The sequence below is a fragment of the Muricoccus nepalensis genome (genome assembly GCF_006438825.1).
GTDB classification, from domain to species: domain Bacteria; phylum Pseudomonadota; class Alphaproteobacteria; order Acetobacterales; family Acetobacteraceae; genus Roseomonas; species Roseomonas nepalensis.
The window spans coordinates 55,957-167,069 of record NZ_RCZP01000005.1 but is presented as its reverse complement, the minus strand read 5'-3'; the positions used below and the strand labels follow the sequence as shown (position 1 = coordinate 167,069).

General features: G+C 74.3%; 107 protein-coding genes, 1 tRNA gene and 2 pseudogenes (2 of these 110 only partly in view). 61 read left to right on the top strand and 49 right to left on the bottom strand.

Annotation, left to right across the window (positions count from 1 at the left end):
• The 4 genes in view from EAH89_RS08340 to EAH89_RS08325 are tightly spaced (at most 26 nt apart) and all read right to left on the bottom strand, a layout consistent with a single transcriptional unit that may run on beyond the window.
• On the bottom strand, positions 1-159 hold the 5' end (the start) of the coding sequence (locus EAH89_RS08340; RefSeq protein ID WP_140882340.1) for a Bug family tripartite tricarboxylate transporter substrate binding protein. Its footprint begins 819 nt before the window's first position; only the first 159 of its 978 coding nucleotides appear in the window; its start codon is at positions 157-159; its stop codon lies off the left edge, out of view.
• 26 nt (positions 160-185) lie between these two features.
• A complete protein-coding gene (locus tag EAH89_RS08335) occupies positions 186-1,121 on the bottom strand; it encodes an SMP-30/gluconolactonase/LRE family protein (RefSeq protein WP_140882339.1) in 936 nt (311 codons plus the stop codon).
• The gene (locus EAH89_RS08330; protein WP_140882338.1) at positions 1,118-1,690 is read right to left on the bottom strand and encodes a carboxymuconolactone decarboxylase family protein; all 573 of its coding nucleotides are present in this window, start codon (positions 1,688-1,690) and stop codon (positions 1,118-1,120) included. The genes EAH89_RS08335 and EAH89_RS08330 overlap by 4 nt, the downstream gene beginning before the upstream one ends.
• A 23-nt stretch (positions 1,691-1,713) precedes the next feature.
• Complete coding sequence (locus tag EAH89_RS08325) at positions 1,714-2,469, bottom strand: IclR family transcriptional regulator (RefSeq protein WP_161993509.1); 756 nt, start codon at positions 2,467-2,469, stop codon at positions 1,714-1,716.
• Between the two features lie 132 nt (positions 2,470-2,601).
• On the opposite strand from EAH89_RS08325, the gene EAH89_RS08320 reads away from it, so the two are divergent.
• Positions 2,602-3,621, top strand: a complete 1,020-nt coding sequence (locus EAH89_RS08320; RefSeq protein WP_140882336.1) for a tripartite tricarboxylate transporter substrate binding protein — start codon at positions 2,602-2,604, stop codon at positions 3,619-3,621.
• 11 nt (positions 3,622-3,632) lie between these two features.
• Positions 3,633-4,430: an SDR family NAD(P)-dependent oxidoreductase gene (locus tag EAH89_RS08315; RefSeq protein WP_140882335.1), complete on the top strand. Its 798-nt coding sequence runs from the start codon at positions 3,633-3,635 to the stop codon at positions 4,428-4,430.
• 98 nt (positions 4,431-4,528) lie between these two features.
• On the opposite strand, the gene EAH89_RS08310 is transcribed toward EAH89_RS08315, so the two are convergent.
• From EAH89_RS08310 to EAH89_RS08300, 3 genes are all read right to left on the bottom strand, one after another.
• The gene (locus EAH89_RS08310) at positions 4,529-5,101 is read right to left on the bottom strand and encodes a hypothetical protein (RefSeq protein WP_140882334.1); all 573 of its coding nucleotides are present in this window, start codon (positions 5,099-5,101) and stop codon (positions 4,529-4,531) included.
• Positions 5,098-6,558: an LVIVD repeat-containing protein gene (locus tag EAH89_RS08305; protein ID WP_162861309.1), complete on the bottom strand. Its 1,461-nt coding sequence runs from the start codon at positions 6,556-6,558 to the stop codon at positions 5,098-5,100. Before EAH89_RS08305 ends, EAH89_RS08310 begins: the two co-directional genes overlap by 4 nt.
• A 112-nt stretch (positions 6,559-6,670) precedes the next feature.
• Complete coding sequence (locus EAH89_RS08300; RefSeq protein WP_241666914.1) at positions 6,671-7,516, bottom strand: amidohydrolase family protein; 846 nt, start codon at positions 7,514-7,516, stop codon at positions 6,671-6,673.
• Positions 7,517-7,723: 207 nt separating this feature from the next.
• On the opposite strand from EAH89_RS08300, the gene EAH89_RS08295 reads away from it, so the two are divergent.
• The 5 genes from EAH89_RS08295 (at position 7,724) to EAH89_RS08275 (ending at position 13,035) form a co-directional block, all read left to right on the top strand.
• Positions 7,724-8,614, top strand: coding sequence for a helix-turn-helix domain-containing protein (locus tag EAH89_RS08295; RefSeq protein ID WP_140882333.1), 891 nt, complete (start codon positions 7,724-7,726; stop codon positions 8,612-8,614).
• A gap of 127 nt (positions 8,615-8,741) precedes the next feature.
• Positions 8,742-9,728 carry a ring-cleaving dioxygenase gene (locus EAH89_RS08290; RefSeq protein ID WP_140882332.1) on the top strand — a complete coding sequence of 329 codons (987 nt, stop codon included), beginning with the start codon at positions 8,742-8,744 and terminating at the stop codon, positions 9,726-9,728.
• Positions 9,729-9,769: 41 nt separating this feature from the next.
• Entirely contained in the window at positions 9,770-10,726 is a 957-nt protein-coding gene (locus EAH89_RS08285; RefSeq protein WP_140882331.1) for an alpha/beta fold hydrolase, read from the top strand.
• A 45-nt stretch (positions 10,727-10,771) separates the two neighbouring features.
• Complete coding sequence (locus tag EAH89_RS08280) at positions 10,772-11,968, top strand: FAD-dependent oxidoreductase (protein ID WP_161993508.1); 1,197 nt, start codon at positions 10,772-10,774, stop codon at positions 11,966-11,968.
• A gap of 59 nt (positions 11,969-12,027) precedes the next feature.
• Complete coding sequence (locus EAH89_RS08275; protein ID WP_140882329.1) at positions 12,028-13,035, top strand: tripartite tricarboxylate transporter substrate-binding protein; 1,008 nt, start codon at positions 12,028-12,030, stop codon at positions 13,033-13,035.
• Positions 13,036-13,044: 9 nt separating this feature from the next.
• On the opposite strand, the gene EAH89_RS08270 is transcribed toward EAH89_RS08275, so the two are convergent.
• Entirely contained in the window at positions 13,045-13,899 is an 855-nt protein-coding gene (locus tag EAH89_RS08270) for a LysR substrate-binding domain-containing protein (protein WP_140882328.1), read from the bottom strand.
• A 136-nt stretch (positions 13,900-14,035) separates the two neighbouring features.
• Here EAH89_RS08270 and EAH89_RS08265 point away from each other — a divergent pair, with 136 nt between their 5' ends.
• The 7 genes and pseudogenes from EAH89_RS08265 (at position 14,036) to EAH89_RS08235 (ending at position 22,346) form a co-directional block, all read left to right on the top strand.
• The gene (locus EAH89_RS08265; protein ID WP_140882327.1) at positions 14,036-15,025 is read left to right on the top strand and encodes a Bug family tripartite tricarboxylate transporter substrate binding protein; all 990 of its coding nucleotides are present in this window, start codon (positions 14,036-14,038) and stop codon (positions 15,023-15,025) included.
• Between the two features lie 8 nt (positions 15,026-15,033).
• A complete protein-coding gene (locus EAH89_RS08260; protein WP_241666913.1) occupies positions 15,034-16,035 on the top strand; it encodes a D-2-hydroxyacid dehydrogenase family protein in 1,002 nt (333 codons plus the stop codon).
• Positions 16,032-16,865 (top strand): enoyl-CoA hydratase/isomerase family protein, encoded by an 834-nt coding sequence (locus EAH89_RS08255; RefSeq protein ID WP_140882326.1) that lies wholly within the window; start codon positions 16,032-16,034, stop codon positions 16,863-16,865. Before EAH89_RS08260 ends, EAH89_RS08255 begins: the two co-directional genes overlap by 4 nt.
• A complete protein-coding gene (locus tag EAH89_RS08250) occupies positions 16,862-18,931 on the top strand; it encodes an acetate--CoA ligase family protein (RefSeq protein WP_140882325.1) in 2,070 nt (689 codons plus the stop codon). Before EAH89_RS08255 ends, EAH89_RS08250 begins: the two co-directional genes overlap by 4 nt.
• Complete coding sequence (locus EAH89_RS08245) at positions 18,928-20,289, top strand: MmgE/PrpD family protein (RefSeq protein ID WP_140882324.1); 1,362 nt, start codon at positions 18,928-18,930, stop codon at positions 20,287-20,289. The genes EAH89_RS08250 and EAH89_RS08245 overlap by 4 nt, the downstream gene beginning before the upstream one ends.
• 230 nt (positions 20,290-20,519) lie before the next feature.
• Positions 20,520-21,149: pseudogene (locus EAH89_RS08240) on the top strand (LysR substrate-binding domain-containing protein); the annotation flags it as partial.
• 168 nt (positions 21,150-21,317) lie between these two features.
• Complete coding sequence (locus EAH89_RS08235) at positions 21,318-22,346, top strand: tripartite tricarboxylate transporter substrate-binding protein (RefSeq protein ID WP_161993507.1); 1,029 nt, start codon at positions 21,318-21,320, stop codon at positions 22,344-22,346.
• Here the strand turns inward: EAH89_RS08235 and EAH89_RS08230 are convergent.
• The 6 genes from EAH89_RS08230 to EAH89_RS08205 form a co-directional block, all read right to left on the bottom strand.
• Entirely contained in the window at positions 22,334-23,401 is a 1,068-nt protein-coding gene (locus tag EAH89_RS08230; RefSeq protein ID WP_140882321.1) for an Ldh family oxidoreductase, read from the bottom strand. The genes EAH89_RS08235 and EAH89_RS08230 overlap by 13 nt on opposite strands.
• Complete coding sequence (locus EAH89_RS08225; RefSeq protein WP_140882320.1) at positions 23,398-24,273, bottom strand: alpha/beta hydrolase; 876 nt, start codon at positions 24,271-24,273, stop codon at positions 23,398-23,400. The genes EAH89_RS08230 and EAH89_RS08225 overlap by 4 nt, the downstream gene beginning before the upstream one ends.
• Positions 24,274-24,363: 90 nt before the next feature.
• A complete protein-coding gene (locus EAH89_RS08220) occupies positions 24,364-25,071 on the bottom strand; it encodes an FCD domain-containing protein (protein ID WP_140882319.1) in 708 nt (235 codons plus the stop codon).
• Positions 25,072-25,139: 68 nt separating this feature from the next.
• Positions 25,140-25,520 carry a nuclear transport factor 2 family protein gene (locus EAH89_RS08215; protein WP_140882318.1) on the bottom strand — a complete coding sequence of 127 codons (381 nt, stop codon included), beginning with the start codon at positions 25,518-25,520 and terminating at the stop codon, positions 25,140-25,142.
• Between the two features lie 5 nt (positions 25,521-25,525).
• Positions 25,526-26,437 (bottom strand): VOC family protein, encoded by a 912-nt coding sequence (locus EAH89_RS08210; RefSeq protein ID WP_140882317.1) that lies wholly within the window; start codon positions 26,435-26,437, stop codon positions 25,526-25,528.
• Positions 26,438-26,667: 230 nt separating this feature from the next.
• Complete coding sequence (locus EAH89_RS08205) at positions 26,668-26,877, bottom strand: hypothetical protein (protein WP_140882316.1); 210 nt, start codon at positions 26,875-26,877, stop codon at positions 26,668-26,670.
• A gap of 173 nt (positions 26,878-27,050) precedes the next feature.
• Between EAH89_RS08205 and EAH89_RS08200 the strand changes: the two genes are divergently transcribed.
• Positions 27,051-27,278, top strand: a complete 228-nt coding sequence (locus EAH89_RS08200) for a hypothetical protein (RefSeq protein ID WP_140882315.1) — start codon at positions 27,051-27,053, stop codon at positions 27,276-27,278.
• 31 nt (positions 27,279-27,309) lie between these two features.
• Here EAH89_RS08200 and EAH89_RS08195 read toward each other — a convergent pair whose 3' ends face one another.
• Complete coding sequence (locus tag EAH89_RS08195) at positions 27,310-28,776, bottom strand: MATE family efflux transporter (protein WP_140882314.1); 1,467 nt, start codon at positions 28,774-28,776, stop codon at positions 27,310-27,312.
• Between the two features lie 142 nt (positions 28,777-28,918).
• Between EAH89_RS08195 and EAH89_RS08190 the strand changes: the two genes are divergently transcribed.
• From EAH89_RS08190 to EAH89_RS08180, 3 genes are read left to right on the top strand one after another with little or no spacing between them, the layout of a single operon-like run.
• Positions 28,919-29,383, top strand: coding sequence for a (2Fe-2S)-binding protein (locus EAH89_RS08190; protein ID WP_140882313.1), 465 nt, complete (start codon positions 28,919-28,921; stop codon positions 29,381-29,383).
• Positions 29,384-29,393: 10 nt separating this feature from the next.
• The gene (locus tag EAH89_RS08185) at positions 29,394-31,679 is read left to right on the top strand and encodes a xanthine dehydrogenase family protein molybdopterin-binding subunit (protein ID WP_140882312.1); all 2,286 of its coding nucleotides are present in this window, start codon (positions 29,394-29,396) and stop codon (positions 31,677-31,679) included.
• Between the two features lie 2 nt (positions 31,680-31,681).
• Positions 31,682-31,957: a hypothetical protein gene (locus tag EAH89_RS08180; RefSeq protein WP_140882311.1), complete on the top strand. Its 276-nt coding sequence runs from the start codon at positions 31,682-31,684 to the stop codon at positions 31,955-31,957.
• On the opposite strand, the gene EAH89_RS08175 is transcribed toward EAH89_RS08180, so the two are convergent.
• Positions 31,954-32,847: a dioxygenase family protein gene (locus tag EAH89_RS08175; RefSeq protein WP_140882310.1), complete on the bottom strand. Its 894-nt coding sequence runs from the start codon at positions 32,845-32,847 to the stop codon at positions 31,954-31,956. The genes EAH89_RS08180 and EAH89_RS08175 overlap by 4 nt on opposite strands.
• Before the next feature lie 170 nt (positions 32,848-33,017).
• Between EAH89_RS08175 and EAH89_RS08170 the strand changes: the two genes are divergently transcribed.
• Together EAH89_RS08170 and EAH89_RS08165 are read left to right on the top strand one after the other, a co-directional pair.
• Complete coding sequence (locus EAH89_RS08170) at positions 33,018-33,575, top strand: heme NO-binding domain-containing protein (RefSeq protein ID WP_161993506.1); 558 nt, start codon at positions 33,018-33,020, stop codon at positions 33,573-33,575.
• Complete coding sequence (locus tag EAH89_RS08165) at positions 33,572-35,479, top strand: putative bifunctional diguanylate cyclase/phosphodiesterase (RefSeq protein WP_161993505.1); 1,908 nt, start codon at positions 33,572-33,574, stop codon at positions 35,477-35,479. The genes EAH89_RS08170 and EAH89_RS08165 overlap by 4 nt, the downstream gene beginning before the upstream one ends.
• A gap of 274 nt (positions 35,480-35,753) precedes the next feature.
• Here EAH89_RS08165 and EAH89_RS08160 read toward each other — a convergent pair whose 3' ends face one another.
• From EAH89_RS08160 to EAH89_RS08105, 12 genes are all read right to left on the bottom strand, one after another.
• Positions 35,754-36,095, bottom strand: a complete 342-nt coding sequence (locus tag EAH89_RS08160) for a hypothetical protein (protein WP_140882307.1) — start codon at positions 36,093-36,095, stop codon at positions 35,754-35,756.
• Positions 36,096-36,281: 186 nt separating this feature from the next.
• Positions 36,282-37,346 carry a photosynthetic reaction center cytochrome PufC gene (pufC, locus tag EAH89_RS08155; protein WP_140882306.1) on the bottom strand — a complete coding sequence of 355 codons (1,065 nt, stop codon included), beginning with the start codon at positions 37,344-37,346 and terminating at the stop codon, positions 36,282-36,284.
• Positions 37,343-38,320 (bottom strand): photosynthetic reaction center subunit M, encoded by a 978-nt coding sequence (gene pufM, locus EAH89_RS08150; protein WP_140882305.1) that lies wholly within the window; start codon positions 38,318-38,320, stop codon positions 37,343-37,345. Before pufM ends, pufC begins: the two co-directional genes overlap by 4 nt.
• Positions 38,321-38,334: 14 nt before the next feature.
• On the bottom strand, positions 38,335-39,165 hold the full coding sequence (gene pufL / locus EAH89_RS08145) for a photosynthetic reaction center subunit L (protein ID WP_140882304.1): 831 nt from the start codon (positions 39,163-39,165) through the stop codon (positions 38,335-38,337).
• Positions 39,166-39,274: 109 nt separating this feature from the next.
• A complete protein-coding gene (pufA, locus tag EAH89_RS08140; protein ID WP_140882303.1) occupies positions 39,275-39,481 on the bottom strand; it encodes a light-harvesting antenna LH1, alpha subunit in 207 nt (68 codons plus the stop codon).
• 12 nt (positions 39,482-39,493) lie between these two features.
• Complete coding sequence (pufB, locus tag EAH89_RS08135) at positions 39,494-39,691, bottom strand: light-harvesting antenna LH1, beta subunit (RefSeq protein ID WP_408906288.1); 198 nt, start codon at positions 39,689-39,691, stop codon at positions 39,494-39,496.
• Positions 39,692-39,897: 206 nt separating this feature from the next.
• The gene (bchZ, locus tag EAH89_RS08130; RefSeq protein ID WP_140882302.1) at positions 39,898-41,352 is read right to left on the bottom strand and encodes a chlorophyllide a reductase subunit Z; all 1,455 of its coding nucleotides are present in this window, start codon (positions 41,350-41,352) and stop codon (positions 39,898-39,900) included.
• Positions 41,352-42,857 carry a chlorophyllide a reductase subunit Y gene (gene bchY, locus EAH89_RS08125; RefSeq protein ID WP_241666912.1) on the bottom strand — a complete coding sequence of 502 codons (1,506 nt, stop codon included), beginning with the start codon at positions 42,855-42,857 and terminating at the stop codon, positions 41,352-41,354. The genes bchZ and bchY overlap by 1 nt, the downstream gene beginning before the upstream one ends.
• A gap of 2 nt (positions 42,858-42,859) precedes the next feature.
• The gene (locus EAH89_RS08120) at positions 42,860-43,873 is read right to left on the bottom strand and encodes a chlorophyllide a reductase iron protein subunit X (RefSeq protein ID WP_140882301.1); all 1,014 of its coding nucleotides are present in this window, start codon (positions 43,871-43,873) and stop codon (positions 42,860-42,862) included.
• Positions 43,870-44,799 carry a chlorophyll synthesis pathway protein BchC gene (gene bchC / locus EAH89_RS08115; protein ID WP_140882300.1) on the bottom strand — a complete coding sequence of 310 codons (930 nt, stop codon included), beginning with the start codon at positions 44,797-44,799 and terminating at the stop codon, positions 43,870-43,872. The genes EAH89_RS08120 and bchC overlap by 4 nt, the downstream gene beginning before the upstream one ends.
• 68 nt (positions 44,800-44,867) lie before the next feature.
• Positions 44,868-46,013 (bottom strand): methyltransferase, encoded by a 1,146-nt coding sequence (locus EAH89_RS08110; RefSeq protein ID WP_140882299.1) that lies wholly within the window; start codon positions 46,011-46,013, stop codon positions 44,868-44,870.
• Between the two features lie 13 nt (positions 46,014-46,026).
• Entirely contained in the window at positions 46,027-46,896 is an 870-nt protein-coding gene (locus tag EAH89_RS08105) for a polyprenyl synthetase family protein (protein ID WP_140882298.1), read from the bottom strand.
• Positions 46,897-46,988: 92 nt separating this feature from the next.
• On the opposite strand from EAH89_RS08105, the gene crtD reads away from it, so the two are divergent.
• Both crtD and EAH89_RS08095 read left to right on the top strand, forming a co-directional pair.
• Positions 46,989-48,464 carry a 1-hydroxycarotenoid 3,4-desaturase CrtD gene (gene crtD, locus EAH89_RS08100; RefSeq protein WP_140882297.1) on the top strand — a complete coding sequence of 492 codons (1,476 nt, stop codon included), beginning with the start codon at positions 46,989-46,991 and terminating at the stop codon, positions 48,462-48,464.
• The gene (locus EAH89_RS08095) at positions 48,461-49,396 is read left to right on the top strand and encodes a carotenoid 1,2-hydratase (protein ID WP_140882296.1); all 936 of its coding nucleotides are present in this window, start codon (positions 48,461-48,463) and stop codon (positions 49,394-49,396) included. The genes crtD and EAH89_RS08095 overlap by 4 nt, the downstream gene beginning before the upstream one ends.
• A gap of 53 nt (positions 49,397-49,449) precedes the next feature.
• Here the strand turns inward: EAH89_RS08095 and EAH89_RS08090 are convergent, their stop codons facing one another.
• Positions 49,450-49,893: a c-type cytochrome gene (locus EAH89_RS08090; protein WP_140882295.1), complete on the bottom strand. Its 444-nt coding sequence runs from the start codon at positions 49,891-49,893 to the stop codon at positions 49,450-49,452.
• A gap of 281 nt (positions 49,894-50,174) precedes the next feature.
• Between EAH89_RS08090 and EAH89_RS08085 the strand changes: the two genes are divergently transcribed.
• Together EAH89_RS08085 and EAH89_RS08080 are read left to right on the top strand one after the other, a co-directional pair.
• Positions 50,175-50,633: a TspO/MBR family protein gene (locus tag EAH89_RS08085; protein WP_140882294.1), complete on the top strand. Its 459-nt coding sequence runs from the start codon at positions 50,175-50,177 to the stop codon at positions 50,631-50,633.
• Positions 50,634-50,689: 56 nt separating this feature from the next.
• A complete protein-coding gene (locus EAH89_RS08080; RefSeq protein WP_140882398.1) occupies positions 50,690-50,902 on the top strand; it encodes a hypothetical protein in 213 nt (70 codons plus the stop codon).
• On the opposite strand, the gene hemC is transcribed toward EAH89_RS08080, so the two are convergent.
• The 6 genes from hemC to EAH89_RS08050 all read right to left on the bottom strand — a co-directional run bounded on the left by hemC (position 50,899) and on the right by EAH89_RS08050 (position 57,812).
• Positions 50,899-51,939 carry a hydroxymethylbilane synthase gene (gene hemC / locus EAH89_RS08075; protein ID WP_140882293.1) on the bottom strand — a complete coding sequence of 347 codons (1,041 nt, stop codon included), beginning with the start codon at positions 51,937-51,939 and terminating at the stop codon, positions 50,899-50,901. The two genes, EAH89_RS08080 and hemC, sit on opposite strands and share 4 nt — an antisense overlap.
• The gene (locus EAH89_RS08070; RefSeq protein ID WP_140882292.1) at positions 51,939-53,120 is read right to left on the bottom strand and encodes a geranylgeranyl diphosphate reductase; all 1,182 of its coding nucleotides are present in this window, start codon (positions 53,118-53,120) and stop codon (positions 51,939-51,941) included. The genes hemC and EAH89_RS08070 overlap by 1 nt, the downstream gene beginning before the upstream one ends.
• A gap of 10 nt (positions 53,121-53,130) precedes the next feature.
• Entirely contained in the window at positions 53,131-54,435 is a 1,305-nt protein-coding gene (locus EAH89_RS08065) for a BCD family MFS transporter (RefSeq protein WP_140882291.1), read from the bottom strand.
• Positions 54,432-55,343 carry a chlorophyll synthase ChlG gene (gene chlG / locus EAH89_RS08060; RefSeq protein ID WP_140882290.1) on the bottom strand — a complete coding sequence of 304 codons (912 nt, stop codon included), beginning with the start codon at positions 55,341-55,343 and terminating at the stop codon, positions 54,432-54,434. The genes EAH89_RS08065 and chlG overlap by 4 nt, the downstream gene beginning before the upstream one ends.
• Positions 55,344-55,346: 3 nt before the next feature.
• Positions 55,347-56,762: a transcriptional regulator PpsR gene (ppsR, locus tag EAH89_RS08055; protein WP_140882289.1), complete on the bottom strand. Its 1,416-nt coding sequence runs from the start codon at positions 56,760-56,762 to the stop codon at positions 55,347-55,349.
• A gap of 72 nt (positions 56,763-56,834) precedes the next feature.
• Positions 56,835-57,812 carry a cobalamin B12-binding domain-containing protein gene (locus EAH89_RS08050; RefSeq protein WP_140882288.1) on the bottom strand — a complete coding sequence of 326 codons (978 nt, stop codon included), beginning with the start codon at positions 57,810-57,812 and terminating at the stop codon, positions 56,835-56,837.
• 260 nt (positions 57,813-58,072) lie between these two features.
• Between EAH89_RS08050 and bchF the strand changes: the two genes are divergently transcribed.
• The 22 genes from bchF (at position 58,073) to EAH89_RS31125 (ending at position 82,366) form a co-directional block, all read left to right on the top strand.
• A complete protein-coding gene (gene bchF / locus EAH89_RS08045) occupies positions 58,073-58,666 on the top strand; it encodes a 2-vinyl bacteriochlorophyllide hydratase (RefSeq protein WP_140882287.1) in 594 nt (197 codons plus the stop codon).
• Positions 58,663-59,967, top strand: coding sequence for a ferredoxin:protochlorophyllide reductase (ATP-dependent) subunit N (locus EAH89_RS08040; protein ID WP_140882286.1), 1,305 nt, complete (start codon positions 58,663-58,665; stop codon positions 59,965-59,967). Before bchF ends, EAH89_RS08040 begins: the two co-directional genes overlap by 4 nt.
• A 2-nt stretch (positions 59,968-59,969) precedes the next feature.
• Positions 59,970-61,535 carry a ferredoxin:protochlorophyllide reductase (ATP-dependent) subunit B gene (bchB, locus tag EAH89_RS08035; protein WP_140882285.1) on the top strand — a complete coding sequence of 522 codons (1,566 nt, stop codon included), beginning with the start codon at positions 59,970-59,972 and terminating at the stop codon, positions 61,533-61,535.
• Positions 61,507-65,118 carry a magnesium chelatase subunit H gene (locus EAH89_RS08030; protein WP_140882284.1) on the top strand — a complete coding sequence of 1,204 codons (3,612 nt, stop codon included), beginning with the start codon at positions 61,507-61,509 and terminating at the stop codon, positions 65,116-65,118. Before bchB ends, EAH89_RS08030 begins: the two co-directional genes overlap by 29 nt.
• Complete coding sequence (gene bchL, locus EAH89_RS08025) at positions 65,115-66,041, top strand: ferredoxin:protochlorophyllide reductase (ATP-dependent) iron-sulfur ATP-binding protein (RefSeq protein WP_140882283.1); 927 nt, start codon at positions 65,115-65,117, stop codon at positions 66,039-66,041. The genes EAH89_RS08030 and bchL overlap by 4 nt, the downstream gene beginning before the upstream one ends.
• A complete protein-coding gene (bchM, locus tag EAH89_RS08020) occupies positions 66,041-66,739 on the top strand; it encodes a magnesium protoporphyrin IX methyltransferase (protein WP_140882282.1) in 699 nt (232 codons plus the stop codon). The genes bchL and bchM overlap by 1 nt, the downstream gene beginning before the upstream one ends.
• Positions 66,736-68,196, top strand: coding sequence for a BCD family MFS transporter (locus EAH89_RS08015; protein WP_140882281.1), 1,461 nt, complete (start codon positions 66,736-66,738; stop codon positions 68,194-68,196). Before bchM ends, EAH89_RS08015 begins: the two co-directional genes overlap by 4 nt.
• An 11-nt stretch (positions 68,197-68,207) precedes the next feature.
• Positions 68,208-69,110 carry a photosynthetic reaction center subunit H gene (gene puhA / locus EAH89_RS08010; protein ID WP_140882280.1) on the top strand — a complete coding sequence of 301 codons (903 nt, stop codon included), beginning with the start codon at positions 68,208-68,210 and terminating at the stop codon, positions 69,108-69,110.
• Complete coding sequence (gene puhB, locus EAH89_RS08005; RefSeq protein ID WP_140882279.1) at positions 69,107-69,787, top strand: photosynthetic complex putative assembly protein PuhB; 681 nt, start codon at positions 69,107-69,109, stop codon at positions 69,785-69,787. The genes puhA and puhB overlap by 4 nt, the downstream gene beginning before the upstream one ends.
• Before the next feature lie 11 nt (positions 69,788-69,798).
• Positions 69,799-70,239, top strand: a complete 441-nt coding sequence (gene puhC / locus EAH89_RS08000; protein WP_161993504.1) for a photosynthetic complex assembly protein PuhC — start codon at positions 69,799-69,801, stop codon at positions 70,237-70,239.
• Complete coding sequence (locus EAH89_RS07995; protein ID WP_140882277.1) at positions 70,236-70,559, top strand: hypothetical protein; 324 nt, start codon at positions 70,236-70,238, stop codon at positions 70,557-70,559. The genes puhC and EAH89_RS07995 overlap by 4 nt, the downstream gene beginning before the upstream one ends.
• A complete protein-coding gene (gene acsF / locus EAH89_RS07990) occupies positions 70,556-71,641 on the top strand; it encodes a magnesium-protoporphyrin IX monomethyl ester (oxidative) cyclase (RefSeq protein WP_170182838.1) in 1,086 nt (361 codons plus the stop codon). The genes EAH89_RS07995 and acsF overlap by 4 nt, the downstream gene beginning before the upstream one ends.
• A gap of 2 nt (positions 71,642-71,643) precedes the next feature.
• On the top strand, positions 71,644-72,669 hold the full coding sequence (gene puhE / locus EAH89_RS07985; RefSeq protein WP_140882275.1) for a putative photosynthetic complex assembly protein PuhE: 1,026 nt from the start codon (positions 71,644-71,646) through the stop codon (positions 72,667-72,669).
• Between the two features lie 50 nt (positions 72,670-72,719).
• Positions 72,720-73,931 (top strand): 5-aminolevulinate synthase, encoded by a 1,212-nt coding sequence (hemA, locus tag EAH89_RS07980; protein WP_140882274.1) that lies wholly within the window; start codon positions 72,720-72,722, stop codon positions 73,929-73,931.
• Positions 73,931-75,034 (top strand): magnesium chelatase ATPase subunit I, encoded by a 1,104-nt coding sequence (gene bchI / locus EAH89_RS07975; protein WP_140882273.1) that lies wholly within the window; start codon positions 73,931-73,933, stop codon positions 75,032-75,034. The genes hemA and bchI overlap by 1 nt, the downstream gene beginning before the upstream one ends.
• Entirely contained in the window at positions 75,031-76,794 is a 1,764-nt protein-coding gene (locus EAH89_RS07970; RefSeq protein ID WP_140882272.1) for a magnesium chelatase subunit D, read from the top strand. Before bchI ends, EAH89_RS07970 begins: the two co-directional genes overlap by 4 nt.
• Before the next feature lie 24 nt (positions 76,795-76,818).
• The gene (gene bchO, locus EAH89_RS07965; protein ID WP_140882271.1) at positions 76,819-77,703 is read left to right on the top strand and encodes an alpha/beta fold hydrolase BchO; all 885 of its coding nucleotides are present in this window, start codon (positions 76,819-76,821) and stop codon (positions 77,701-77,703) included.
• On the top strand, positions 77,690-79,018 hold the full coding sequence (locus tag EAH89_RS07960; protein WP_140882270.1) for a DUF3422 family protein: 1,329 nt from the start codon (positions 77,690-77,692) through the stop codon (positions 79,016-79,018). Before bchO ends, EAH89_RS07960 begins: the two co-directional genes overlap by 14 nt.
• A gap of 12 nt (positions 79,019-79,030) precedes the next feature.
• Positions 79,031-80,557, top strand: a complete 1,527-nt coding sequence (crtI, locus tag EAH89_RS07955; protein ID WP_140882269.1) for a phytoene desaturase family protein — start codon at positions 79,031-79,033, stop codon at positions 80,555-80,557.
• Positions 80,538-81,632 (top strand): phytoene/squalene synthase family protein, encoded by a 1,095-nt coding sequence (locus EAH89_RS07950; RefSeq protein WP_140882268.1) that lies wholly within the window; start codon positions 80,538-80,540, stop codon positions 81,630-81,632. The genes crtI and EAH89_RS07950 overlap by 20 nt, the downstream gene beginning before the upstream one ends.
• A gap of 89 nt (positions 81,633-81,721) precedes the next feature.
• A complete protein-coding gene (locus tag EAH89_RS07945; protein ID WP_140882267.1) occupies positions 81,722-82,054 on the top strand; it encodes a hypothetical protein in 333 nt (110 codons plus the stop codon).
• Between the two features lie 138 nt (positions 82,055-82,192).
• Positions 82,193-82,366: a hypothetical protein gene (locus tag EAH89_RS31125; protein WP_161993503.1), complete on the top strand. Its 174-nt coding sequence runs from the start codon at positions 82,193-82,195 to the stop codon at positions 82,364-82,366.
• A 74-nt stretch (positions 82,367-82,440) separates the two neighbouring features.
• Here EAH89_RS31125 and EAH89_RS07940 read toward each other — a convergent pair whose 3' ends face one another.
• Positions 82,441-83,235, bottom strand: coding sequence for a DUF2189 domain-containing protein (locus EAH89_RS07940; RefSeq protein WP_140882266.1), 795 nt, complete (start codon positions 83,233-83,235; stop codon positions 82,441-82,443).
• A 391-nt stretch (positions 83,236-83,626) separates the two neighbouring features.
• On the opposite strand from EAH89_RS07940, the gene EAH89_RS07935 reads away from it, so the two are divergent.
• Positions 83,627-83,827: a hypothetical protein gene (locus tag EAH89_RS07935; protein WP_140882265.1), complete on the top strand. Its 201-nt coding sequence runs from the start codon at positions 83,627-83,629 to the stop codon at positions 83,825-83,827.
• A 6-nt stretch (positions 83,828-83,833) separates the two neighbouring features.
• Here EAH89_RS07935 and EAH89_RS07930 read toward each other — a convergent pair whose 3' ends face one another.
• Together EAH89_RS07930 and EAH89_RS07925 are read right to left on the bottom strand one after the other, a co-directional pair.
• Positions 83,834-85,042: a CaiB/BaiF CoA transferase family protein gene (locus EAH89_RS07930; RefSeq protein WP_140882264.1), complete on the bottom strand. Its 1,209-nt coding sequence runs from the start codon at positions 85,040-85,042 to the stop codon at positions 83,834-83,836.
• Positions 85,039-86,001, bottom strand: a complete 963-nt coding sequence (locus EAH89_RS07925) for a hydroxymethylglutaryl-CoA lyase (protein ID WP_140882263.1) — start codon at positions 85,999-86,001, stop codon at positions 85,039-85,041. Before EAH89_RS07925 ends, EAH89_RS07930 begins: the two co-directional genes overlap by 4 nt.
• Before the next feature lie 290 nt (positions 86,002-86,291).
• Here EAH89_RS07925 and ffh point away from each other — a divergent pair, with 290 nt between their 5' ends.
• The 9 genes and pseudogenes from ffh (at position 86,292) to EAH89_RS07880 (ending at position 93,305) form a co-directional block, all read left to right on the top strand.
• A complete protein-coding gene (ffh, locus tag EAH89_RS07920) occupies positions 86,292-87,674 on the top strand; it encodes a signal recognition particle protein (RefSeq protein ID WP_140882262.1) in 1,383 nt (460 codons plus the stop codon).
• 26 nt (positions 87,675-87,700) lie between these two features.
• Entirely contained in the window at positions 87,701-88,045 is a 345-nt protein-coding gene (gene rpsP / locus EAH89_RS07915) for a 30S ribosomal protein S16 (protein WP_140882261.1), read from the top strand.
• Positions 88,046-88,063: 18 nt separating this feature from the next.
• A pseudogene (rimM, locus tag EAH89_RS07910) lies at positions 88,064-88,546 on the top strand (ribosome maturation factor RimM); the annotation flags it as partial.
• 110 nt (positions 88,547-88,656) lie between these two features.
• A complete protein-coding gene (gene trmD / locus EAH89_RS07905) occupies positions 88,657-89,433 on the top strand; it encodes a tRNA (guanosine(37)-N1)-methyltransferase TrmD (RefSeq protein WP_140882259.1) in 777 nt (258 codons plus the stop codon).
• 25 nt (positions 89,434-89,458) lie between these two features.
• Positions 89,459-89,851, top strand: coding sequence for a 50S ribosomal protein L19 (gene rplS, locus EAH89_RS07900; RefSeq protein ID WP_140882258.1), 393 nt, complete (start codon positions 89,459-89,461; stop codon positions 89,849-89,851).
• Positions 89,852-89,917: 66 nt separating this feature from the next.
• Positions 89,918-91,363, top strand: a complete 1,446-nt coding sequence (gene leuC / locus EAH89_RS07895) for a 3-isopropylmalate dehydratase large subunit (protein ID WP_140882257.1) — start codon at positions 89,918-89,920, stop codon at positions 91,361-91,363.
• Entirely contained in the window at positions 91,360-91,971 is a 612-nt protein-coding gene (leuD, locus tag EAH89_RS07890; RefSeq protein ID WP_140882256.1) for a 3-isopropylmalate dehydratase small subunit, read from the top strand. Before leuC ends, leuD begins: the two co-directional genes overlap by 4 nt.
• Before the next feature lie 29 nt (positions 91,972-92,000).
• The gene (leuB, locus tag EAH89_RS07885; protein ID WP_140882255.1) at positions 92,001-93,110 is read left to right on the top strand and encodes a 3-isopropylmalate dehydrogenase; all 1,110 of its coding nucleotides are present in this window, start codon (positions 92,001-92,003) and stop codon (positions 93,108-93,110) included.
• 118 nt (positions 93,111-93,228) lie between these two features.
• A tRNA-Arg gene (locus EAH89_RS07880) sits at positions 93,229-93,305 on the top strand.
• A gap of 152 nt (positions 93,306-93,457) precedes the next feature.
• Here EAH89_RS07880 and EAH89_RS07875 read toward each other — a convergent pair.
• The 4 genes from EAH89_RS07875 to EAH89_RS07860 form a co-directional block, all read right to left on the bottom strand.
• Positions 93,458-94,117 (bottom strand): hypothetical protein, encoded by a 660-nt coding sequence (locus EAH89_RS07875; RefSeq protein ID WP_241666911.1) that lies wholly within the window; start codon positions 94,115-94,117, stop codon positions 93,458-93,460.
• 293 nt (positions 94,118-94,410) lie between these two features.
• The gene (gene gltA / locus EAH89_RS07870) at positions 94,411-95,721 is read right to left on the bottom strand and encodes a citrate synthase (RefSeq protein WP_140882254.1); all 1,311 of its coding nucleotides are present in this window, start codon (positions 95,719-95,721) and stop codon (positions 94,411-94,413) included.
• A 212-nt stretch (positions 95,722-95,933) separates the two neighbouring features.
• A complete protein-coding gene (locus EAH89_RS07865) occupies positions 95,934-96,461 on the bottom strand; it encodes a SixA phosphatase family protein (RefSeq protein ID WP_140882253.1) in 528 nt (175 codons plus the stop codon).
• A gap of 56 nt (positions 96,462-96,517) precedes the next feature.
• A complete protein-coding gene (locus EAH89_RS07860) occupies positions 96,518-97,213 on the bottom strand; it encodes a DUF3833 family protein (protein ID WP_140882252.1) in 696 nt (231 codons plus the stop codon).
• Positions 97,214-97,402: 189 nt separating this feature from the next.
• Between EAH89_RS07860 and EAH89_RS07855 the strand changes: the two genes are divergently transcribed.
• Positions 97,403-98,389, top strand: a complete 987-nt coding sequence (locus EAH89_RS07855; protein ID WP_140882251.1) for a Bug family tripartite tricarboxylate transporter substrate binding protein — start codon at positions 97,403-97,405, stop codon at positions 98,387-98,389.
• 236 nt (positions 98,390-98,625) lie between these two features.
• On the opposite strand, the gene EAH89_RS07850 is transcribed toward EAH89_RS07855, so the two are convergent.
• The 3 genes from EAH89_RS07850 to EAH89_RS33030 form a co-directional block, all read right to left on the bottom strand.
• A complete protein-coding gene (locus EAH89_RS07850; protein WP_140882250.1) occupies positions 98,626-99,435 on the bottom strand; it encodes a transglutaminase-like domain-containing protein in 810 nt (269 codons plus the stop codon).
• Positions 99,436-99,820: 385 nt separating this feature from the next.
• A complete protein-coding gene (locus tag EAH89_RS07845; RefSeq protein WP_140882249.1) occupies positions 99,821-101,257 on the bottom strand; it encodes a M20 family metallopeptidase in 1,437 nt (478 codons plus the stop codon).
• A 26-nt stretch (positions 101,258-101,283) separates the two neighbouring features.
• Positions 101,284-102,285: an NADP-dependent oxidoreductase gene (locus EAH89_RS33030; protein WP_140882248.1), complete on the bottom strand. Its 1,002-nt coding sequence runs from the start codon at positions 102,283-102,285 to the stop codon at positions 101,284-101,286.
• Between the two features lie 134 nt (positions 102,286-102,419).
• Here EAH89_RS33030 and mobB point away from each other — a divergent pair, with 134 nt between their 5' ends.
• Together mobB and EAH89_RS07830 are read left to right on the top strand one after the other, a co-directional pair.
• Entirely contained in the window at positions 102,420-102,920 is a 501-nt protein-coding gene (gene mobB, locus EAH89_RS07835; RefSeq protein ID WP_140882247.1) for a molybdopterin-guanine dinucleotide biosynthesis protein B, read from the top strand.
• Positions 102,908-104,146: a molybdopterin molybdotransferase MoeA gene (locus tag EAH89_RS07830; protein ID WP_140882246.1), complete on the top strand. Its 1,239-nt coding sequence runs from the start codon at positions 102,908-102,910 to the stop codon at positions 104,144-104,146. The genes mobB and EAH89_RS07830 overlap by 13 nt, the downstream gene beginning before the upstream one ends.
• On the opposite strand, the gene mobA is transcribed toward EAH89_RS07830, so the two are convergent.
• The 4 genes from mobA to EAH89_RS07810 are packed head-to-tail and all read right to left on the bottom strand — an operon-like array spanning position 104,128 to position 108,829.
• Complete coding sequence (gene mobA, locus EAH89_RS07825; RefSeq protein ID WP_241666910.1) at positions 104,128-104,745, bottom strand: molybdenum cofactor guanylyltransferase MobA; 618 nt, start codon at positions 104,743-104,745, stop codon at positions 104,128-104,130. The genes EAH89_RS07830 and mobA overlap by 19 nt on opposite strands.
• Positions 104,738-105,130 (bottom strand): hypothetical protein, encoded by a 393-nt coding sequence (locus EAH89_RS07820; protein ID WP_140882245.1) that lies wholly within the window; start codon positions 105,128-105,130, stop codon positions 104,738-104,740. Before EAH89_RS07820 ends, mobA begins: the two co-directional genes overlap by 8 nt.
• Positions 105,131-105,141: 11 nt before the next feature.
• Entirely contained in the window at positions 105,142-106,491 is a 1,350-nt protein-coding gene (gene gabT, locus EAH89_RS07815) for a 4-aminobutyrate--2-oxoglutarate transaminase (RefSeq protein WP_140882244.1), read from the bottom strand.
• Between the two features lie 13 nt (positions 106,492-106,504).
• Positions 106,505-108,829: a fused MFS/spermidine synthase gene (locus EAH89_RS07810; protein ID WP_140882243.1), complete on the bottom strand. Its 2,325-nt coding sequence runs from the start codon at positions 108,827-108,829 to the stop codon at positions 106,505-106,507.
• A 148-nt stretch (positions 108,830-108,977) separates the two neighbouring features.
• Here EAH89_RS07810 and EAH89_RS07805 point away from each other — a divergent pair, with 148 nt between their 5' ends.
• Both EAH89_RS07805 and EAH89_RS07800 read left to right on the top strand, forming a co-directional pair.
• Positions 108,978-110,516 carry an acetolactate synthase large subunit gene (locus tag EAH89_RS07805; RefSeq protein WP_140882242.1) on the top strand — a complete coding sequence of 513 codons (1,539 nt, stop codon included), beginning with the start codon at positions 108,978-108,980 and terminating at the stop codon, positions 110,514-110,516.
• A 15-nt stretch (positions 110,517-110,531) separates the two neighbouring features.
• Positions 110,532-111,113: the beginning of an NAD-dependent succinate-semialdehyde dehydrogenase gene (locus EAH89_RS07800; RefSeq protein ID WP_140882241.1), read on the top strand. The gene runs 858 nt beyond the window's last position; only the first 582 of its 1,440 coding nucleotides appear in the window; the start codon lies at positions 110,532-110,534; its stop codon lies off the right edge, out of view.

The window sequence follows — 111,113 nt, the reverse complement described above, 5'->3', positions numbered from 1 at the left end:
GAGGACGCGGGCGACGAGGTCGTTCGGCCCGCCCGGCGGGAAGGGCACGACGAGGCGGATGGGGCCGTCCGGGATGCGGGCGGATTGCGCGATCGCGGGACGGGCCAGCGGCAGCGCCGCGGCGGCGATCAGGCCGGCGAGCCGGCGGCGGGTGGTCATGTCTCTTCCTCCTGGGTGTGGCCGGGCTAGCCGCCCGGCGTGCCCTGCGTGTTGACGTAGAGCGCGTAGAGCGAGTGGCTGGCGGCCATGAACAGCCGGTTCCGGTGCCGCCCACCGAAGGCGAGGTTGGCGCAGCGCTCCGGCAGGTGGATGTGGCCGATCGGCTCGCCGTCGGGGCTGAACACGCGCACCCCGTCCTGCTCCGGGTCCATGCCCCAGCCGCACCAGAGGTTGCCGTCCACGTCCACGCGGAAGCCGTCCGGCGTGCCGGTGCCGGCATCGACCAGCACGCGGCCGTTGCGGAGCCGGTCGTCGGCCACGTCGAAGACGCGGATGGTGCGGGGGCGGGCGCGGGATTCGATGACGTAGAGCCTGGCTTCGTCCGGGGAGAAGGCGAGACCGTTGGGCCCGTTCACGTCGTCCGCCACCGCCGTGCCGCGGCCGGTGGCGCCGTCGATCCGGTAGATGCAGGACGGCCGCTCCTGTTCGGCCTTCTCACCCTGGTAATAGCCGACGATGCCGAAGGGCGGGTCGGTGAACCAGATGGAGCCGTCCGACTTCACCACCACGTCGTTTGGCGAGTTCAGCCGCTTGCCCTCGAAGGAATCGAGGAGGACCGTGACCGCGCCGTCATGCTCCGTGCGCGTCACGCGGCGCCCGCCGTGCTCGCAGGTGACCAGCCGCCCCTCGCGGTCCCGCGTGTTGCCGTTGGCGTTGTTCGAGGGGCCGCGGAAGGTCGAGACCGCCCCCGTCGCCTCGCTCCAGCAGAGGATGCGGTCGTTCGGCACGTCGCTGAACAGCAGGCTGCGCCAGGCGCCGAACCAGACCGGCCCCTCCGCCCAGCGAAGGCCGGTGTGGAGGCGCTCCACGCCCGCCAGCACCAGGTGATACCGCTCGAAGCGGTGGTCCAGGGCCCGGATGGCGGGATCGGGGTAGCGGAGGCTCGGTTCCCAGCCCGTCACGGCACGGGGTCCCCCGGCTCCGCTCCGAGTTCCGGCGCGAAGGCCTCCGGCAGGCCGATCTCGAAGACGTTCAGCGTCATGGCGACAAGGGTGTAGTAGCCGAGCAACGCCACGAGCTCGACCATGCCGCGCTCCCCCAGCACCTCGACCCCGCGGCGGTAGAGGTCGTCCCGCACGCGCCGCGTCGCCATCAGCGCGGTGGAGACGTCATAGACCGCCCTCTCCCGCGCATCCCGCAGCATCGGCACGCGGCGCTCCGCGATGGCGGCGACCACCTCCGGGTCCATCCCGGCCTTCAGCCCCTCGCGCTTGTGCACGGTCCACTCGTAATGGGCCGTCCAGTGGCGCCCGACGACGAGGATGGCCAGCTCCGACAGCCGTGGCTCCAGCGTGGTCTGGTAGCGCAGCAGCTCGCCCAGCCGCTGGCCGCGGCGGGCCAGCTCCGGGTTCTTCAGCCAGGCGATCATCGGCGCGGGGACGCGGCCGCGGATGCCGGAAACGGCCTCCTGGCGGACCTCCTGTTCCTCCGGCGTGCGCTCCGCCTCGGGCGTCAACTCGATCCGTGCCATGCTTGGGCCCTCTCCTGCCGCGATCAGCGCGCGGCGCGTTCCAGCGGCGCCGGGTCGCCGCCCAGGTCGCGCGTCATCGCGCTCGCCTCCCGCAGCACCAGCGGGGCGCAGAGCGCCTCCGTCTCCGCCGTGAAGCGGTAGAGCGGCACGGAGATGCCGATGGAGCCGGCGACGCGACCGGCCGCGTCCAGCACGGGGCAGGCGATGGCGGCGATCTGGGGCAGGCGCTCGCCCCGGGTAACCACGGGCAGGCTCTCGCCGCTCTCCAGGGCGATCAGGGAACGGCCATGGGCCCCGCGGCCCAGCGGCTGCGCCTCCCCGACATGGGCGACGTCGCGGACGAGCTGAGGGGAGTCCAGGCGGAAGACGCAGCGCCGCTGCTCGCCCTCCCGCACGAAGAAGGCGGCGCTCTCCCGGCTCTCGGCGCGCAGGCGCTCCAGCGCGGGCATCACGTGGTGCTCCAGGCGAAGGGAGCGGCGGAACACGTCGCCCAGCAGCAGCAGGGTGGGGCCGAGCAGGTAGCCGCCGCCGGGCAGGCGCTTGACGAAGCCATGCCCCTCCAGCGTGCCGAGCAGGCGCAGCGCCGTGGTCATGTTCAGCCCGGCGCGGCGGGAGAGCTCCGTCAGCCCCAGCGGCCCGTCCTCCTCCCGGAAGGCGCGCAGCAGCACCAGGGCGCGGTCCACGGCGCGCACGCTGTCGCTCGGAAGGGGGCCGACGGGCGCGGCGGGCGGGACGGCGCGCAGGACGGCGCCGGGCTGGTCATCCCGAGGTCGTTGCACAAGGGGCTTGGAAGCGCGTCCGGGCTGCTTTGCCATGCCACGAGGCTAGCCGTGACTTTCGCCCGATGGAAGTCACTTGCATGCCATGGAAGCCAATGCCTAGCTTGCGGCCGGAACGCGGGAGGATGCGCCATGGCAAGGGAACGACGCGGCGTTCAGGCCGCCGGCAAAGGGCTGCCGGCAGGGCGACGGGGCGTGCTGGGCCTCGGCGCGGGAGCCGGCCTCCTGGCCTCGCTGGGGCCGGCCCTCGGCGCCGAGACCTACCCCAGCCGCCCGATCCGGGTGGTCGTGCCCTTCACCGCGGGCGGCGGCACGGACGTGGTGGGGCGCGAGCTGGCCCAGTTGCTCTCGGTGGAGCTCGGGCAGCCCGTGGTCATCGACAACCGCGCGGGCGGGGGCACGGTTCTCGGCTCGGACCTCGTCTCCAAGGCGGCGCCGGACGGCTACACGCTGCTCCTCACGACCTCCGCCATCGCCATCAACGCCTCCCTCGTGAAGGGCCTGCCCTACGACACGGAGAGGGGCTTCGCGGAGGTCGGGCTCATCTGCCACGGCCCGAATGTGGTGGTGGTGCGGCCCGACAGCCCCTTCCGCGGCGTGGCGGACATCATCCGCGCGGCGAAGGCGGATCCGGGGAAGCTGACCTACGGGTCCTCGGGCAACGGCTCGGCCGTGCACCTGGCGGCGGAGCTGTTCAAGATCACGGCCGGGGTGGACATCACCCACGTGCCCTATCGCGGCGCGGGCCCCGCCTACACGGACCTGCTGGGCGGGCGGCTGGACATGGTGTTCGGCACCGCCGGCGGCGTGGCGGCCTTCGTGAAGGGCGACCGGATGCGCGCGGTGGCCGTGACCTCGCCGCAGCGCACGCCGGCCTACGAGGGCGTGCCCACGGTCGCGGAGACCCTGCCGGGCTACGAGGCGGAGGTCTGGTACGCGGTCTTCGCGCCGGGCGGCACGCCGGCGCCGATCCTGGCCCGGCTGAACGACGCGATGAAGAAGGTGACGCAGGCGCCCGCCTACCATTCCCGCCTGGCGGGCGAGGGGCTGACGGTGGCCGTGAACAGCCCGGAGGAGATGACCCGCTTCATGCGCGCCGAGGAGGCCCGCTGGCGGCGCGTGGTCACCGACGGCCGCATCACCTCAGACTGAAGGAACGTCGAATGGCCGGACGGCTTGAAGGCAAGGTCGCGATCGTCGTCGGCGCCGGGCAGCAGCCCGGCGAGACCGTGGGCAACGGCCGCGCGGTGGCGGAGCGCTACGCGGAGGAAGGCGCGACGCTGCTGCTGGTGGACATCAACGAGGAGTGGGCGGAGGCGACGCGCGCCGCGGTCGAGCGGCACGGCCACCCGGCCTCGACGCTCCGCGCCGACATCACGCGGGAGGAGGACTGCGCCGCCATCGCCCGGGCCTGCGTCGAGCGCTACGGCCGGATCGACGTGCTGCACAACAACGTCGGCCGCTCCAGGGGCGACCGGAAGACGGCGGAGATGGACGCCGACACCTGGGACGCCATCATGGGCATGAACCTGAAGGGCATGTTCATGACGTGCAAGCACGTCCTGCCCCACATGGTCGCGCGGAAGGCGGGCTGCATCATCAACATCTCCTCCACCTCCTCGCTCTCGGCGCGGCCGACCGTGACCTACAAGACCAGCAAGGCGGGGGTGAACGCGCTGACCCAGCACATCGCGATGGAGAACGCCCGCCACGGCATCCGCGCCAACGTCATCCTGCCCGGGCTGATCGACACCCCCATGGCGATCGAGCGCCGCGCGCAGGAGCGGGGCGTGCCGCGCGAGGTGGTCCGGGCGGAGCGCGAGGCGCTGGTGCCGATGGGCCGCATGGGCTCGGCCTGGGACGTCGCCAACGCGGCGGTGTTCCTGGCCTCCGACGAGGCCGGCTACGTCACCGGCGTGATCCTGCCCGTCGATGGCGGCTTGCTGGAGAAGCGGGGATAGTGGCTCGTCGCGGGCGATCCGTCGGCACGAGAGGGGGCGGGCGGATTTTCGCCCGCATGAAACGGTGGCGCGCGGGCCGGCCCGGCGCCCGCGGGCGCTCAGTTCTCCACCGCCTGCCGGGCCCACGCGATCATCTCCGGGCGCTGCAGGAACGCCAGGCCCTCCGCCCGCGCCGTGCCCGGGAGCGATCCGCCGCTGGACAGCGTGGCCACGACCACGTTGCAGTTCGCGGCGGCCGCGATCGCCAGCGCCTCGCCGTCCCGGCCGCCGCGCCGCACCCGGTAGGCCCGGATCCGGCCCGGCAGGCCGCCGATCGCCAGGGGCCGCCCCTCCGCCGAGCCGCCGAACTCGTCGGCGACAAGGTCGAGGTCGCCGACCCGGTCGAGCTCGTCGTCGTCGGCGACGCCGGTCGCGCAGTTGCAGAAGCCGATCTTGGGCCGGATCGACAGCCGCAGCTCCGGCCCGCAGCCGCCGCCCGAGCAACGGAACTCGCGCCCCCCCGGCCAGGGGTCGAAGGGCGCCGACCACCCGACCTCCCGCCAGGCCACGGGCGACGCGGCGGCCGCGGAGGGGGCGCGCGCGTCCGGGCGGAACGGGACGGCAAGGACCGTCGCCGCGACCAGCGCCGCCGCGCCCGCCCCCAGCAGGATGTCCGGGCGCCGCACGCTCACCGTCCCTCCGCGATCGCCCTCGCCGGTCCCGTCACCTCGAGGATGTCGAGGCCGGTGTTCGCGCGGTCGACGATGTAGACGTAGCCGCGCTCGTCGGTCTCCACGTTGTTCGTCTGCACCGCGGTCCGGCAGCGGGGCTGGCCGTCCACGGTCACGCAGCGCTTGTCGGTCTCCGGGCGGACCGGCGGGATGAAGTATCCCACCTCGCGCGGATGGTAGGGATCGCGGACGTCGAGCGCGCGCACGCCGGCGTTGAAGAAGGCGATGAAGGCGAGCTTCTTGTAGAAGATGGGCGCCATGCTCTCGTTGGAGGAGTGGGCGCCGAAGCGCCCGCCGCGGGAGCAGAAGTTCCCGCTCGCCTCCGGCACCGTCCAGCTGGAGATCACCATCGGGCGCGCCACGACAGAGACATCGGCGAACCACACCATCTGGCGCGCCTCGCGGCACTCGTTCTGGATGGCCTCGTCGACGATCATCACGATGTCCCGCGTCGCGCCGACCGCGTCGTTGCGGAACTCCGCGATCGGCATGCCCAGCATCGGGAAGGTCGTGTGCGCGCCGTTCAGCGACGACATCGTCAGGCGGCCGAGCTCGGGAAGAAGGAGGTTCTCCCGCGTCGGCTCGGCCGGGCCCTGCAGGAGCTTCCCCCGGTCGACGATCTGGAGGACGCCGCCCGTGTTGGTGCCGTAGCCGAAGTACACGCGGTTGCCCTCGGGCCCGGTCGAGATCGGCCCGTGCAACTCGGTGGGAACCGGGCCCTGGGTGCCCGGCTCCTGCCCGGGCAGGCCGAAGTCGCGGATCTTCGTGGGGCGGGCGGGATCGCTCAGGTCGTAGATCTCGGTCATGCGGCGGACGCGCCAGCCGGGCACGCCGGACACGAGGTAGGCAATCCCGGTCCCGCACTCCCAGAAGCTCTTGTGCGTGTCCCGCAGGTTCCCGCCGAGGCGCGTGACGAGCCGGGGCGTCTCCGGAGCCCGGACGTCCCAGATCTCGTGGCCCTGGCCGCCCACCGCGCGGAGGAGGTAGACGGCGTCCCGGTCGCCGCGCGGAAGCTGCGACCCGTCGCAGACGCGGGTCATCTGCGCGCCGCCCCCCTCGTAGGTGCCGGGCTGCCCGGGGATATGCGCGAGGTAGCGCGGGCGCGCCGGGTCGGTCACGTCCACGACCGACGTGCCGTTCGCCTCCGCCTGGCCGTTGAGGGCGTTCACCGGGCTCGGGACCTCGTCGGTGCCGCCCATGTGGCCGATATAGGCGATCCAGCGGCCGCCCTGGCGGTGGATCGTGGGCTGGTAGGCGGCCCGGCTCTGCAGGGGCTCATGGCCGACGAGGCGCATGTTCTCCGCCTCGGGGGGATCGCCGATCCTCGGGCCGTCGGCGAGGGCCGCCTGCCACGCGAGGGCCCCCGCCAGAAACAGCAGGGCGGCGCCGGCCCGCCCCGCAGCACGCTTCCCGGACATCGCTTCGCCCCCATCCCGTGTTTTCCCGAAGCCTATGGAGCGGGACAGGGCGGTGCAAGAACGGGGTTCCGCAGCGACGCCGGCCGGACTTCCTGGGGCGAGGCGCGCAAGGTCAGAGGCGGTAGACGGCGCGGGCGTTGTCCCAGAAGACCCGGCCCGCGAGGTCGTCCCCCAGGACCTGCCGGACCAGCTCCATGTCCCCGGGCTCGAAGGGGCGGCGCGCCCGGGTCGAGGGCATGTCGGTGCCGAAGATCAGCGCCGCCGGGTCCCGCCGGGCGATGCTTTCGAGGGCCCTCGGGACGTCCAGCTGGACGCGGCCGAAGCCGGTCGCCTTCACCTTGGCGCCCGCGCTGACGAGGTCGAGCACGACCGGCAGCCCGGCCTGCGTCATGCCGAGATGGTCGATGACCAGCGGCGCGGGCAGCTTCTGGAGCGCGCCGGCATGGGGCGCGAGCGCCGCGGCGTTGGCGTAGATCTCCGGATGCCAGCCGCCGGCCGCGTGGGCGCGGGTCGCGAGGCTGACCAGCTCGTCCACGCCGTCGATCCGCCCCCTGAACATGTTGAAGCGCAGCCCGCGCACCCCGGCCCGGGCGAGGCGCGCGATCTCTTCGTCCGCGATGCTGGCGGGCACCTGCGTGACGCCGACCCAGCCCGCGCCGAGCCCGGCCAGGGCCGCCAGCAGGTAGCTCTGGTCGAAGCCGTGGAAAGAGCCGGACACGACGGCGCCGCCCGCGACGCCGAGCAGCCGGGCGCGGGCCAGGTAGTCCGCCAGGGTGAAGGGCGGCGGGAGGTATCCCTGGTTCTCCACCAGCGGGAAGCGGGGATCGATGACGTGCAGGTGGCTGTCGAAGACGGGCCCCGCCCGCTGCGCCCGGAGGCCGGCGGGCATCGCCGCGGCCGCGCCAAGGCCGAGGAGGCCGCGGCCCAGGGCCCGGCGGGAAGCGGCGTGCTGGTTCATGGCGTCTCCTGTTCCGTTCACCGGCGGCCCGGGCGCTCGGCGAGGCACGCCCCTTGGCCCCGGGCGCGCCGCCGCCCGGTGGGCCCGCCATCGGCCGCGCGGCCCGGGCGATGGACGACCCCGCCGGCCGCCCTCGTCGCGCTGGCGTTGCCGCACCGATCCGGGCACCATCCCCGTAGCACGGCGGGCCTCCGATCCCTTATGGCGATGAACCAGCCCTACGCCTCGTGCCTCGCGCATGGAATGCTGCTCCGCGCCGGGGTGGACGAGTACCTCTCCAGCCGGGACCAGGGCTGGCGGTCGCTGCACGCCTCGGCCCAGCGCGAGCAGCCCTACGAGCACCACTGCCCGAGCGTCCCGGACCACCTCCTCGTCCTCCACCTGGACGGCCCGGTCCCCGTCGAGCGGGAGCTCCCCATGGGGCGCGGTGTCTCCCTCATCCCGGAGGGCGGCACCCACATCATCCCGGGCGGCACGGGCTTCGGCGTCCGGCTGCGCGGCCCGCTCAACAGCCTCCACCTCTACCTCGCGGACGAGGTCCTGCGCGGGGTCGCCGCGGAATGCGGGGCCCGGGACCCGTCGCGCCTGGAGGTCATCCCGCGCTTCGGCGACGTGGACCCCGCGCTGACCCACCTCCTGCTCGCGGTGCGGGACGTGCTCGCGGAAGGGGAAGGGGGGAACGCCCTCCTCGTCGACCATCTCGCGGCGGCCATCGCGGCGCGGCTGGTGCTGCGCCACTCCAGCGCCCCGGCCGCGCCGCCCCCGGCGCGCAAGGCCACAGCCCGCGACATCGCGCCGGCGGTCGACTTCATGCAGGCCAACCTCCAGCGCCCGATCACCCTCGCCGACATCGCCGCGGTCGCCGCCTGCGGCCCCGTCCAGCTCACGCGGCGCTTCCGCCAGGCGCTCGGCAAGCCGCCGCACCAGTACCTCATCCAGCTCCGGGTCGAGGCGGCGCGGCGCCTGCTCGCGGGCACGCGCCTCCCGATCGCCGAGGTCGCGCTCGAGTGCGGCTTCGCGAGCCAGGAGCACCTGACGCGCCTCTTTCGCCGGAGCACGGGCACGACGCCGGCCGCCTTCCGCCGCCATTCCCGCTGAGCGCGCCGGGGCTGCGGGCTCCGCCGTGCGCGTTTCGTGCCGAAGCGGCGCGCGGATCGTGCAGGAGGGCCTTCCCGGTGCCGGCCTAGCCTCGGGCCAAGGCCGAACGGCCAGGACGGAGGAAACGATGGCCAAGAACTACGTGACGGGGATGCACCACGTCACCTCCTGCGTCGGCAAGGCGCAGGAGGACATCGACTTCTTCACCCGCGTCATCGGGCAGCGCATGGTGAAGCAGACGGTGCTCTTCGACGGCAGCACGCCGATCTACCACCTCTACTACGGCAACCGCGACGCCCAGCTCGGCACCATCATGACCACCTTCCCCTACCGCCAAGCGGGCATCCGCGGCCGCAAGGGCACGGGCCAGGTGGCGGTGACCGGCTACTCCGTCGCCGAGGGCGCGCTGGAGTTCTGGGCGCGGCGGCTGGAGCGCCTGGGGGTGGCGAACGACGGCATCCGGCAGCGCCTGGGCCAGTCCGTCATCCGTTTCGAGCACCCCTCCGGCCTCGAGTTCGAGATGGTCGGCGACGACCGCGACGCGCGCGCCGGCTGGACGACCGACGAGATCGAGGAGAAGGATTCCGTCCGCGGCTTCAACGCCGTCACCATGTCGGTGCGCGACCGGGTGGAGCAGGAGCGCTTCCTCGTGGACGCCGTGGGCTTCCGCAAGACCGCCGAGGACGAGCGCTACCAGCGCTTCGAGATCGCGGAGGGCGGGCCGGGCTGCACGGTGATCGTCCGCCACGACCCCGACGTGCCGCAGGGAAGCTGGACCTTTGGCGAGGGCACGGTCCACCACGTCGCCTTCGCCGTGCGCAACGACGCCGAGCAGATGGAGTTCCGCGAGCAGGTCGTCGGCATGGGCTACACGGACTGCTCGGAATCGAAGGACCGGAACTACTTCCACTCCGTCTACTGCCGCTCGCCCGGCGGGATCCTGTGCGAGTTCGCCACCTCCGACATCGGCTTCACGATCGACGAGCCGGCGGAGGAGCTGGGCCGGAACCTGCTGCTGCCGCCCTGGTTCGAGAGCCGCCGCGCCGAGATCGTCGCGCCGCTGGAGCCGATCACGGTGCCGGCCTCCTCCCTCGGCGGCAAGGTGCCGGCCTGACCCGGGGCGGAGCCCCACGCGCGGCGACAGAGGAGGCGGGGATGACGCAGGACAGGGCGGGCCGGCGCGACGTGATGCGATGGGGGGCGGTGGCCATGGGAAGCGAGCTCATCCCGGCGGGGGCCGCGCGGGCGCAGGCGGTCCCGGCCGCGGCCGCGCGGACGGCCTACCAGCCCCGCCCGGTGCGCTCGCCGGACGGGGTGCGGCTCGCGGCCTACGAGTTCGGCAACCCGCAGGGGCCCGCCGTCCTGTTCCTGCACGGCTTCGCCCAGGCCGCGCTCTCCTGGGACCGCCAGCTCCAGGACGCCGCGCTCGCCCGGGAGTTCCGGATGGTCGCGATCGACCTTCGCGGCCACGGGATGAGCGCGAAGCCGGAGGGCGACCCCTTCTACAAGCCCGGCCAGGTCTGGGCCGACGACGTGCGGGCCGTGATCGCCGAGATGGGCCTGCGGCGCCCCGTGCTGGTCGGCTGGTCCTACGCGGGCCGGGTGATCGGCGACTACCTCACGGCCCACGGCGCGGCGGAGCTCGCCGGCATCCACTACGTCGACGCCAGCAGCTCGCTCGGCGACCCCGGCTTCCTCGGGCCGGACGCCGGCCTGCTCGGGCCGCAGGCGATGCTCGCGCCGGGGATCGACGCCTTCGTGGAGGGCACCGCCCGCTTCCTGCGCGCCTGCTTCGTGACGCAGCCCGACCCCGCAGACTTCCAGACGATGCTCGCCTTCAACATGCTGGCGCCGCTGCACGTCCGCACCGGGCTGGCGGGGCGCCCCGGAGACTACGCCGCGGCGCTGCGGGCGCTGCGCCTGCCCGTGCTCGTCACGCACGGGGAGGGGGACCGCATCCTCGACACGCGCATCGCCCGCTTCACCGCGGCCACCGTGCCGGGCGCGCAGCTCTCCCTCTACCCCGGCAGCGGTCACGCGCCCTTCTGGGAGGAGCCCGCGCGCTTCAACGCGGAGCTCGCGTCCTTCGTGCGGCAGGCGGCCGCGCGGTAGCGCCGACGCCGCGGGGCGCAAGGCCTGATGGAAGGAAGCCGGGCCATGCCCGAGAGGATCGACGGCGTGATCGTGGCCGGGGCGGGCCCGGTGGGCCTCGTGTCGGCGCTGAAGCTGGCGCGGGCCGGCATCCGCGTGGTGGTGCTGGACGCCGAGCCCGGCATCATCCAGGCGCCGCGCGCGGTGGTCTACCACTCCCCCGTGGTGGAGGCGCTCGACCGCATGGGCCTGCTCGAGGACCTGCGGGAGATCGGCGTCCTCAAGCAGGACTACTGGTGGTGGACGATCGACGGCACGCTGATCGCGCGCATCGACATGGCGGTGCTGGCCCGCGACACGCGCTACCCCTTCAACCTCCATCTCGGCCAGAACAACCTCGCCCGGATCGTGCTGCGCCACCTCCTGCGGGTGCCGGGCGTCGAGCTGCGCTGGGGGCACGGCATCACCGGCCTGCGGCAGGACGACGACGGCGTCACGGTGACGGTGGAGACGGAGGGCGGCGAGACGGAGCTTCGCGCCGACTGGCTCATCGGCGCGGATGGCGGGCGCAGCGGCGTGCGCCGCGCGCTCGGCCTGCCGCTCGACGGCGTGACCTGGCCGGAGTGGTTCGTCGCCACCGACATCCGCTACGACATGGAGGCGCACGGCTACGGCACGGCGAACCTCGTGATCGACCCCGACCACTGGGCGATCATGCCGAAGATCGACCAGACCGGCCTCTTCCGCTGCACCTACCGCGAGCACCCCGGCCTCCCCGAGGAGGAGGTGCGCCGCCTCGTGCCTGAGCGCCAGGCGATGATCCTGCCGGGTCGGGCGCCGGTGGAACCCGTCGCCGTCTCGCCCTACCGCGTCCACGACCGCTGCGTGCCGGGCTTCCGCGCCGGCCGCGTCCTGCTGGCCGGCGACGCCGCCCACCTCGTCAACCCCATCGGCGGGCTCGGCCTGACGGGCGGGCTCCTGGACGCCATCCCGCTCGGCGACGCCCTGGCCGCCGTCATCGCCGGGCGGGCGGAGGAGGCGGTGCTGGACGACTGGGCCGAGGAGCGCCGGCGCGTCTTCCTCGAGGTCGTCTCGCCCGCGGCGAAGGAGAACCGCCGCCGCATGAGCGAGCGCGATCCCGCCCGACGGGAGGAGGACTTCGCCCGCCTGCGCCGCATGGCCGAGGACCCCGAGGTCGCGCGCCAGGGCCTGGGGCAGGTGTTCAACGTGGTCGGACGGCACCCGCTCGCCCAGCCGGCCTGATCGTCGCGGCGGCAAGGCGGGCGCGAGACCCGCCGCCGCCCTCACCACGGAGGGAAGAGATGGCGTCCCCGATCAACCGGCGAGGGCTGCTGGCGACCGGCCTGGCCCTCGCGCCGGCCGCCGCGGCGCGCGCGCAGGCCCCTGTCCCAGCGCCGCTCCAGGCACCGGCCCTGAACCGGCCGGCGCGCATCCTCCTCGGCTGGCCCCCGGGCGGCGCCGCCGACATCGTCGCCCGCGTCTTCGCCGAGCGGCTGCGCGGCACCTACGCGACGCAGGTGGTCGTGGAGAACCGCCCGGGCGCCGCCTCGCGCCTGGCGATCGAGGCGGCGAAGGCCGCGGCGCCCGACGGCGCCACCCTCCTGGTCACGCCGGAGAGCATGCTGACCATCTACCCCCACATCTACCCGCGGACACTTCGCTACGACGGGCTGAAGGACTTCGTCCCCGTCAGCGGCCTCTGCTCCACCTCCTTCGCCCTGGCGCTCACGCCCGGCCACCCCGCGCGCGACCTGGCGGGCTTCGTGGCCTGGGCGAAGGGGCAGCCCGCGCCCGTTCCCTACGCGAGCCCGGCCGCCGGATCGACGCCGCACTTCCTGATGGAGGAACTCGCGCGCGCGGAGGGCCTGCGGCTCGAGCACGTCTCCTACCGCGGCACCGGCCCGGCCATGCCGGACCTCCAGGCCGGGCGCCTGGCGCTGGCGATCACCGTCACGGGCGACATGGCCGAGTACGAGCGCACCGGCTTCGGCCGCGTGATCGGCGTCACCTCCCGCGAGCGGTCCCGCCGGGTTCCGGCCGTGCCGACGCTGGCGGAGCTCGGCCATCCCGCCCTGACGGCCGAGGAGTGGTACGGCATCCTGCTCCCCGCCGGCACGCCCGCGCCGCTCGTGGACGCGTTGCAGCAGGCGGTGGCGCAGGCGGTGCGGGACCCGGACCTGCAGGCCTCCCTCGCCACCATGGAGCAGCGCCCGCGCCCCTCCACCTCCCGCGAGTTCGCGGACCGCCTCCGGGCGGAGCGCGAGCGCTGGGCGCCCATCGTGCTCGCGACCGGCTTCAGCGCCGAGTAAGGCCGCCGCTCAGGAGGACTTGGCGGAGGCCTCCACGAGCCAGTCGGCGAAGGCCTGGAGCGGCGCGTCGATCCGGCCGCCGGGTAGGCTCAGCCAGTAGCAGTCCCCCGTCGCCAGCGCCCGGCCCGGCAGGCCGGCGAGCCGGCCGGCCCGGACCTCGCCGCCCACGTAGCCCGGCGCGCAGATGACGACGCCCAGCCCCTCCAGCGCCGCCTGGATCGCGAGCGTCGTGCTCTCGAACAGCAGGGGCCGCCCCGCGCCCTCGAGGCCGTTCGCGCGCAGCCACATCGGCCAGTCGTTCGGCCGCACCTTGCTGCCGAGGAGCGTTCCCTCCGGCCGCCAGGCGCCAGCGAGGGAGGGGATGGCGAAGGGCGCCACCACCACGGGCTGCAGCCGCCGCGCCGCCGGGGAGGGCGGCCGGTCCTGCGGCGCCGTGCTCACCGCCGCGTCCACCGCCTCGCGCGCGAGGTCCACCGCGGCGGTCGAGGTGCTCACCTCCACCTCGATGCCGGGGTAGCGCCGGCGGAACGCCGACAGGCGCGGGATGAGCCAGCGCAGCGCCCAGGTCGTGTAGGCGCGGACGCGCAGCGGCGGGGAGGCGGAGCGCAGCCGGTCGGTCGCGGCCTGCAGCCGGGCGAAGCCGTCGCCGAGCTCCTCCGCGAAGCGCCGGCCCGGCTCGGTGAGGCTGATCGCGTTGACCCCGCGGCGGACCAGGGCGCAGCCGAGCGAGGTCTCGAGGTCGCGCAGCCGCTTGCTGACGGCCGGCTGGGTGACGCCCAGCGCCGCCGCGGCCGCCGTCAGGCTGCCGGTCTCCGCGACGAGGTGGAAGGCCCATAGGCTTTCCAGGGGCAGGGCCGGGCGCATCCCGCCAGCATAACCAGGGGTTGGGGCAGGGCAAGGAACTCTGGGACTTCACAGCGCCGGCCGCGGCGGGGATCCTGCCCGCCAAGGCCGTCCCTAAGCGCCAGGGGAACCGCAACGCCCCGGAGGAAACCCCGCGATGATCACCCGTCGTACCGCCCTGCGCCTGGCACCGGCGCTGGCCGCCCTGGCGCCGCCCGCCCGCCCGGCGCTGGCCCAGCCGGCCCGCTTCCCGGACCGCCCGCTCCGCATGATCATCCCCTTCGCGGCGGGCGGCAGCAACGACATCGTCGGCCGCGTCCTGACGGAGGGGATGGGCGCGCGGCTGGGCCAGACCATCGTCGTCGAGAACCGCGGCGGCGCCGGGGGCATCATCGGCAACGAGGTGGTCTTCCAGGCGCCGAAGGACGGCTACACCTTCCTTCTCGGCGGCAGCGGCAGCTTCCTCATCAGCAGCCTCGTGCAGCCGCGCGTGCCCTACGACATCATCCGGGACTTCGCGCCCATCGGCTTCGTCGGCAACGCGCCGAACGTCATCACCGTGAACCCGTCGGTCGAGGCGCGGACGATGGGCGAGCTGCGCGACCTCGCCCGCCGCGCCCGGCCGCCGCTCTCCTACGCGAGCCCGGGGGTCGGGACCACGGGCCACGTGCTCGGCGCCCTGCTCGCCCTCACCTTCGAGGCGGAGATGGAGCACATCCCCTACCGCGGCACGGGGCCCGCGATCACCGACGTGCTGGCCGGCCGCGTCAACATTCTGACCAACGCCGCCGCCCCGCTGCGCCCGCACATCGCCTCGGGCGGGCTGCGCGCGCTGGCGGTCGCGGCGCCGCGCCGGCTCGCCTTCCTGCCCGAGGTGCCCACGACGGTGGAGCAGGGCTTCGACGACGTGATCTCCTCCACCTGGTACGGGCTGCTGGCGCCCGCGGGCACGCCGGCCGACCGCGTCGCCGCGCTGCACGCCGCCCTGAACGCGACGCTCGCCGAGGAGGGCGTGCGCCAGCGCCTGGCGGAGGAGGGCGTGGAGATCGAGGCGAGCCCGGCGCCGGCGGATTTCGGCACCTTCATCGAGCGGGACCGGCAGCGCTGGCAGCGGGTGGTGACCCGCGCGAACATTCGCGCTGAATGACGGGCCGAATGACGGGCCGAACCATGGGCCGCGCGCCGCTGCGCCGCGTCGTCGTGCTCGACGACTTCGGCGACGTCGCCCCGGCCGCGGCGGACTGGTCGGGCCTGCCCGTGGAGTTCCTCGCCGCGCCGGTCCCGGAGGGGGAGCGCGCAGCGCGGCTCGCCAGCGCCGACGCGCTGGTGCTGTTCCGCGAGCGGAGCGCCCTTCCGGCCGGGCTGATCGCGCAACTGCCGGCGCTCCGCCTCGTCGTCACCGCCGGGATGCGCAACCGCGTGCTGGACCTCGAGGCCTGCACGGCGCGCGGCGTCGCCGTCTGCGGCACGGACTCGCTCGCCTCCCCCACGGTCGAGCTAACCTGGGCCCTCCTCCTCGCCCTCGCGCGGGAGATCCCCTGGCAGGAGGCGCGGCTGCGGGAGGGCGCCTGGCAGGGCGGCGCCGGGCTGGGGCTGGAGGGCGCGACGCTGGGCGTCGCGGGGCTCGGGCGCATCGGCGCCGGGGTGGCCGCCATCGCCCGCGCCTTCGGCATGCGCCTTCTCGCCTGGAGCCCGAACATGACGGCCGAGGCCGCCGAGGCGGCGGGCGCCACCCTGACGGACAAGGCGGGGCTGTTCCGCGGCGCCGACATCGTCACGCTGCATCTCGGCCTCGGCCCCACGACGCGCGGCGTGGTCGGCGCGGCGGAGCTGGCGCTGATGCGCCCGGGGGCGCTGCTGGTAAACACGGCGCGCGGCCCGTTGGTGGACCAGGCGGCGCTGATCGCGGCCCTCGAGCGCGGCCATCTCGGCGGCGCCGCCATCGACACGCACGAGCCCGAGCCCATGGCGGAGGACGACCCCATCCGCCGCGCCCCGCGCACCATCCTCACGCCGCATCTCGGCTACGTCACGCGGGAGAACGTCCGCCGCTACTTCGAGGGCGCGGCGGCCTGCCTGCGCGCCTGGAACGCCGGCCTCCCGCTGCCCCGACCGCTGAACAGCATCGCGCGCGACGCGCAAGGAACCACGCCATGACCCCAGCCGACCCCACCTCCGACGCCATCCTGCTCGAGGCCGACGGCCCCGTGGCCGTGCTGACCCTGAACCGCCCGCGGGCGCGCAACGCCATCGACGACGCGATGCGGGCCGACCTCATGGCGGCGCTGGACCATGTCGCGCGCACGGATTCGATCAAGGCGCTCGTCCTCACCGGCGCGGGCGAGGGCTTCTGCGCGGGCGGGGACGTGAAGTCGATGCAGGCGCGCCTCGCGGTCCCGCAGGGGGAGGTCGCGCTGAACGGCTGGCGCCGCCAGCAGCGCACGCATCACGCCATCTCGATGCTGCACGCGCTGCCCAAGCCGACCATCGCCGCGGTGAACGGCGCGGCGACGGGGCTGGGCTGCGACGTCGCCCTCTGCTGCGACTTCATCATCGCCTCCGAGCAGGCTCGCTTCGCCATGACCTACATCCTGCGCGGCCTCATCCCCGACGGCGGCGGCATGTACTTCCTCCCGCGCCGCGTGGGCCTCTCCCGCGCCAAGGAGCTCATCTTCTCCGGCCGCACCGTGGAGCCGGAGGAGGCGCTGCGCCTCGGCATGATCGACCGCGTGACCTCCGCCGGTGCGCTGCTCGACGACGCGCGCGCCTGGGCCGGGGAGCTGTCGGCGGGCGCGCCGGCGGCGCTCGCGCTGAGCAAGAACATCCTCGACCAGACCTTCGAGCTCTCGGTCGAGCAGGTCTTCGCCATGGGCAGCCAGGCGCAGGCCATCTGCTACTCCTCCCGGGAGCATCAGGAATCGGTCGCCGCCTTCCTCGAAGGGGTCGCGCAACGCCGCGCCGCCAAGGCGAAGGGGGACGCGGCGTGAGCGCCGTCGCTGCCCTGCTGCGCCCGCGCAGCGTCGCCGTCGTCGGCGCCTCCGCCGACGCGACGAAGATGACGGGCCGCCCGGTCGGCTACCTGCAGAAATACGGCTTCGCCGGCGAGATCTGGCCGGTGAACCCGCGCGCCGAGAGCATCGCCGGCCTGCGCTGCTACCCGGACGTCGCCTCGCTGCCCGGCGCGCCGGACGCCGCCATCGTGCTGCTGGGACCCGACCGGGCGGAGGCCGCGGTGCGCGACCTCGCCGCCCGCGGCTGCCGGGCCGCGATCGTCCTCGCGAGCGGCTACGGCGAGTCCAACGAGGAGGGCGCGCGCCGCCAGGCCGCGCTGAAGGACGCGGCCGGCGCCATGCGGCTCCTCGGCCCCAACACCATCGGGCTGGTCAACCTCACCGACGGCATGATGCTCTCGGCGACGGGCGCGCTGGAGGTGGGCGATCTGCCGGCCGGGCGCATCTCGGTGGTCTCGCAGAGCGGCGGCATCCTCGGCTCCCTCCTCTCGCGCGCGGCGGATCGCGGCATCGGCTTCGCGAAGCTCGTCTCCACCGGCAACGAGGCCGACCTCGACAGCTCCGACCTCCTCGAGCACCTCGTCGAGGACGAGGCGACGGACGTGATCGCGGTCTACATGGAGGGGCTGCGGCGGCCGGAGGCCTTCAAGCGCGCAGCGCGCCGGGCCGCCGAGCTCGGCAAGCCCGTCGTGGTCTACAAGGTCGGGCGCTCGGAGTCCGGCGCGCGCGCCGCCACCTCCCACACGGGCGCGCTGGCGGGCGCGGACCGCGTCTACGACGCGCTGTTCCGCCAGCACGGCGTGATCCGCGCGGAGACCTTCACCGACCTGCTCGACATCCCCGCCGCCCTCGCCGCCGGCCGCCGGACGGAGGGCGACCGCGTCGCCATCCTCACCTCCACCGGCGGCGCCGGCACGCTGCTGGCCGACAATTGCGGGCTGGCGGGCATCGAGGTGCCGGCGCCGGACGAGGCCACGACGCGCGCCCTGGCGACCCTGCTGGACGAGGACCCCGCGGCGATCGGCCGCAACCCCGTCGACGTCACGCTCGCGGGGCTCCGCCCGGACCTGTTCCGCGGCGCCATCACCGCGCTGCTGGAAAGCCCGTCCTACGACGCGGTCGTGGTGGTGATCGGCTCCTCGGCCCTGGCGACACCGGACATCGTCGCCGGCGCCATCCTTGCCTGCCAGGCGGGCAGCACGAAGCCGATCCTCGCCTATGTCAGCCCGCACGCGCCGCATCTCGTGCGGCTGCTCAACGGCCAGGGCATCCCCGCCTTCGCGACGCCCGAGAGCTGCGCCTCCGTGCTGCGCGCGCTGCGCCGCCGCGCCCTGCCGCCCGCGCCGGCCGCGATCGCGCCCGACAGCGCGGTGCTGGCCGGCCTTCCCGCTGGCAACCTCAACGAGGTGGAGAGCAAGGCGGTCTTCGCGCGCTTCGGCGTGCCGGTGGCGCGCGAGCGCGCGGTGTCCGACGCGGCCGGGGCCGAGGCCGCCGCGCGCGCCCTCGGCGGGGAGGTGGTGCTGAAGATCCTCTCCCGCGCCATCGCCCACAAGAGCGACATCGGCGGCGTGAAGGTCGGTCTGGCGGCCGCGGAGGTGCCCGCCGCCTGCGTCGCCATGCTGGAGCGGCTGCGCGCCGCCGGCGCCCCGGCGCCGGAGGGCTTCCTGGTGCAGGAGCGCGTCCGCGGCGGCGTGGAGATGATCCTCGGCTTCCACCGCGACCCGCAGCTCGGCCCGGTGGTCCTGCTCGGCGCCGGCGGGGTCGCCGCGGAGGTCTTCCAGGACACCGCGCTGCGCCTGCTGCCCATCGCGCGCGCCGACGCGGAGGCGATGGTCAGCGAGCTGAAGGCCGCGACGCTGCTGCGCGGCTACCGCGGCGCCCCGCCCGCCGACACCGGCGCGCTGGTCGACACGGTGATGGCCTTCGCCGCCATGGCCGGCGCGGCGGGGGAGCGGCTGCTGGAGGCGGAGATCAACCCCTTGCTCGTGCTGCCACAGGGCGAGGGCGCGCGGGCGGTGGACGGGCTCGCGGTGCTGCGGTGACCGCCAACCCCCTGCCGGTCCTCGCGGCCCACGCCGCCGGCTGGCGCGACCGGCCCTGGCCGGCGGGGCTGGAGCACCAGGCGCGGCGCGCCCTGCTCGACTGGTTCGCGGCCACCCTGCCGGGCACGCTTTCCCCGCCCGCGACGCTGCTGGCGGCCGCGCTGGCGGACGAGCGCGGGGAGGGCGGGGCGGTCTGCTACGTCGACGGACGGCGCGGCGGGGCGCGCCACGCGGCGCTGCTGAACGCGGTGGCCAGCCACGCCGTGGAGTTCGACGACATCCACCGCGATTCCGGCCTCCATCCCGGCAGCCCCACCATCGCCGCCGCCCTCGCGGTCGCGCAGGCGCAGGGGGCGGGGATGGACGGCCTGCTGCGCGCCATGGCCGCCGGCTACGAGGTGGGCGGGCGCGTGGCGCTGGCGGTGCAGCCGAGCCACTACCGCCACTGGCACACCACCGCGACGGTCGGCACCCTGGCGGCCGCGACGGCGGCGGCGCTGCTGCTGGACTGCGACGCCGCGCGGATCGGCCACGCCATCGCCCTCTCGGCCACCATGGCGGGCGGGTTGCAGGGCGCCTTCCGGGGCGAGGGGATGAGCAAGCCGCTCCACCCCGGCCACGCCGCGGAGGCCGGGGTCCTCGCCGCCCGGGCCGCGGCCGCCGGCGTGACCGGCGCGCCCGACGTGCTGCACGGCCCCGCCGGCTTCGCCGCCGCGACCAGCGACAGCACGGGCCGGTGGGAGGACGCGCTGGAGGGGCTGGGCGAGCGCTTCGTGATCGGCGCGATCACCGTCAAGAACCACGGCTGCTGCGGCCACATCTTCCCGGCGCTGGACGGGCTCGTCGCCCTCCGTGCGCAGCGCCCCTTCCGGCCGGAGGAGGTCGAGAGCCTCCAGGTCGCCGGCTACCGCGCGACCGCGGAGATGTGCGACCGCCCGGTCGTGGCCAGCGCGGAGGAGGCGCGCTTCAGCACCCAGTACTGCGTCGCCGCCCTGCTGCACCTCGGCGCCGTCCGGCTGGACGCCTTCCGGCCCGAGCGCCTCTCGGACCCCGCGCTGCGCGCCTTCATGCCGAAGGTCTCCGTCAGCCTCGCGCCGGAGCTCGCCGACGCCTACCCGCGCCGCCGCGCGGCGCGCCTCCGGCTGGCGCTGGCGGACGGCACGGTGCTCGAGCACGAGCAGCCGATCCGCAAGGGCGATCCCGAGGACCCCCTGACCGACGCCGAGCTCGACGCGAAGTTCCACGAGCTCGCGGAGCCCGTCCTCGGCGCGGCGGCGGCGGAGGCCCTGCGCCGCGCGATCCGCGAGGGCGGGGCGCTGCCGGGCCTGCTCGTCCGGGATCCGCGCGGGGCGCGCTGACCGACGGGGCCCCGGCGCCGCCGGCCTGGGGCGCGCCGTGCGGCCCGGGCAAGGCGCCCTACTCCGGCTGAACGCCAGCGCGCCGGACGAAGGCTCCCCAGCGCGCCGTCTCCTCCGCCAGAGGTGGTCCCACTTGCCCTCGCGCAGCAGCGCCTCGGCGCGCGCCCGCTCGACCGCCTGGACGAGATGAAGGCGATGGTCGCGCGCCTTCGGGGGGCCACGCGCGGCTCGGCATGGGCTTCGTTGCGTCCACGCTCTACGGCTACCTGCCGGAGGTGATCCGCCGGTACCGCGCCGCGCGGCCCGATGTCGAGCTGACGCTGCTCGAGATGACGACGATCGAGCAGGTCGCCGCCCTCAAGGAGGGCCGCATCGACGTCGGCTTCGGGCGAGTCGCGTTCAACGACATCGCGGTCGAGCGCACGCTCCTGCGCAACGAGGCGCTCTGCGTCGCCCTGCCGCTGACGCATCCCCTCTCGTCGCGCACCGGCCTGCTGAAGCTGGCCGAGATCGCCCAGGACGCGCTGGTCGTCTACCCCAAGTCGCCGCGCCCGAGCTACGCGGACCAGGTCCTGGCGCTCTTCCGGGAGCGCGACATGAAGCCCCGGGCCGTGCACGAGGTGCGGGAGCTGCAGACCGCCCTCGGCCTCGTCGCGGCGGAGACCGGCGTCTGCGTCGTGCCGGCCTCCGTCGAGCGGTTCCGCCGCGACAACGTGGTCTACCGGCGCCTGGACGAGCCCGAGGCGGTCTCGCCCGTCATTATGAGCACCCGCAAGGGCGACCGCTCGCCGGAGATCAGCCTCATCCTCAAGCTCGTGAAGGACATGTACCGCAAGGAGGGGATCACCTTCGGCGCCTGAGGCCGGCGGGGCCCTCCCGCTACTAGCCTACAGCGCCTATCTTCGAAAAAGATTGTATCTTCGAATATGCTGTGGGACGGTTCCGGCACGATAGAGGCCGCTCCCATGCAGGGCGGCCGCGCGACGCCCGCCTCTGTCGCGGCGCGGCCGGACGGAGGGAATGGAACCGTGACAGCGCCCATCCGCGTGCCCCGCCGTCGCGCGGAGGCGGAACCCGAACACACGGCGTGGACCGGCGGCCCGCTCCCGCGCCGCCTGTTCCTCGGCGCCGCGGCGGGCCTCGCCGCCGGCCCCGCCCTCGCGGCCTACCCGGAACGTCCGCTGGTGATGCTGCACGGCTTTGCGCCGGGCGGCTCGGCGGACACCCTCGCCCGCGTGCTCTCGGCGCCGCTCGGCGGCCTCCTGGGCCAGCCCGTGCTCATCGAGCCGCGGCCTGGCGCGGGCGGGATGGTGGCGGCCGGCGCGCTCAACCGCGCCGCGGCGGACGGCTACACCATCGGGCTGATGACGGGCGGCCACGCCGTCGGGGCGGCCTTCGGGCGGAACCTCGCCTTCGACCCGGTCGCGGGCTTCACCTGGGTCGCGCGCGTGGTGGAGTACGGCTTCGTCGTCGCCGTGCGCGCCGACAACCCCGCGCGCGACCTCGCGGCGCTGCTGCGGCTCGCCGCCACGCCCGCGGGCCTCAGCTTCGGCTCGGCCGGCTCCGGCTCGACGCATCATCTCGCCGGCGAGCTGCTCGGCGCGATGACGGGCGCGCGCCTCCTCCACGTGCCCTACCGCGGCGAGGCGGACGCGATCACCGCGCTGATGGCCGGCGACCTCGCCTGCGCCATCATCACGACGGTCACGGCCGGGCCGCATGTGCGCGACGGGCGGCTGCGCGCGATCGCCCTCACGGCGCCGGAGCCCTCCGCCTCCTTCCCCGGCGTGCCGCCGGTCGGGCGGACCGTGCCCGGCTACGCGGTCACGACCTGGGCAGGGCTCGCGGGCCCGGCCTCCCTCCCGGCCCCGGCGGTCGCGGCGCTGCACAAGGCCGTCCTCTCGCTGGCCGAGCAGCCGGCGCTGCGCGCGCGTCTGGCGGAGCTGGTGGACGGCCAGGTGCGCACCAGCTCGCCCGAGGAGCTGCGCGACCTCGTGGCGGGCGAGATCGCGCGGTGGCGGCAGCTCGTCGTCAGCCGGCAGCTTCAGCCGGACTGACGCGCCGGCGGCCCGCCGCTCCGGGGCGGCATCGGCACGCCCAGCGCGGCCGCGGCCTTCTCCAGGCGGGTCCAGGTGCCGGCGGGCAGGGCGATGCCCTCGCGCTCCCGCGTCGCCATCACGGCGCCGCCGCGCTCGCCCGGCAGCATCACGGGCGCGTCGCCCCCCGCCGGCGCCGCGGCGACGGCGGCGGCCAGCGCGTCCACCTCCCGCGCGAAGGCGCCCGCCTCCCCGAAGGCGCCGACGTCGACCGCGATGGCGAGCCCGTTCATCCGCGGTCCCTCCTTCGGACCCTGGCCGAGCAGCGACGGCGTCAGCAGCGGGTTGCCCGCCGCGAGGCTCGCCAGGCACTCGATCATCAGCGACAGGCCGGCGCCCTTCGGCCCCGCCATGGGCAGCAGCGTGGCGACCGCGGCGGGGTCCGTCGTGGGGCGGCCCGCGCCGTCCACGCCCCAGCCCTCCGGGATCGGCGTGCCCGCGTCCTTCGCGGCCATTACCTTGCCCAGCGCCACCGCGGCCGTCGACATGTCGAGCAGCAGGGGAGGGCGCTCGCCGGCCGGGATCGCGACGGCGATCGGGTTGGTCGACACCACGGCGCCCCGGCTGCCCGGCCAGGCCATGAGAGGGCCGGAGGCCGTCATCACCAGCCCCGCCAGCCCCTGCGCCGCGGCGCGCACGGCGAAGTGCCCGACCGCGCCGGCATGGGTGATGTCGCGCGCCACCACCCAGCCGAGGTGCAGCCGGCGCGCGATGGCGATCGCCTCGTCCATCGCGCGGTTCATCGCGACCGGGCCCGGCGCGCGGTCCGCCTCCAGTAGCCCGATCGCGCCGGCGGCAACGCGCATCGCCATCGCCGGCCGCGGGTTGATGGCGCCGGAGCCGATGAGTTCGAGGTAGCGGGGGATGCGGAGCACGCCGTGGCTGTCCACCCCGCGCAGGTTCGCCCAGACGAGGGTCTCGGCCCAGGCCCGCGCGTCCGCGTCGCCGACCCCGGCCGCGCGGAAGACCGCGCCCGCGAAGTCGCGCAGCGCGTCCGCCGCGACGCGCGCCGTCATGCCGCGTCCAGTGGGAAGTAGCGGCCCAGCCAGCCCTTCAGGATGTCGCGCCCGCGGTTGTCGTCGCCGAAGATGGGGAAGTGGTCGGTGCCGGTGATCAGCACGAGGTCCTTCGGCTGGCCCGCGCGCTCCCACAGGCGCATGGACTGCTCGACGGGCGTCACGGTGTCGTCGGCGCCGTGCATGAACAGCACGGGCCGCGGCGCGAGCTGGCCGATGACCTCCTCGGCCTTGAAGTCGTACATGCTCTGCGCGGTGTCCGCGGCCACGACGGTCTGGGCGAGGTGCGACAGGTTCTTGCGCAGGTGCTCGGCCATTGGCACCACGTCCCAGCGGCTCACCATCAGCGTCTCGCCGGTGCGCTGCCTGTGCGCGCGGCCCTCCTCCAGCATCGCCGTGAACTTCGCCCAGGCCTCGGGCGTCGGGTGCTGGCCGCGGAACTTGCGCTCGCCGTTGCCCCAGCCGCAGGAGATGACCGCCGCGCGGAAGCGCGTGTCGGTGCTGGCGGTGTAGGCGGCGATGGCGGCGCCGAAGGAGTGCCCGAGCACCGCGATCCGCGCCGGGTCCACCTCCGGCCGCGCGGCGAGCCAGGTGAGGGCGTTGCGCGTGTCCGCCACCTGGTCGTGGCAGAGCACGTAGCCGCGCCGCCCCTCGCTCTTGCCGCAGCCGCGGAAGTCGATGCGCAGCACGACATAGCCCCAGCTCTCCATCAGCCGGCTCACCACCTCGGAGTAGGAGTTGTCCTTCGCGCCGATGAAGCCGTGCAGGACGATGACGGCCGGCAGCCGCTGCTCCGGCCCGCGCGAGTCCGGCACGTGCAGGCTGCCGGCGAGCCGCAGCCCGTCGGAGGGGAAGGTGATCTCGCTGTCCATGACCTGGCATTCCTCCGGTACGGCGGCAGGATGCATTGATCTTCGAAAATTTCAAGACATTCGATAATCAGCGGCGAGGTGGCTCCGCCGTCAGGCCGCCTGGATGAACTGGGGGGCGTAGCGGCGGACGTTGTCGACCGTCCACTGCATCTGGCGCCGGAGCAGCTCCGCCGCCTCCGCGCCGCGGCGGGCGAGGGCGGCCTCCTTGATCGCCTCGTGCTCCGCCAGCCGCCCCGGCCCCTGCGGCCGGTGGCGTTGCGACAGCAGCCGGTAGCGCTCCATGTGGTCGTAGAGCAGGCCGCGCATGTGCAGCAGCCAGCGCGACCCGCAGGCGGCGACCAGCGCCTGGTGGAAGTCGCGGTGCAGCGCGACCCACTCCTTGAAGTGCGCCGTGCGCTCGGCGCGCGGAAGGGCTTCGATGCCGGCCAGCCGGTGGAAGGCCAGCACCACGCCCTCCTCCCAGTCCTGGCCGCCGCGCTCGATGGAGGAGAGGATCGCCCGCTGCTCGAACTCCATCAGGAGGGTGGAGACGTCCCGGAGGTCCTCCTCCGAGACGGGCGCCACGCGGAAGCCCCGGTTCGCGTCCACCTCCACCATGCCCACCGAGGCCAGGTGCGACAGCGCCTCGCGCAGCGTGCCGATGCCGACGTCGTAGGCCTTCTGGAGCTCGGCGAAGCGCAGTCGCGCGCCGGGGGCGTAGTGCCCGTCCAGGATGTCGGCCTGGAGCTGGTTCAGGACGGTCTGGCTGACCAGCACCGCGGGCGGGGCGGCGCTCCGGGGGGCGACCCTCGCGGGCATGGCTTGGAAAACCTTCTGGGAAGGGCCGACTGTGGCGCCGCCCGCCCCGCGCCTCAAGGGTCCCCGCCTCAAGGACCCTCGGCCGGCGCGGGCGACTTGACCGAGTGCCAGGCGAGGAGCCGGGGCTCCGCGCCGCCGCGGTAGACGGCGGTGTAGATCATGCGCGCGCGGACGGAACCGCCGGGCCGCTCGATCTCCGCCTCCGCCTCGCCGAAGACAAGGCCGAGCGTGCCCTCCTGCCGCACCTCGCGGGCGAGGGCCTCGTAGCGGCGGTAGCGGCGCTCGCCGCTGCGCAGCTTGCGGAGGAACTCCGCCTTGCCCTCCACGGCGCCGTTGGAGTGGACGAAGCGCAGGTCGTCCGCGATCAGCCGGTCGAGCGTCGCGAGGTCGCCCGCGATCATCGCGCGGAAGCGCTCGTCCTCCCGGGCGAGGAGCGTGGCGTCGCCCATTGCCGTCAGCTCGCGTCCGGCAGCTGGAGCCGGTGCATCTCGAGGAAGGCCTGCGACGGCGGCAGGCCCCAGACGTCGCGCGGCAGGCCGACCCAGGTCTTCGGCCGCTGCGGCCGGTCGCGGTGCCAGGGCCGCGGGTCCCAGAAGCCCAGCGCCTCGTCCGTCATGCGGTCGAGGTCGTAGAACATCTCGATCGCGTTGCCGTCGGGGTCGCGGTGGTACATCGCCACGTTGTGGCCCGGCCCGTGCCGCACGGGCCCCCAGAGGACCGTCGCCTTCTGCCCGCCGAGGATGTCGCAGGCCCGGTGCATGTGCGCGGCGTCGCGGAGCTCGAAGGCCAGGTGGTGCATCCGGGCGTCGGGGCCGCGGGTGAAGTTCACCGTGTGGTGCTCGTGGCTGCAGCGGAGGAACACGAAGCGGTCCTCGATCCAGTCCGAGACGCGGAAGCCGAGGCGCTCCGCGTAGAAGCCGGCGGTCGCCGCCGGGTCCGGCGCGTGGCACGCGACATGGCCGAGCTTCAGCGGCGCCACGCCCGGCAGCGGCTGGCGGTTGTCGTGGAAATGCGGGCCGGCATGGAGCTCGATCACCCGGCCATCCCCGTCCCGCGCGCGGAGCGCGAGGGGGCAGCCGGGCGCGCTGTCGGACACCCGCTCGGCGGAGAGCCCGGCGTCCCGCAGGGCGCGCGCCGTTTCCTCCGCGTCCAGCGCGGGCGAGAGGTCGAAGGCCAGGCGGCACAGGCCCGGCGGCGAGCCCTCCTCGAGGACGATCGCGAGCTGGCCGGCCTCCGTCGCCAGGAACGCCCGGCCGCGCTCCCGCCCCACCTCGGCAAGGCCGATGACGTCGCGGTAATAGGCGAGCTGCCGCTCGAGGTCGGGGGTGGCGAGGGCGAGGAACCGAAGGCGCTTCACCGGAAGCATGCGCGGGCCCTCCGGCGGTCGGATCGTTCCCTCGGACCGGCAGGTCTCATCCCTCTTCCCCTCGGACGCCGCGGCCCGGACGAAGCCGGCCCGCGCTCCTGATAGCCAGCCACCGGCACCGCGTCTATCGAAACATCGCCGATCTTCGAATATCTGGCCCGCTGCGCCGAGGGGCGGACCGCCCGCGCTTCCCCGACTCGACCGCGCGCCGGGCGCCCCGCCAACGCCGGTCAGCCCCGCGCCCGATCCCGGCCCAGCACCTCTCGCGTCAGCGCGGCCCCGGCGGCAATGGCCCGCTGGATGCCGTGCGGCGCGACGGGGCGCCCGTCCACGTCCGCCGGTGAGACGGCGCTCAGCACGACCCTCCGGTCCGGTTCCGGAAGGCTGTCCCACAGGCGGAGCGGCTCCTCCGGCCATTCGTCGCGCGCGTCCGGCGGCATGCGTTCCCTCCCGGTTCCCGCCCGGCGGGTGCCCGTCCCGGACCGGGGCGGGGGTGGCGGCCGGAAAAAGCTAGCCGTGGGTGGAACGGACGCAAATTATCTTGCGATCATGCTTACTCACGAGATAGTGAGCGTTCTGTGGATGCCTTGTTGTCGCGAGAGGAACCAGGACGATGAGCAGGGGTGACCAGGGTCTGGACGAGATCCGCATCGTGGTGGAGCGCGGGGGCTTCGGCCAGAACAAGTGGCGGTGGCGCCTGGCCAATGACGGCGGCCTCGCGATCGGCCTCGGCAGCGGCTTCAAGAGCGCCGAGGACGCCTACCGCGCCGCCCACCAGAAGATGCTCGACCTGCGGGTCAGCAAGGACGGGGACCGGATGGGCGGCTCCAGCCGCCGCTGACCCCGGGGACGCGGTCGGCCGGGCCGGGGCTTCAGCCCGCCGGCCCCGCCCCGCTGCGCGCCCGGGCGGCGAGGGCCGCGACGGCGGGCGCCCCGGAGCTCGCGGGCGCGACCTCCAGCCCCGCCTCCTCCGCGTCGCCGTCCCGGCCCAGCCGCCCGACCACGCGGAAGGCGACGAGGGCCGCGGCCGTGCCGAAGAGGGCCGAGGCCGCGACCTGCGCGACCAGCACGCCGCCCGGCCCGTAGCCCACGCCGAGCGCGACGAAGGGGATCGTGCCCAGCGTCGCCCGCCCCCAGTTGAACAGCGTGGACAGCAACGGGTGGCCGAGGTTGTTGAAGGCCGCGTTCGCCACGAACAGCGCGCCCGTGAACAGGAAGCCCCCGGCCAGCAGGTTGCAGAACAGCCGGATCAGCGCCGCCGTCTCCCCCGTGGCCGAGAAGGCCGCGACGACGAGGTCCTGGCAGGCCCAGAGCACCGCCCAGGCCGCGAGCACGGCGGCCAGCACCACCAGCATGCTGTCCCGCAGCACCGCGCGCACCCGGTCCGGCCGCCCGGCGCCCAGGTTCTGCGCCATGATCGGCCCCACCGCCCCGCTGAGCGCGTAGACGATGCCGAAGGCGACCGGCGAGAGCCGCTCGATCGTCGCCTGCCCGGCAATGGCGGCCGGGCCGAAGGTCGCGATGGCCTGGGTCACCCAGGCCGAGGCCACCGGCGTCGCCAGGTTGGTCAGCACCGCGGGCGCGGCCACCGCCATCACCCGCCGCGCGTCGGAGGCCAGGGAGGCCACCCGCAGCCGCCCAACCAGCGCGTGCCGCCGGGCGGCGCTGTGCCAGGCGAGACCCACCAGCACCAGCCGCGAGGCCAGCACCCCGACCGCCGCCCCGTCCAGCCCGAGGTCGAGCGCGAAGATGAGCACCGGGTCCAGCGCGGCGGTGGTGACGGCGGCGAAGAGGGTCACGTTCATCGCCCGCCGCGCGTCGCCGACCGAGCGGAGCAGCGCCGAGAGCCCCATCCCCGCCGCCAGCAGCGGCACCGTCGGCGCGGTGAGGACGAGGTAGCGCGCGGCCAGCCGGTGCGTCTCGCCGGTCGCGCCCAGCCAGTCGAGCAGCGGGTTCACCGCGGCCACGGTGGCGAGCCCGATGAGGACCATCACCCCCACCATGAGCGCAAGGCCCGAGGCCGCGACCCGCCGCGCCTCCTCCCGCTCCCCCGCGCCGATCGCGCGCGAGACGACGGCGCCGAGCCCGATCGACAGGCCGATCCCGACGCCGATCTGGAAGAAGCCCACCGCCCCCGCGAAGCCCACCGCCGCCGCCACCGGCCGCTCGCCCAGCCGCGAGATGTAGAACAGCGCGAGGAGGTCGACCGCGAAGACTGCCACGAGCCCCACCGCCCCGGTGCTGGCCATCACCAGGACGTGCCGCAGGGTGGAGCCCGTCACGAAGCGCCCCGCGGGGAGGGGCCGCGCGGCGGAGGGGGACGGGCGGGGGGGCTGCATCCGCGCCCTCTAGCACGCCCCCCGCCCCGGGGCGCCCACCCCCCCCCGCGCGTCAGCCGGCGCGGGCCCGCTTGTGCCGCGGGCGGGCGCGGGTCCAGAGTTTCCCTCAAGGCGCGGCGAACGCGCGGCGAGGGGAGGGCGCATGGCGACCAGGATCACCTTCCGGGTGGACGGGAAGGACGAGACCGTCACGGTCGATCCCGACATGCCGCTGCTCTACGCCCTGCGCGACGACCTCGGCCTCGACAACCCGCGCTTCGGCTGCGGCCTCGCCCAGTGCGGCGCCTGCACCGTCCACCTCGACGGCGTGCCGACCCGCTCCTGCGTCACCCCAACCTCGGCGGCCGAGGGGCGCGCGGTGACGACGCTCGCCGGCCTCGGCACGCCCGAGCGCCCCCACCCGGTCCAGCAGGCCTACATCGACGAGCAGGTGCCGCAATGCGGCTACTGCATCAACGGCTGGATCATGACCGCCGCCGCCTTCCTCCGCGACAACCGCGACCCCAGCGAGGCGCAGATCCGCGAGGCCCTGACCGGCCTCAAGTGCCGCTGCGGCACGCACATGGCCATCCTGCGCGCGGTCAAGCGCGCGGCGAGCCTCGCGTGAGGGGCGCGCCATGACCCTCCGGCTCTCCCGCCGCGCCGCGCTCCGCGCGACCGGCGCCCTCGTTGTCACCGTCGCCGCGGCGCCCGGCGAGGCGCCGGCGCAGCCCGCCGGGGCGGGCGCCCCCCTCTCGCCGCTGCCGCCGCCCGGCCGGCTCGCCTCCTACGTCGCCGTCCACGCCGATGGCACCGCGACCGCCTTCTTCGGGAAGATCGACGGCGGGCAGGGGCTCGACGTCGCCATCGCCCAGATCGTCGCGGAGGAGCTCGACCTCCCGCCCGCGCGCGTCCGCGTCGTCATGGGCGACACGGCGCGCACGGTGAACCAGGGTGGCGCGAGCAACGCCTCGGGCGTGTCCCAGGGGGCCGTGCCGCTCCGCAACGCCGCCGCCGAGGCCCGGCTGATGCTCGTGGAGATGGCCGCGGCCCGCCTCGGCGTGCCGCCCGGCGCGCTGCGCGTGGAGGACGGCACCGTGAGCGTCGCCGCCGATCCCGCCCGCCGGGTGACCTACGAGGAGCTGATCGGCGACCGCCGCCTGGACGCCGAGCTGCGCTGGAACGGCCGCTACGGCAACGACCTGAACGTGGAGGGCAGGGCGCGGCCGAAGCCCATCGCCGACTACAAGGTCGTCGGCACCGCCGTGCCGCGCCGGGACATCGCGGAGAAGGTCTTCGCCCGCCACGCCTACGTCACGGACATCCGCCTGCCGGGCATGCTGCACGCGCGCATGCTGCGCCCGCCGGTCGCGGGGGCGAGGCCCGTCGCCGTCGACGAGGCGCCGCTGCGCGCCATCCCCGGCGCCCGCGCCGTGTGGAAGGAGGGCTTCCTCGCGGTCGCGGCCCCGCGCGAATGGGACGCGATCCGCGCGGCGGCGGCGCTGAAGGTCACCTGGTCCGAGGCCGCGCCGCCCTTCCCCGAGCAGGCCGCGCTCTACGACCACATCCGCAACGCGCCCGCCACCAAGCGCGGCGTGCCCCTGCAGGAGGGCGACGCCCCCGCCGCCATCGCCGGCGCCGCCCGGGTCGTCGCGGCCGAGTACGAGTGGCCCTTCCACTCCCACAGCAGCATGGGGCCTGGCTGCGCGGTCGCGGACGTGCGGCCGGAGGGCGTGCGCATCTGGACGGGATCCCAGAAGCCCCACGCCGTGCGCGACGGGGTCGCCAAGTTCCTCGGCGTGCCGCCGGAGACGGTGCACGCCGTCTGGGTCACCGGCCCCGGCTCCTACGGCCGCAACGACGCGGGCGACACCCCCTTCGACGCCGCCTTCCTCTCCCGCGAGCTCGGCGCCCCCGTCCGCGTCCAGTACACGCGCCACGAGGGCCACGGCTGGGACACGAAGAGCCCCGCCTCCGTCCAGCGCGTCCGCGCGGGGCTCGACGCCGAGGGGCGGGTGGTCGGCATCACCTTCGAGAGCAAGGCCTTCTCCCGCACCAACATCGCGACCAGCGAGGCCGACCCCCGCGACAGCCTGGCCAGCCAGGTCCTGGGCGGCGGGCTGAACCCGCAGGACACCTACCTCTTCCCCGGCGACTTCGTGCCGACCGAGCCCTACGCCTTCCCCGCGCGCCTCATGGCCTGGGAAACCATCCCCCCGCTGCTCGACCGCGCCTCGCCGCTGCGGACCTCGCACCTCCGGGACCCCCTCGGGCCGGAGCTGATCTTCGCGGCCGAGAGCTTCGTCGACGAGCTGGCGGCGGCGACCGGCGCCGACCCCGTCGAGTTCCGCCTCCGCCACCTGCGGGAGGAGCGGGACATCGCCGTCCTCCGCGCCATCACGGAGCGGGCGGGCTGGGAGCCGCGCCCGGCCGGCCCCCGCGGCGCGCCCGGCGACCGCGCCCGCGGCCGCGGCGTCTCCCTCGCCCGGCGCGACGGCACCGTCGTGGGCCTCGTCGCCGAGGTCGAGGTGGACCGGGGCAGCGGCGCCATCCGCGTCAGGCGCATGGTGGTCGGGCAGGACTGCGGCCTCATCATCAACCCCGACGGGCTGCGCCGCTGCGTGGAGAACGCGCTCATTTACGGCACCAGCCGCGCGCTGCGGGAGGAGGTCACCTTCGACCGCAACAACGTCACCAGCGTGGACTGGGCGACCTACCCCATCCTCGACGTCGCCGAGGCGCCGGAGGCGGTGGAGGTGGTCCTCATCAACCGCCCCGACATCCGCCCGACCGGCGCGGGGGAGCCCGCCGTGCGCACGGCCGGCGCCGCCATCGCCAACGCCGTCTTCGACGCGACCGGCGTCCGCCTCCGCCGCGGCCCCTTCACGCCCGAGCGCGTGCGGGCCGCGCTCGCCGGGGCCTAGCGGTGCGTCGGTGCCCCGCCCTCGCGGCCGCCCTCCTGGCAGCCCTCCTCCCCGTGAGCGCCGGGGCGCAGGACGCCGCGCGTCTGGGGGAGGGCGGGCCGCCGACCACCCTCATCACCCCCGGCCGCGAGACCCGGCACATGGGGCAGGGGCCGGCCGCCGCGACCCGCAGCCCCGTCTCCACCCCCGCGGCCTCCGCCCCCTCCGCGGGCGGCGAGCGGGCGCCGGGACGCGACCCCGGCACCGCCCAGCGGCCGACGCCCGACCAGTCCCGCTAGCGGATGGGCGCCCGCGGCAGCACCGCCTCGCCCGGCTCCATCGTGAAGGTGTAGTCGAGCGAGTACCAGGGCGCCGCGACCCCGGGCTCGGACGGGTGCGGCCCGTCGTGGCGGCGGTAATCCCCGATCAGCGCTCGCGTCACGCCGAACTGCACGTCCGTCTCGAGGCAGGGGTCGTCCGCGGCGTAGACCTGCGAAGTCAGCGTCTTGAACCCCTCCTTGAAGACGAGGGCGTGGACATGGGCCGGGCGGTAGGGGTGGCGGTCCTGCATCGCGAGGAGCCGGCCGACCACGCCGTCCGTCGGGATCGGGTAGCCCGCCGGCCGGATCGAGCGGAACCAGAACCGCCCCTCCGCGTCGGTCGTGAACTTCCCCCGCAGGTTCATGTCGGCCTGCGCGGGGTCCTGGTTCTCGTAGAGCCCGACCGGGGAGGAGTGCCAGACGTCCACCTCCGCCCCCGCGATGGGGTGGCCCTGCCGGTCCTGCACGCGCCCCGTCATGAAGAGCGCGTCGCCCGAGGTTGGGGAGCGCAGCAGCGAGCCGCCGTTCTCCACCCGCGGCGAATCGAGCCGCCAGAAGGGGCCGAGCAGCGACTGCGAGGTCTCCGTGCTGCCGTTGTCGCCGTTGTTCAGCAGGCAGACGAGGGAGGAGACGCCAAGCGAGCCCGACATGAGCACCATCTCGTTGTGCGTGTCCGTCGTCCGCTGGCCGATCTCGTTGAGAATGGCGTTCGCCTGGCGGAACTCCGCCTCGGTCATCCGCACGTCGCGGACGAAGCCGTGCAGGTGCCGCACGAGCGAGACCATGATCTCGCGCATCCGCGGGTCACGCGTGCGCTCCATGACGGCCAGCACCGCCGCGGTCACGTCCTCCTGACTCCGCAGGATCATCGCTCGCCCTCCTCCACGCCCACCGATCATGCCACGGCGCCGGCCCCCGGGAAGCGGTGCCCCTTAACGCCCTGGTAGGGGGGCAGGAGTTACCACCCCGCAGGGGGACGGATCGCGCGGCACCCCCGGAACTTCCCCTCCCATCGGAGTGCAAGCGGATGATCGGTTGGGTGCCCTATCTCCTCAGCGCCTTCCTCGAGGAGACCGCCGGCCCGGCTGTCCGCGGCGAGATCCTCGCCGAGGCGGGCTTTGACCCGAACGAGGCGTTCCGCATCGACGCGGGCTACGCCGACCGGCAGTGCCGCCGCATCCTCGACGCCGCCTGCGCGCGCCTCGGCCTGTCCGAGGAGGCCGCCTTCGCCGCCTTCGCGCCCTTCTTCCTCGATCGCTCGCGCACGATGTTCCCCGCCTTCTTCAACCGGCGCCCCCGGGTGCGCGACTTCCTGCTGCACCAGCCGGAGGTGCACAACACCCTCGCGGCGGGCCTCAAGGAGGGGCAGCGCGACCACGTCGCGGCCAAGTTCCGGGTCGAGCCGATGCCGGGCGGCGTGCGCGTCTTCTACCGTTCCGAGAACCGCCTCGCCGGCCTCTACGCCGCGGTCGCGTGCCGCCTGGGCGAGGAGTTCGGCGAGCCCACCCGGGTCCGCTACGAGGCGGGCGGGCCAGGGGACGCGGAATGCATCATGGCCGTCGAGGTCCTCGAGCAACCGGCGCAGGCCGCCGCGTGACACCGACTCCGGTCCCGCCGCGGGTCCCGCCATCCACCAGCGAGTCCGACGCCGACCTGCGCAGCGCGGTCGAGGAGATCTGCGGCCAGATCTGCGCGGTGGCGGCGGGCAACCTCGACGTCCGCCTCGACGTGAAGAGCGCCGACCTCTCCGCGCAGAAGCTCGCCATGCTGGGGAACGCCGTGCTGCACGTCGCCCGGCGCGCGATCGCGCTCTCGGAGAGCAGCAAGCGGGACCTCGCGCTCGCCCACGAGATGGCGCGCCTCGGGACATGGCAGGCCGAGCTCCACGCCGGAGTCGAGAGCTGGACCTGGTCGCCGGAGCTCTACCGCGTCCTCGGCCTGGATCCCGCGCGGGGCCCCGCGGGCCGGGAGGAGTACCACGCGCTCGTCCATCCTGCCGACCGCGAGGAGGTGGAGGCCGCGCACCGGCGCGCCCGCGCGGGCATGGCCGAGGCCTATGAGTGGCGGGCGGTCTGCCCGGACGGGCGCGAGCGCCGGATCTGGACCGAGGTCCGGCCGCGCCAGGAGGGCGGGGCCGTCCACGCGCTCCACGCCGTTTGCCAGGACGTCACCGAGCGCCACGCGGCCGAGGCGCGCATCCGCTACCTCGCCGAGCATGACGGCCTCACCGGCCTGGCCAACCGCGCCGTGCTGCGCGACCGGCTGGAGGAGGTGCTGAAGCATCGCCGCCGCCGCCGCGGCCAAGCGGCGGAGGTGGCCGTGCTCTGCATAGACCTCGACGGCTTCAAGGAGGTGAACGAGCTGCACGGCCACGAGGCCGGGGACGTCCTCCTCATGGAGGCCGCGCGCCGGCTGTCGAGCCTCGTCCGGAGCGGTGACACCGTCGCCCGGCTTGGGGGCGACGAGTTCGCGATCGTGCAGGTCGGCAACGAGCAGCCCGGCGCCGCCGAGCCCCTGGCGGCGCGCCTGGTGGCCGCCCTGGGCCTGCCCTATGTCAGCGGCAAGGCGACGATCCGGAACATCGGCGCCTCCATCGGCGTCGCCGTCGCGCCCGCGGACGGGGAGGCGGTCGACGCGCTGCTCGCCGCCGCCGGCACCGCGCTCCAGCGCGCCAAGGCGTCGGGCGGCAGGCGGTCCGTCTACTACCACCCGGCCATGGAGCGGGAAGCGCGCGAGCGCCGCGCGCTCGAGGCCGATCTCGCGGCCGCCGTGTCGCAAGGCGAGATGTCGGTGGCCTACCAGCCGCTCGTCGACGTCGGCACGCGACGCGTCCTGGGCTTCGAGGCGCTGCTTCGCTGGCGCCACCCCGCGCGCGGCATGGTGCCGCCCGACGTCTTCATCAGTGTGGCGGAGGCGAACGGCAGCATCGTCGCCCTCGGCGAATGGGCGCTCGAGCAGGCCTGCGCCGAGGCTGCCCGCTGGCCCGTGCCGCTCTTCGTTGCAGTCAACGTCTCCCCGGTGCAGGTGCAGCGGGGCCCCGTCTTCGCCGAGATGGTCGAGCGCGTCCTGGCGCGGACCGGCCTGCCGCCGGCGCGGCTGGAACTCGAGGTAACCGAGGGCGTGCTCATCCGCGAGACGGACGCCGCCCTCGAGGCGCTCCGCCGCGTGCGCGCGCTCGGCGTGCGAATCGCGCTCGACGACTTCGGCACGGGCTACTCGTCCCTTGCCACGCTCCAGGCCTTCCCCTTCGACAAGATCAAGGTCGACCGGCGCTTCGTGGCCGGGCTCGGAGGAGGGTCCGCGCAGGACGCGACGATCGTCCGCGCCGTGCTCGGGCTAGCCCGCGGCCTGGGCCTGCCCGTCGTGGCCGAGGGGGTCGAGACGGAGGAGCAGCTCGAGGTCCTGCGGGCCGAGAGCTGCGCGGAGGCGCAGGGATGGCTCTTCGGGCGACCCGGTCCGGCCGCTGCACACCTAGCGCTGGAAGCGCCCGCCGCCGCCTGAACCCGCCGCCCCTCGGGCGGACGGCCATCCGGCGGCGCTCCTCCGGCCGTGGTTGCCAGCGAGGCACAAACCCCTGAGAGGCACAAAGCTCCGAATCGCAAATCCCGGGCCCGCCTGCCGATGCGGCAGCCGAAGCCCGGGATGGATGTGCTCTACCGTGTCCGCCGTTGGCCCGGCGACGCCCGCCGGCCGTGCCGGCCGCGACGCCCGGCACGGCAAGGGCGGCGCGGCGGGTGCCTGCCCGCTCGCGCCGCCCCTGGCCGAAGCCGCTGCCTCAGCGCGCCTCGATGCCGCTGCGCGTGGCGACGATCTCCGAGGTCTCGCAGATGTTCACGCGCATCAGCTCGGCGTTCTCGCCGTTCGCCCAGACGATCTTGAAGTCGTAGCTACCGCCGCGCCCGCCGGGCGTGTAGTTCACCGCGCGGCCCGGCGCGACGACGTTCTCGCCGAGGCGGTCACGGCCCCAGTCGGGACGCGAGGAGGGGCCGAAGTAGAACTCGTTCACCGTCGCGCCCGAGTTGTTGCGCAGCGTGAAGCGCGTGTCGCAGCCCTGCGCCAGGCTGGGGCCGGCCGCGGCCGCGAGCAGGGCGGCGGCGAGAACGAAGCGTCGAAGCATCCCAAGGTTCCTTATGATGATGCTGACGCACACCGTCCGGCGAAGGCGTCAGAGGCACCACCTTGGACCCGCGGTATTAACAGGCCGTTTCGACAAAAGAACATCCCCGCCTCGGAGGGAGGCGGGGATGCGGGTCGCGTCCGGGATGCAGCCCCCGGTCAGGGAATGCGGGTCAGGCCATGCCGGTCAGGGCATGCGGATCTCCGTCGGGCCCTGGGTCACCCGGTTGAGCTCCTGGTAGTCCCGCAGCATGGAGGCGCCGTAGAGCGGCTTGTAGGCGCCCTGGTGGCAGGTGGTGCAGTTCGCCTTCAGCGGGTCGCCCTGCGGCCCCAGCCGGTTCGCCGGGAAGACCGGCTGCAGGGTCTGGATGTAGTTGGTGTTCACGTCGCGCAGCATGTTGATGCCGTGCCAGGCGGTCACCCGCTGCGGCGTGCTCTCCTCCCAGGAGGAGAACTGCTGCGTGTTGTGGCAGTTCGTGCAGCCGACGCCGAGGGCAGTCGAGAAGTGCATCATCAGGGAGTAGGTCCACTCCGTCTGCTTGGTCGAGCTGTAGTTCCCGGCCGGCAGCGGCGTGCGGCCCTGCACGCGGATCGGCTCCGCGCCCATCAGGAAGGGCGTGAAGGGGTCGAGGGGAAGCGAGGCCTGCCCGGCGGCGGCCGAGGGGCGGTTCTGGCCCGTCGCCGTCTCCGCGAAGCCGTTCGTCCAGCTCTGGTTCGCCGGCTGCGCGGCCCAGACGTTCTGGGGCACCGGGTTGCCGCGGTGGCAGGTGTAGCAGGTCACGCCGGTCACCCCGACATGGCTCGCGTACTGTGCGTTGATCTGCTGCGTCATCTGCAGCATCCGGCGCGCGACCACCTTCGTGTAGACGGAGTCCTCGGCGAAGTTCTCGAGGTTGTGGCAGTAGCCGCAGCCGCCGTTCTGCACCTTGTCCTCGGGCGAGACCCAGGCCGTCATGGCCTGCATGATCCGCCCGAACTGTCCGGCGCTGAGGCCGCCCAGCACCTGCACGTTCTGGTAGATCTCGGACGCCCGCGGGTCCTCGTCGTCGGCGGGCTCGATGACCTCCGGCAGCACCTGCAGGGCGGCCTGCACCTCCAGCATGCGGGGGTTGTAGACCAGCTCCATGCCCGTGCCGCGGAAGCCCCGCTGCACGGAGACGACGGGCGGCCGCTCGAAGGTGAGCAGCACCACCGCGGCGGCCACGAGGAGGGCGGCGCCCGCCCCGATGCCGACGATCAGCCGAGAGTTCATCGACCTGCTCCCAGGACGGAGGCCGGGTCCACCATCGGCGGATACACGGCGGGGTAGGAGGGCGCGTAGCCCTGCTTGATGGCCCAGAGATACCAGTTGTCGACCACCGTCCCAGTCAGGAGGATGCCGATGCCGCCCGCGATGGGGCAGAGCACCGCGAACCACCAGGCCCAGCGATGGATGGACTCGAAGGTCGCGTTGAAGCCCATCGTCCAGCGCCAGAAGATGGCGCAGCGCTCATGCGCGGTGCCGCGGTCGATCACCTGCTCCACCTCGCGCTCCGAGCCGAAGCGCCCGGCGGCGAGGATGGTCGCGCCGTGCATCGCGAAGAGAAGCGTCGAGCCGTAGAGGAACACGATCGAGAGGGCGTGGAACGGGTTGTAGAAGAGGTTCCCGTAGCGGATCGACAGCGCCGCCGTCCAGTCGAGGTGCGGGAAGATGCCGAAGGGCACAGCCTCGCCCCAGGAGCCCATCAGCAGCGGCCGGAAGAGGCCGAGCACGAGGTAGAGCCAGATCGCGGCGCCGAAGGCCCAGGCCGTGTGCGTGCCGAGCCCGAGCTGGCGGGAGCGGCGGTAGATGCGCACCCACCACATGATGATCGACGTCGTCAGGAAGAAGCCGGCCAGCAGCCACCAGCCGCCCTCGGCCAACGGCGGGAAGCGCAGCCCGTAGCCGGGCGCCGGCGGCTCGAGCGCGAGCCAGGGCAGGAGCCGGATGAACTGGATCGGGTTCCACCCCACCGAGGCCCACATGTTGAGCCCGATGATCTCGAAGGCGATGAAGCCGCAGATGAGCGAGACGAGCCCGCTCCAGCCGAGGTAGATCGGCCCCACCTGCGCGTCGCCGAGGATGCCCGCGAGGTGGGAGAAGAGCGGCTTGCCCTCGCGCGGGCCGTCGCCGCGGGAGAAGGGCACGCCGGCATAGGCCGGCCCCCGGACCTGCACGCGGGTGAAGAGATTCTGGTATTCGAGCATCGTCCGTTCCTCCCTTAGCCCATGCGCCAGATCGGCAGGTTCAGCCACCAGCCCCACCACTCCGGCCAGCCGCGCGTCCAGAAGGGCCCGCTGATCACGATGCAGACCGCGCTCCAGAAGCCCGCGCTCAGCGCCACGAACAGGCCGAGCCGGTGGATGCCCAGCGTGCCGATCGAGTAGCCGATGATGTCGCGGTAGAAAGTGTTCTCGTGCTCCGCCGTCTTCACCGCCTCGCCCTTGCGCGGGTTGAGCGCGGCCAGCACCAGCGAGGCGTGCAGCGAGAGCGCGAGCGTGGTGGTGAAGAAGAAGGTCACCCCCAGCATGTGCGCGGGGTTGTAGTGGAAGTGCAGGTACTGGTAGCCGACGTTCGACACCCAGTCGAGGTGGCTCCAGATCCCGTAGGGGAAGCCGTGGCCCCAGGCGCCCATCAGCACGGGCCGCACGACCACGAGCGTGACGTAGGCGAGGATCGCGAAGGAGAAGGCGACGGGGATGTGCAGCCCCATGCCGAGCTTGCGCGCGATCTCCGCCTGGCGCAGCGCCCAGGAGCTGAAGGCGCCGATGGCGCAGATCGTGATGATCTGCCACAGCCCTCCTTCCTTGATGGGCGCCAGCGCCAGCCCGTAGGACAGGTCCGGCGGCGCGATGCTGATCAGCCAGATGTTGAAGGTGCCCTGGAGCGAGGCGCCGTAGAGGATCAGCAGCGTGCCGAGCAGGCTGAAGAAGATCGTCGTGACGCCGAAGAAGCCCACGTAGAAGGGCCCCACCCAGAAGTCGAAGAGGTCGCCGCCGATGAGCGTGCCACCCCGTACGCGGTATTTTTGCTCGTAGCTCAGCATCGCCATCGCCGAACCCTCCTCCCCGACGTCCCGCGGGCGCCCGTCTGCGCATCGCGGCCGAAGGGGCGGCGGCTGGAACCCGTGTCGGGACCCATCCGCCGCCCGGTTTCCAGCGCTATCGCGCCGGCGTGACACCCGGCGCAGGCGCCGGGATGGGCGACATCTGCCCGATCGGGGCGGCCGCGCGCCGCGGGCCCTCCAGCCAGTTGAAGCGGTCGGTGCTGAGCAGGATGAAGTGGATCAGCAGCGCCAGCGTCAGGAGGAAGGTCGCGAGGGCGACCAGCGCCCGGCGGGGATCAAAGAGCAGCCATACACGCCACATGGTCCGGCCTCCTCAGGTCAGCATCGAGGTGATGGTGGTCACCCCGTCGAGCATGGCGCGCGTGTACCCGTCGGGCCCGGGCAGCCAAGGCCGCCATTGCCAGACCAGGAAGTGTGCCACGACCGCGATGACGGTGAAGATGAGGAAGCTCATCACGAAGATGCTGTGGAACTCCCTCGCCTCCGGCTCCGTCAGCCCGGATACGGACACATCCCTTCTTTCCATTTCGGCCATTCAGGCTCCCCTAGTAACGGCGGACTTTCGGCCGCTTGCGCCGCGCAGCTCCCGCGCGGCCAGGATCGCCGTGGCACGAAGGCCGACGACGAGGATCGGCCCGGCGTCTCCGCCAGGCGTCATTCCCGCGGCCGAAGCCGGGGAAATCTCGGGGCCGCTCGGGCGGCCCTGCCAGGGGGCGGTCACGCGACCGCCTCCGTGCCCGCTTCCGCCAGGCAGCGCTCGACGCGCGCGGCGGTGATGCGGGCCTCCCCCTCGCGCCGCGCGGCCGTCTCCACCCGCTCGCGCAGGCGCTTGGCGGCGGAGATGCGCAGCAGGAAGGGCTCGAGCTCGACGCGCGTTGCCACGAGGGCGAGCGCGTCCTCGTCCCACGCCTCGGCCTCGGCCGGCCGCGCGGGGGTGGGGTCCACCCGGTCCAGCTCCGTGCCGAGCGGCAGGATGTGGAAGAGGGCGTCGAACAGCGCGTTGCAGTACTCCTGCAGGAGGTAGGTCGCGCCCGCGTAGCCCATGAAGGGCGTGCCGGTGGCCCGCCGGATGACGGCGCCGGGGAAGGAGGCGGGGATGTAGATCGCCCGGCTCCGCGCCTCGGCCGCGTACATCCGCTCGTTGTAGGAGCCGAACAGAACCAGCGCGGGCTTGCTCTTCACCGCTTCCCGCACCGCCGCGTTGTCGGTCTTCTCGCCGGGCTTACGGGCGAAGGAGAAGGCGCAGGGAATGCCCATCTCCTCCTCCAGGAAGCGCCGGATGCCCTTCACGTAGGTCTCCGTCGCCACCACCGCGAAGGGCGCGGAGCCGAAGAAGTCCTGCGTCACGCTCCGCCAGAGGTCCCAGAGCGGCTTCAGCGTCGCGTGCTTCTCCCGCTCGATGAAGGGCTCGGGATCGACGCCCGCCAGCTCGCCGAGCGCGCGCAGGAAGTTGGTCGTCGCGAAGACGCCGATCGGCGCCTGCAGGTAGGGCTGGCCCAGCTCCTCGCAGAGCTTGCGGCCGAACTCGCGGTAGAGGCAGACATTCACGTCCCCGTCGCCGAGGCGCGGGATGTCCTCGATGTGGGAGCCGAGCGGGAAGGTGAGGTTCACCTCGCAGCCGATCCCCTCCACCAGCCGCCGGATCTCCGCGAGGTCGGAGGGCATGTTGAAGGTGCCGTAGATGGGCCCGATAATGTTGACCCGCGGCTTCGTGCCCTCCGGCCGCGGCTTCCTCACCTTCGGCCGCTTCTTCGCGCCGAACTCCGACCACAGCCAGTTAATGGCGCGGTCCGCGCACTGCCACTGGTCCTCGTCGATCGTGCGCGGGATGAAGCGCAGCAGGTTGCTGCCCTGCGGCGTCACGCCGCCGCCGATCATCTCGGCGATGCTGCCCGTCACCACCACGGCCGGCAGGTCCGGGTCCTGCGTCGCGTTGGCACGGCGCAGCGGGCCCTCGGTGCCGGTCTTGGACAGCGCGTCCTCGTCCAGCCCCGTCACCACCACCGGCAGCTCGTGCGGCGGCAGCGCGTCGGTGTAGTGCAGCACGGCGGTGACCGGCAGGTTCTCGCAGCCCACCGGGCCATCGATCACCGTGCGCAGCCCGCGCACCGCGGTGAAGGCGTAGACGGCGCCCCAGTAGCCGCCAGCCCGGTCGTGGTCGAGGACGAGCATCAGCTTCCCGTCGCCTCCTCGGCCTTGGCGCGGAGCGCCCGCGCGCGCTTCATCCGGTCGCGGAAGCCCGGTGGGTCCTGAGGGGGGGTCTGCCAGCCGTAGCCGGCGCCCTCCTTCGTGCCCACGCCGTTGAAGAAGGAGACCATGCGCGAGAAGCGCTCCGCCCCCCGCGTCTGCGAGGCCACAATCCCCGCCATCGCCCCCGCGCCAGCGGCGCCGAAGAGCGGCCGCGCCGAGACCATGTTCGTGAAGTAGAGCGCCGGCGTCCCCGCCTCCTTCGCCGCCTGCACCAGCGGCGTGGTGCCGAGCGCGAGGTCCGGCCGGACGTCGCGCATCGCGGCCATGTCCTGCTCGAGCGAGGCGCGGTACTGCACGTGCACCCCGCGCGCCTCCAGCCAGTCGCGGTCGGGGTCGCTCCACTCGGTGCGGGGGCAGGCGGTGCCGACATAGGGCACCTCGGCGCCCGCCTCGACCAGCAGCCGCGCGACGAGAAGCTCCGAGCCCTCGTAGCCGGAGACGGTGATGCGCGCCCGGATCGGGCTCGCCTCGATGGCGGCGCGGATGCCCGGGAGCGCCCGCGCCTTGGCCCGGTCCACGGCCTCCGCCGGCACGTTCGCCGCGCGGCCGATCGCCTCGAGCCAGGCCGCGGTACCGTCCAGCCCCACGGGCCCCGAGCCCACCACCGGCCGCCCCGCCGCGCGGAACTCGCGCACGGAGGCCGTGTAGAAAGGGTGCAGCGCCGCCGCGACCGAGCAATCGAGCGCGCCGTAGAGGTCGCGCCACTCCCGCGCCGGCGTCTGCGGCGCAAGAGCCAGGCCCATCGGCGCCAGCATCGCCCCGATGCCCGGCGGGTCGCCCGGGAAGAGCTCCCCGATCGGCGCCACGGTCGGCAGGCCCGGGATCTCGCCCCGCGGCCGCGCGACCGGCCCGGCCTCCGCCTCGCCGCGGGCGTAGCGCAGCATCGCGCCCGCCAGCACGTCCTTCGCCTCCGCGTGCGTCGGCACGCCGAAGCCGGGAACGTCGATCCCGATCACCCGCACGCCGTCGATCTGCTTCGGCAGCAGGTCCAGCGGCACGCCGGAGGCGGTCGGCACGCAGAGATTGATGACGACGATCGCGTCCAGTTCGTCCGGCTTGGCGGAGGCGACGACCGCGTCGCGGATGTCCTCGAACAGCTTGCCCGTCACCAGCGTCTCGGAGTTGAAGGGCACGTAGCCCACGCTCCGCCGCGCGCCGTAGAAGTGGGAGGTGAAGGTTAGGCCGTAGACGCAGCAGGCCGAGCCCGAGAGGATGGTCGCCACCCGCCGCATCCTGAGCCCCACGCGGAGCGACCCGAAGGCGGGGCACATCGATTGCGGCTGGTCGTGCGGCCCGCGCGGGTAGTCTGCGAGCAGCCGGTCCATCGTGCCGCCCTTGCCGGCCGCGCGGGCGGCCGCCTGGAAGGTCTCGCGCCCGCCGTGGCAGGCGCCCTCTTCCTGGGACGCGGGAGGGGGAGGGGCGTCCACGCTCAGCCCCCCTCGTAGATCACTTCGAGGGAGGGCTTCACGAGATCGGTCGTCCCGCACATGTCCTCCATCGTCGCGGGGTCGAGCACGACGCCGCGGCCCACCGCCTCGCCCTTGAAAAGGCCGAGCAGCCCGTCCTGGGTGAGGGGCTTCGGGCGGATCGGCGGCGCACCGGCCACCTGCTCCGCCAGCTCTTCGAAGACGCCCGCCCAAGGGCTGCCGGGGATACCGATGATCTCGTAGTTCGCGCTCTTGCGGCGGATGTCCTCGTCGGCGGGGATGGCCGCGAGCACGGGGATGCCCACCGCCTCCGCGAAGGCCTGCGCCTCGCCGGTGCCGTCGTCCTTGTTGATCACGAGGCCCGCGACGCCGACGTTGCCGCCGAGCTTGCGGAAGTAGTCCACCGCCGAGCAGACGTTGTTCGCGACGTAGAGCGACTGCAGGTCGTTCGAGCCGACGACGATCACCTTCTGGCACATGTCGCGCGCGATCGGCAGGCCGAAGCCGCCGCAGACGACGTCGCCGAGGAAGTCGAGCAGCACGTAGTCGAAGCCCCAGGAATGGAAGCCGAGCTTCTCGAGCAGCTCGAAGCCGTGGATGATGCCGCGCCCGCCGCAGCCGCGGCCGACCTCGGGCCCGCCCAGCTCCATGGCGAAGACGCCGTCGCGCTTGAAGCAGACGTCGCCGATCTGCACGGCCTCGCCCGCCGCCTTCTTGCGGGACGAGGTCTCGATGATCGTCGGGCAGGCGCGCCCGCCGAAGAGGAGGCTCGTCGTGTCGCTCTTGGGGTCGCAGCCGATGAGCAGCACGCGCTTGCCCTGCTGCGCCATCATGTAGCTCAGGTTGGCGAGGGTGAAGGACTTGCCGATTCCGCCCTTGCCGTAGATCGCGATGATCTGCGTCTCCTTCTTCGCCGGCTCGGTCGAGGGCGCGTCCGGCTCGATGGCCGCCTCGAGGCGCAGCGCCTCCGTCATGGCCGAAGCCTCGGGCGCGGCGGGGCGGGTCTGGGCGTTCATGCGGCGTCTCTCCAGTCGAGAACCATCTTCAGGCACGCCGCATCCCCGAAGGCGGTGCGGTAGGCGTCGCCCGTGTCGGCCGCGGCGCGCCGGTGGGTCACGAGCCCCTCCAGCGAGAGGCGGCCCGAGGCGACGAGGGCGGTGGCGCTCGCGAGGTCGGCGGGCTTCCACTCGGCGGCGACGCGCAACCGCGCCTCGCGCATGAAGGCCGGGGCGAAGCTGAACTGCAGCGGCTTCGCGTAGAAGCCGGCCAGCACCACCTCGCCCTCCGGCCGCAGCCGGGCGATAAGGCCGTCGAGCGCGGCGGCGTCGCCGCTCACGTCGTGGATGCGGGCGTAGTCGCGGCGCGGGTCCTCGTCCGGGTGCATCACCGCGTAGCCCGCGGCGCCCGCCTGGCGGGCCGCGTCCCGCTCCCACACGGTCGGGCTTCCGCCCGCCAGCACGACGAGCCGCGCGAGCAGCCGGCCCAGCACCCCGTGGCCGACGATGAGATCCGGCAGCCCGCCCGCCAGCGCGTGCTGCGCCGTGGCGGCCAGCGCCAGCAGCACGCCCTTCTCGCCGAGGCCCTCCGGCACGGGCACCGCCCGCTCGCCGGGAAGAACCAGCCGCGCCGCGCTGCCGCCGAAGAGGCTGCGCACCGGCCCGAAGCAGCGCGCGCCGCCGACGAAGACGCTCTCGCCCACGCGGCGGCCCGAGAGCGGCCCCGCCTCGACGACGCGGCCGACGGACTCGTAGCCGGGGACGAGGGGGTAGCCCATGCCGGGGAAGGCGGGCATCGCGCCCGACCAGAGCAGCCGCTCGGTTCCGGTGCTGATGCCGCTGAAGTCGACATCGACGACCACGTCGGCCTCTCCGGCGGGGGAGAGGTCGAGGCGGTGGAGCGCGATGCGCTCCGGGCTGCTGAGGAGGACGGCGACGGTGTCCACGTTGGGACCCTTCTTGGCGTGTGTGTCAGGCTAGCATTACTCAACTGACTGTCAATCAATAATGACAGTCAGCCCGCGCGCTCCGCCACCAGGACGCGCACGAGCAGCGGCACGCGCGTGCGCGGCGCCGTGACGCGGCCGAAGCCCGCGCGCGCGAGGAAGGCGCGCAGCTCCCCCTCGCCGCGCGGACGTCCGGAGCCCATCGCGAGCAGGTAGAAGCCGAAATACGCCTCGCCCATCGCCTCCGCGCCCGGCGTGCCCGCCATCGGCTCGGCCAGCAGCAGCCGCCCGCCCGGCGGCAGCGCGTCGTGCGCCGCGCGCAGCAGCGCGAGGGCCTGCGCGTCGTCGTGGTCGTGCAGGACACGAACGAGCGAGACGAGGTCTGAGCCGTGCGGCAGCGCGCCGGCGCGGAAGTCGCCGCCGACCGCCTCGGCGCGCGCGGCGAGTCCCGCCCGCGCGAGGGCGGCGCGACCGCGCGCGGCCACCCCCGGCAGGTCGAACAGCACGAGTCGCAGCGCGGGCGCCCGGGCCGCGGCGGCCATCAGGAAGGCGCCCTCGCCGCCGCCGACATCCATCAGCGCGCAGTGCCGCGCGAGGCCGGGGAAAGCGTCCAGCACCTCCTCCGCGATCATCGCCTGCGAGGCCGCCATGAGCGCGGAGTAGTCGGCCACCCGCTCCTCGGCGAGCCCGGCGGGCGCCGCCTCGCGCGCGTAGGCCCAGTAGCGGGACAGCCCCGTCTCGCCCCCGTCCCGCAGCAGCGCGACGGGATCGGCGAGGTCCGCGTAGAGGATCGCGTGGTGCTCGATCATCGCGGCCAGGCCGTCGTTCCCGGGCAGGGCGGCGCCGAGCGGGCCGAGCCCGTAGCGCCCGCCCCCGCGGCGGTCCAGCAGGCCGAGCGACACGGCCGCGCCGAGCAGCCGGGCGGCGGATTCCGGCGGCAGCCGCGCGCGCGCCGCGATCTCCGCGGCGGTGAGCGGGCCGTCGCGCAGCAGGTCGAAGAGGCGCAGCCGCACGCAGGCGAGCAGCACCTGCGAGTAGACGAAGCCCGCGCAGAGGTCGAACAGCGCGCCCGCCCGCCGCCTCGCCAGGGCGCGGGTCGGCGGGAAGCGCGCGGCCAGCCGGCGGAAGCGCGGGTCCGAGACCAGCCGGTCCCGCAGCCCCAGCGCCCGGTCGCGCCAGGAGGGCGCGGCCTCCGCCGGCACGGTCGCGCTCACGCCCCGCGCCCGTTCAGGCCGCGACCGCCGCGGCGCGCTGCGGCATCAGCCGCTTCACCTCGAGCCCGACGAGCGCGCGCAGCGACGCCGCCTCGGGGCAGGGGGGGATGGCCTCGATGGCCTGGCCCGCGATGTCCCGCAGCCGCGCCACCGCGCCCGCGACGCCGAAGGAGCGCACGGCGTTCGGCCGCCCGTGCGCCGCGTCCTGCCCCACGGGCTTGCCGAGCTCCGCCGCGTCGGACAGCGCGTCCCGCAGGTCGTCCGCCACCTGGTAGGCCTCGCCGAGCGCCGCGCCGAAGGGCCGCCAGGCCTCGGCCGGCGCGCCGCAGGCCGCGGCCCCCGCGACGGCGGCGGCGGCGAAGAGCGATCCCGTCTTCTGCTGCTCGTAGACGGAGAGGTCCGCCTCCTCCTCGCACTCCCAGGCCTGCCCGGCCGCGATGCCGAAGGGAACGCCGGCCGCGCCGCAGACGACCTCCATCAGCAGCGGCAGCTGCGCCGGCGCCGCGGCCGCGCCCTGCAGCAGCGCCTGGAAGGCCGCGACGATCAGCGCGTCGCCCGCCAGCACCGCCAGCGGCTCGCCGAAGGCGCGGTGGACGGAGGGCCGCCCGCGCCGCGTCGCGGCGTCGTCGAAGCAGGGCAGGTCGTCGTGCACGAGGGAGGCGCAGTGCAGCAGCTCGATCGCGGCCGCAGCCGCCTCGGCGACGCCCGCCGGCGCGCCGCCGTTCGCCGCCGCCACCGCGAGGCAGAGCCGCGGCCGGACGCGCGCGCCGCCGGGGAAGACCGCGTGGTGCATCGCCTGCGCGAGTCTCGGCGGGCAGCCGCGCGTCTGGGAAAGACCGACCGCCACCGACAGGCTCCGCTCGATCCGGCTCGCTGCGTCCATTGTCGTTCCCCCTCGCGCAACCGTCCAAGGCGGTTGTCAGGTATGAGTGTCAACTTGTATTGACGTTGGGGTCAACAAGGATCGAGGGCCCTGTGCATCGCGTCGCGTTGATCGGAGCCGGGATCGGCGGCCTTGCCGCCGCCGCGTTGCTGGCCAGGAAGGGGATCGAGGTCACGGTGCTGGAACGCGCCCCCGGCCCCGGCGGGAAGATGCGCGAGGAGGAGGTCGGCGGCTGCCGCCTCGACGCGGGGCCCACCGTCTTCACCATGCGCTGGGTCTTTGAGGAGCTCTTCGCCGAGCTCGGCACCTCCCTCGAGGCGCATCTCGCCGTCGCCCCCGCCGGCGTCCTCGCCCGCCACGCCTGGGGCACGGGCGGGCGCCTCGACCTCTTCGCCGATCCCGCGCGCTCGGAGGCCGCCATCGGGGAGCTGGCGGGCGCGGCGGAGGCGCGGGTCTTCCGCGACTTCCTCGCCCGCGCGCGCCGCACCTACGCGACGCTCGAGGGCCCCTTCATCCGCGGCAAGCGGCCCACCCCCGTGTCGCTCGCCGCCTCCGCCGGCCTCTCGGGCCTCGGCGACCTCTGGCGCATCTCGCCCTTCACCACCCTCGCCAAGGCGCTCGGCGAGCACTTCCGCGATCCGCGCCTGCGCCAGCTCTTCGGCCGCTACGCCACCTATGTCGGCGCCTCGCCCTTCCTCGCGCCCGCCACGCTGATGCTCATCGCCCATGTCGAGCAGGAGGGCGTCTGGCTCGTGCAGGGCGGCATGCACCGCGTCGCCGCCGCCCTCGCCGGGATCGCGGCCGCGAACGGCGCGGTCTTCCGCTACGACTCCGAGGTCGCGGAGGTCACGGTGGAGCGCGGCCGCGCCGCCGGCGTCCTCCTCGCGGGCGGGGAGCGGATCGCCGCGGACGCGGTGGTCGCGAACGTCGACGCCGCGGCCTTCGCCGACGGGCTGCTCGGCCGCGCCGCCGGCAAGGCCGTGCCGCGTCCCGCCGCCCGCTCCCTCTCGGCCCTCACCTGGGCCATGGTGGCGGAGACGGAGGGCTTCCCCCTCTCCCGGCACACGGTCTTCTTCTCGGCGGACTACGAGGCGGAGTTCCGCGACCTGCTCGCCCGCGGCCGCCTGCCCACCGCCCCCACGGTCTATGTCTGCGCCCAGGACCGCGACGACGAGGGCGCCGCGCCCGGCGGCCCCGAGCGCCTCCTCGTCCTCGTCAACGCCCCCGCCACCGGCGACAGCAACGCCTTTCCCCAGAGGGAGATCGATCCTTGCGAGACAGCCGCCTTCGGCCTGATGGAGCGCTGCGGCCTGCGGGTGACGCGGCACCACCAGGTGGTGACCACGCCCTCGGCCTGGGCGAAGCGCTTCCCGGCGACGGGGGGAGCCCTCTACGGGGCGCCCCCGCACGGCTGGGCGGCGAGCTTCGCCCGGCCGGGATCGCGGACGGCGCTGCCGGGCCTCTACCTCGCGGGGGGGAGCGCGCATCCGGGGGCGGGCGTGCCGATGGCGACGATGTCGGGGCGCCACGCGGCCGAGAGCCTGCTGGCGGACCTGGCAGCGCGATGAACACCCTCCGCTTCGACCGCCCCGTCGCGCCCGACGGCTACGCCTGGTGGTACGTCGACGCGCTCAGCGACGACGGGCGGCACGGCATCACCCTCATCGCCTTCCTCGGCAGCGTCTTCTCGCCCTGGTACGCGCTGGCCCGCCGCCGCGGCCCCGCGGACCCGCTCAACCACGCCTGCCTGAACGTCTCGCTCTACGGCGCGCCGCGTCGCTGGGCGATGACGGACCGCCCGCGCTCGGCCGTCGAGCGGGACGCCACCCACCTCGCCATCGGCCCGAGCAGCCTCGAATGGGACGGGGAGGCGCTGACCATCCGCATCGACGAGGTCACCGCCCCGATCCCCTCCCGCCTGCGGGGCACCGTCCGCGTCATCCCCGGCGCGCTCAACCGCCGCGTCTTCGAGCTCGACGCCGCGGGCCGCCACCGCTGGTCGCCCATCGCCGCCGTGGCCCGGGTGGAAGTCGCGCTGGAGAGCCCCGCCCTCCGCTGGTCGGGCGCCGCCTATTTCGACACGAACGAGGGTGACGCCCCGCTCGAACGCGATTTCGTGGAGTGGGACTGGTGCCGGGCCCCCGGCCCCGAGGGCACGGCCATCCTCTACGAGGCGACCCGGCGGGACGGCACCACGCAGTGCCTCGCGCTCCGCGCACCGCCCTCGGGAGACGTGGAGGAGGTGGAGGCGCCGCCCCGCGCGACCCTGCCGCCGACACGGATCTGGCGCATCCCCCGCGCGACGCGGGTGGGGAAGGGGGGCGCGGCGCGCGTCACGCAGACGCTGGAGGACACGCCCTTCTACTCGCGCTCCGTCCTCTCGACGCGGCTGCTCGGGACGGACCGGTCGGCAGTGCACGAGAGCCTGCTGCTCGATCGGTTCCGCCTGCCTGTTGTGCAGGCCATGCTCGCCTTCCGGGTGCCGCGGGCGCGTCGGTAGCGCCCGGCGGCGAGGAACGCCCGCGAGGCCGGCGGCCCCGCGGGCAGAGGCGGTCAGCCCGGCGTGGCGGCCCCGGCCGCCGGCGCCGCACCAGCGGGCGCGGCCGTCGGCACGGACTTCAGGTAGGCGATCACGTCGTTGATCTGCTGCTCCTGGCGCAGGCCGGGGAAGGCCATGCTGCCCTGCGGCGCGACCGCCTTCGGGTTCGCGAGGTAGGCGTGGAGGTTCTCCTCCGTCCAGACATGCCCGTCGGCGCCGAGCTGCTTCATGTTGGCGGAGTAGCGCGTGTAGCTCTCCCGCGACGCCGCGCGCCGGCCGACCACGCCGTAGAGGTTCGGCCCCACCGCGTTGCGGTCCGAGGCATCGGCGATGTGGCAGGCGCGGCACTGGGCGAAGACGCGCTGCCCGGCCGCGACGTCCTGCGCCTGCGCACCGCCGGAGGGCAGGGCGACGAGGCCGAGGAGAAGCGGCGCGGCAATCACGGAAATGCGAATCATGCGTTACGATCCTTTTCCTTGGACGGAAGGGAACGAGGGCCCCATGACCCCCGGCCCCGATAGCAGAACAACGCAACCAGACGGACGAGGCAGCACCCGGCGCCGAAGTGAAGGGGCGCCGAAGCCCCTCTTGGCAACCTGGGTGCCGGCGCAAAACTTGGTAGTGAAAGATTTGTTAGACACGCGTCAGAACAGGATGGAGAGAGCCAATGCTGCAGGAGATGGACTCGCCATCCCGCTACCGACGGTCGGGAGCCTACCGTAAGGACCGACGGCCCGTCATGGTTGCAACCGGCAGCGCCGTGCTGGTCGGCATGGCCGGCGGGCTCGCGACCGAAATCGGCCCCTGGTACTTCGCCCTGCGCAAGCCCTCCTGGCAGCCACCCAACTGGCTCTTCGCGCCCGCCTGGACCCTCATCTTCACCCTGACCGCCATCGCCGGCGTCCGCACCTGGCGGCGCACGCCCGACCCGGCCGAGCGCCGCGGGCTTCTCGCGCAGTTCGCGGCGAACGGCGCGCTCAACATCGCCTGGAGCGTCCTCTTCTTCCGCATGCGGCGCCCCGATTACGCGCTGGTGGAGGTCGCGGCGCTCTGGCTCTCCATCCTCGGGCTGATCGTCACCTGCGGGCGGCGCTCGCGGCTCGCGGGCTGGCTGCTCGCGCCCTACCTCGCGTGGGTGTCCTTCGCGGCCGTGCTGAACGCCGAGATCGTCCGCCTCAACCGGCCCTTCGGCCGCTGAGCGCGCTCGAGGCCCTCTTCGAGAGCGGCCGGATCGTCGACCTGCTGCTCGCGCTCATGGCCGCCGAGGGGCTGTGGCTGACGGCGAGGAGGCGCGCCGGCCGCGCCGCGCCCGGCAACCCCTGGCCCTTCCTCGCGGCGGGCGCGGCCATGCTGCTCGCGCTGCGCCTCGCCCTCACCGGTGCCTGGTGGGGCTGGATCGCGCTGAGCCTCGCCCTCTCAGGTCTGGCCCACGCGATCGACCTCGCCGCGCGCTGGCGGCGCCCCTAGCCGAAGACGTCGGCCGGCGCGTCCCGCCAGAGGCTGCGGCCCAGCTCCCGACCGAGCTCGGCGGCCTCGTCCACGAGTCCCGTCAGCGAGCGGCGCAGCAGGAAGGTGCCGTCGGCCCGCGCGATCAGCCCCTCGACCATCAGGCGCCCGTCCGGAAGCCGCCGCGCATGGCCGCCCACCGGCGTGCGGCAGGACCCGTCCAGCGCGCCGAGCAGCGCCCGCTCCGCCGTCGCGACCGCGCGCGACTCGTGGTCCTGGATGGCCGAGAGAAGCTCGTGCAGCTCCACGTCGTCGTCCCGGCAGGTGACGCCGACGATCCCCTGGCAGGCGGCCGGCAGCATCGCGTCCGTGCCGATCACTACCCCCGCCTTCTCCTCCAGCCCCAGCCGCCGCAGCCCGGCGAGGGCCAGCAGCGAGGAGCCGAAGCGCCCGCTCGCCACCTGCGCCAGCCGCGTCTGCACGTTGCCGCGGATCGGCTCCACCCGCAGGTCCGGTCGCGCGTGCAGGAGCTGCGCCTGCCGCCGGACCGAGGCGCTGCCGACCAGCGCGCCGCGCGGCAGGCAGGCCCAGGGGTCCTCCTCGGTGGCGGCGGCGCAGTCCGGCCCGAGCACCAGCGCGTCGCGGTTGTCCTCACGCTTGAGCGTGCAGGCGAGGACGATGCCCGGCGGCAGCTCGGTCTCGAGGTCCTTCAGGCTGTGCACGGCGAAGTCCACGCGCCGGTCGAGCAGCGCCTCGTGGATCTCCTTCGCGAAGAGCCCCTTGCCGCCGATCTCCGCCAGCGGCCGGTCCTGCACGAGGTCCCCGGTGGTTGCGATCACCTCCTCCTGGAAGGCCTCGAAATGCCGGAGCACGGGGCAGAAGCGGGTGATCAGCGCGATGAAGTCCCGCGTCTGCCAGAGCGCGAGCGGCGAGCCCCGCGTCCCCACGCGGAGCGGCAGCGCGCGCCCGTGCGGGTGGACCATCGCGCCATCGGGCGGGGCAGGGCGGGCGCGCGCGCCGCGCTCGATCAGCGCGCCGTCCCTCGTCAGCGGGCCCATCAGGCGCGCGCCAGCCCGAGCAGGTGCGCCAGGTCCTTGAAGAAGATCTTCACATGCGCGACCGGCTTCGAGCGCACCAGTTCCTTGTTCATGTAGGACTCCCAGGTCAGGCGCTGCACGTCGGCATCGCCGCACATCTTGACGAAGCGTTCCCGCGTCCAGTCGCTGCGGTACCAGAACCACTGCATGACGCCGAGGATCCAGAAAACGCGCCCGTGATCCTTCATGAAGCGGCGCCGCGCGCCCGCCAGCGCCCGGGCGTCGCCGGTCGAGAGCAGCCCCTCCACCGCCTCCGCCGCCAGCCGCCCGCCGAGCATGGCGTAGTAGATCCCCTCGCCGGAGGCCGGCGCGACCACGCCCGCCGCGTCGCCGGCCAGCACCACGTCGCGCCCGTTGTCCCAGCGCCGGTGCGGCCGCATCGGGATCGGCGCGCCCTCCCGCCGGATCGTCTCGGCGCCCGCCAGCCCCACGCGATCGCGCAGCGCGGCGACGGCCTCCCGCGGCGCGTAGCCCTTGCGCGCGGAGCCCGTGCCGATGCTCGCGGTGTCGCCGTGCGGGAAGACCCAGGCGTAGAAATCGGGCGAGAGCTTGCCGTCATAGACCACGTCGCAGCGCGTCCCGTCGTAGTCCGGCACGTCGCGCGGCACGCGGACGATCTCGTGGTAGGCGGAGACGAGGGGCGTCTTGCGGGTGCTCGGCACGCACTGCTTCGCCACCGCCGAGAGCGCCCCGTCCGCCCCGACCACGCTCCGCGCCCGCACGCGCGCGACGGTGCCGTCGGGCGACGCGAACTCCACCACCGCGGTCCCGTCGGCGTCGCGCGACACGCGCTCGAAGCGACCGGTCCGCCGCTCGGCGCCCGCGCCGGCCGCGCGCTCGCGCAGCCACTCGTCGAAACTCTCGCGCTGGACCATGCCGACATAGCCCGCGCCCTCGATCGGCATCGGCACCTTCTTGCCCGACGGCGCCACGATCCGCGCGGAGCGGATGCGGGCCACGATCAGGTGGTCGGGGATCGCGAAGTCCCGCACCGCCCGCGGCGGGATGGCGCCGCCGCAGGGCTTGATGCGCCCCGCGCGGTCGAGGAGCAGCACGGATCGCCCGCGCCGGGCCAGGTCGTCCGCGGCCGTCGCGCCGGCCGGGCCGCCGCCCACCACCACCGCGTCGTAGGTCTCGACCATGCGCCCCTCCCTAACCATGGGCCGCGGCGAGGCCGCGGCGATCCGTCACGCGCCCGATTCCCGCGGCCAGCCCCGCCGCCGCGAGGAACATCGCGGCGTCGGCCGCGAAGACCACCGCGTAGGCGGCCGGCGCCGAGCCCGTGGCCCAGCGCACGACATCCACCCCCACCGTCCCCGCCAGCCCGCCGAGCCCGAAGGCGATCGCCTGGGCCGCCCCCCAGAGCCCGAGCCGCACCCCCTCGCGTGAGGCGCGCCCGCGGCCGGCGAGATGCATCATCGAGGCGATGGCCGAGGCCGCGAAGACGCCGTTGGCCAGCCCGAGCAGGAAGCAGGCGGTGGCGAGCGGGAAGCCTGCGCCGGCGAAGGGCGCCGCCATCAGCAGCACCATCCCCCCCGCCGCCGCCAGGCAGCCGCCCACCGTCAGCGCGCGGGGCGGGCCGTCGAAGAGCCCGCCGACCAGCGCCACCACCACCATTCCCGCCAGCACGCCGCCGTGCTGCACGGAGGAGAGCCGCGTCGTCTCGCCCAGCGAAAGCCCGAACACCGCGCCCGCGAAGGGCTCGAGGATGAGGTCCTGCGCCGCGTAGGCGAGCATCGAGACGAAGACGAAGACCGTGAAGCGCCGCGCCTCCGGCTCCGCCCAGACCTCGCCCACCGCCTCGCGGAAGGAGGGGCGCGCCGCGGCCGGCAGCGCCGCGGCCCGCGCGGCCGTGCGCGGCTCCATGCCCAGCACCGCCACCACCGCGAGGAGGAAGGCGAGCGCCGAGACCCCGGCCGAGACCGCGACGAGGCGCTCCGGCGAATAGGGGTCGAGCAGCCGCCCGGCGGTCGCCGTCGTCACCACGAAGCCCGCGATCATCATGATCCAGACGATGGAAGCCGCCGCCGGCCGCCGCCGGGGCGCCGTGCGCGCCGCCAGCAGCGCCAGCAGCGAGGTGCCGGCCGCACCGACGCCGAGCCCCACCATCACGAAGGCCACCACCGCCGCCAGGATGCCGGCGGGGAGGCTCGCCTCCATCAGCGCCGTCGCCCCCGCGGCGCCGAGGCCGCCGAGCGCGAGCAGGCCCATGCCGCCGATGATCCAGGGCGTCCGCCGCCCGCCGAGGTCCGAGCCGAAGCCCATGCGCGGCCGCATCATCTGCACGGCGTAGTGCAGCCCCACCAGCAGCCCCGGCAGCGTCGCTGGCAGGGCCAGCTCGATCACCATCACCCGGTTCACCGCGGAGGTGGTGAGCACGACCACCGCGCCGAGCGCCGTCTGCACGAGCCCGAGCCGCAGGATGCCGAGCCAGCCCAGCGTCGCGGGCGCGCTCACGACCCCGCCCCCGCGCGGAGCGCGAAGGCCGCGACCATCATCCCCGCGACGTAGAGCGTAACGCCCGTGCCGTTGTACCAGGGCGCCAGCCCCCGCGGGTCGCGCAGCATCCGCGCCATCAGCGCAACCTGCGCCGCCAGCAACAGCGCGACCGCGCCCGCCTGCCAGGTGGCCCCCCAGGCCATCAGCAGCCCCGCCACCACCATCTGCGGCGCCGCCATGAACAGGCAGGCGACGAGCCCAGCCCTGGCGGGTCCGAGGCGGACGGGCAGGGTGCCGATGCCGAAGCGCCGGTCGCCCTCGATCGACTTGAAGTCGTTCAGCGTCATGATGCCGTGGGCGCCGAGGCTGTAGAGCCCGGCGATCACCAGGGTCGCCGTCGCCGGCGCCGCGTCCCGCAGCACCGCCGCCGCCGTCACCCAGGGCAGCCCCTCGTAGCAGGCGGCGCAGGCGAGGTTCCCCCACCACCCGTTCCGCTTCAGCCGCAGCGGCGGCGCGCTGTAGGCCCAGGCGAGCCCGATCCCCACCAGCCCCGCCGCGAAGCCCCAGGGACCGAGGGCCGCGGCCACGAGCAGCGAGAGCACCGTCCAGGCGAGGGCGACCCAGAGGCCCCAGCGCCCGGGCATCCGGCCCGAGGGAATCGGCCGCGTCGGCTCGTTCACGGCGTCCACGTGGCGGTCGAACCAGTCGTTCACCGCTTGGCTCATCGCGCAGACGAGCGGCCCGGCCAGCAGCAGCCCGAGCAGCGCCACCGGCCAGCGATCCGCGAGCGGCGCGCCGGAGGACACGATCCCGCAGCCGAAGGCGAAGACGGGCGGGAACCAGGTGAGGGGCTTCAGCAGCTCCAGCACCGCCGAGGCCTCCGGCAGCCGCCGGGGCGAGGGAAGGGTGAGGAGCGCGTCGCCCATCGGTCAGTCCTCGCCCACGCCGTCGCCGCCAAGGCCATAGCGCCGCAGCTTGACGTAAAGGCTCTGCCGCGACAGGCCGAGCATCTCGGCCGCCGCGGCGCGGTTGTCGTCGGTCAGCTGCAGCGCCGCCTCGATCGCCAGGCGCTCGATCACGTCGGTCGTCTCGCGCACCAGCTCCTTCAGCGGCACGCGCCCGACGAGCTCGGTGAGCTGCTCCACGGGTCGGGGCAGGGGAGGGCCCTCGGCGGGCTTGGGCGTCAGCCGCGGCCCGATGTCGCGGATGGCGAAGCCGTAGCCGAGCGCGCTTCCCTCGGCGAGCGGCACGGCGGAGACCTCCACCTCCACGCCCGTGCCGTGCTCGCCCTGCAGCGTCGTCGCGAAGAGGCGGACGGCGCCGCGCGTGCGCAGCGTCGCGACCAGCACCTCGAACTCGAGTCCCGGCCGGCCGAGCCAGCGCTCCAGCGGCTCGCCCACCGCCTGCTCCTCGGCATCGAGCTGCGCGAGGTCGAGGAAGGCCGTGTTGGCCGAGAGGATGCGCCCGTCCTGCGCGGTGACGACCATCGCGTCCGGCGCCGATTCGGCGAAGCGCAGCAGCCCCGCGCGCGCGGCCGGCAGGCTCGCCGTGCCCGGCCCGTCCTGCCGCGGCACCAGCCGCACAAGAAGCAGCGACGCCTTGTCCTGGCGGAAGGGCGAGGCGGAGACCGTGACCGCCGCGCCGCCCGCGGCGAGCCGCGCCTCGCCCTGGCTCGGGCGCCCCGCGAAGCGGACCTCCGCCAGCATCGAGCCGACGTCGCCCGCGTCGCCGCGCTCGAAGACCTCGAGCAGCGAGTGGCCGCCGAGCGACTTGCCGCCGCAGAGCCGCTCCGCCGCCGGATTCGCCTCGATCACCTCGTGCCCGTTCGCGTCAATCACCACCACCGCCTCGGCGGAAAGGCTGAACAGGACGCGGTAGCGCGCCTCGGCATGGCGCAGCCGCGCGTACTCGCGCTCCATCGAGTGCTGCGTGTCGATCAGGCGCTGGTGGAGGGAGGAGACGAGTCGCTGGTCGCGGCCGATCGCCGCGATCCGTCCCTCCGCGTCGAGCATGACGGTGCTGTAGAGAACGGAGACGGACCCCTGCGGCCCGATCGGGTGGTTCACATGGCGCCAGCGCGTCGCCTCGCCGAGGCTCGCGTCCTGCAGCAGCGCCTCCACCTTCGGCCGGCTGTCGAGCATGACGCTGTCGATCCAGGGCTGGCCGACCCAGCCGCTCACGTCGCCGAGGTCCTCGGCGAGGGCGTCGTTGCCAATGGCCATGTCCCGGACCACGCCGTTCTCGTCGAGGATGAGAGTGATGTCAGCGGCAGCCGCGAGGAGAGATCCGATCGCCTTCGCGTCGAGCCCTCCCAGTGACTTCCTCGCTGTCTTGAACAGCTTCACGTGAGCAGAATTCCCTCAATTCGGACGCTCCCATACGGTCTTCACGCGGCAGGTCTCAATGCCCCGAGGCCGTCAATTGCCTGTGCCCAGGAAGCCGATCAGGCTCTCGGCCTGGCGCGCGGCGTGCCGCGCGTCCAGCGCGACGGCGTCCGCGCCCACGCGCAGCGCCCCTTCCGGGTTCTGGTTGAAGATGTAGCCGCCGACCATCACGCCGATGGCCTGGCCCCCCGCCGCGCGGCGCAGCTTCGTGATGAGGGTGGCCATGGATCCGAGGTCGCCCGAGCAGCCGGCGGAGAGGCCGACGATGGCGAAGCGGTCGCGCTGCACGCGGCGCGCGAGCTCCGCCGCGGTCGCTGCCGGCTCGTTGCAGATCTCCCACCCCGAGAGCCGCAGCAGCCCCGCGACGATGTCGGTGCCGAAGGTGTGGTCCTCGCCGGGAATCGCGACGATGAGCGCGCGCCGCGCCTCGCCGCGCGCCGGGTCGGACTGCGGCTGGAAGACCGGGTTCAGCGCCCGGAGAAGCCCCTGCAGCCGCCAGACGCCGAGCGTGACGTCGGTGTAGGTGCAGTGGTCCTCCTCCCAGAGCTCGCCGAGCCGCCGGGCGACGGGCGCCATGAGGTCGAGGCCGATATGCTCGAGCGTCGCGCCGCGCGCCCGCGCCTCCTCGATGCGGGCAACCGCGGCCTCCCGGTCGTTCGCGAGGATGCTGGCGGTCAGCGCCGAGACGTCGGACGCGGTGATCGGCTGGACCCGCGGCCGCGCCTGCGGCGGCGAGGCGCGGTGCACGAGGACGAGGCGCGGAACGACCTCAGTCTCGACCGTGCGGGCAAGAAGCACCAGCCGCTGGCCGAGCGCGAGCGCCGCTTCCTTCGCGAGGCTCAGCCGCGGCGCCGCGTCGGCGACCAGGCCGCTCTCGCGCAGCGCGTCAAGGCTCTCGGGGGTGTCCTGCTCGTCGGGATAGGGAGGCGGCACCTCGGGCGCGTGCCGGCCGAAAGCACCGTTGTCTTCCGCCATTTGCGCGCTGCCCGGTGCCATTGGCTTGTCACCCATGTCCGTTTCCCCCTCGACGATTAATGTCCGGCCGCACCAGTGTCAACTTGAGATGACGTCAATCTCCATTGACATCCTGTTTCGCCGCCCCCTACCGTTCAGGAACCAAGGCCGCCCGAGAGCGGCCCTGAAACAGGAAACGGCATGCGGCTCCGTCGATCACGCAAGACAACCGGGAAGTCAGCTCAGGCCGTGCCCGGGCACGGTCGCAACGACCAGAAGCTGCCAGCCGGCCTGCCGCAAGGGGAGCTTGTCAAGCAATGAGTGCCTCCAGCCTCATCGATCGCCTCGTTGGACAGATCGACTGCTGCCCCTGGGGCACGGTCGCCGGCCGCCGCGCCGTGCACCACCTCCAGGAAGCCGCCCGCCAGGAGGGCCGGCCCCTCTACACCGCCGAGGAGCGGCGCCGCCGCGACGCCTCCGGCTGGACGACCGTCCAGGGCGTCCTGGCCCCCGTCCAGTTCCTCGTCTTCCTCGTCAGCCTCGCCCTCGTGCTGCACACGCTGGCGACCGGCGAGGGCCTGGCCGCGGCCAGCGCCTCCGTCGTGGTCAAGACCTTCGTGCTCTACGCGATCATGGTCACCGGCGCGATCTGGGAGAAGGAGGTCTTCGGGCGCTACCTCTTCGCGCCCGTCTTCTTCTGGGAGGACGCCTTCAGCATTCTCGTCCTCGCCCTGCACACCGCCTACCTCGCAGCCATCGCCCTCGGCTGGGGCAGCCCGCGCGCCCAGCTCTTCCTCGCGCTCGCCGCCTACGCCGCCTACGTGATCAACGCCGCCCAGTTCGTCGTGAAGCTACGCGCCGCCCGCCTCCAGGCCGCCCGGCAGGCTGTGCCGTTCGGGGCCGCAAGGTGAACGCGCTCTCGCCCGCCCCCCGCCTCCCCGGGACGGGGGCCGGCGGCGCCGGCTGCACCGCGGCCCCCGTCCTGCGGGAGCGCGGGCAGCGCGAGGTCTTCTGCGGCCTCACCGGCATCGTCTGGCTGCACCGCAAGATCCAGGACGCCTTCTTCCTCGTCGTCGGCAGCCGCACCTGCGCCCACCTCATCCAGTCCGCCGCCGGCGTTATGATCTTCGCCGAGCCCCGCTTCGCCACCGCCATCATCGAGGAGCGCGACCTCGCCGGCCTCGCCGACGCGAACGAGGAGCTCGACCGCGTGGTCGCCCGCCTTCTGGAGCGCCGCCCGGACATCCGCCTCCTCTTCCTCGTCGGCTCCTGCCCGTCGGAGGTCATCAAGCTCGACCTCTCCCGCGCCGCGCAGCGCCTCTCGCGCCGGATCCACCCCGACGTGCGCGTGCTGAACTACTCCGGCAGCGGCATCGAGACGACCTTCACCCAGGGCGAGGACGCCTGCCTCGCCGCCCTCGTGCCGGAGATGCCGGCCGAGCCCGCGGGGGCCGCGCCCTCCCTCCTCGTCGTCGGCGCCCTGGCCGAGGTCGTCGAGGACCAGATGCGCCGCCTCTTCGACGCCATGGGCATCGCCCGCGTCCACTTCCTGCCGCCGCGCCGCGCGAACGAGCTGGCGCCCGTCGGCCCCAACACCCTCATGCTGCTCGCCCAGCCCTTCCTGGCCGACACCGCCCGCGCCCTCGCCGGGCGGGGTGCCCGCCGCCTGCCCGCGCCCTTCCCGCTGGGCGTCGAGGGCACGACGATGTGGCTGCGCGCCGCCGCCGAGGCCTTCGGGGTGGACCCCACCCGCTTCGCCGCCGCGACCGCCGCCGGCGAGGCCCGCGCCCGCGGCGCCGTCGCCCGCCACCGCGAGCGCCTGGCCGGCCGCAAGATCTTCTTCTTCCCGGACTCCCAGCTCGAGGTCCCGCTCGCCCGCTTCCTGTCGCGCGAGCTGGACATGGAACTGGCCGAGGTCGGCTCCCCCTACCTCCACCGCGAGCACCTGGCCGAGGAACTCGCGATGCTGCCCGAGGGCACCGCCCTCAGCGAGGGGCAGCACCTCGACCGTCAGCTCGACCGCTGCCGCGACGCCCGCCCCGACCTCGTCGTCTGCGGACTCGGCCTTGCCAACCCGCTGGAGGCCGAGGGCATGGCCACCAAGTGGTCCATCGAGCTCGTCTTCACGCCCATCCAGGGCTACGACCAGGCCGGCGACCTCGCCGCCCTCTTCTCCCGCCCGCTCCTGCGCCGCGCGAAGCTGGAGGTCTGACGATGAAGCTCGCCGTCTGGACCTACGAGGGACCGCCCCATGTCGGCGCCATGCGGGTCGCGACGGCCATGCAGGGCCTGCACTACGTCCTGCACGCGCCGCAGGGCGACACCTACGCGGACCTCCTCTTCACGATGATCGAGCGGCGCGACCGCCGCCCGCCCGTGACCTACACCACCTTCCAGGCCCGCGACCTCGGCGGCGACACCGCGGAGCTGTTCAAGACCGCGGCGCGCGAGGCCGTGGAGCGCTTCCGGCCCGAGGCCCTCCTCGTGGGCGCCTCCTGCACCGCCGAGCTCATCCAGGACGACCCCGGCGGCCTCGCCCGCGCGCTCGGCCTACCGATCCCGGTCGTCGCCGTGGAGCTCCCCTCCTACCAGAAGAAGGAGAACTGGGGCGCGGCGGAGACCTTCTACCAGCTCGTCCGCGCCATGGCCGGCCCCAGCGTCCCGCCGCCCGGCACCGCCCGCGCCCCGCGCGCGCCGGGAAGGGCGCCCCGCTGCAACATCCTCGGCCCGACGGCCCTCGGCTTCCGCCACCGCGACGACCTGCGCGAGGTCCGCGCCCTCCTCGCCCGCCTGGGCGTGGACGTCGCCGTCGTCGCCCCCGAGGGCGCGACCCCCGCCGACCTCGCCCGCCTCGGCGAGGCCGACTTCAACGTCGTCCTCTACCCCGAGACCGCCGGCCTCGCCGCCGCCTGGCTCGCGCGCAACTTCGCCCAGCCCGCGACGAAGACCGTGCCCATCGGCGTCGGCGCCACGCGCGACTTCATCGCCGAGGTCGCGGCCCTCGCCGGCCTCGACGCCGCGCCGCTGCTCGGCGAGGAGACCTCGCGCCTCCCCTGGTACTCGCGCTCGGTCGACTCGACCTATCTCACGGGCAAGCGCGTCTTCATCTTCGGCGACGCGACCCACGCCATCGCCGCCGCCCGCGTCGCGACGGAGGAGCTCGGCCTCGAGGTCGTCCTCCTCGGCACCTATTCCCGCGAGTTCGCCCGCGACATCCGCGACGCCGCCGCCCGCCTCGGCTGCGCGGCGCTGGTGACGGACGACTACCTCGAGGTCGAGGAGAAGGTCGCCGAGCTCCGCCCCGAGCTGGTCCTCGGCACCCAGATGGAGCGCCACGTCGCGAAGAAGCACGGCATCCCCTGCGCCGTCATCTCGGCGCCCGTCCACGTCCAGGATTTCCCCGCCCGCTTCTCCCCCCAGATGGGCTTCGAGGGCGCGAACGTCCTCTTCGACACCTGGGTCCACCCGCTGATGATGGGCCTCGAGGAGCACCTCGTCGCGATGTTCCGCGACGACTTCGAGTTCAACGACACCGCCCCCTCGCATCTCGGCCACGCGGCCGCCGCCGCGCCCGCGCCGGCACCGGCCGCCCTCGCAACCGCCGCCGCCGCGACCGACGCGGTGGCCTGGGCGCCGGACGCCGAGCGCGAGCTGCAGCGCATCCCCTTCTTCGTTCGCGGCAAGGCCCGGCGCAACACCGAGGCCTTCGCCCGCGAGCGCGGCCTGTCCAACATCACGGTGGAGGCGCTCTATGACGCAAAGGCACACTATGCCCGCTAGCGCCATTCCCATCCGCGTCGTCGTCGTCACGATGGACAGCCACTTGGCCGGCGCCGCCGCCGCGGCCCAGGCGGGCCTCCGCCGCGACCTGCCGGGCCTCCGCCTCGACGTCCACTCCGCCGACGAGTGGGCCGACTGCCCGGAGGCGCTCGCCCTCTGCCACGCGGACATCGCCCGCGCCGACATCGTGGTCGCCACCATGCTCTTCATGGAGGACCACATCCGCCCCGTCCTCCCCGCGCTCGCCGCGCGGCGCGACGGCTGCGACGCGATGCTCTGCATGCTCTCGGCCGGCGAGGTCATGCGCCTCACCCGCCTCGGCCGCTTCAGCATGAGCGGCGAGGCGAAGGGGCCCATGGCGCTCCTCAAGCGCCTGCGCGGCGGCAAGGGCAAGGGCAAGGCGGGCGGCGTCTCCTCCGGGCAGAAGCAGATGCGGATGCTGCGCGAGCTTCCGCGCCTGCTCCGCTTCATTCCTGGCACCGCGCAGGACGTGCGCGCCTACTTCCTCGCGCTGCAGTACTGGCTGGCCGGCTCCGAGGAGAACCTCGCCAGCCTGCTCGGCATGCTCGTCCAGCGCTACGCCGCCGGCTCGCGCGCGCTGCCCGCCAACGCCCTGAAGGTCGCGCCGCCGATCCACTATCCCGAGGTCGGCCTCTACCACCCCCGCGCCGCGGGCCGCATCACCGAGCGCGCCGAGGACCTGCCGGACGGCGGCGCCGCCGGCACCGTCGGCCTCCTTATCATGCGCGCCTACGCCCTGGCCGGGAACGCCGCGCACTACGACGGCGTGATCGAGGCGCTCGAGGCGCGCGGCCTCCGCGTCATCCCCGCCTTCGCCAGCGGCCTCGACCAGCGCCCGGCGATCGACCGCTACTTCCGCCGCGACGGCGCCACCTGCGTCGACGCCGTGGTGTCGCTCACCGGCTTCTCCCTCGTCGGCGGCCCCGCCTACAACGACGCCCGCGCCGCCGAGGAGGCCCTCGCCTCCCTCGACGTCCCCTACCTCGCGGCGCACCCGCTCGAGTTCCAGACGATCGAGCAGTGGAACGGCGACGCCCGCGGCCTCACGCCGGTGGAGGCGACGATGATGGTCGCCATCCCCGAGCTCGACGGCGCGACCGGCCCCATGACCTTCGGCGGCCGCTCCTCCACCGCGCCCGGCGACGGCCGCCGCGACATGGCCGTCCACCCCGAGCGCGCGGCGACGCTCGCGGCCCGCGTGCTCAAGCTCGTCACCCTCCGCCGCCGCGCCCGGGCCGACCGCCATATCGGCGTCGTGCTCTTCAACTTCCCGCCCAACGCGGGCAGCGTCGGCACTGCGGCCTACCTCTCGGTCTTCGCCTCGCTCCACAACACGCTGCGCGCGATGAAGGAGGTCGGCTATGACGTCGATCTTCCCGAGACGCCGGCTGACCTCCGCTGCGCCATCCTCGAGGGCAACGCCGCCCGCCACGGCACGCTGGCCAACGTCGCGGCGAAGATCCCCGCCGACGCGCATGTCCGCCGCGAGCCGCACCTGGCCGAGATCGAGCGGCAATGGGGCCCGGCCCCCGGCCGCCAGAACAGCGACGGCGCGAACCTCCTCATCCTCGGCGCACGTTTCGGCAAGGTCTTCGTCGGCGTGCAGCCCGCCTTTGGCTACGAGGGCGACCCGATGCGCCTTCTCTTCGAGCACGGCTTCGCCCCCACCCACGCCTTCTCGGCTTTCTATCGCTGGCTGCGCGAGGACTTCCGCGCCGACGCGGTGCTGCATTTCGGCACGCACGGCGCGCTCGAGTTCATGCCGGGCAAGCAGGCCGGCCTCTCCGCCGCCTGCTGGCCCGACCGACTGATCGGCGACCTGCCCAACGTCTACCTCTACGCTTCCAACAACCCCTCCGAGGGCGCGCTGGCCAAGCGCCGCGCCAACGCGACGCTGGTCAGCCACCTCACCCCGCCTGTTGCCAGCGCCGGCCTCTACCGCGGCCTGCTCGACCTCAAGGCCTCGCTCGACCGCTGGCGCAACCTCGACGCCGCCGCCTGCGGCCGGGGCGACCTCGCCGGGCTGATCCAGGCCCAGGCCGCGGCGGTGGACCTCGCCCCCGCCGAGCCCGCCTGGGACGAGGCCGCGCTCGACGCCGAGATCCTCGCCCTCGGCAATGCCCTGCTGGAGCTCGAGTACACCCTCATCCCCCACGGCCTGCACGTCGTGGGCCAGCCGCCCGACGCCGCGCAGCGCGCGACGACGCTCGACGCCGCGGGCGTGACCGACCCCGCCCGCCGCGCCGCCCTCGACGCGCTGCTCGCGGTCGACCACGAGACCCCCGCCCTGATCCGCGCGCTCGACGGCCGCTACATCCGCCCCGCGCCCGGCGGCGACCTCCTCCGCACGCCGGAGGTCCTTCCCACCGGCCGCAACCTCCACGGCTTCGACCCCTTCCGCCTGCCCAGCGCCTTTGCCGTGCAGGACGGCGCCCGCCAGGCCGAGCGGCTCCTCGCCCGCCACGTCGCCGAGCGCGGCGCCTTCCCCGAGACGGTGGCGGTCGTCCTCTGGGGCACCGACAACCTTAAGACCGAGGGCGGCCCCATCGCCCAGGCGCTCTGGCTGATGGGCGCCGAGCCCCGGCACGACAGCTACGGCCGCCTCTGCGGCGCGAGCCTCGTCTCGCTCGAGCGGCTCGGCCGGCCCCGCGTCGACGTCGTCGTCACCCTCTCCGGCATCTTCCGCGACCTCCTGCCGCTGCAGACCCGCCTCCTCGCCGAGGCCGCGCTCCTCGCGGCCCAGGCGGACGAGCCCGCCGAGCTGAACCGCATCCGCGCCCACGCCCTCGCCTTCATCGCGGCGAACGGCGGCACGATGGAGGAGGCGGCCCTCCGCGTCTTCGGCAACGCGGAAGGGGCCTACGGCGCCAACGTGAACCACCTCCTCGAGAACGGCGGCTGGGAGAGCGAGGACGAGCTGGCCGACACCTACCTCCGCCGCAAGGGCTTCGCCTACGGCACCGACGGTCGCGCGCGCGCCGCCGGGACGGTCCTCGGCCACGCGCTGTCGAGCGTCGAGGCCGCCTACCAGAACCTCGACTCCGTGGAGCTCGGCATCACCACCGTCGACCACTACTTCGATACCCTCGGCGGCATCAGCCGCGCCGTCAGCCGCGCCCGCGGCCAGGAGGCCGACATCTACATCGGCGACCAGACGCGCGGGGAGGGGACGGTCCGCACCCTGTCTGAGCAGGTCGCGATCGAGAGCCGCACCCGCACGCTGAACCCGAAGTGGTACGAGGCAATGCTCGCCCACGGCCCGGAGGGTGTCCGCCACATCGAGGCGCAGGTGACGAATACCATGGGATGGTCCGCGACGACCGGCGCCGTGGCCCCCTGGGTCTACCAGCACGCGGCGCAGACCTTCATGCTCGACCCCGAGATGCGGGAGCGCCTGGCCTCCCTCAACCCTGCCGCCTCGTCGCGCATCGCGAACCGCCTCATCGAGGCGCACGAGCGGAAGTACTGGCAACCCAGCCCCGACGTGCTCGAGCGCCTCCGCCAGGCCGGCGAACAGCTCGAGGACCGGATCGAAGGCATCGGCGCGGAGATGGCGGCATGAGCGAAGCGCCCACGATCACCCGGACCAACCACATCCGCGGCGCCGTGCCGCGGCGGGGCGACGGGGAGGGGAGCGTGCAGGTCCAGCTCGACCCCGCGCTCCGCATCGGCAACGCGAAGGTCTTCGCCGTCTACGGCAAGGGCGGCATCGGCAAGAGCACGACCTCCTCGAACCTCTCCGTCGCCTTCTCCAAGCTCGGCAAGCGCGTGCTGCAGATCGGCTGCGACCCCAAGCACGACAGCACCTTCACCCTTACCAAGTCCCTCATCCCCACCGTCATCGACGTTCTGGAGACCGTGGAGTTCCACTCCGAGGAGCTGCGGGCCGAGGACTTCGTCTTCCCCGGCTACAACGGCGTCATGTGCGTCGAGGCCGGCGGCCCGCCCGCCGGCACCGGCTGCGGCGGCTACGTCGTGGGCCAGACGGTCAAGCTGCTGAAGGAGCACCACCTGCTCGAGGACACCGACGTCGTCATCTTCGACGTCCTCGGCGACGTCGTCTGCGGCGGCTTCGCGGCGCCCCTCCAGCACGCGGACCGCGCGCTGATCGTCACCGCCAACGACTTCGACAGCATTTTCGCCATGAACCGCATCGTCGCGGCCATCATGGCGAAGTCGAAGAACTACCCCGTGCGGATGGGCGGCGTCATCGTCAACCGCAGCGACGGGCGGGAGCAGGTGGACCGCTTCAACGGCCGCGTCGGCCTCGACGTCCTCGCCCACTTCCCCGACCTCGACGACATCCGCCGCTCCCGCCTCAAGAAGGCGACGCTCTTCGAGATGGACGACACCCCCGCGCTCGCCGCCGTGAAGGAGGAATACCTCCGCCTCGCCGCCCGCCTCTGGGCCGGCACCGAGGTCGCGGGCGTCGCGCCCACGCCGCTGAAGGACCGGGACATCTTCGACCTGCTGGGCTTCGACTGATGAGCGACACGACCTACAGCCGCCGCCGCGGCGAGCTCGAGACCTATTTCGACCGCACGGCCGTCCAGGCCTGGATGCGCCTCACCTCGGACGCGCCCGTCGGCCGCATCCGCGCCACCGTCCGCGCCGGCCGCGACGCGATGCGGGCGACGCTCCTCTCCTTCCTGCCCGACGACCTCCGCGGCGCCCGGATCCTCGACGCCGGCTGCGGCACCGGGGCGCTCGCCCTCGAGGCCGCGGCCCGGGGCGGCACCGTGGTCGCGACCGACCTCTCCCCCACCCTCGTCGGCCTCGCGCGGGAGCGCGCCGCCGGCCTGCCGGGCGCGGAGCGGGTGACCTTCCACGTCGGCGACATGCTTTCCGCCGACCTCGGTGACTTCGACCACGTCGTCGCCATGGACAGCCTCATCCACTACCGCGCCGACGACGTCGCGCGCGCGCTCGCGGCCTTCGCCCCGCGCACCTCGCGCTCCATCGTCTTCACCTTCGCGCCCTGGAACCCGGCGCTCGCCCTCATGCACGCCGCCGGCCGCCTCTTCCCGCGCGCCGACCGCGCCCCGGCGGTCGAGCCCGTGCGCGAAGCGGTTCTCCGCCGCCGCATCGCGGCCGAGCCCGCCCTCCGCGGTTGGCAGCCCGGCGCCGGCCACCGCATCAGCACGGGCTTCTACATCTCGCAGGCCATGGAGCTTCGCCGGTGAGCCGCCTGGCGCAGGCCTGGACGCGCCTCGGCCCTGGGCTGCTGCCCTTTGCCGACGCCGCGACCGACGAGCTCCCGCTCGGGCGCCTGCTGCGGCTGTCGCTCTTCCAGGTCACGGTCGGCATGTCGGCCGTGCTGATGATCGGCACGCTGAACCGGGTGATGATCGTCGAGATGGGCGTCGCCGCCGGCCTCGTCGCCGCCATGGTCGCGCTGCCGCTCGTCTTCGCCCCGCTCCGCGCCCTCATCGGCTTCCGCTCGGACAACTACCGCTCGGCGCTCGGCTGGCGCCGCGTCCCCTACCTCTGGATGGGCACGCTGCTGCAGTTCGGCGGCCTCTCCATCATGCCCTTCGCCCTGATCCTTCTTTCCGGCGACACGGACGGGCCCGCCTGGATCGGCCACGTCGCCGCGGCGGCCGCCTTCCTGATGGTGGGCGCGGGCCTTCACACCGTGCAGACGGTCGGCCTTGCGCTCGCCGCCGACCTCGCGCCGCCCCGCGCCCTCCCGCGCGTGGTCGCGCTGCTCTCGGTTATGCTCATGCTGGGCATGGTCGGCGCCGCCCTCGGCTTCGGCGCGGCGCTGCGGGACTTCTCCCAGATCCGCCTCATCCAGGTCATCCAGGGCACGGCCCTCGCCACCATGGTGCTCAATTGCATCGCTCTCTGGCGGCAGGAGGCGCGCATCACCGGCGGCCGGCGCGGCGACACGCCGGGCTTCCGCGAGAGCTGGCGCGCGCTCCGCACCCAGGGCCCCTGGACGCGCCGCCTGGTCGCGACCGGCCTCGGCACCGCCGCCTTCTCGATGCAGGACATCCTGCTCGAGCCCTATGGCGGCGAGATCCTCGGCCTGTCGGTCTCCTCCACCACGCTGCTGACGGCGCTCGTCGCCGGCGCCGGCATCGCGGGCTTCGTCCTCGCCGCGCGCGGCATGGGGCGCGGGGTGGAGGCGCACCGCGTGGCCGCCGCCGGGCTGCTCGCGGGCATCGTCGCCTTCACCGCCGTCATCGCCGCCGCTCCCGCGGCCTCGGCCGCCGTCTTCGCGGCGGGCGTCGCCCTCATCGGCCTCGGCGCCGGCCTCTTCGCCCACGCGACCCTCACCGCCTGCATGCAGCTCGCGCCGAGCGGGCAGGTCGGGCTCGCGCTCGGCGCCTGGGGCGCGGCGCAGGCCACCGCCGCCGGCACCGCCATCGCCCTCGGCGGCCTCCTGCGCGACCTGCTGATGCGCCCGGCCACCGACGGCCGCCTCGGCGAGGCGCTCACGGGCGCCGCCACCCCCTACGGCGCGGTCTACCTCCTCGAGATCGCGCTTCTCTTCGCCACCCTTGCCGCCCTCGGCCCGCTCGCGCAGCACGCGCCGCGCGCCGTCCGTCGCGCGGCCGGTCAGACAGAGCTGGGCGCCGTCCGGCGCGCGGCCACCACGACAGAGCTGGGCGCCGTCGCGTCCCGCCGGGCCTGAAAGGAAACCCCATGCCCACGGCCGGTTTCACCAGCACCTTCGACGTCGCGGAGCTGGCGCTCTACGCCTTCTTCGCCTTCTTCGCGGGCCTCGTCATCTGGCTTCGCCGCGAGGACAAACGGGACGGCTACCCGCTCGTCTCCGACCGCAGCCCGGGCGTGAAGGTCCAGGGCTGGCCATCCATCCCCAGCCCCAAGGTCTTCGTGCTGCCGCATGTCGGGCCCGAGTTCGCGCGCGCCGCCGAGCGCGATTTGACGGGCATCATGGAGCCGGCCGCCCGCTGGCCCGGCGCTCCCATGGAGCCGCTCGGCGACCCCATGCGCGACGGCGTCGGCCCCGCCTCCTACGCCCAGCGCGCCGACGAGCCGGACCTCACCTTCGACGAGATGCTGCCCAAGATCGTCCCCCTCCGCGCCGCCCCCGGCTACTACCTCGCGCCCGAGGACCCGGACCCCCGCGGCATGGAGGTCGTCACCGCCGACGGCATCCTCTCCGGCGTGGTGAACGAGGCCTGGGTCGACCGCTCCGAGACCTTCGTGCGCTACCTCGAGGTCACCGTCGCTGCGCCCCGCGACTGGCCCGTCGTGCCGCCCGAGGCCGACCGCGCCGAGCTCGTGCCGACCATGCCCGTGGCCCCCGAGGCCGGCGGCCAGAGGGCGACGCCGGCGACCGTGCCGATCGACGACGCGCTCACCACCGGCTCCCGCCGCGTGCTGGTCCCGATGCAGCTCGTCCGCATCGACCCCGAGCGCCGCCGCATCCGCATCAAGTCCGTCCTCTCCCACCACCTCGCCGCGGCGCCGGGCATCGCCAACCCCGACGTGATCACGCTGCGCGAGGAGGACCGCATTTCCGGCTACTTCGCGGGCGGCCACATCTACGCCACCCCCGGCCGCTTCGGGCCCGTGCTGTGAGGCCCGCCGCCATCCGGCCCGACGTGCGCGAGCACGAGGGCGAGCCCATTCCCGGCCTTCCCGAGGCGCTGCCGACGGGCGAGGTCATCCTCTGGCAGGGCGCGCCCGAGTGGCGCCTCCTGGCCCGACGCGCCTTCCACCTCCGCGGAATCGCCGCCTACTTCGCGGCCCTCGCGGTCTTCCGCGCCGGCGCCATGATCTCGGAGGGCGCGGATGGCCTCTCCGTCGCCGGCGGCGTCGCCATGACGCTCCTGCTCGGCGCCGTGCCGCTCGCCATCCTCGCGGCCGTCGCGGTGCTCTCCGCGCGCAGCACCCTCTACACCCTGACCGACCGCCGCCTGGTCATGCGGGTCGGCATCGCCCTGCCCATGACGCTGAACGTCCCCTTCGGCGTCGTGGCCAGCGCGGCCGCCCGCATCCAGCCGGACGGCATGGGCGACGTGGTGCTCGCCGTCCTGCCGCCGCACCGCATGTCCTGGGTCGCCCTCTGGCCGCACGCGCGCCCCTGGTGCTTCGCGCGGCCCGAGCCGATGCTGCGCTCGCTCCCCGACGCGCGGACGGTTGCGGGCCTCCTCTCGCGGGCGCTGGCGGCCCACGCCTCGCAGCCCGTGCCCTCGCTCGCCGCCGCCGGCGCGGCGCAGGCCGGCCCCGCCGGCCCCGCCGTGGCCGCGGCCTGAGGGAGGCGATGATGGCAGAGCGCGCATCCCTCCGCGGCCCCTTCCTCGGCATGATGCTGCTGCTCGGCCTCACCCTGGCCGGCGCGGCGAGCGCGCGGCTCTGGCACGTGCCGGAGCCGCCGCCCGCCACCCCGGTCGCCGCCGCGCGCAGCCTCGTCTTCGCCGACCGCGACGACGGCGCGGTGGTGGTGAGTGCGCCGGACGGAACGCTGGTGGCCGTCCTTCCGCCCGGCACCAACGGATTTGTCCGCGGGGCCCTCAGAGGACTGGCGCGCGAGCGCCGCAGGGAGGATGCTGCGATCGCCGCGCCCTTCAACGTCACCGAGTACGTCGACGGGCGCGTGACGCTCCAAGACCCGGCAACGGGGCGGTGGGTGGACCTGCGGGCCTTCGGCGCGACCAATGCCGGGGCCTTCGCGCGGCTGCTGACCGCCCGGGAGGAAAACGAATGAACGACGCCGCCCCAGGCCTCCTCTGGCGCCTCTCCGGTTCCCGCACGATCGAGGTTCCCTGCACCGTCGAGATCGAGCGCAGCTTCGACAGCCTGCACGCCCACGCCATCCCCGAGGGCATCGAGCTCCGCCCGGGCGACCGCGTGATCGTCCACGGCGCGCCCACCGAGATCCCCGACGGCACGGTCACCACGCTGCAATGCCGCGCCACCGTCCGCCGCGCCGGCTGGGCCGAGCGCAACTGGACCATGGCCGTCGCCCTCTTCGAGCTCACCGAGCTCTACCACTGCGGCTTCGAAGCGAAGGAGCACGCCCTGTGAACGCCGTCAGCCAGACCGCGGCCAGCCGCGCCGCGCAGCCCCTCAACCAGACGACGCAGGAGGCCGTGAAGGACACGGTCCTCGCGCCCCGCTTCTACACCACCGACTTCGCGGCCATGGACCGCATCGACGTCGAGCCGGTGCGGGCGCAGTGGGACGCGCTGATGGACGAGTTCCGGCGCGACCCCAACAAGGGCCACTTCACCCGCAACGAGGCCTTCGACAGCTTCCGCATGGCCGACCTGCCGCCCGACCTGCAGGCGGAGCTGCTCGACTTCCTCGTGAGTTCCGTCACCGCCGAGTTCTCGGGATGCGTGCTCTACGCCGAGATCCGCAAGCGGGTGACGAACCCCGACATGAAGGCGCTCTTCGGCTACATGAGCCGCGACGAGGCCCGCCACGCCGGCTTCATCAACGACACGCTGAAGGACCTCGGCGTGGGGGTCGACCTCGGCTTCCTGACGCGCGCGAAGAAGTACCACTACTTCACGCCGAAGTTCATCTTCTACGCGACCTACCTCTCCGAGAAGATCGGCTACGCCCGCTACATCACCATCTTCCGCCAGTTCGAGAAGCACCCGGAGCTTCGCTTCCACCCGATCTTCCTGTGGTTCGACAAGTGGTGCAACGACGAGTTCCGCCACGGCGAGGCCTTCGCGCTGCTCGTCCGCGCCAACCCGCACCTCGTGGCCGGCCGGAACAAGTACTGGGCCCGCTTCTTCCAGCTCGCCGTCTTCGCCACGATGTACGTGCGCGACCACGCGCGCCCCGCCTTCCACCGCGCGCTCGGCATGACGCCGGTCGAGTACGACATGAAGGTCTTCCGCATCACCGAGGAGATCTGCCGCCAGATCTTCCCGGACACGCTCGACGTGGACCACCCGGGCTTCCTCGCGGGCCTGGAGAGGCTTCGCCTCATCAGCGGCCGCATGGCCGAGGCGAAGGCGACGCCGGGCCTCCTCGGCAAGGCCCGTCGCGCCGGCCTCGCCGTGTCCGCGGCCGCCACCTTCGCCCGCCTCTATCTCCGCACGCCGCGCCGCGGCACGCCCCCGGCCGACGTCCGGCTCTCCCCGGCCTGGTAGCCATGGCCGAGCACCTCCTCCCGGCCGCGCTGACGCTGTTCCTGTGGTGGTTCACCACGGGGGCGATCCTGTACCTCGACGGGATGCGCCGGGAGACCTTCCGCGGGACGCTCGGCGCCGCGACCGCGGTGCTGGCGCTCGCGGCCTGGGGCCTGCATGCCACGGCGGGCGACGCGACGCCCGGGGGCGCCACCCTCGCCTTCGCCTGCGGCATCGCGGTCTGGGGCTGGCTGGAGCTCACCTTCCTCACCGGCGCCATCACGGGGCCGGAGCGCCGCGCCTGCCCGCCGGGTCTCGCGGGCTGGCCCCGCTTCCGCCGCGCGACGCTGGCGGTGCTGCACCACGAGCTGGCGATCCTCGCCGCCGCGGCGGGGACGGCGGCGCTCACCTGGGGCGGCGCGAACAAGGTCGGCCTGCTGACGGTCCTGCTGCTCTGGGGCATGCGGCTCAGCGCGAAGCTGAACCTCTTCCTCGGCGTGCGGAACCTCAACACCGAGTTCCTGCCCGACCACCTCCGCTACCTCGGCACCTATTTCGGCCGCCGGTCCGCCAACGCCCTGCTGCCGTTCTCGCTCCTCGGCTCGGCCGGCGTCACCGCCTGGCTGCTGGCCGGGGCTTTCGCGCCCGGCGCCGATCCCTTCCAGGCCGTCGCCGGGACGCTGCTCGGCACGCTGGCCGGGCTCGGCGCGCTCGAGCACGCGCTGATGGTCATCCCCCTCCCGGCCACCGCCCTCTGGGGCTGGGGCTTCCGCTCCCGCGCCTGGAGCACGGAGCTGGAGGGAAGCTGCGATCCCGGCGGGCTGGAGAGCCTGCTGCAGGCCGTCGCCCGCGGCAGCTTCGGCCCGGTGGACCGCCTGCAGGGCGAGGCCCGGGCCGGCAACGGCTGGGTCCGCTTCTACGTCGCGGAGGGGCAGCCGAGCCTCGCCGCGATCGCGCCGCGCGACGACGGGGCGCAGCGCGTCACCGCGGTGGGGCGCCTCGACGGGTCGCGCCTGCGCGCGGCCTTCGAGGCCTGCGCCGCCGCATAGTCCAGAACGCGGCCGGGAAAGGGCCGCCGGTGAAGAGGGTAGGGGACGAAATGGACCACGAGAGCTTCTTCCGTCGCCAGATCGACGGCCTCCACCGCGAGGGCCGCTACCGCGTCTTCGCCGATCTCGAGCGCCGCGCGGGCCGCTTCCCCGCCGCCGCCCACAACCACGACGGCACCCAGTCGCCCGTCACCGTCTGGTGCTCCAACGACTACCTCGGCATGGGCCAGCACCCCGCGGTCATCAGCGCCATGCACGCGGCGATCGACGCCTGCGGGGCCGGGGCAGGGGGCACGCGCAACATCGCCGGCACCAACCACAACCACGTCATGCTCGAGGCCGAGCTCGCGGCGCTCCACGGCACCGAGGCCGCGCTGCTCTTCAACTCCGGCTTCATGTCGAACTGGGCGACGCTCTCGACCCTCGCCTCCCGCATGCCGGGCTGCGTCGTGCTGTCGGACGCGCTGAACCACTCCTCGATGATCGAGGGCATCCGCCACAGCCGAGCCGAGGTGAAGGTCTTCGCCCACAACGACGTCGCCGACCTCGAGCGCCTGCTCGCGGGCATCGACCCCGCCCGGCCGAAGCTCATCGCCTTCGAATCCGTCTACTCCATGGACGGCGACATCGCCCCCATCGCCGAGATCTGCGACCTCGCCGACCGCTACGGCGCCATGACCTATCTCGACGAGGTCCACGCCGTCGGCCTCTACGGCCCGACCGGCGCCGGCATCGCCGAGCGCGAGGGCCTCGCCCACCGCCTCACGGTCATCGAGGGCACGCTCGCCAAGGCCTTCGGCACCATGGGCGGCTACATCGCGGGCTCGGCCGCCATGTGCGACTTCGTGCGCTCCTACGCCGCCGGCTTCATCTTCACGACCTCGCTGCCCCCGCACGTCGCGGCCGGCGCGCTCGCCAGCATCCGCCACCTCCGCGCGAGCGGCGCCGAGCGCGCCCGCATGCACGAGCGCGTCGCCCGCGTCCGCGCGCGCCTCGACGCGGCCGGCGTGCCCCACCTGCCGAACCCGAGCCACATCGTGCCCGTCATGGTCGGCGACCCCGTCGCCTGCAAGCGCATCAGCGACGTGCTGCTCGAGAGCTACGGCATCTACGTCCAGCCCATCAACTACCCGACCGTCCCGCGCGGCACGGAGCGCCTGCGCATCACGCCGTCCCCGCTCCACTCCGACGCCGACATCGACCACCTGGTGAACGCGCTCGGCGAGATCTGGGGCGCTTTCAGCCTCCGGCGCGCCGCCTGATGGACGGCTTCGGCGCGCCCCCGCCCGCGACGGCCCCGGCGCGCCCGCGCCGGGCCCGACGCCCCGCGGCCGCGCCGGGGCCGCGCGCCGCCCGGCCCGTCTTTCCCTTCTCGGCCATCGTTGGCCAGGACGAGCTGCGCGACGCCCTCCTGCTGGCCGCCGTCGACCCCGCGATCGGCGGCGTGCTCGCGCTCGGCGACCGCGGCACCGGCAAGTCCACCGCCGTCCGCGCCCTGGCCGCCCTCCTGCCGCCCATGCGGTCCGTCGCCGGCTGCCCCTACAACTGCGACCCCGCCCGCCCCGCCGCCCTCTGCGAGGCCTGCCGCGGCCGGCCGGTCCGCGCCGTCACCGTGCCCGTCCCCGTCGTGGACCTCCCCCTCGGCGCCACCGAGGACCGCGTCGCCGGCGCCCTGGACATCGAGCGCGCGCTGAGCGGCGGCGTGAAGGCCTTCGAGCCGGGCCTCCTCGCCCGCGCCCATCGCGGCTTCCTCTACGTCGACGAGGTGAACCTTCTCGAGGACCACCTCGTGGACCTCCTCCTCGACGTCGCCGCCTCCGGCGAGAACGTGGTGGAGCGCGAGGGCATCTCGCTGCGCCACCCCGCCCGCTTCGTCCTCGTCGGCAGCGGCAACCCCGAGGAGGGCGACCTCCGGCCCCAGTTGCTGGACCGCTTCGGCTTGGCCGTGGAGGTCCGCACCCCCACCGACCTCAAGGCGCGGGTCGAGGTCGTGAAGCGCCGCGACGCCTTCGACCGCGACCCGGAGGGCGTCACCGCCGCCTGGGCGCCCGCCGAGGCCGCGCTGCGCGACCGCCTCACCGCCGCCCGCGCGCGGCTCGAGGCCGTCATTGTCCCCGACAGCGCCATCGAGGACGCCGCCCGCCTCTGCATCGCCCTCGGCACCGACGGGCTGCGCGGCGAGCTGACCCTCACCCGCGCGGCGCGCGCCCTGGCCGCGCTGGAGGGCGACCCGGAGGTCACCCTCGCCCATCTCCGCCGCATGGCGCCGCCCGCGCTCCGCCACCGCCTGCGCCGCAACGCGCTGGACGAGGCGGTCGCGACGACCCGCGTGGAGCGCGCGATGGAGGAGGTCTTCGGCGCGTGAGCGACGCGGCCGTCCCCGACCCCGACGCGGCGGCCGCCCCCTCCTGGGCCGAGGCCGCCCTCGCGGCCTGCCTCCTCGCGACCGACCCCGCCGGGCTCGGCGGCGCCTGGCTCCGCGCGCGCCCCGGCCCCCTGCGCGACCGCTGGCTCGCCCTGCTGCGGGACCTCCTGCCCGCGGGCCTGCCCCTGCGCCGCCTTCCCCCCAACGCCCCCGACAGCCGCCTCCTCGGCGGCCTCGACCTCGGCGCCACCCTCCGCCGCGGCCGCCCGGTGGTGGAGCGCGGCGTGCTCGCCGAGACCGACGGCGGCGTCCTCCTCCTCGCCATGGCCGAGCGGATGGAGCCCGGCGCCGCCGCCCGCATCGCCGCCGTCCTCGACACCGGCACGGTCGTCCTCGAGCGCGACGGCCTCGCCCGCCGCCTTCCCGCGCGCCTCGCCGTTGTCGCGCTCGACGAGGGGCTGGAAGACGAGCGCCCCCCGGCCGCCCTCACCGAGCGCCTGGCCCTCCCGGTGGCGCTGGACGGCGTCCAGGGCCCGCTCGACGCCCCGCCCTACGACAGCGCCGCCGTCGGTGCCGCCCGCGCGCTCCTCCCGCAGGTCCAGGCCGCGCCCGGCGTCACCGAGGCGCTCTGCAAGGCCGCGGTCCAGCTTGGCATCGCCTCCCTCCGGCCGCCTCTGATGGCGCTGCGCGCCGCCCGCGCCCTGGCCGCGCTCGAAGGCCGCCTCGCCGTCACCCCCGCCGACGCCTCCCGCGCCGCCGCCCTCGTCCTCTCGCCGCGCGGCGTCCCGATGGCCGCGCCGTCCGCCGAGCCCGAGGCGGAGCCCCCCGAGGACCGCCCCGACCCCGAGGACCCCGGCGAGGAGGAGACCGACGAGGCCGCCCGCCGCGCGCTCGAGGAATCCGTCGTCGCCGCGGCCCGCGCCGCCATCCCCGCGGGCCTCCTCGCGGCCCTGAGCCCCTTCGCCACCCCCCGCGGCGCCGGCTCGGCCGGGCGCAGCGGCCAGCCCCGCCGCGCCGCCAACCGCGGCCAGCCCATCGGCACCGCGCCCGGCGAGCTCCGCCCCGGCGCCCGGGTCAGCCTCGTCGAGACCCTCCGCGCGGCCGCGCCCTGGCAGCCGCTTCGCCGCCAGGCCTCCCCGGGGCCCGGGCTGAAGCTCCGGAAGGAGGACGTCCGCCTCGTCCGCTTCCGCCAGCGCACGGAGACGACGGCGATCTTCGCGGTGGACGCCTCCGGCTCCTCCGCGCTCCACCGCCTTGCCGAGGCGAAGGGCGCCGTCGAGCTGCTGCTGGCCGACTGCTACGCGCGGCGGGACCGCGTGGCCGTCATCGCCTTCCGCGGCACCGCCGCCACCCTCCTCCTGCCGCCCACCACCTCGCTCACCCGCGCGAAGCGGGGCCTGGCCGGCCTGCCCGGCGGCGGCGCCACGCCCATCTCGGCCGGGCTCGACGCCGCGACCCTCCTCGCCGCCGCCGAGCGCCGCGCGGGACGCACCCCGCTCGTCGTCCTCCTCACCGACGGCCGCGCCAACATCGCCCGCGACGGCACCGCCGACCGCGCCCGCGCGGCGGACGACGCCGCGGAATCCGCTCGCCGCCTGCGCGCGACCGGCACCGCCTCCCTTCTCGTGGACACCGCCCCGCGCCCTCAGCCCGCCGCCGCCCGGCTCGCCGCCGAGATGGCCGCCCGCTACGTCCCGCTCCCCCATGCCGGCGCCGCCGCCCTCTCGCGGACGGTGCGCGCCACCATGGCGCCCTCGTGAAAAGCCCCCCGTGAGCGAGGGCGTATGACCGACCGGCCCGCCTGGGACCGCGAGGGCCGCGACTGGCCCAACCGCGCGCACAGCCGCTTCGTCGCCGCGGCGGGGCTGCGCTGGCACGTCCAGGTCGCGGGACGCGGCCCGGTGCTCCTCCTCCTCCACGGCACCGCCGCCGCCACCCACTCCTGGCGCGACCTGCTGCCCCGTCTGGCCGAGCGCTTCACCGTCGTCGCCCCGGACCTCCCCGGCCACGGCTTCACCGCCCCGCCCTCCGCCCAGGGCCTGACGCTCCAGGGCATGGCCGCCGCCACCCGCGCCCTGCTGGAGGTCCTCGATCTCCGCCCCGAGGTCGTCGCCGCCCATTCGGCCGGCGCCGCCGTCGCGCTGCGCATGGCGCTCGACGGCGCCATCGACCCCCGCCTCATCGTCGCCCTGAACGGCGCGCTGACCCCCATGGGGCGGGAGAACGCGGACTTCTTCACGCGCACGGCCAAGCTCCTGGCCGGCCTGCCCTTCGTGCCGAGGCTCTTCGCCTGGGGCGCGGGCAACACGGGAGTCGCCAACCGCCTCCTTCGCGACACCGGCTCCACCATCTCGGCCGAGGGCGTCGAGTTCTACACGCGCCTCCTCCGCAAGCCGACGCATCTCGCCGCCGCCCTCGGCATGATGGCCGCCTGGGACCTCCGCCCGCTGCTACGCGACCTCCCGCGGCTGCGCGCCACGCTGGTCCTCGTGGTCGGCACGAACGACCGGGCCGTGCCCGCCGCCGAGGCCGAGCGCGTGCGCGCCATCCTGCCCGCCGCCCGCATCCACCCCATGCCCGGCCTCGGCCACCTCGCGCACGAGGAGCGGCCGGAGGAGGTCGCCCGCCTCATCGCCGACCTCGCGGAGGCCGCGCGTGCCGCCGCCTGACCTCCCCCCCTCGCACCCCCAGCGCCAGGCGCTCAACGACGAGGCGCACGCGCGCCCCTCGGCGCCGCTCTCCGCGCCGCTCGACATCTCCTACGTCGCCCTCCTCGGCGACCGCGCGGCGCGGGACGGGACGCTGGCGGCCATCCGGACCCTCGCGGAGGACGCGGGCATCCCGCCGCCGGCCGAGGGCACCGACCACTTCGCCGGCGACTTCGGCACCTTCTGGCTCCGCTGGGAGCGCCACACTGAGTTCTCCCGCCTCGCCGTCTCCGTCCCCGCCGCCGGGGCCACCGTCCCCTTCGCCCAGCCGGCCATCGCGGCGCTGCCGCCGGGCTGGCTCGCCGCCCTGCCGGGGCAGCTCCTCGTCGCGATCCACCTCGCCCTCCGCCGCGCGGAGAGCGCGCGCTCCGAGAGCGGCCGCGCGGAGGCCGGTGCCGCCGAGGCCGCCCGCCACTTCCACGGCGCCGAGATCGTCGGCGGCCAGGTGCTGGAGGGCCGCGGCGCCGCCTTCACCGACTTCCGCATCCAGCCCGACGGCTTCTCGCGCGTCCTCCTCCTCGACGCCGGCATGACCGCGGCCCAGGCCGGCCGCACCGCCCAGCGCCTGCTCGAGATCGAGACCTACCGCCTCCTCGCGCTGCTGGCCTTCCCCATCGCCCGCAGCCTCGCCCCCTTCCTGTCGGACCGGGAGCACGAGCTGGCGGGGATCACCGCCATCCTCGCCCCCGCCCGCCCCGCCGACGAGGCACCCCTGCTCGGCCGTCTCACCGCGCTCGCTGCGGAGATCGAGGCGCAGGAGGCCGCCCACCTCCACCGCTTCAGCGCCTCGGCCGCCTATTACGACCTCGTCCGCCGCCGCATCGCGGAGCTCCGCGAGCGCCGCATCGAGGGCATCGCGACCTTCGAGGAATTCGTCGAGCGCCGCCTCGCCCCGGCCATGGCCACCTGCACCGCCGTCTCCGCGCGGCACGAGGCGCTGTCCCGCCGCGTGGCGCGGGCGACGCAGCTTCTCTCCACCCGTGTCGAGCTGACGCGCGAGGAGCAGTCGCTCGCGGTGCTCGCCTCCATGGACCGCCGCGCGCGGATGCAGCTCCGCCTGCAGCAGACGGTCGAGGGCCTCTCGGTCGCGGCCATCACCTACTACGTCGTCGGCCTCATCGGGCAGGTGGCGAACGGCATCGGCACGGGGCGCTACGGCGCGCCGCCCGGCCTCGTCACCGCCATCGCGGTGCCGGTCGTCGCGATCCTCGTCGCGCTCGGTCTGCACCGCGCGCGGCGGCACCTGGCGCGGGGCAAGCTGGACGCCGATGGATAAAGGGGAGGGATCATGGACGCCCTGACGGATCTCGCGCCCGCGGCGCTCCGCCCCGCGCGGCCGCACGCGGTGGTCATCGGCGCCGGCCTCGGCGGCCTCGCCGCCGCCATCCGCCTCGGCGCCCGCGGCTACCGCGTGACGGTGCTCGACCGGCTGGAGGCGCCGGGCGGCCGCGCCTTCACCCACCGCCAGGACGGCTTCACCTTCGACGCCGGCCCCACCATCGTCACCGCCCCCTTCCTGCTCGAGGAGCTCTGGGCGCTCTGCGGCAAGCGGATGGCCGACAGCATCGACCTCCGCCCGGTCGCGCCCTTCTACCGGATCCGCTTCGACGACGGCGAGACCTTCGACTACTCCGGCGACCGCGACGCCATGCGCGCCGAGGTGGCGCGGCTATCCCCGGAGGACGTCCCGGGCTTCGAGCGCTTCATGGCCCACAGCCTCGAAGCCTGCCGCATCGGCTTCGAGCAGCTCGGCCACCTTCCCTTCGGCCGCGTCTCGGACATGCTCCGCGTCGCCCCCGCGCTGCTCCGCCTCGGCGGCTTCGGTAGCGTCTACCGCCTCGCCTCCCGCTTCTTCCGCGACGAGCGCCTGCGCACCGTCTTCTCCTTCCACCCCCTGCTGATCGGCGGGAACCCCTTCACCGCCAGCGGCCTCTACGCCCTCATCCCCGCGCTCGAGCAGCGCTGGGGCGTGCACTGGCCGATGGGCGGCATGGGACGCATCGTCGAGGGCCTGGCCTCCCTCATCGAGGGCCAGGGCGGCAGCCTCCGCTGCGGGGCGGAGGTCGCGCGCATCACCCTCGAGGGGGGCCGCGCCACCGGCGTCCTGCTCAAGGGCGGCGAGCACGTCCCCGCCACGGTCATCGTCTCCAACGCCGACGCCGCCTTCACCTACCGCCACCTGCTGCCCGAGGGCACCGAGCCCCGCTGGTCCCACCGCCGCGCCGACCGCGCGCGCCAGTCCATGGGCCTCTTCGTCTGGTACTTCGGCACCCGCCGGAAATACGAGGCGGTCGGCCACCACACGATCCTCCTCGGCCCGCGCTACCGCGGCCTGCTGCGCGACATCTTCGCGCGCAAGGTCCTGTCCGAGGACTTCAGCCTCTACCTCCACCGCCCGAGCGCGAGCGACCCCGCCATGGCGCCGCCCGGCCACGACAGCTTCTACGTCCTCTCCCCGGTCCCCAACCTCGCCGGCGGGACCGACTGGGCGCGCGAGGCCGAGCCCTACCGCCAGGCCGTCGCGCGGCGCCTCGCCGAGACCGTCATGCCGGGCTTCGAGAGCGAGATCGTCACCTCCCGCATCGCGACCCCCCTCGACTTCCAGAGCCGCCTCCTGGCGACGCAGGGCTCCGGCTTCGGCCTCGAGCCCGTGCTGTGGCAGAGCGCCTGGTTCCGCCCGCACAACCGCAGCAGCGGCGTGCCGAACCTCTTCCTCGTCGGCGCCGGCACGCATCCCGGCGCGGGCGTGCCGGGCGTGCTCTCCTCCGCCCGCGTTCTCGACACGGTGGTGCCCCATGCCAACGCGCTGGTCTGACGATTCCGCGGCGGCGCGGGCCGACCTCGCGGCCTGCCGCGCGCTGCTGCGCCACGGCTCGCGCTCCTTCCACGCGGCCTCGCTCCTCCTGCCCGCCCGCGTGCGCCTGCCGGCCTCGGCGCTCTACGCCTTCTGCCGCACGGCCGACGACGCGGTGGACCTCGGCGACGCCGCGACGGGCCTCGCCCGCACGCGGGACCGCCTCGCCCGCGCCTACGCCGGCGCGCCCCTGCCGCACCCGGTGGACCGCGCCTTCGCCCGCACCGTCGCGCGCCACGCCATTCCCCGCGCCCTGCCGGAGGCGCTGATCGAGGGCCTCGCCTGGGACACGGAGGGGCGCCGCTACGAGGACCTGCCGGCGCTCCGCGACTACGCCGCGCGCGTGGCGGGCTCGGTCGGGGCCATGATGTCGCTGCTGATGGGCGCGCGCGACGCCGACGCCCTCGCGCGCGCCTGCGACCTCGGCGCCGCCATGCAGCTCACCAACATCGCCCGCGACGTCGGCGAGGACGCCGCCGCCGGCCGCCTCTACCTCCCCCTCTCCTGGCTGCGCGAGGCGGGCATCGACCCCGAGCAATGGCTCGCCCGACCCAAAGCCGACGCGGCGCTGCGCGGCGTGGTCGCCCGCCTCCTCGCCGAGGCGGAGGGGCTCTACGCGCGCGGCCTCGAGGGCGTCCCCCTCCTGCCGCCCGGCTGCCGCCCCGCCATCGCCGCGGCCGGCGCCATCTACGCGGAGATCGGCCGCGCCGTGTCGCGCGCCGGCCATGACAGCGTGACCCGCCGCGCCGTCGTGCCCGGGCGCCGCAAGCTCCGCCTCGCCGCCCGCAGCCTCTCCGCCGTCGCGGCCCGCCCGCGGGCGGGCGGGGGCGCGCCGCTGCCCGAGATGCGCTTCCTCGTCGAGGCCGGCCAGGCCGCCGCCTTCGCCCCGCCCCCCGCGCGCCCCGGCGGCGTCGCCTGGTGGGACCTGCGCGCGCGGCTCCTCTGGCTCCTCGGCCTCTTCGAGCGCCTCGAGGAGCGCGACCGGCAGCGCCGGGACGCGCCGCGCCGCGCCTGGGCGCGCGACCTCGCGCGCTGAGCGGCGCCGCGGCGCCGGGCCGCCCGTTGACGTGGGCCGCGGCGAACCAATGATCGAATGACGAGAACACTTCCGGGGAGGAGTTGGCCATGCCGCACGTCATGGGCGCGGTCCTGTTTGCGGTGGCGGCCTGGCTGGTCTGGTCCGCGATGGACCGCCGCCGCCGCGCCCTTGCCGCCGCGCGCGCGGGTGTCGAGCCGCCGCCGCTCCACCCCTCCCTCGTGCTGATGGCGGATCTCGGGCCCTCCATCATCATCTTCGGCCTCGTCGTCGCGGGCGGGCAGGTCGCGCTCGCCTTCTGGCTCACCGGCGGCGGCGGGGTCTTCTCCCTCTTCGACCTCGCGGGCTTCGTGGCGCTCCTCGTCGCCTACGGGTTCTGGGTGAAGGTGAAGGGCCGCTACCGCCTCGCCCCCGGCCACTGATCCCGGCCGCGCCGCCCCCGCCGTCCAGGACAGGCCGGGCGAGGGGCTCAACTCCGCGGGAGCAAGGTTCCACCCGACGCAACCGCGGCGCGTCCCCGCGGCTTGTTCCTCCGGTGACCCGGCAGAAGGCAGGCCTCCGTGGAATACAACAGCATCATCTTCTGGTTGTTCGCCTTCACGCTGCTGGCCGCGCTCGCGGCGGGGGTGTGGCAGTGGCGCTCCATCAAGCGCAGCCGCGACGTGCGGGACGAGCACGGCCATGTCAGCCACCCGCCCCCGGATTCCTCGACCCCGGACAATAAGCCTCTCTGACCGCGCACAGTTAGGCACCGGGCACGAAAAAGGGCGGGAGCCGACGGCCCCCGCCTTTCACGCATGGGCAGGCCTCAGCCGACGACCTTGCGGTAGAGGTGCCAGGTCGCGTGGCCCAGCACCGGCATCACCACCGCCAGCCCGACGAAGAGAGGGATGGACCCTGCCAGCAGCAGCCCCGCCACCAGCAGGCCCCAGAGCCCCATCGGCACCGGGTTGGTTGCCACCGCCCGCAGCGAGGTGCGGATCGCGGCCACGGGCCCGACGTCGCGCTCGAGCAGCAGCGGGATCGACACGACGCTGACCGAGAGCGCGACGACGGCGAAGACGAAGCCGGTGATGTTGCCGATCGTCATCAGCCGCCAGCCCTCGGGCGTGCCGGTCGCGACGCGCCAGAGGTCGCTCAGCGACGAGGGCTGATCCGGGCCGATCGTCGAGTGGTAGATCCACTGCGCCGTCACGATCCAGGCCACGAAGAGCGCGAGCAGCACGATGCCCACCCCGATGATCGACCCTAGGCCCGCCGAGCGGAACACAGCCAGCGCGTCCATCCAGTGCACCGGCAATCCCTGCTCGCGCCGCCGGCTCATCTCGTAGATGCCGACCGCCGTGATCGGCCCGAGCAGCGCGAAGCCCGCCGTCAGCGGCCAGATGACCGACAGCATGTCGCCCCCGGCCGCCGCGAAGCCGAGCACCAGCCCGACCGCGGGGTAGATGATCGCGAGGAAGAAGAGCTGGGTCGGGACCTCGAGGAAGTCGCGCCAGCCCTGCGAGAGGGAACTCCAGACGTCGTCCGTGCCGATGCGCCGCACCGTGGGCTCGGCATAGGCGTTGAGATTCGTCACGGGGGTCGTCGAAACCTGGACCATGATCAGCCATCCCTTTCGGCCGTCTCGAGGCGGCCTTGTACGATCCTGACCGCGGCCCTTGGCGAGCCGCCATCGGAACCTGAGCTTATCGAAGCTGGATGGAGGGCGAGGCTTTGCGTAGTATCGTCACGCAAGCGTGTTTCCACGCGGGCACGGCCGACAAGGGGAGGGCGGGATGGAGAATGCCGGGCTGATCGAGGTTGGCCTCATCTTCGGCCTCGTCATCGCCTTCGGGCTGCGGGAACTCTGGGTGCTGCGCCGCGACCGCCGCGCCGCCGAGCGGAAGTAGCCCCGGGAGCGATCGGGCCCGAGGCGGACCGCCCGTCCCGCGAAACGCGGGCGCCGGCCGGCGCGTTCTCCCGGTCGAGGAAACGTAGCAAGGGGAAGTCGCATGTCCGACGCGAACGCAGGCAAGGCACAGGGCGCGCCGTCCGGCGGCCCGTTGAACCCCGGCGACGACGCGCCCCCCGGCACGCCCGGCACCGGCGAGAACGTCTGCCCGGCGTGCCAGGGCAGCGGCAAGCGCGCCGGGGCCGAGTGCCCGACCTGCGGCGGCACCGGCATCGTCATCGAGGGCATCGCCGGCGGCTGACGCCCCTCAGGGACTTCCCGCGCAGAGGATGCCGCGCGCGGCCAGCGAGGCGATCGCCGCCCCGTCCAGCCCGGCCTCGCCGAGCACCTCCGCGTTGTGCTCGCCGACGCGCGGCGGCTGGCGACGCAGGCCGGGGCGCGCCCGCGCCTCGCCCATCTCGACCGGCAGCGCCGGCAGCATCGCTTCCGCCCCGCCGCCCATCGCGGCGATCGCCGTTGCGAGAAGCCCGCCGCCCGCGAGCAGATGCGGGTCCCTGAAGAGGTCGGCGGGCTGCCCGACCGGCGCCCAGGAGATCGCGGCCCGCTCGCAGCGCGCCACCACCTCATCCCGCGGTAGGGCCCCAATCGCCTCGCGCAGCCGCGGGATGAGCCAGGGGCGCTCCCGCGTGCGATCGGCGTTGCGGCGCAGGCGCTCGTCGGCCGCGAGGTCCGCAAGGCCGAAGGCCTCGCAGAAGCGCACCCACTGCGCGTCGCTCGTCACCCCGATGAAGACCTGCCCGCCATCGGCGGCCGTGAAGGGCTCGTAGACGCCCCAGGCCCCGCGCCGCGCGGGCATGGGCGGCACCGGCTCCCCTGTCGCCGCCGCGCCGGCCATGTGCGATCCCACGAGGAAGGCCGCGGACTCGAACAGCGCGCTGCCGACCCGCTGGCCGCGCCCGGTCGCGTCGCGCTCCCGCAGCGCCGCCAGCACCGCGACCACGCCGAAGACCGCGCCCATGATGTCCACCACCGAGGCCCCGGCCCGCAGCGGCTGCCCGGGCGGACCCGTCATGTAGGCGAGCCCCGACTGGAACTGCACGACCTCGTCCAGCGCCGGCCGGTTCTCGTAGGGCCCGGCCAGGAAGCCTTTGAGCGCGAGGTAGACGAGCCGCGGGTTCAGGGCTGAGAGGTCCTCCCAGCCGCAGCCCAGCCGCTCCATCGTGCCGGGCCCGTAGTTCTCGAGCACCACGTCCGCCGTCGCCGCCAGCCGGTGCACCGCCTCCCGCCCCTCCGGCCGCTTGAGGTCGATCGCGAGCGAGCGCTTGTTCCGGTTGAAGGTCGCGAAGAAGCCCGCCGCGAAGCCCGGCAGCCGCCGCGTGTGGTCGCCGTCCGGCGCCGGTTCCACCTTCACCACTTCCGCGCCGAGATCGGCCAGGACGAGCCCCGCGCAGGGTCCCATGATCGTGTGGGAGAACTCGAGGACCCGGATCCCCGCCAGCGGCCCCGCGCCGCTCACGCCGCCATCCTCGCGCGCATCGCCCGCAGGCTTCCGCCCCGCAGCAGGGCGCTCGGCAGCGGGTGGCCGACGATGCGCTCCGCCCGGTGCCCCGCCTCGATCAGCGCGTCGAGGTCGATGCCGGTCTCGATCCCCATCTCCTCGCAGAGCATCGCCAGCTCCTCGCTTGCAATGTTCCCGGGCGCGCCCTTGTGCGCGGCGAAGGGGCAGCCGCCCAGCCCGCCCACCGTCGCGTCGAAGCTCGCCACCCCCATCCGCAGCGCGGCGAGCGCGTTGGCCACCGCCATGCCCCGCGTGTCGTGCAGGTGCAGCGTCAGCTCGAGCGCCGGCCAGCGCGCGCGCACCGCGCCCACCAGCCGCTCCACCGCCACCGGGTTCGCCCACCCCATCGTGTCCGCAAGCGAGAGCCGCGTGAGCGCCACCCCCGCCTCAGCCGCGATCGAGAGCCCGTCCTCGATCGCCGTGAACACCTGGGCCGGCGTCACCTCGCCCGAGAAGTTGCAGCCAAAGGCGGCCATGATGCCCAGACGCCGCACCGGCACCCCCGCCGCGAGATGCGCCGCCGTCTGCTTGCGCATCGCCGCCAGGTTCCCCTCGCGGTCCCGGTTGAGGTTCCGGCGCGAGAAGGCCTCGGACGCCGAGAGCGAGATCGAGCCCGTCACGCTCAGCCGGTCCCGGAAGGCCAACGCCCGGTCGAGCCCGGCGCCGTTGAACCAGAGCGCCGTGTAGGCGACCCCCTCCCGCGGCGCGAAGCCCGCCACCACCGCCTCCGCGTCCGCCCAGCCCGGCACGAGCTTCGGGCTGACGAAGGACGCCACCTGGATGTGCCGCAGCCCGGTGGCGGAGAGCGCGTCGACCAGCGCCACCTTGTCCGCCGTCGGGATCGGCCCCGGCTCGATCTGGAAGCCTTCCCGCGGGCCCTCCTCGTTGATGGACACGCGGCTCGGCAGGTCGGTCACTGGGGTTCTCCCGGGGGATGGGAAGGGACGCGGCGCTGCCTCTACGCCCCGCCGCCCCGCCGGGGAAGCGCCACCAAACCTGGTACGGTGGGGCGGGGGAGGGGACCCCCGCCCCATCTTTCCTTGACGCGCCCGCCGCCCTCGCGTAATCCGCGCCCTCCCGGGACCCGTCCCGCCCGCCGGTCGGCCGCCTCCAGAAGGCGCCGGCTCCGTCGCTCCGCGAAGACTCGCGCAGCGGCGCGATCGGTCATGGGCGGGTCTCAGACAGAGAATGGAATGATCCCGCCCGCATGTTCGAGGCGCTCTCCACCCGCCTGAACGGCGTCTTCGACAAGCTTCGCCGCCGCGGCGCCCTGTCCGAGGCCGACGTCACCGAGGCCCTTCGCGAGGTCCGTGTGGCCCTCTTGGAGGCCGACGTCGCCCTCCCGGTGGCGCGCGACCTCATCGCGAAGGTGCGCGAGCGCGCGGTGGGCGTGGAGGTCATCCGCAGCGTCTCGCCCGCGCAGCAGGTCATCAAGATCGTCAACGACGCGCTGGTCGAGGCGCTCGGCGGCGGCGAGGGGGCGGAGGCCCCCGGCCTCGACCTGAACGCGCCCTCGCCGGTGCCGATCCTGATGGTCGGCCTCCAGGGCTCGGGCAAGACCACCACTTCGGGCAAGATCGCGCTCCGGCTGCGGACGCGGGACAAGAAGAAGGTCCTGCTGGCCTCGCTCGACGTCGCCCGCCCCGCCGCCCAGCTCCAGCTCCAGACGCTGGCGACCCAGGCCGGCGTGATGAGCCTGCCCATCGTCCCCGGCCAGTCCCCGCTCGAGATCGCGGCGCGCGCCATGGACATGGCCCGGCGCGAGCTCTTCGACGTCGTCATCCTCGACACCGCCGGCCGCCTCTCGATCGACGACGCGCTGATGAGCGAGGTCGCCGCCGTGAAGGCCGCGACGAAGCCCCACCAGACGCTGCTCGTGGTCGACGCCATGACGGGCCAGGACGCGGTGAACACCGCGCGGAACTTCCAGGACCGCGTCGGCGTCAACGGCATCGTCATGACGCGCGTGGACGGCGACGCCCGCGGCGGCGCCGCGCTGTCGATGCGCGCAACCACCGGCGCCCCCATCCGCCTGCTCGGCGCCGGCGAGAAGCTCGACGCCCTCGAGGACTTCCACCCCGACCGCATCGCGTCCCGCATCCTCGGCATGGGCGACATCGTCTCCCTCGTCGAGCGCGCCGCCGAGACCATCGACCGCGACGAGGCCGAGAAGCTCGCCGCCAAGATGAAGAAGGGGACCTTCGACCTCGAGGACTTCGCGAGCCAGCTCAAGCAGGTCGGCAAGATGGGGAACCTCTCGGGGATCCTCGGCATGCTCCCCGGCATGGGCGCGATGAAGGCGCAGATCGGGAACGCGAAGATCGACGACAAGATGGTCGGCCGCCAGGCCGCCATCATCTCGTCGATGACCGCGAAGGAGAAGCGCAACCCCGACATCATCAAGGCCTCCCGCAAGAAGCGCATCGCGTCGGGGGCCGGGGTGACGGTGCAGGACGTGAACCGCCTGCTGAAGCAGTTCGACGACATGTCCGCGATGATGAAGCGGATGAACAAGCTCGGTCAGAAGGGGCTGATGCGGGGTGGGCTCGGCGCCCTCCTGCCCGGCGCCGGAAACCGTCGACCTTTCTGAGAAGACAGAGAAAGAAGGACTAGCCTATGGGCCTCAAGATTCGCCTTGCCCGCGCCGGTGCCAAGAAGCGCCCCTACTACCACATCGTGGTGGCCGACAGCCGTTCCCCGCGCGACGGCCGCTTCATCGAGCGCCTCGGCTCCTACAACCCGATGCTGCCCTCCGACCACGCCGAGCGCGTGCGCCTCTTCGACGAGCGCCTGCGCCACTGGCTGAGCGTCGGCGCCGTCGCGACGGACCGTGTGGCCAAGTTCCTCGGCAAGGCCGGCCTCGCGCCGATGCCCGTCTTCCCGGAGCAGCCGAAGCAGTCGGCCCCGAAGAAGCGCGCCCAAGAGCGCGCCGCCGCGGCCGCCGCCGCCGCGAACGCCTGAGGCTGACCGCACCGAGCCATGCCCGCGTCGCGCATCCTTGTCGGCGAGTTCGGCCGCCCGCACGGGGTGAGGGGGCTGATCCATGTCCGCTCCTACACCGCCGAGCCGGCCGCGATCGCCGGCTACGGGCCGCTCCTCGATGAGGGCGGCGCGCGCGTCTTCGCGCTGAAGTGGCTGGCGGACGGGCTGGTGCAGGTGGAGGGCGTCGCCGACCGCGACGCCGCCGCCCGCCTCACCGGCACGCGCCTCTACGTGGACCGCGCCGCCCTGCCGGAGACCGAGGAGGACGAGTTCTACCTCTCCGACCTCATCGGGCTCCGCGCCGAGACGGGCTCGGGCGAGGCGCTCGGCACCGTCGCGGCGGTGGAGGACTTCGGCGCCGGCACCGTCATCACCATCCGCGACGCGAACGGGCGCGACACGCTGCTCCCCTTCACCCGCGCGGTGGTGCCGGTGGTGGAGGTCGCCGCCGGCCGCGTCGTCGTTGCGCCGCCGGAGGAGCAGGCCGTGCCCCCCCAGCCCGGCGACGGCGCGGACGAGGTCCAGGCGGGCGACACCCCGCGCCCCCGCCGCCCCTCGATGCGCCGCCGCAGCGGCGGGCGGGACGCGGCATGACCTGGCGCGCCACCGTCCTCACCCTCTTCCCCGGCATGTTCCCGGGCCCGCTGGGCACCGCGCTCGCTGGGCGCGGGATGGAGCGCGGCCTGTGGTCGCTCGAGGCCCGCGACATCCGCGATGCCTCGACCGACCGCAACCGCCGGGTGGACGACACACCCTTCGGGGGCGGCGCCGGCATGGTGCTGCGCGCCGACGTGGTGGAGGCCGCCTGCGCCGCCGCCATGCCCGAGGGCGATCCCCGCCCGCTGGTCTTCCTCACGCCCCGCGGCGCGCCGCTCCGGCAGTCCCTGGTGCGGAGCCTCGCCACGGGCCCTGGCGCGGTGCTCCTCTGCGGCCGCTACGAGGGCGTGGACCAGCGCGTGGTCGAGGCCCGCGGCATGGTGGAGGTCTCCATCGGCGACTACGTCCTCTCGGGCGGCGAACTCGCGGCGATGGTCCTGCTCGACGCCTGCGTCCGCCTCCTGCCGGGGGTCATGGGCGCGGCCGAGAGCGCGGAGGAGGAGAGCTTCTCCCCCTCCGAGGCCGGCGCGTTGCTCGAGTACCCCCACTACACCCGCCCCGCCGAATGGCGCGGCCTGCGCGTGCCCGAGGTCCTGCTCTCGGGCCACCACGCGGAGGTCGCCCGCTGGCGGCGCGCCCAGTCGGAGGCCGTGACCCGCGAACGGCGTCCGGACCTCCTGCAAACCGAACAACGGCGCGATTCGGCCGCCCGGATGCCAATGGACACGCCATTGCAGCCGGCGGCGACGCCCGCCTTCACGCCCAGCTAGATGTGAGACGAAAGGGACCCCGACGATGAACCTGCTCCAGCAGTTCGAGCACGACCAGATGACGCGCCTCGCCAGCGCCCGCACCACGCCCGAGTTCCAGGCCGGCGATTCGCTGCGCGTGATGGTGAAGGTGCAGGAAGGCGAGCGCATCCGCACCCAGGCCTACGAGGGCGTCTGCATCGCCCGCTCGAACCGCGGCCTGAACAGCAACTTCACCGTCCGCAAGCTCTCCTACGGCGAGGGCGTGGAGCGCATCTTCCCGCTCTACTCCCCCAACGTGGCCGAGATCATCGTCGTCCGCCGCGGCAAGGTCCGCCGCGCGAAGCTCTACTACCTGCGCGGCCGCACCGGTAAGTCGGCCCGCATCCAGGAGCGCGCGGCGCCCCGCAAGGCCGCCGAGGAAGCGCAGGGGGCCTGAAGACGGACCGCGGCCCGCCCTATCTGGGGCGGGCCGTCTTCCGTTCGAGTTGAGGAGAGGAAAGCCATGCCGGCCACGCAGCCCCGCACCCTGTTCGACAAGATCTGGGAAGCCCACGTCGTGGAGACCCTCCCCGACGGCACGGCCCTCCTCTACATCGACCGCCACCTCGTCCACGAGGTCACCAGCCCGCAGGCCTTCGAGGGCCTGCGCACCGCCGGCCGCCGCGTCCACCGCCTCGACGGCACCTTCGCGGTCACCGACCACAACGTGCCGACCGACAGCACCCGCTTCACCGGCATCCAGGAGCCCGAGAGCGCGCTGCAGGTCGCGACCCTCGAGAAGAACGTCGCCGAGTTCGGCGTCACCTACATCCCGCTGAACAGCAAGCGCCAGGGCATCGTCCACATCATCGGGCCGGAGCTCGGCCTCTCGCTGCCGGGCATGACCATCGTCTGCGGCGACAGCCACACCTCCACCCACGGCGCCATGGGCGCGCTCGCCTTCGGCATCGGCACGTCCGAGGTCGAGCACGTCCTCGCCACGCAGACCCTGCTGCAGAAGCCCGCGAAGAACATGCGGGTGACGGTGAACGGCACGCTCGGCTTCGGCTGCACGGCCAAGGACATCGTCCTCGCCATCATCGGCAAGATCGGCACGGCCGGCGGCACCGGCCACGTCATCGAGTTCGCCGGCGAGGCCATCCGCGCGCTCGACATGGCCGGCCGCATGACCGTCTGCAACATGTCGATCGAGGCGGGCGCGCGCGCCGGCATGATCGCCCCCGACGAGACCACCTTCGCCTATGTCCGCGAGCGCCCCATGGCGCCCAAGGGCGAGGCGCTGGAGCGCGCGATCGCCTGGTGGAGCACGCTCCCCTCCGACGAGGGCGCCGTCTTCGACCGCGAGGTCGTGCTCGACGCCGCCGAGATCGCGCCGATGGTGAGCTGGGGCACCTCGCCCGAGGACGTGCTGCCCATCACCGGCACCGTGCCCGACCCCGATTCCGCCGCCGACGAGGCGCGCCGCGCCCAGCTTCGCCGCATGGTCGACTACATGGGCCTCACCCCCGGCCAGCGCCTGGCCGACCTGAAGGTGGACGCCGTCTTCGTCGGCTCCTGCACCAACGGCCGCATCGAGGACATCCGCGCCGCCGCCGAGGTCGTCCGCGGCCGCCGCGTGGCGGACGGCGTGCGCGCCATGGTCGTCCCCGGCTCCGGCCTCGTGAAGGAGCAGGCCGAGAACGAGGGCCTGGACATCATCCTCAAGGAGGCGGGCTTCGAGTGGCGCGAGGCCGGCTGCTCCATGTGCCTCGGCATGAACCCCGACAAGCTCTCCCCGGGCCAGCGCTGCGCCTCCACCTCGAACCGCAACTTCGAGGGGCGCCAGGGCAAGGGCGGCCGCACGCACCTCCTCTCCCCCGCCATGGCCGCCGCCGCCGCGGTCACCGGCCGCCTCGCCGACGTGCGCGAGCTGATGCCGCGCGGGACCGCTATGGGAGACGCCGCATGACCCCCTTCACCACGCTGACGGGCATCGCGGCGCCCCTGCCGATGGCCAACGTCGACACCGACAAGATCATCCCGGCCCGCTTCCTCAAGACCATCGAGCGCCGCGGCCTCGGCCGCGCCGCCTTCGCCGACATGCGCTTCAACGACGACGGCAGCGAGAAGCCCGACTTCGTCCTCAACCAGGAGCCCTACCGCGCCGCCGAGATCCTCGTGGCCCACGAGAACTTCGGCTGCGGCTCGTCGCGCGAGCACGCGCCCTGGGCGCTGCTCGACTTCGGCATCCGCTGCGTCATCGCGCCCGACTTCGCCGACATCTTCTTCAACAACTCGTTCAAGAACGGCATCCTCCCGATCCGCCTCCCGCGCGCGGTCTGCGACGCGCTGATGGAGGACGCCCGCCTCGGTGCGAACTCCCGCATCACCGTCGACCTCGCCCGTCAGGTGGTCGTGCGCCCGAACGGGGAGGAGATCCCCTTCGAGGTCGACCCGCTGCGCAAGCACCGGCTCCTCAACGGCCTCGACGATATCGGCGAGACCATGCAGCGCGCCTCCGTCATCGAAGGCTTCGAGCAGAAGCAGCGCGCCGCCCAGCCCTGGCTCTACGGCTGAGCGAAGAGAACCCTCAGAGAGACCCCATAATGCCTGCGAACAAGAAGCTGCTGGTGCTGCCCGGCGACGGCATCGGCCCCGAGGTCGTGCGCGAGGTGCGGCGTGTCATCGACTGGATGGACCGCCGCCGCAGCGTCACCTTCGACATCGAGGAAGGCCTCGTGGGCGGCGCCGCCATCGACGCGCTCGGCCATCCCTGCCCGGACCGCACGATGCAGCAGGCCGAGCGCGCCGATGCCATCCTCTTCGGCTCCGTCGGCGGCCCGAAGTGGGACAGCCTGCCCTTCGAGGGCCGCCCCGAGCTCGGCATCCTGCGGCTGCGCAAGGAGCTCGGCCTCTTCGCCAACCTCCGCCCCGCCATCGTCTGGTCGCCGCTCGCCCAGGCCTCCTCCCTCAAGGCCGAGCTCGTGGACGGGCTCGACCTCATGATCGTGCGCGAGAGCACGGGCGGCATCTACTTCGGCGAGCCCCGCGGCATCGAGACCCTTCCTGACGGCACGCGCCGCGGCTTCGACACCGAGAGCTACACCGAGGAGGAGATCACCCGCGTCGCCCGCCTCGCCTTCGAGCTGGCCTCCAAGCGCAGCGGGCGCCTGACGAGCGTCGAGAAGGCGAACGTCATGCAGTCCGGCCGCTTCTGGCGCGAGATCGTGACGCGCGTCGGCGCCGAGTTCCCGGGCGTCGAGCTCTCGCACATGTACGCCGACAACTGCGCCATGCAGCTCGCCTCCCGCCCGAAGCAGTTCGACGTCATCCTCGCGAGCAACCTCTTCGGCGACCTCCTGTCCGACCTCGCGGCCGCCGTCACCGGCAGCCTCGGCATGCTGCCCTCGGCCACCCTCGGCGCGCCCGATTCCAGCGGCCGCCGCCACGCGCTCTACGAGCCCATCCACGGCTCCGCGCCCGACATCGCCGGCAAGGGGATCGCCAACCCCTGCGCGCAGATCCTCTCCTTCGCCATGCTGCTGCGCTGGTCCTTCGACATGGAGGAGGACGCGGTGCTGATCGAGGGCGCGGTGGAGAAGGTGCTCACGGGCGGCCTGCGCACGGCGGACATCATGGTGCCCGGCGCCGCCCGCGTCGGCACCTCCATCATGGGCGAGGCCGTGGTGCGCGAACTCGACAAGATGGTGGCCTGAAAGGGGTTGCGCCCCGGCGGCCTTGCGGGTATCTCCCGCGCCAAGGACGGGCCCTCAGGGCCCGCCCCGCACCGGCGCCGGCAACGGCCGGGCCGATGCAGTCAGAGACGTTGGTGATGCGCCCGTAGCTCAGCTGGATAGAGCACCAGACTACGAATCTGGGGGTCAGGAGTTCGAATCTCTTCGGGCGCGCCAACCACCCCGACGTCTCGCGCCGGGCCACCGCCCCGCCGCACCAGTACCCCCGAACAGCACGCCCGGCCGCACCGGGAACCTCCCGGTGAGGCCGGACCGCCGCGCGGCGGCTCGCTCCGGGCCCGCCTCTCGGCACCGCCCGGAAGCGCTCCCTAACCCGGCAGGTGCATGAAGTTGGCCGCCGCGCTCGCGCGGGCCAGCAGCGCCCGCATGGCGGGGTTCTGGTCGCCGTCCTCCTCCATCAGCGCCTCCATCGGGCAGAAATACTCGTGCGCCTGCGGCATCTGGCTGCGCGCGAAGCCGTCGTACTGCCGCGCCTTCAGCCCGTAGAGCACCCGCATGTCCCGCACCGGCAGCACCAGAGGGTCCTGCGGCTCGTGGCGCAGCAGCTTGATCAGGCGCCACCGCGGCGTCGGGTCGTTCGGCTGGCAGGGCGAGAGCAGCCAGGGCACCGGGCAGACCGCCAGCAGGGAGGTCGTGGACGGCGCGAAGCGCGACCGCTTGTCGAGGAGGTTCTGCAGGCTCGAGCAGGCCTCGATGCAGAGGATGTCAGCATAGGGGTCCGACGGGTCGGGCGAGAAGTGCAGCCAGAGCCCGTCCGGCAGCGTGCGCAGGCGGTTGCTGCCCGGCAGCTTCAGGAAGGGCTGGTTGGCCGTCCTCGCGTCGCCGGGACGGGCACGGAGCCAGGTCCCGGGTTGCTTGGGCGTGACCGGTGCGCCGGGCGGGCGTTGCGGCCACTGCCGCAACCGCCGGCGCACCTGCTCATCGGCGGAAAGGTTAGCGGGCATGTTCGCGCGGAATGCAATGTTCACGGGTGTGACGCCCTCGGTCTGCAACTTATCATAGAAAGCGCTCAGCAACCTATTGTGATCAAGAGAACAATTCAAAAACACGCAAGAACGTATACGAAAATATTGTATATGCGGTTCGAACCCAAGTCCTCGTGGCCAGGACAAAGAAACGGCATCACCCCTTGATTCTGAATCACTTCATTCGACTGAAGAGCGTTTTTGGCGCGAAGTATTAATTTCTTCCCGTAAGCACAAAAAAGCCCGCTCCCCGGAGGGAGCGGGCTCGCTATGCAGCCCAGGGTTGTGCGGGGGCGCTACCCGCGGCGGGCGACCGGCGTGTAGTCCCGGGTGGTCGCGCCCGTGTAGACCTGCCGCGGCCGGCCGATCCGCTGCGCCGGGTCCTCGATCATCTCCTTCCACTGGCTCACCCAGCCCACCGTCCGCGCGACGGCGAAGAGGACGGTGAACATGGAGGTCGGGATGCCCATCGCCTTGAGGATGATGCCCGAATAGAAGTCGACGTTCGGGTAGAGCTTGCGCGAGACGAAGTAATCGTCGTGCAGCGCGATCCGCTCCATCTCCATGGCCATGTCGAGCAGCGGCTCGTCCTTGATGCCGAGCTCCGCCAGCACCTCGTGGCAGGTCTCCTTCATGATCTTCGCGCGCGGGTCGAAGTTCTTGTAGACCCGGTGCCCGAAGCCCATGAGCTTCACGTGGCTGTTCTTGTCCTTCACCTTGCTGATGAAGTCCGGGATGTTCTCGGGGCTGCCGATCTCCCCGAGCATCTTCAGCACCGCCTCGTTGGCGCCGCCATGCGCGGGGCCCCAGAGCGCCGCGATGCCCGCCGCGATGCAGGCGTAGGGGTTGGCGCCGGTCGAGCCCGCGAGCCGCACGGTGGAGGTGGAGGCGTTCTGCTCGTGGTCTGCGTGCAGCACCAGGATGCGGTCCATGGCGCGCGAGAGGATCGGGTTGACCTTGTACTCCTCCGCCGGCACGGCATTGAGCATGTAGAGGAAGTTCTCGGCGTAGTTCAGGTCGTTCCGCGGGTACACGAAGGGCTGGCCGATCGAGTACTTGTAGGCCATGGCCGCGATCGTCGGCACCTTCGCGAGCAGCCGGAAGGCCGCGATCTCGCGCTGGCGCGGGTCGTTGATGTCGAGGCTGTCATGGTAGAAGGCCGAGAGCGCGCCGACGACGCCGCAGAGGATCGCCATCGGGTGCGCGTCGCGCCGGAAGCCGTCGAAGAAGCGGCGGATCTGCTCGTGCACCATCGTGTGCATCGTGATGCCGCGCTTGAACTCGGCGAGCTCGCCCTCCTTCGGCAGCTCGCCGTTCAGCAGGAGGTAGCAGACCTCGACGAAGTCGGAGTTCTCGGCGAGCTGCTCGATCGGGTAGCCGCGGTAGAGCAGCACGCCGGCGTCGCCGTCGATGTAGGTGATCTTGCTCTCGCAGGCCGCGGTCATGCCGAAGCCCGGATCGAAGGTGAAGACGCCGAGGTCGGCGTAGAGCTTGCGGATGTCGGCCACCGCCGGCCCGACGCTTGCCTGGACAAGCGGCGCGGTGCTGCTCCGGTTCGTCCCGTCGAGCGTGATGGTGACGGAACCCTTGGTGGACGGGTCGCTCATGCGTTGATCCTCGCCGACCGGTCCGCCCGGCCGTGTTGATGGGGCAAAGGGCGGGGCGGCGGAACGGATGCTTCCCAACCAAGGCCCCGTGGTGCGGCGCAAGATAGGCCGACCCGCGCGCTTGTCCATCCACCGCCCCGGGGAGGGGGCGGCGGCACGGCCCGGCGCGCGCTCCGACCCTGGGAAGCGCCCGGGAGGATCACGCGGGCGTGTCAGGCCGCCATTTCGGGCAGGTCGCTCGGTTGCAGGAAGCGGACCAGCCGCGCGCCGCCGGGGGAGAGGCCGCGCCATTCCCCCTCGATCGCGAACTCCGCCAGCGCCGCCGTCGGATAGGCCTCCGCCAGCGCCGGGGGCGCTCCTTCCGAATCGGATCCCTCGCCGGCCAGCGCCAGCGCCAGATCGTGCAGGCCCGGGTTGTGAGCGATGAGCAGCACGCTCCCGACCTCCTCCGGCACCTCCCGCACCGCGTCCAGCAGCCGCGTCCAGGGCGCGAGGTAGAGGTCGTCCATCGGCTCCACCCGCGGCGGCCCCTCCAGCGTGCCGAGCGTCTCGAGCGTCTGCAGCGTGCGGCGGGAGGAGGAGACGAGCACGAGCTGCGGCCGCAGCCCCAGGCCGCGCATCGCCCCGGCCATGGCGGCGGCGGCGCGCCGGCCGCGCGCGTTCAGCGGCCGGGCGTGGTCCGAGAGGGCCGGGTCGTCCCAGGCCGATTTCGCGTGCCGCAGCAGGAGCAACTGGTGCATGGCCCCAGCCTGCCACAGGCGCCGCCGCCTGTCGCGGGGGCCCCGCCCGGCGCCCCTCAGCGCCGCGGCGGCGCGTTCATCACCCGCCCCGGGTCGCGCCCCGGATCGCGCCCGGGCGGCCCGGGGGCCGCTCCCCGCGGCGCCGCCTGCATCTCCTCCCGTGCCGCCTGCCCGGCCACCACCGCGCCCTCCGTCACCCCCTGGGAGAGCCGCTGGAAGGAGACCTGCGCCACGCCGACCTGCACCCCGTGCCAGCTCACCGCCGCGCGCGAGAGCGCGACGTCCTCCCCGGTGCGCACGAACCACTGGTCGAAGGCCAGCCGCCGACGCCGGCCGGACAGGCTCGGCATGTCGAGCTCGTGCTCCAGGTGGAAGGCGTTGCCCACGGCCCGCCCCCGCACCGGGCCGGTCGCGTCCGTCGCCTCCCCCAGCCAGGCCCCGCCGCCGGGCTCCGCGGGGTCGCGGCGCAGCCGCCAGAAGCGGCGGTCCTCGAAGCCGTCCTCGTAGCGGAAGTACTCGTCGAAGGTGAGGGTCGCGCCATCCCAGGCGCCCACCAGGCGGGCGTTGAACCAGCCCTCGATGCCCCCCAGCCGCGTGACGAAGAGGCCCGCGCTCCGCAGCCGCCCCGCGAAGAACTCCTCCGGCCGGAAGGGCGGCCCCTTGCCCTCGAAGGTCGCCGGCGCCGTCCCGCAGCCGGCAAGCGGGCCGGCCAGGGCTGGAAGGGCGAGGAGAAGGCGGCGTCGGCTGTGCATCCCCGCCGAGCATCCCCCGCCCGTCGGGCCTTGGCCAGGGCCGGAAGGCAGCGGGCAGGGCAGGGAGGATGCGCTCACGTTGCCGTGCGGAGCTGGCACGCGCCGTGCTAGCCTCGGCTCCGTCTGTCCATGCCCGACAGGCACCGCCCCCGCCCGTCATCGCACCGCCCCCGGTGCGCGGAGTTCCCGATGCGCCGCCGTTCCGCCCTCCTCGCGCTCCCCGGCCTGGCGCTCGCGCCGGCCCTCCCCCGCGCCGCCCGCGCCGAGACCGCCCCCTGGCCGAGCCGGCCCGTGCGCATCGTCGTCACCTTCCCGCCGGGCGGCGCCTCCGACATCGTCGCCCGCGTCATGGCCGACGTCCTGTCGCAGCGCATGAACGCGCGCTTCGTGGTGGACAACCGCCCCGGCGCCGGCGGCACCCTCGGCGCCTCCCACGTCGCGGCCCAGCCGGCCGACGGCTACACGCTCATGCTCTCCAACACCGCGCCCATCGTCACCTCGCCCCCGCTCTACGCCCGGCCCGGCTACGACCCCGTCGCCTCCTTCGCCCACGTCGCCTTCCTCGGCACCACGCCCGCCGTCATCACCGCGAACAAGGACCTCGTCCCCGCGACCGACCTTGCGGGGCTCATCGCCTGGATCAAGGCGCAGCCCGGCCCCGTCCCCTACGGCTCCTCCGGCGTCGGCTCCGTGCCCCACATCCTCGGCGTGCTGCTCGAGCGCGAGGCGGGCCTCCAGCTCAGCCACATCCCCTACCGCGGCAGCGCGCCCATGCAGGCGGAGCTCCTCGGCGGCTCGCTCCCCCTCGGCTTTGACGTCCTGCCCGACACCGTCGAGAACATCCGCGCCGGCCGCCTCCGCGCCTTCGCCGTCACCGCCAGCGCCCGCCAGCCGCTGGCGCCCGAGGTCCCCACCATGGCGGAGCTCGGCTACCCCGGCATCAAGATCGACAACTGGCTCGGCCTCAGCGCCCCCGCCGGCCTGCCCGCACTGATCGCCGAGCGCCTGCGCGCCGAGAGCGTCGCCGCCCTCGCGACCCCCGAGATGCGCCGCCGCCTGGACGAGCGCGGCATCACCGGCGCCCCGCTCGGCCCGACGGAGTTCACCGCCCTCGTCGCGCAGCAGGTCCGCGACATCGGCGGCGCCGTCGCGGCGCTGGGCATCCGGCAGGACTGACGATCAAGCGCTGGAGGAGAGCCGGAGAGAAGGAATTCTTCCCGAACCCCTCATCCTTTCCTGCAGGACTGCCGTGGATGCCCCGGAGAAGGGGAAGCGCCGCCGGCCAGGGGCCTGCTGGCAACACGGGGGAAGCCTCGGCTCCGCGTTCCGCGGGAGCCTCGAAACAACGATGAGGGCGGGTCCGGAAGGGAGAACTCCTCTCTCCCAATGGCCTCCGCACCCCCCCGCCTGGATCAGCCCGCCACCTCGTCCGTCCGCACCGCGAAGCCGCTCAGCCGGTTCGCCCCGAAGGTCGTCGTGATCGCCACGTCCGTCGCGTCCCGCCCGCGCGCCAGCAGGATGCGCCCTATCCGCGGCGTGTTGTTCCGCGCGTCGAAGGTGTGCCAGGCCCCACCGAGATACACCTCGAACCAGGCCGCGAAGTCCGGCGTGCCCCAGGGCTGCGGCGTCCCCATGTCGCCCAGGTACCCCGTGCAGTAGCGCGCGGGGATGTTCAGGCAGCGGCAGAAGGTGACCGCCAGATGCGCGTAGTCGCGGCAAACGCCTGTCCCCTCCTGGAAGGCCTGCACCGCCGTCCGCGTCGCCCGCGCCGCCTGGTAGTCGAAGGCGATGTGCCGGTGCACGTAATCGCAGATCGCCTGCACGCGTCCCCAGCCGGCCGGCACCTGCCCGAACAGTTCGAAGGCGGTGTCGGACAGGAGGTCCGTCTCGCAGTACCGGCTGCCCAGCAGGAAGCCGACGGCCTCGTCGGGTAGGTCCTCCACCCGGTGCTCCGCCGCGTCCGGCACGATCCGATCGGGCTGCCCGCTGTCCCGCACCAGGGCGCTGTTGGTCATCGTGAAGCGCCCGGGCGGCGCGACGAGCCGGCTGCCGACATTGCCGAAGCGGTCGGCATAGGGCGTGACGGCCACCGGCGGATCAAAGACCGGCGCCTCCGCCACGAGGATGTCCTCGGCCCGGCTCGGATGGATGGTGAGCATCACGACCATCGGCGTGGCCCGGGGAAGCTCGTAGTCGAGCTTGTAGCCAACCTGGATTTGCACGGGGGTTCTTTCGGGTGTCTGGGCGCGGGGAGCGCGGGACGGCGCCGTCACGGCGCCACGGGCGCGTCGCACGCCTGCCCGACCCTTAGCGGGATCGCGGCCCTGGCAGTAACGCTTTCCTCGCAGGTCTTCCCGGCCCCGGGCCGTCGCGAGGAACGGCGGCGGGCCGCGAACCGGCCCTGCCGCGACGGTTGGGCAGACCCTGCGCGCTACACGAAGCCCAGCAGCCCCAGCAGCACGCGGATCGCGCCCTCGATCAGCTCGTCCGGCAGCATGTCCACCCCGGAACCACGTCGACGCGCAACGGGAAGCCGGCGGCACAAGGTCGCCGGCCGCCAGGGTCGGAAACGGGGATGGCACGCCTCCCCTTACACCGCGGCCGCTCTCAGCCCCGCTTGCGCAGCGGCGGCGCCGCCACCTCCGGCGGGATCGGGCAGGCATAGGCCGCCCCGCCCCGCCGCTGGGCCAGCTCCGCCTTCGCCCGCGCGAGAAGCTCCGGGTCCCGGAACCCGTCCAGCGCCGTCGCCGCCATCACCTTCGCCGCCTGCGCCATGCCCTTGTGCGCGTGGGCCGAGCGCCCCTGCGCCACCGCCTGCCAGGTGTGGAAGGGCGTGCCCACCGCCCAGCAGGCCCCCCAGGCCTGCACCGTCGGCACGATCTGCGAGACGTCGCCGACATCGGTGGAGCCCGCCTGCACCAGCGGCGTGCCGTCGAAGGGCAGCACCCCGTCGTGCAGCCCCGCCTCCGCCAGCGCCGGGTCCGCCCCGAAGCTCGCCACCTCCGAGGCGATGTCCTCCGCGCTCAGCGAGGCCCGGATCTCCCCCGCGAAGCGCCGGTCCGCCTCGTCGTAGGCGGGCGCGCCGAGCGCCTGGAAGTTCCCGTGCAGCGCGGTCTCCAGCGTCCGGTTCTGCAGCAGCTCCGAGCACGCCTTGTCGATCTCGAAGGACCAGGAGGTCCCCGTCATGATCGCGGCCCCCTTCGCGCAGTCCTTCACCCGCTCGAGCAGCGCGCGCGCCTCCGCCACCCGCGGCGCCCGCACGAGGTAGAGCACCTCCGCCTCCGCCTGCACCACGTTGGGCGAGACGCCGCCGGAATTGGTGATGGCGTAGTGGACCCGCGCCTCCTGCGGCATGTGCTCGCGGAGGTAGTTCACGCCCACGTTCATCAGCTCCACCGCGTCCAGCGCGGAGCGCCCGAGATGCGGCGACCCCGCCGCGTGCGCCGCCTTCCCCTTGAAGCGGAAGTAGACCTGGTAGTTCGCGAGGTTGCGCACCGACATCACCGCGTTGAAGGCGCCGGGATGCCAGGTCACGGCGGCGTCGAGGTCGTCGAAGGCCCCCTCCCGCGCCATGAAGGTCTTGCCCGACCCGCCCTCCTCGCCGGGGCAGCCGTAGTAGCGCACGCGCCCGGGCATCCCCGCCTCGCGCAGCGCGTCGCGGGCCGAGACCGCCGCCAGCATCGCGCCCGCGCCCAGCAGGTTGTGCCCGCAGCCGTGCCCGTTCCCCCCGGCCTCCAGCGGCCGCTTCTCCGCCACCCCCGCCTCCTGCGACAGGCCGGCCAGCGCGTCGAACTCGCCGAGGAAGCCGATCACCGGCCCGCCCTCGCCGGCCTCGGCCACGAAGGCGGTCGGGATCCCCGCCACGTTCCGCGTCACCCGGAACCCCTCCGCCTCCAGCTGCGCGATCTGCGCCTCCACCGAGCGGTGCTCGGCGAAGCGCAGCTCCGGCATGCCCCAGATGAGGTCCGACAGCGCCGCGTAGGCCGGCGCTTTGGCCTCCACGAGGCCGTCGAGGTGGTCGAGCGCGATGGGGTCGTTCTTCATGCCCCGATTCTAGTCATCGGAACCCTTCAGGTCACCTCCACAACGAGCTTCCCGAAGTTCTTCCCGGCCAGCAGCCCCATGAAGGCCTCCGGCGCCTTGTCCAGGCCCTTCACCACCTCCTCGCGGTAGCGCAGCGACCGGTCCCGCACCCATCCGCCCCCGATCCGCCGCCAGTCCGCGAAAGCCCGCGGGTGGTCGCTCACGATGAACCCCCGCAGGGAAAGCCGCTTCCTCACCAGCTGCATCAGGTTCGGCCCCGGCGCCGGCTCCGCGTCGTTGTACTCCGCCACCATCCCGCAGAAGGCCACCCGCCCGAAGTCGTTCAGCAGCGGGAACACCGCCTTCTGCACGGCGCCGCCGACGTTCTCGAAATAGGCGTCGATCCCCTCCGGGCAGGCCGCGCGCAGGCGCTCCGCGAAGTCCTCGCCCCGGTGGTCCACGCATTCCCCGAAGCCGAGCTCCTCCCGCACGAAGGCGCATTTCTCCGGCCCGCCGGCGATGCCCACCACCCGCGCGCCCATCCGCGCCGCGATCTGCCCCGCCACGCTCCCCACCGCGCCCGAGGCCGCCGAGACCACGAAGGTCTCCCCCGGCCGCGGCCGCGCGAGCTCCGTCGTGCCCACCCAGGCCGTGGTCCCCGGCATCCCCAGCACGCCGAGCGCCGTCGTCATCGGCGCGCCGTCCTCCTCCAGCTTCCGCAGCCCCGCCGCCGGCACGGCCGAGAAGCGCTGCCAGCCGAAGCCGCCCAACACCCAGTCTCCCCGCTGAAAGCGCCCCGTCGGGTCCTCCTCCACCTGGGCGACGCACTGCCCCTCCATCACCGCCCCGATCTCGACCGGCGCCGAGTAGGACTTCGCCGCGCTCATCCGCCCGCGCATGTAGGGGTCGAGCGAGAGGAACCGGTTCCGCAGCAGCGCCTCGCCCGGGCGCGGGGCGGGGGGAGGGGCCTCGGAGACCTCGAAGTGCTCGGGCCCGACCCGCCCCTCCGGCCGCGCGCGGAGAAGGATGCGGAGGTTGTTCTCGGCCATCAGGCGTTCCTGTCCTCGGTGTCCACCACGTCCCCCAAGCCCGGGGGGCGGCCTAACAACTGGCGCGCCGCCCCGCGCGGCGCTAGAGCCGCACCCCCCGACCCACGAGGACCCCCCGCCATGCCCCCCCTCCGATGCGGCTGATCGGCCTCGCCGGCTGGAGCGGCGCCGGCAAGACCACCCTGCTGGCCGCCCTTATCCCCTGGCTCACCGCCCGGGGCCTCGCGATCTCCACCATCAAGCACGCCCACCACGAGTTCGACGTCGACCGGCCCGGCAAGGACAGCCACACCCACCGCCTGGCGGGCGCGAGCCAGGTCCTCGTCGCCTCCTCCCGCCGCTGGGCGTTGATGACGGAGCTGCGCGGCGCGCCCGAGCCGCCCCTCCTCGCCCTCCTCGCCCATCTCGACCCCGTCGATCTCGTGATCGTGGAGGGCTTCCGGCGCGATCCCCACCCCAAGATCGAGGTCCATCGCGCCGCCAACGGCAAGCCCTGGCTGCACCCGGAGGACCCCGCCATCCGCGCCGTCGCCGCCGACACCCCGCCGCCCGGCTGCCTGCCCCACGCGGCGCTGGACGACATCCCCGCCATCGGCGCCCTCGCGCTGGAGCACGCGGCCCCATGGCCGGGCTGACCGGCGCCCCCGGCGACTGCTTCGGCGGGGAGGGCGCCCTCCTGTCGGTCGAGGAGGCCGCCGCCCTCGTCGCCGCCCGCGTCGCCCCCCTGCACGGCACGGAGACGGTCCCCCTCCGCGCTGCCCGCGGCCGCGTCCTCGCCGAGGACCTGACCGCCCCCGCCGACCTCCCCCCCTTCGCCAACAGCGCCGTCGACGGCTACGCCTTCCGCCGCGCCGACCGGCCGCCCGGCGGCACCCTCCCGCTCGCGGCCCGCGTCGCCGCCGGGCAGCCCGCCGCCCCGCTCGCCCCCGGCACCGCCGCCCGCGTCCTCACCGGCGCCCCCGTGCCCGCGGGCGCCGACGCCGTCGCCCTGCAGGAGGACGCGGCGGCCGAGGGCGGCGCCGTCACCCTTCCCGCGGCCCTGCCGGCCGGCGCCAACATCCGCCCCGCCGGCGAGGATCTCGCCCGCGGCGAGCTCGCCCTCCCGGCCGGCCACCGGCTGGACGCCGCCGCCATCGGCCTCGCCGCCGCCCTCGGCCGCCCCGCGCTCCGCGTCGCCCGCCGCCCCGTGGTCGGCGTCTTCAGTACCGGGGACGAGCTCGTCGAGCCTGGCCAGCCCCTTGGCCCCGCCGCCCGCCACGACAGCAACCGCCACACCCTGCTCGCCCTGCTGGACGCCCTGCCGGCGGAGGCGCGCGACCTCGGCATCCTCCCCGACCGCGCGGGGGCCACCGCCGAGGCCCTCCGCGCCGCCGCGGCCGCCCACGACCTCCTCCTCACCTCCGGCGGCGTCTCCGCCGGGGAGGAGGACCACGTCCGCCAGGCCATCGAGGCCGGCGGCGCGCTGCACTTCTGGAAGCTCGCCGTGAAGCCCGGCAAGCCCGCGGCCATGGGCACCATCGCCGGCACCCCGGTCCTCGGCCTGCCCGGAAACCCTGTCGCCGCCGTGGTCGCCTTCCTGCACCTTGCGCGGCCCCTGGTGCTCCGCCTCGCCGGCGCCCTCCCGCGGCCCCTGCCGCGCCTGACCGCCATCGCCGCCTTCGCCCACCGCAAGAAGCCGGGACGGCGCGAGTACCTCCGCGTCTGGCTGATCGGCGGCGAGGCCCACCGCTACCCCCGCGACGGCGCCGGCCTCCTCGCCTCCCTCGCCCGCACCGACGCCCTGGCCGAGCTGCCCGAGGACCTCACCGCCCTCGAGCCGGGAACCCCGGTCGCCGTCATCCCCTATGCCGGGCTGTTCTGACCCCGCAGCGCCGCCTCCAGCACCGGCAGATCCGCCGGCGCGTTGGCGTTGAGGAAGGGATCCCCCGCCCACTCCACCGTCGCCACCCCATGAGGCGCCGCCCAGCGGCTCACCTTGCCCTCGCCCGCCAGCAGCGCCCGCCGCAGGTCCCCGCGCAGCCCCACGGGCCAGAGCGCGACCGGCGGGTGTGCCCGCCCGCCCGAGGCCGCGCAGGCGATCGCCGCGCCGGACCCCTCGAGGGCCGCGCCCAGCCGCGCCGCCAGGTCGCTCGGAACCAGCGGTGTGTCCCCGGGCACGGAGAGCACCCAGCCCATCCCCAGCCCCGCCGCCCGCTCCATCCCCGCGAGGATCCCCGCCAGCGGCCCGGGATGGCTGGGCAGGGGGTCCGCCACCACCGCCATCCCCGGCGCGGCCTCCCGGAACCGCGCGGGATCGCCGTTCGCGCTCAGCGCCAGGGCGTCCACCTGCGGCGCCAGCCGCGCCAGCAGGTGCGCCAGCATCGGCCGCCCGAGCAGCGGCAGCAGCGCCTTGTCGCCCCCGCCCATGCGCCGCGCGAGCCCCCCGGCCAGCACGAGGCCAAGGACGCCCGCCCTACCCACGCAGCGCCAGCGGCCGCAGCAGGAAGGCCGTGCCCCATCCCCAGGCCGCGCCGGTAAACCAGGGCACCCAGTCCGGCGTCCCCCGCGGCAGGTGCTGCGGCACGAGCCAGGCCGCGGCCAGCCCCACCACCGCCCCGAAGAGAAGGTCCGGCAGCGGCACCAGCCGCAGCAACAGCGCGATGCCGAAGCTGCCCGCCGCGCCGAGGAGGAGGAACCAGCCGAGCAGCGGCAGCCCGTAGGGGCCGGGCCCGGACGCGTAGGCCGCGTCCGGCATCACCCGCGCCAGCTTCGCCAGCAGGAAGAGCGTCGAATCCCGGAACACGGGCACCGACAGCGCGCCGCAGGGAACCCCGAGGACCAGCGCGCGCCGGAGGCTCCTCCGCAACCCGCGCGCCCCTAGGCGCCGGCGCGCTCCGCCACGCACTCGCGCAGCGCCTCGCCCAGCATGTCCATCCCCTCGTTCACCAGGGCGTCCGAGGTCGTCAGCGGGCAGAGGAAGCGGATGACGTTCCCGCGCACCCCGCAGGAGAGCAGCACGAGGCCCTTCTCGGCCGCCCGCGCCACCAGCGCCCGCGTCAGGTCCGGGTCCGGCCGGTCGGCGTCGCCGCCCGCCACCAGCTCCATCGCGACCATCGCGCCCACCGCGCGGATGTCGCCGATCACGCCCCGCAGCGAGTTGCTCGCCTGCAGCTCCCGGATGCGCGCGACCAGCAGCTCGCCGATCCGCTCGGCCCGCCCGCAGAGGTCCTCCTCCTCGATCACGTCGAGCACCGCGTTCCCCGCCGCGCAGCCGAGCGGCGAGCCGCCATAGGTGCCGCCGAGCCCGCCCGGGTGCGGGCTGTCCATGATCGAGGCCGTGCCCGTCACCGCCGAGAGCGGGAAGCCGCCCGCGAGCGACTTCGCCATGGTCACGAGGTCCGCCTTCACCCCCGTGTGCTCCATCGCGAACATCTTCCCGGTGCGCGCGAAGCCGGTCTGCACCTCGTCGGCGATGAGCAGCATGCCGTACTTGTCGCAGATCGCCCGCAGCCCCTGCATCAGCTCCGGCTGCGCCTGGTAGAAGCCGCCCTCGCCCTGCACGGGCTCGATGATGACGGCCGCGATCCGCGCGGGATCGATGTCCGCCTTGAACAGCGTCTCGATGGCCTCGAGCGTCGCCGCGACCTCCTTGCCGTGGTAGGCCACGGGGAAGGGCAGGTGGTAGATGTCGGCCGGCATCGGGCCGAAGCCCACCTTGTAGGGCACCACCTTGCCCGTCAGCGCCATGCCCAGCAGCGTCCGCCCGTGGAAGGCGCCGGAGAAGGCGATCACGCCCGGGCGCCCCGTGTGGGCGCGGGCGATCTTCACCGCGTTCTCCACGGCCTCGGCGCCCGTCGTCAGGAAGATGGTCTTCGCCGGACCCCGCACCGGCGCGATGGCGTTCAGCCGCTCGGCCAGCCGCACGTAGCTCTCGTAGGGCGTCACCTGGATGCAGGTGTGGGAGAAGTTCTCGAGCTGCGCCTGCACGGCGGCCTTCACCTTGGGGTGCAGGTGCCCGGTGTTGAGCACCGCGATCCCGCTGCCGAAGTCGATGTAGCGCTTGCCCTCGACATCCGTGATCTCCGACCCCTCGGCCTTGGCGGCGAAGACGGGGAGGGAGGTCGCGAGCCCCCGCGGGACCGCGGCCTCCTTCCGCGCCTGGAGCGTCGCGTTGCGCAGCCCCTCCTCGATCGACGCCGTGGCCTCGCCGGTGATCGTGGTGCCCATGCCGGAAATCTCCCTAACAGGTCGCTGAAACTGCGCCCGACGGCCCGCCGGGGCAAGGCTCCGCCCGGCTCCACGCGGCGCGCGCCAAGGCCGCCTCGCGCATTTGCCGCGCCAGCACGTCGGCGCCGAGGATGGGATTGTTGAGGTAGAACTCGTCGCGCGGGAACACGTCCGTCAGCGGCGCCTCGCCGCGCGGCGCGCCAGGACCCCAGACGAGCGGCGCGTCCCGGAACATCCCCGCGTAGTCGCCGGCCCCCGCGTTGCCGCGCAGCAGCCGCGCCCGCACCCCCGGCTCGGCGAAGCGCGCCGCCAGCCTCTCGCTGTCCCAGGGGATCGGCGCGTCGCTGCCCACCAGCACGCTTCCGGGCATGAGGAGGATCACGTGGGGGAAGCTCGCCACGAAGGTCTCCACCGTCCGCACCGTGGGCGCCCACTGCACGTAGAGCCCCCCCGGCGCGAGCCGCCGCCGCACCGTCGCCAGGAACTCCGCGGAGTAGAGCAGCCCGGAATGCGACCCCTCCGGCAGGATGGCGTCGGCCTGGATCACGTCCCAGCGCGTCTCCCCGCGCGCGAGCGCCCGCCGCCCGTCCCCGTACTCGAGGGCATAGCGGGGATCGGCCAGCAGCGCCGCCACGGGGCCCTCCGGGTGCCGCCGGGCGATGCCGCGCAGCGCCGGCAGCACCGGCCCGACAAGCTCCACCGCGCGGATGTCCCGCGTCTCCTCGCGCACCCCCGCCGCCCAGGGCGTGCCGCCCGAGCCCACCCCCACCACCATCACCCGCCGCGGGTCGGGATGGAGCAGCGGCCCGACCGCGCCCAGGAACTGGTGGATCGGCAGGAAGGGAAGCCGCCCCTGGCTGAAGCCCTGAATGAAGAAGGGCCCGTCCGGCCCCTCGCCCGCCGCCCCGTCGTCCCGGAAGAAGGCGATGCCGGACCGGTCCTCCGCCCAGGACACCGCCTGCCCCTCGCGCTCCGCGTGCAGGCGGGACCAGAAGGCCGCGTTGCCGGGAATGGCGAGCGTCAGCGCGGCGCAGGCCCCGCCCAGCGCGAGCGCCCCCGCCCGCCCCGGCCCCCGCAGGCTCCACCACCACAGCCCCGCCAGCAGGACCGACAGCCCGCCCAGCAGGTGCAGCGTCCCCGCCGTGCCCAGGAAGTGGAAGGACACCAGCCCCGTCCCCACCGACCCCGCCGCGTTGCCGAGGATGTTCGCGAGCTGCACCCAGCCCACCCGCGCGCCCACGCTCGCCAGGTCCCGCTGCACCGCGCGCTGCACGAAGGGAAAGGTCATCCCGATCAGGAAGGAGGGAGGGGCCACCACCAGCACGGCGAGCGCCATCGTCGTCGCCAGCCCCGCCCCGTGCAGCCGCGCGCGGTCCGCGCCCAGCACGGTATCCAGCGGCCAGTGGGGCAGGGCCCACCACAGGGCGAGGATCAGCGCCGCGGCCAGGGCGAAGCCGCCCGCCTGCGCCGCGAAGAAGGCCGGCCGCGGGTCCCGCACCCGCCGCAGCAGCCGCGACGCCACCTCCATCCCCAGCCCGTCCGCCAGGAGGAAGATCCCGAGCACCGTCGGGAAGAGATAGGCGTGGTACTGCCCGACCTGGCCGAGCAGCCGCACCCAGACGATCTCCAGCGCGACGATCACGTAGCCCGACAGGAAGACGAGCGCGCACCACAGCGGCAGCCCCCCGAAGGGCGACCCCGCCGGGCCGGCCGCCTCCGCCACGGGGGCCGGCGCCGCGCCGCGCCGCGCCGAGGACCACAGGGTCAGCGCCAGCCCGGCCGCCGTCAGGTTCAGCCCCGCCGCCAGCACCAGGGCGCCCACGAAGCCGAGGTTCCCCGCGAGGAACCAGCCGCCCAGCAGCGCCCCCATCCCCGCGCCGAGGGTGTTGAGGCCGTAGAGCCGCCCCACCCGCTCCGCCACCGTGTCGAGCGAGGTCGCCACGGCCCGCGCCAGCAGCGGCAGGGAGGCCCCCATCAGCGTCGTCGGCAGCACGAGCCCGGCGAAGCAGAGCGCGAAGATCGCCGCCGGGCTGTCCACGACCCCCGCCAGGTCCGTCGCCAGGAAATCGTACAGAAAGGCCTTGGACAGCAGCGCGAAGCCGCCCACCCCGAGCTCCGCGACGGCGAAGCCGAGCAGCGCCCGCGCCGGGGAGAGGCGGTCCGCCAGCCGCGCCCCGGCGATCGAGCCGAGGCCCAGCCCCGAGAGGAAGGCGCCGACCACCAGCGCCGCCGAGACGCTGTCCGACCCCGCGAAGATCCCCAGCATCCGTTGCCAGACGATCTGGCACAGCAGCGCCCCGAAGCCGGAAAGAAAGAAGGCCACCGAAAGACGCGCCATGCCGTTTCCCACCCCCCCGCGGCCTTTCCGGCCCTTCCGGGGATTATTCCGGGATCGGCGGCGCCTGTGAAGCGCGCGCCCCCCGCCCTTGCCGGCGCCGCCCGCCGCGCGCAACTTGCGCCCCCTTCAAAGAGGGAGTCCGCGTCTCGTGAATGGTGCCCACAGCCTCGTCCACACGCTTCTCAAGTCCGGCGTGGACACCTGCTTCTCCAACCCCGGCACCAGCGAGATGCACTTCGTCGCCGCCCTCGACCAGGTCCCGGGCATGCGCTGCGTCCTCGGCCTGCAGGAGAACGTCGTCACCGGCATGGCCGACGGCTACTTCCGGATCGCGGAGAAGCCCGCCTGCACCCTCCTGCACTGCGGGCCGGGCCTCGCGAACGGCCTTGCCAACCTCCACAACGCCCGCCGCGCCCGCAGCGGCATCGTCAACGTCGTCGGCGACCAGGCCACCTACCACCGCCCCTTCGACGCGCCGCTCACCGCCGACACCGAGGGCTGGGCCCGCCCCGTCTCCGCCTGGGTCCGCACGAGCACCCGCGCCGAGGACGTGGGCCGGGACGCCGCCATCGCCGTCCAGGCCGCCCGCACGGCGCCGGGCGGCATCGCGACCCTCGTCCTCCCCTCCGACGCCTCCTGGGACGAGGGCGGCCTCCCCGCGGACCCGCTCCCCGTCCCCCCGGCCACGGCCCCCGACCCCCACGCCGTCCGCACCGCCGCCCGCGTCCTGCGGGAGGGGCGGAACGTCCTCCTCCTCCTCGGCGGCCCCGCCCTGCGGGAGGAAGGCCAGCGCCTGGCCAACCGCATCCTCCGGGCCACCGGCGCCAAGGTCCTGGCGGAGGGCTCCAACGCCCGCGTCGCCCGCGGCCGGGGGCGGATGCCGCTCGAGCGCGTCCCCTACGTCGCCGACGTCGCCATCAAGGCACTGGCGGGCTTCGAGCACATCATCCTGGTGAACGCGAAGGCCCCGGTCGGCTTCTTCGCCTACCCCGACAAGCCCTCCCGCCACTACTCGCCGGACGCCGAGGTCCACGTCCTCACCCGCTTCGAGGGCGACGCCGTCGCCGCCCTCCAGGCCCTCGTCGACGAGCTCGGCGCCCCCGACGCCGCCATCCCCGACCCCGGCCCGCGCCCCGAGCCCGGCCGCGGCGCCCCCACCCCCGAGGGCCTGGCCCGCACCGTCGCCGCCCTCATGCCCGAGGGCGCCATCGTCGCCGACGAGAGCGTCTCCTTCGGCCGCGGCTTCTACGCCGAGACCCACGCCGCCCCCGCGCATGACTGGCTCCACCTGACGGGCGGCGCGATCGGCGACGGCATGCCCCTGGCCACCGGCGCCGCCATCGCCGGCCAGGGCCGCCGCGTCATCAACCTCCAGGCCGACGGCTCCGCCATGTACACGGTCCAGTCCCTCTGGACCCAGGCGCGGGAGAGGCTGCCGGTCACGACGATCATCCTCTCCAACCGCAAGTACCAGATCCTCATCGGGGAGTACGCGGGGGTGGGCGCCAACCCCGGCCCCACCGCCATGAACATGCTCGACCTCGGCAACCCCGACCTCGACTGGGTGAAGATCGCGAACGGCATGGGCGTCGAAGCCGCCCGCGCCACCACCCTCGAGGCCTGCGCCGACCTCCTCGCCCAGAGCACGTCGCGCAACGGCCCCTTCCTCATCGAACTCGTCATCTAGACGGAGACGCCCGCCATGACCGCTTACCCCAAGGTCCAGCTCCACATCGACGGCCAGTGGCGCGACGCCCGCTCCGGCAAGACCCTCGAGATCATCAACCCCGCGACCGAGGAGGTCATCGGCACCGTCGCCCACGCCGAGATCCCCGACCTCGACGAGGCCCTCGCCGCCGCCGAGCGCGGCTTCGCCACCTGGCGCAAGGTCTCGCCCTACGAGCGCTCCAAGCTCATGCGCAAGGCCGCCGACCTCCTCCGCTCCCGCGCCGATGCCATCGCCACGATGATGACCGCCGAGCAGGGCAAGCCGCTGCCCGAGGCGAAGATGGAGGTCCTCGCCGGCGCGGACGTGATCGACTGGTTCGCGGAAGAGGGCCGCCGCGCCTACGGCCGCGTCATCCCCGCCCGCGCCGAGGGCGTCTACCAGCTCTCGCTGCGCGAGCCCGTCGGCCCCGTCGCCGCCTTCACGCCCTGGAACTTCCCGATCAACCAGGTCGTCCGCAAGCTCTCGGCGGCGCTCGCGACGGGCTGCTCCATCATCGTCAAGGCGCCCGAGGAAACCCCGGCCTCCCCGGCCGAGCTCATCCGCGCCTTCATCGAC

Excerpts from the sequence above, each read along its gene's own strand:
- EAH89_RS08330 (WP_140882338.1), bottom strand. The coding sequence starts at position 1,690 with ATGGCACGGATCGAGTTGACGCCCGAGGCGGAGCGCACGCCGGAGGAA.
- EAH89_RS08320 (WP_140882336.1), top strand. The coding sequence starts at position 2,602 with ATGGCAAGGGAACGACGCGGCGTTCAGGCCGCCGGCAAAGGGCTGCCG.
- EAH89_RS08315 (WP_140882335.1), top strand. The coding sequence starts at position 3,633 with ATGGCCGGACGGCTTGAAGGCAAGGTCGCGATCGTCGTCGGCGCCGGG.
- EAH89_RS08305 (WP_162861309.1), bottom strand. The coding sequence starts at position 6,558 with ATGTCCGGGAAGCGTGCTGCGGGGCGGGCCGGCGCCGCCCTGCTGTTT.
- EAH89_RS08300 (WP_241666914.1), bottom strand. The coding sequence starts at position 7,516 with ATGAACCAGCACGCCGCTTCCCGCCGGGCCCTGGGCCGCGGCCTCCTC.
- EAH89_RS08295 (WP_140882333.1), top strand. The coding sequence starts at position 7,724 with ATGAACCAGCCCTACGCCTCGTGCCTCGCGCATGGAATGCTGCTCCGC.
- EAH89_RS08290 (WP_140882332.1), top strand. The coding sequence starts at position 8,742 with ATGGCCAAGAACTACGTGACGGGGATGCACCACGTCACCTCCTGCGTC.
- EAH89_RS08285 (WP_140882331.1), top strand. The coding sequence starts at position 9,770 with ATGACGCAGGACAGGGCGGGCCGGCGCGACGTGATGCGATGGGGGGCG.
- EAH89_RS08280 (WP_161993508.1), top strand. The coding sequence starts at position 10,772 with ATGCCCGAGAGGATCGACGGCGTGATCGTGGCCGGGGCGGGCCCGGTG.
- EAH89_RS08275 (WP_140882329.1), top strand. The coding sequence starts at position 12,028 with ATGGCGTCCCCGATCAACCGGCGAGGGCTGCTGGCGACCGGCCTGGCC.
- EAH89_RS08270 (WP_140882328.1), bottom strand. The coding sequence starts at position 13,899 with ATGCGCCCGGCCCTGCCCCTGGAAAGCCTATGGGCCTTCCACCTCGTC.
- EAH89_RS08265 (WP_140882327.1), top strand. The coding sequence starts at position 14,036 with ATGATCACCCGTCGTACCGCCCTGCGCCTGGCACCGGCGCTGGCCGCC.
- EAH89_RS08260 (WP_241666913.1), top strand. The coding sequence starts at position 15,034 with ATGACGGGCCGAACCATGGGCCGCGCGCCGCTGCGCCGCGTCGTCGTG.
- EAH89_RS08255 (WP_140882326.1), top strand. The coding sequence starts at position 16,032 with ATGACCCCAGCCGACCCCACCTCCGACGCCATCCTGCTCGAGGCCGAC.
- EAH89_RS08230 (WP_140882321.1), bottom strand. The coding sequence starts at position 23,401 with ATGACGGCGCGCGTCGCGGCGGACGCGCTGCGCGACTTCGCGGGCGCG.
- EAH89_RS08225 (WP_140882320.1), bottom strand. The coding sequence starts at position 24,273 with ATGGACAGCGAGATCACCTTCCCCTCCGACGGGCTGCGGCTCGCCGGC.
- EAH89_RS08220 (WP_140882319.1), bottom strand. The coding sequence starts at position 25,071 with ATGCCCGCGAGGGTCGCCCCCCGGAGCGCCGCCCCGCCCGCGGTGCTG.
- EAH89_RS08215 (WP_140882318.1), bottom strand. The coding sequence starts at position 25,520 with ATGGGCGACGCCACGCTCCTCGCCCGGGAGGACGAGCGCTTCCGCGCG.
- EAH89_RS08210 (WP_140882317.1), bottom strand. The coding sequence starts at position 26,437 with ATGCTTCCGGTGAAGCGCCTTCGGTTCCTCGCCCTCGCCACCCCCGAC.
- EAH89_RS08205 (WP_140882316.1), bottom strand. The coding sequence starts at position 26,877 with ATGCCGCCGGACGCGCGCGACGAATGGCCGGAGGAGCCGCTCCGCCTG.
- EAH89_RS08200 (WP_140882315.1), top strand. The coding sequence starts at position 27,051 with ATGAGCAGGGGTGACCAGGGTCTGGACGAGATCCGCATCGTGGTGGAG.
- EAH89_RS08195 (WP_140882314.1), bottom strand. The coding sequence starts at position 28,776 with ATGCAGCCCCCCCGCCCGTCCCCCTCCGCCGCGCGGCCCCTCCCCGCG.
- EAH89_RS08190 (WP_140882313.1), top strand. The coding sequence starts at position 28,919 with ATGGCGACCAGGATCACCTTCCGGGTGGACGGGAAGGACGAGACCGTC.
- EAH89_RS08185 (WP_140882312.1), top strand. The coding sequence starts at position 29,394 with ATGACCCTCCGGCTCTCCCGCCGCGCCGCGCTCCGCGCGACCGGCGCC.
- EAH89_RS08175 (WP_140882310.1), bottom strand. The coding sequence starts at position 32,847 with ATGATCCTGCGGAGTCAGGAGGACGTGACCGCGGCGGTGCTGGCCGTC.
- EAH89_RS08160 (WP_140882307.1), bottom strand. The coding sequence starts at position 36,095 with ATGCTTCGACGCTTCGTTCTCGCCGCCGCCCTGCTCGCGGCCGCGGCC.
- pufC (WP_140882306.1), bottom strand. The coding sequence starts at position 37,346 with ATGAACTCTCGGCTGATCGTCGGCATCGGGGCGGGCGCCGCCCTCCTC.
- pufM (WP_140882305.1), bottom strand. The coding sequence starts at position 38,320 with ATGCTCGAATACCAGAATCTCTTCACCCGCGTGCAGGTCCGGGGGCCG.
- pufL (WP_140882304.1), bottom strand. The coding sequence starts at position 39,165 with ATGGCGATGCTGAGCTACGAGCAAAAATACCGCGTACGGGGTGGCACG.
- pufA (WP_140882303.1), bottom strand. The coding sequence starts at position 39,481 with ATGTGGCGTGTATGGCTGCTCTTTGATCCCCGCCGGGCGCTGGTCGCC.
- bchZ (WP_140882302.1), bottom strand. The coding sequence starts at position 41,352 with ATGCTCGTCCTCGACCACGACCGGGCTGGCGGCTACTGGGGCGCCGTC.
- EAH89_RS08120 (WP_140882301.1), bottom strand. The coding sequence starts at position 43,873 with ATGAACGCCCAGACCCGCCCCGCCGCGCCCGAGGCTTCGGCCATGACG.
- EAH89_RS08105 (WP_140882298.1), bottom strand. The coding sequence starts at position 46,896 with ATGGACGCAGCGAGCCGGATCGAGCGGAGCCTGTCGGTGGCGGTCGGT.
- EAH89_RS08095 (WP_140882296.1), top strand. The coding sequence starts at position 48,461 with ATGAACACCCTCCGCTTCGACCGCCCCGTCGCGCCCGACGGCTACGCC.
- EAH89_RS08090 (WP_140882295.1), bottom strand. The coding sequence starts at position 49,893 with ATGATTCGCATTTCCGTGATTGCCGCGCCGCTTCTCCTCGGCCTCGTC.
- EAH89_RS08085 (WP_140882294.1), top strand. The coding sequence starts at position 50,175 with ATGGTTGCAACCGGCAGCGCCGTGCTGGTCGGCATGGCCGGCGGGCTC.
- EAH89_RS08080 (WP_140882398.1), top strand. The coding sequence starts at position 50,690 with ATGGCCGCCGAGGGGCTGTGGCTGACGGCGAGGAGGCGCGCCGGCCGC.
- hemC (WP_140882293.1), bottom strand. The coding sequence starts at position 51,939 with ATGGGCCCGCTGACGAGGGACGGCGCGCTGATCGAGCGCGGCGCGCGC.
- EAH89_RS08070 (WP_140882292.1), bottom strand. The coding sequence starts at position 53,120 with ATGGTCGAGACCTACGACGCGGTGGTGGTGGGCGGCGGCCCGGCCGGC.
- chlG (WP_140882290.1), bottom strand. The coding sequence starts at position 55,343 with ATGGGCGACGCGCTCCTCACCCTTCCCTCGCCCCGGCGGCTGCCGGAG.
- EAH89_RS08050 (WP_140882288.1), bottom strand. The coding sequence starts at position 57,812 with ATGGGTGACAAGCCAATGGCACCGGGCAGCGCGCAAATGGCGGAAGAC.
- bchF (WP_140882287.1), top strand. The coding sequence starts at position 58,073 with ATGAGTGCCTCCAGCCTCATCGATCGCCTCGTTGGACAGATCGACTGC.
- bchB (WP_140882285.1), top strand. The coding sequence starts at position 59,970 with ATGAAGCTCGCCGTCTGGACCTACGAGGGACCGCCCCATGTCGGCGCC.
- EAH89_RS08030 (WP_140882284.1), top strand. The coding sequence starts at position 61,507 with ATGACGCAAAGGCACACTATGCCCGCTAGCGCCATTCCCATCCGCGTC.
- bchL (WP_140882283.1), top strand. The coding sequence starts at position 65,115 with ATGAGCGAAGCGCCCACGATCACCCGGACCAACCACATCCGCGGCGCC.
- bchM (WP_140882282.1), top strand. The coding sequence starts at position 66,041 with ATGAGCGACACGACCTACAGCCGCCGCCGCGGCGAGCTCGAGACCTAT.
- puhA (WP_140882280.1), top strand. The coding sequence starts at position 68,208 with ATGCCCACGGCCGGTTTCACCAGCACCTTCGACGTCGCGGAGCTGGCG.
- puhC (WP_161993504.1), top strand. The coding sequence starts at position 69,799 with ATGGCAGAGCGCGCATCCCTCCGCGGCCCCTTCCTCGGCATGATGCTG.
- EAH89_RS07995 (WP_140882277.1), top strand. The coding sequence starts at position 70,236 with ATGAACGACGCCGCCCCAGGCCTCCTCTGGCGCCTCTCCGGTTCCCGC.
- puhE (WP_140882275.1), top strand. The coding sequence starts at position 71,644 with ATGGCCGAGCACCTCCTCCCGGCCGCGCTGACGCTGTTCCTGTGGTGG.
- hemA (WP_140882274.1), top strand. The coding sequence starts at position 72,720 with ATGGACCACGAGAGCTTCTTCCGTCGCCAGATCGACGGCCTCCACCGC.
- bchI (WP_140882273.1), top strand. The coding sequence starts at position 73,931 with ATGGACGGCTTCGGCGCGCCCCCGCCCGCGACGGCCCCGGCGCGCCCG.
- bchO (WP_140882271.1), top strand. The coding sequence starts at position 76,819 with ATGACCGACCGGCCCGCCTGGGACCGCGAGGGCCGCGACTGGCCCAAC.
- crtI (WP_140882269.1), top strand. The coding sequence starts at position 79,031 with ATGGACGCCCTGACGGATCTCGCGCCCGCGGCGCTCCGCCCCGCGCGG.
- EAH89_RS07950 (WP_140882268.1), top strand. The coding sequence starts at position 80,538 with ATGCCAACGCGCTGGTCTGACGATTCCGCGGCGGCGCGGGCCGACCTC.
- EAH89_RS07945 (WP_140882267.1), top strand. The coding sequence starts at position 81,722 with ATGCCGCACGTCATGGGCGCGGTCCTGTTTGCGGTGGCGGCCTGGCTG.
- EAH89_RS07940 (WP_140882266.1), bottom strand. The coding sequence starts at position 83,235 with ATGGTCCAGGTTTCGACGACCCCCGTGACGAATCTCAACGCCTATGCC.
- EAH89_RS07935 (WP_140882265.1), top strand. The coding sequence starts at position 83,627 with ATGTCCGACGCGAACGCAGGCAAGGCACAGGGCGCGCCGTCCGGCGGC.
- ffh (WP_140882262.1), top strand. The coding sequence starts at position 86,292 with ATGTTCGAGGCGCTCTCCACCCGCCTGAACGGCGTCTTCGACAAGCTT.
- rpsP (WP_140882261.1), top strand. The coding sequence starts at position 87,701 with ATGGGCCTCAAGATTCGCCTTGCCCGCGCCGGTGCCAAGAAGCGCCCC.
- trmD (WP_140882259.1), top strand. The coding sequence starts at position 88,657 with ATGACCTGGCGCGCCACCGTCCTCACCCTCTTCCCCGGCATGTTCCCG.
- rplS (WP_140882258.1), top strand. The coding sequence starts at position 89,459 with ATGAACCTGCTCCAGCAGTTCGAGCACGACCAGATGACGCGCCTCGCC.
- leuC (WP_140882257.1), top strand. The coding sequence starts at position 89,918 with ATGCCGGCCACGCAGCCCCGCACCCTGTTCGACAAGATCTGGGAAGCC.
- leuD (WP_140882256.1), top strand. The coding sequence starts at position 91,360 with ATGACCCCCTTCACCACGCTGACGGGCATCGCGGCGCCCCTGCCGATG.
- leuB (WP_140882255.1), top strand. The coding sequence starts at position 92,001 with ATGCCTGCGAACAAGAAGCTGCTGGTGCTGCCCGGCGACGGCATCGGC.
- gltA (WP_140882254.1), bottom strand. The coding sequence starts at position 95,721 with ATGAGCGACCCGTCCACCAAGGGTTCCGTCACCATCACGCTCGACGGG.
- EAH89_RS07865 (WP_140882253.1), bottom strand. The coding sequence starts at position 96,461 with ATGCACCAGTTGCTCCTGCTGCGGCACGCGAAATCGGCCTGGGACGAC.
- EAH89_RS07860 (WP_140882252.1), bottom strand. The coding sequence starts at position 97,213 with ATGCACAGCCGACGCCGCCTTCTCCTCGCCCTTCCAGCCCTGGCCGGC.
- EAH89_RS07855 (WP_140882251.1), top strand. The coding sequence starts at position 97,403 with ATGCGCCGCCGTTCCGCCCTCCTCGCGCTCCCCGGCCTGGCGCTCGCG.
- EAH89_RS07845 (WP_140882249.1), bottom strand. The coding sequence starts at position 101,257 with ATGAAGAACGACCCCATCGCGCTCGACCACCTCGACGGCCTCGTGGAG.
- EAH89_RS33030 (WP_140882248.1), bottom strand. The coding sequence starts at position 102,285 with ATGGCCGAGAACAACCTCCGCATCCTTCTCCGCGCGCGGCCGGAGGGG.
- mobB (WP_140882247.1), top strand. The coding sequence starts at position 102,420 with ATGCGGCTGATCGGCCTCGCCGGCTGGAGCGGCGCCGGCAAGACCACC.
- EAH89_RS07830 (WP_140882246.1), top strand. The coding sequence starts at position 102,908 with ATGGCCGGGCTGACCGGCGCCCCCGGCGACTGCTTCGGCGGGGAGGGC.
- gabT (WP_140882244.1), bottom strand. The coding sequence starts at position 106,491 with ATGGGCACCACGATCACCGGCGAGGCCACGGCGTCGATCGAGGAGGGG.
- EAH89_RS07810 (WP_140882243.1), bottom strand. The coding sequence starts at position 108,829 with ATGGCGCGTCTTTCGGTGGCCTTCTTTCTTTCCGGCTTCGGGGCGCTG.